107 protein-coding genes, 1 pseudogene and 1 riboswitch (2 of these 109 running past the window's edge) are annotated in these 113,113 nt (G+C 67.4%); of the genes and pseudogenes, 55 read left to right on the top strand and 53 right to left on the bottom strand.

The genetic code is table 11. The features are described from left to right. The 3 genes from ABDC78_RS06940 to ABDC78_RS06930 form a co-directional block, all read left to right on the top strand. On the top strand, positions 1 to 646 hold the 3' end of the coding sequence (locus ABDC78_RS06940; RefSeq protein ID WP_178361055.1) for an ATP-dependent helicase. It extends 3,890 nt beyond the left edge of the window; the window shows 646 of its 4,536 coding nt (coding positions 3,891–4,536); its start codon lies off the left edge, out of view; it ends in the stop codon at positions 644 to 646. Beyond that, a complete protein-coding gene (gene nei2 / locus ABDC78_RS06935) occupies positions 646 to 1,398 on the top strand; it encodes an endonuclease VIII Nei2 (protein WP_178361056.1) in 753 nt (250 codons plus the stop codon). Before ABDC78_RS06940 ends, nei2 begins: the two co-directional genes overlap by 1 nt. A gap of 115 nt (positions 1,399 to 1,513) precedes the next feature. Beyond that, entirely contained in the window at positions 1,514 to 2,428 is a 915-nt protein-coding gene (locus ABDC78_RS06930) for a hypothetical protein (RefSeq protein ID WP_178361057.1), read from the top strand. A 40-nt stretch (positions 2,429 to 2,468) separates the two neighbouring features. Here the strand turns inward: ABDC78_RS06930 and ABDC78_RS06925 are convergent, their stop codons facing one another. From ABDC78_RS06925 to ABDC78_RS06915, 3 genes are all read right to left on the bottom strand, one after another. Continuing rightward, a complete protein-coding gene (locus ABDC78_RS06925; RefSeq protein WP_178361058.1) occupies positions 2,469 to 2,894 on the bottom strand; it encodes a hypothetical protein in 426 nt (141 codons plus the stop codon). Between the two features lie 168 nt (positions 2,895 to 3,062). After that, positions 3,063 to 4,166: an acyl-CoA desaturase gene (locus ABDC78_RS06920; RefSeq protein WP_178361059.1), complete on the bottom strand. Its 1,104-nt coding sequence runs from the start codon at positions 4,164 to 4,166 to the stop codon at positions 3,063 to 3,065. A 34-nt stretch (positions 4,167 to 4,200) separates the two neighbouring features. Beyond that, positions 4,201 to 5,259 (bottom strand): ferredoxin reductase, encoded by a 1,059-nt coding sequence (locus ABDC78_RS06915; RefSeq protein ID WP_178361060.1) that lies wholly within the window; start codon positions 5,257 to 5,259, stop codon positions 4,201 to 4,203. 70 nt (positions 5,260 to 5,329) lie between these two features. On the opposite strand from ABDC78_RS06915, the gene ABDC78_RS06910 reads away from it, so the two are divergent. The 3 genes from ABDC78_RS06910 (at position 5,330) to ABDC78_RS06900 (ending at position 7,617) form a co-directional block, all read left to right on the top strand. Beyond that, complete coding sequence (locus ABDC78_RS06910) at positions 5,330 to 6,043, top strand: TetR family transcriptional regulator (protein ID WP_178361061.1); 714 nt, start codon at positions 5,330 to 5,332, stop codon at positions 6,041 to 6,043. A 10-nt stretch (positions 6,044 to 6,053) separates the two neighbouring features. Next, entirely contained in the window at positions 6,054 to 6,833 is a 780-nt protein-coding gene (locus ABDC78_RS06905) for an enoyl-CoA hydratase-related protein (RefSeq protein ID WP_178361062.1), read from the top strand. 118 nt (positions 6,834 to 6,951) lie between these two features. Then, entirely contained in the window at positions 6,952 to 7,617 is a 666-nt protein-coding gene (locus tag ABDC78_RS06900; RefSeq protein ID WP_178361063.1) for a TetR/AcrR family transcriptional regulator, read from the top strand. Here the strand turns inward: ABDC78_RS06900 and ABDC78_RS06895 are convergent. The 5 genes from ABDC78_RS06895 to ABDC78_RS06875 all read right to left on the bottom strand — a co-directional run bounded on the left by ABDC78_RS06895 (position 7,586) and on the right by ABDC78_RS06875 (position 13,183). Then, positions 7,586 to 8,356 (bottom strand): SDR family oxidoreductase, encoded by a 771-nt coding sequence (locus ABDC78_RS06895; RefSeq protein ID WP_178361064.1) that lies wholly within the window; start codon positions 8,354 to 8,356, stop codon positions 7,586 to 7,588. The genes ABDC78_RS06900 and ABDC78_RS06895 overlap by 32 nt on opposite strands. Further along, entirely contained in the window at positions 8,357 to 8,707 is a 351-nt protein-coding gene (locus ABDC78_RS06890) for an RNA-binding protein (protein WP_347133349.1), read from the bottom strand. 404 nt (positions 8,708 to 9,111) lie between these two features. Beyond that, on the bottom strand, positions 9,112 to 9,945 hold the full coding sequence (locus ABDC78_RS06885; protein ID WP_178361196.1) for a pseudouridine synthase: 834 nt from the start codon (positions 9,943 to 9,945) through the stop codon (positions 9,112 to 9,114). Positions 9,946 to 9,965: 20 nt separating this feature from the next. Further along, a complete protein-coding gene (locus ABDC78_RS06880; protein ID WP_178361197.1) occupies positions 9,966 to 11,711 on the bottom strand; it encodes a glycerol-3-phosphate dehydrogenase/oxidase in 1,746 nt (581 codons plus the stop codon). A 56-nt stretch (positions 11,712 to 11,767) separates the two neighbouring features. Beyond that, positions 11,768 to 13,183, bottom strand: a complete 1,416-nt coding sequence (locus ABDC78_RS06875) for an NAD(P)H-quinone dehydrogenase (RefSeq protein ID WP_178361198.1) — start codon at positions 13,181 to 13,183, stop codon at positions 11,768 to 11,770. Between the two features lie 95 nt (positions 13,184 to 13,278). Between ABDC78_RS06875 and ABDC78_RS06870 the strand changes: the two genes are divergently transcribed. Further along, a complete protein-coding gene (locus ABDC78_RS06870) occupies positions 13,279 to 13,752 on the top strand; it encodes a gamma-glutamylcyclotransferase (protein WP_178361199.1) in 474 nt (157 codons plus the stop codon). A gap of 68 nt (positions 13,753 to 13,820) precedes the next feature. Here ABDC78_RS06870 and ABDC78_RS06865 read toward each other — a convergent pair whose 3' ends face one another. The 4 genes from ABDC78_RS06865 to ABDC78_RS06850 all read right to left on the bottom strand — a co-directional run bounded on the left by ABDC78_RS06865 (position 13,821) and on the right by ABDC78_RS06850 (position 20,213). Further along, a complete protein-coding gene (locus ABDC78_RS06865) occupies positions 13,821 to 14,708 on the bottom strand; it encodes a type IV toxin-antitoxin system AbiEi family antitoxin domain-containing protein (protein ID WP_178361200.1) in 888 nt (295 codons plus the stop codon). A gap of 115 nt (positions 14,709 to 14,823) precedes the next feature. Beyond that, on the bottom strand, positions 14,824 to 17,694 hold the full coding sequence (locus tag ABDC78_RS06860) for an MMPL family transporter (RefSeq protein WP_178361201.1): 2,871 nt from the start codon (positions 17,692 to 17,694) through the stop codon (positions 14,824 to 14,826). Between the two features lie 174 nt (positions 17,695 to 17,868). Beyond that, a complete protein-coding gene (locus tag ABDC78_RS06855) occupies positions 17,869 to 19,032 on the bottom strand; it encodes an amidohydrolase (protein WP_347133482.1) in 1,164 nt (387 codons plus the stop codon). Positions 19,033 to 19,034: 2 nt separating this feature from the next. Next, entirely contained in the window at positions 19,035 to 20,213 is a 1,179-nt protein-coding gene (locus tag ABDC78_RS06850; RefSeq protein WP_178361203.1) for an amidohydrolase, read from the bottom strand. A gap of 55 nt (positions 20,214 to 20,268) precedes the next feature. Here ABDC78_RS06850 and ABDC78_RS06845 point away from each other — a divergent pair, with 55 nt between their 5' ends. Further along, a complete protein-coding gene (locus tag ABDC78_RS06845) occupies positions 20,269 to 21,063 on the top strand; it encodes a purine-nucleoside phosphorylase (protein ID WP_178361204.1) in 795 nt (264 codons plus the stop codon). On the opposite strand, the gene ABDC78_RS06840 is transcribed toward ABDC78_RS06845, so the two are convergent. After that, positions 21,009 to 22,124: an AbrB family transcriptional regulator gene (locus ABDC78_RS06840; RefSeq protein ID WP_178361206.1), complete on the bottom strand. Its 1,116-nt coding sequence runs from the start codon at positions 22,122 to 22,124 to the stop codon at positions 21,009 to 21,011. The two genes, ABDC78_RS06845 and ABDC78_RS06840, sit on opposite strands and share 55 nt — an antisense overlap. Positions 22,125 to 22,225: 101 nt before the next feature. Between ABDC78_RS06840 and ABDC78_RS06835 the strand changes: the two genes are divergently transcribed. Together ABDC78_RS06835 and ABDC78_RS06830 are read left to right on the top strand one after the other, a co-directional pair. Continuing rightward, positions 22,226 to 22,666, top strand: coding sequence for a MarR family transcriptional regulator (locus ABDC78_RS06835; RefSeq protein WP_178361205.1), 441 nt, complete (start codon positions 22,226 to 22,228; stop codon positions 22,664 to 22,666). Between the two features lie 62 nt (positions 22,667 to 22,728). After that, positions 22,729 to 24,321 (top strand): phospho-sugar mutase, encoded by a 1,593-nt coding sequence (locus tag ABDC78_RS06830; protein ID WP_347133348.1) that lies wholly within the window; start codon positions 22,729 to 22,731, stop codon positions 24,319 to 24,321. 72 nt (positions 24,322 to 24,393) lie between these two features. Here ABDC78_RS06830 and upp read toward each other — a convergent pair whose 3' ends face one another. Beyond that, the gene (gene upp / locus ABDC78_RS06825) at positions 24,394 to 25,017 is read right to left on the bottom strand and encodes a uracil phosphoribosyltransferase (RefSeq protein WP_178358972.1); all 624 of its coding nucleotides are present in this window, start codon (positions 25,015 to 25,017) and stop codon (positions 24,394 to 24,396) included. Positions 25,018 to 25,081: 64 nt separating this feature from the next. On the opposite strand from upp, the gene ABDC78_RS06820 reads away from it, so the two are divergent. Both ABDC78_RS06820 and ABDC78_RS06815 read left to right on the top strand, forming a co-directional pair. After that, positions 25,082 to 25,369 (top strand): ESX-1 secretion-associated protein, encoded by a 288-nt coding sequence (locus tag ABDC78_RS06820; RefSeq protein WP_256736066.1) that lies wholly within the window; start codon positions 25,082 to 25,084, stop codon positions 25,367 to 25,369. Beyond that, complete coding sequence (locus ABDC78_RS06815) at positions 25,369 to 26,472, top strand: C40 family peptidase (protein ID WP_178358970.1); 1,104 nt, start codon at positions 25,369 to 25,371, stop codon at positions 26,470 to 26,472. The genes ABDC78_RS06820 and ABDC78_RS06815 overlap by 1 nt, the downstream gene beginning before the upstream one ends. A 7-nt stretch (positions 26,473 to 26,479) precedes the next feature. Here ABDC78_RS06815 and ABDC78_RS06810 read toward each other — a convergent pair whose 3' ends face one another. Next, positions 26,480 to 27,349 (bottom strand): LLM class F420-dependent oxidoreductase, encoded by an 870-nt coding sequence (locus ABDC78_RS06810; RefSeq protein WP_178358969.1) that lies wholly within the window; start codon positions 27,347 to 27,349, stop codon positions 26,480 to 26,482. Between the two features lie 104 nt (positions 27,350 to 27,453). On the opposite strand from ABDC78_RS06810, the gene ABDC78_RS06805 reads away from it, so the two are divergent. After that, positions 27,454 to 28,704, top strand: coding sequence for a primosomal protein (locus tag ABDC78_RS06805; RefSeq protein ID WP_178358968.1), 1,251 nt, complete (start codon positions 27,454 to 27,456; stop codon positions 28,702 to 28,704). Positions 28,705 to 28,860: 156 nt separating this feature from the next. Here the strand turns inward: ABDC78_RS06805 and ABDC78_RS06800 are convergent, their stop codons facing one another. Beyond that, complete coding sequence (locus ABDC78_RS06800; protein WP_178358967.1) at positions 28,861 to 29,949, bottom strand: adenosine deaminase; 1,089 nt, start codon at positions 29,947 to 29,949, stop codon at positions 28,861 to 28,863. A 97-nt stretch (positions 29,950 to 30,046) separates the two neighbouring features. On the opposite strand from ABDC78_RS06800, the gene ABDC78_RS06795 reads away from it, so the two are divergent. Further along, positions 30,047 to 31,519 carry a diguanylate cyclase gene (locus tag ABDC78_RS06795; RefSeq protein WP_178358966.1) on the top strand — a complete coding sequence of 491 codons (1,473 nt, stop codon included), beginning with the start codon at positions 30,047 to 30,049 and terminating at the stop codon, positions 31,517 to 31,519. Positions 31,520 to 31,534: 15 nt separating this feature from the next. On the opposite strand, the gene ABDC78_RS06790 is transcribed toward ABDC78_RS06795, so the two are convergent. Beyond that, on the bottom strand, positions 31,535 to 32,851 hold the full coding sequence (locus ABDC78_RS06790; RefSeq protein ID WP_178358965.1) for a thymidine phosphorylase: 1,317 nt from the start codon (positions 32,849 to 32,851) through the stop codon (positions 31,535 to 31,537). Continuing rightward, positions 32,848 to 33,264, bottom strand: coding sequence for a cytidine deaminase (locus ABDC78_RS06785; RefSeq protein WP_178358964.1), 417 nt, complete (start codon positions 33,262 to 33,264; stop codon positions 32,848 to 32,850). The genes ABDC78_RS06790 and ABDC78_RS06785 overlap by 4 nt, the downstream gene beginning before the upstream one ends. A 240-nt stretch (positions 33,265 to 33,504) precedes the next feature. Between ABDC78_RS06785 and sdhC the strand changes: the two genes are divergently transcribed. From sdhC to ABDC78_RS06765, 4 genes are all read left to right on the top strand, one after another. Continuing rightward, complete coding sequence (sdhC, locus tag ABDC78_RS06780; protein ID WP_178358963.1) at positions 33,505 to 33,942, top strand: succinate dehydrogenase, cytochrome b556 subunit; 438 nt, start codon at positions 33,505 to 33,507, stop codon at positions 33,940 to 33,942. Between the two features lie 65 nt (positions 33,943 to 34,007). Then, positions 34,008 to 34,427, top strand: coding sequence for a succinate dehydrogenase hydrophobic membrane anchor subunit (locus ABDC78_RS06775; RefSeq protein WP_218620750.1), 420 nt, complete (start codon positions 34,008 to 34,010; stop codon positions 34,425 to 34,427). Positions 34,428 to 34,443: 16 nt separating this feature from the next. Next, entirely contained in the window at positions 34,444 to 36,198 is a 1,755-nt protein-coding gene (gene sdhA, locus ABDC78_RS06770) for a succinate dehydrogenase flavoprotein subunit (protein WP_178358961.1), read from the top strand. Next, the gene (locus tag ABDC78_RS06765) at positions 36,198 to 36,968 is read left to right on the top strand and encodes a succinate dehydrogenase iron-sulfur subunit (protein ID WP_178358960.1); all 771 of its coding nucleotides are present in this window, start codon (positions 36,198 to 36,200) and stop codon (positions 36,966 to 36,968) included. Before sdhA ends, ABDC78_RS06765 begins: the two co-directional genes overlap by 1 nt. 35 nt (positions 36,969 to 37,003) lie before the next feature. Here the strand turns inward: ABDC78_RS06765 and ABDC78_RS06760 are convergent, their stop codons facing one another. Both ABDC78_RS06760 and ABDC78_RS06755 read right to left on the bottom strand, forming a co-directional pair. After that, a complete protein-coding gene (locus ABDC78_RS06760) occupies positions 37,004 to 38,209 on the bottom strand; it encodes an AI-2E family transporter (protein WP_178358959.1) in 1,206 nt (401 codons plus the stop codon). Between the two features lie 43 nt (positions 38,210 to 38,252). Then, a complete protein-coding gene (locus ABDC78_RS06755) occupies positions 38,253 to 39,116 on the bottom strand; it encodes an alpha/beta hydrolase (protein ID WP_178358958.1) in 864 nt (287 codons plus the stop codon). 84 nt (positions 39,117 to 39,200) lie between these two features. Between ABDC78_RS06755 and ABDC78_RS06750 the strand changes: the two genes are divergently transcribed. Next, positions 39,201 to 39,713 carry a CGNR zinc finger domain-containing protein gene (locus ABDC78_RS06750; RefSeq protein ID WP_178358957.1) on the top strand — a complete coding sequence of 171 codons (513 nt, stop codon included), beginning with the start codon at positions 39,201 to 39,203 and terminating at the stop codon, positions 39,711 to 39,713. An 18-nt stretch (positions 39,714 to 39,731) separates the two neighbouring features. Beyond that, a pseudogene (locus tag ABDC78_RS06745) lies at positions 39,732 to 40,325 on the top strand (carboxymuconolactone decarboxylase family protein); the annotation flags it as partial. Between the two features lie 48 nt (positions 40,326 to 40,373). On the opposite strand, the gene ABDC78_RS06740 reads toward ABDC78_RS06745, so the two are convergent. Continuing rightward, positions 40,374 to 41,300 (bottom strand): sigma-70 family RNA polymerase sigma factor, encoded by a 927-nt coding sequence (locus ABDC78_RS06740; protein ID WP_178358955.1) that lies wholly within the window; start codon positions 41,298 to 41,300, stop codon positions 40,374 to 40,376. A gap of 124 nt (positions 41,301 to 41,424) precedes the next feature. On the opposite strand from ABDC78_RS06740, the gene ABDC78_RS06735 reads away from it, so the two are divergent. The 3 genes from ABDC78_RS06735 (at position 41,425) to ABDC78_RS06725 (ending at position 48,486) form a co-directional block, all read left to right on the top strand. Further along, a complete protein-coding gene (locus tag ABDC78_RS06735; RefSeq protein ID WP_178358954.1) occupies positions 41,425 to 42,936 on the top strand; it encodes an APC family permease in 1,512 nt (503 codons plus the stop codon). A 27-nt stretch (positions 42,937 to 42,963) separates the two neighbouring features. Then, positions 42,964 to 43,824, top strand: coding sequence for a universal stress protein (locus ABDC78_RS06730; protein WP_178358953.1), 861 nt, complete (start codon positions 42,964 to 42,966; stop codon positions 43,822 to 43,824). Between the two features lie 198 nt (positions 43,825 to 44,022). After that, the gene (locus ABDC78_RS06725; RefSeq protein WP_178358952.1) at positions 44,023 to 48,486 is read left to right on the top strand and encodes an Ig-like domain-containing protein; all 4,464 of its coding nucleotides are present in this window, start codon (positions 44,023 to 44,025) and stop codon (positions 48,484 to 48,486) included. A 78-nt stretch (positions 48,487 to 48,564) separates the two neighbouring features. Here the strand turns inward: ABDC78_RS06725 and ABDC78_RS06720 are convergent, their stop codons facing one another. Further along, entirely contained in the window at positions 48,565 to 50,040 is a 1,476-nt protein-coding gene (locus ABDC78_RS06720; protein WP_178358951.1) for a gamma-aminobutyraldehyde dehydrogenase, read from the bottom strand. Positions 50,041 to 50,162: 122 nt separating this feature from the next. Here ABDC78_RS06720 and ABDC78_RS06715 point away from each other — a divergent pair, with 122 nt between their 5' ends. From ABDC78_RS06715 to ABDC78_RS06700, 4 genes are all read left to right on the top strand, one after another. Then, complete coding sequence (locus ABDC78_RS06715) at positions 50,163 to 50,684, top strand: Lrp/AsnC family transcriptional regulator (RefSeq protein WP_178358950.1); 522 nt, start codon at positions 50,163 to 50,165, stop codon at positions 50,682 to 50,684. Then, positions 50,681 to 52,069 carry an aspartate aminotransferase family protein gene (locus tag ABDC78_RS06710; RefSeq protein WP_178358949.1) on the top strand — a complete coding sequence of 463 codons (1,389 nt, stop codon included), beginning with the start codon at positions 50,681 to 50,683 and terminating at the stop codon, positions 52,067 to 52,069. The genes ABDC78_RS06715 and ABDC78_RS06710 overlap by 4 nt, the downstream gene beginning before the upstream one ends. A gap of 80 nt (positions 52,070 to 52,149) precedes the next feature. After that, positions 52,150 to 53,151: an SMP-30/gluconolactonase/LRE family protein gene (locus ABDC78_RS06705; protein ID WP_178358948.1), complete on the top strand. Its 1,002-nt coding sequence runs from the start codon at positions 52,150 to 52,152 to the stop codon at positions 53,149 to 53,151. 164 nt (positions 53,152 to 53,315) lie between these two features. Then, entirely contained in the window at positions 53,316 to 53,636 is a 321-nt protein-coding gene (locus ABDC78_RS06700; protein WP_178358947.1) for a hypothetical protein, read from the top strand. Between the two features lie 60 nt (positions 53,637 to 53,696). On the opposite strand, the gene ABDC78_RS06695 is transcribed toward ABDC78_RS06700, so the two are convergent. Further along, entirely contained in the window at positions 53,697 to 54,518 is an 822-nt protein-coding gene (locus ABDC78_RS06695) for an alpha/beta hydrolase (protein WP_178358946.1), read from the bottom strand. A 237-nt stretch (positions 54,519 to 54,755) separates the two neighbouring features. Between ABDC78_RS06695 and ABDC78_RS06690 the strand changes: the two genes are divergently transcribed. Next, the gene (locus ABDC78_RS06690) at positions 54,756 to 55,061 is read left to right on the top strand and encodes a hypothetical protein (protein ID WP_178358945.1); all 306 of its coding nucleotides are present in this window, start codon (positions 54,756 to 54,758) and stop codon (positions 55,059 to 55,061) included. Positions 55,062 to 55,112: 51 nt separating this feature from the next. On the opposite strand, the gene ABDC78_RS06685 is transcribed toward ABDC78_RS06690, so the two are convergent. Together ABDC78_RS06685 and ABDC78_RS06680 are read right to left on the bottom strand one after the other, a co-directional pair. After that, positions 55,113 to 55,292 carry a hypothetical protein gene (locus ABDC78_RS06685; protein WP_178358944.1) on the bottom strand — a complete coding sequence of 60 codons (180 nt, stop codon included), beginning with the start codon at positions 55,290 to 55,292 and terminating at the stop codon, positions 55,113 to 55,115. 124 nt (positions 55,293 to 55,416) lie between these two features. Continuing rightward, positions 55,417 to 56,607: a metallophosphoesterase gene (locus ABDC78_RS06680; protein WP_178358943.1), complete on the bottom strand. Its 1,191-nt coding sequence runs from the start codon at positions 56,605 to 56,607 to the stop codon at positions 55,417 to 55,419. Positions 56,608 to 56,796: 189 nt separating this feature from the next. Between ABDC78_RS06680 and ABDC78_RS06675 the strand changes: the two genes are divergently transcribed. Continuing rightward, on the top strand, positions 56,797 to 57,096 hold the full coding sequence (locus ABDC78_RS06675) for a hypothetical protein (RefSeq protein WP_178358942.1): 300 nt from the start codon (positions 56,797 to 56,799) through the stop codon (positions 57,094 to 57,096). Positions 57,097 to 57,250: 154 nt separating this feature from the next. Further along, positions 57,251 to 58,459 (top strand): D-alanyl-D-alanine carboxypeptidase family protein, encoded by a 1,209-nt coding sequence (locus ABDC78_RS06670; protein WP_178358941.1) that lies wholly within the window; start codon positions 57,251 to 57,253, stop codon positions 58,457 to 58,459. Between the two features lie 3 nt (positions 58,460 to 58,462). On the opposite strand, the gene yhjD is transcribed toward ABDC78_RS06670, so the two are convergent. From yhjD to ABDC78_RS06655, 3 genes are read right to left on the bottom strand one after another with little or no spacing between them, the layout of a single operon-like run. Next, complete coding sequence (gene yhjD / locus ABDC78_RS06665; RefSeq protein WP_178358940.1) at positions 58,463 to 59,506, bottom strand: inner membrane protein YhjD; 1,044 nt, start codon at positions 59,504 to 59,506, stop codon at positions 58,463 to 58,465. Positions 59,507 to 59,520: 14 nt separating this feature from the next. Beyond that, positions 59,521 to 60,534 (bottom strand): tryptophan--tRNA ligase, encoded by a 1,014-nt coding sequence (gene trpS, locus ABDC78_RS06660; RefSeq protein WP_178358939.1) that lies wholly within the window; start codon positions 60,532 to 60,534, stop codon positions 59,521 to 59,523. 34 nt (positions 60,535 to 60,568) lie between these two features. After that, complete coding sequence (locus ABDC78_RS06655; protein ID WP_178358938.1) at positions 60,569 to 60,991, bottom strand: MarR family transcriptional regulator; 423 nt, start codon at positions 60,989 to 60,991, stop codon at positions 60,569 to 60,571. A gap of 51 nt (positions 60,992 to 61,042) precedes the next feature. Here ABDC78_RS06655 and ABDC78_RS06650 point away from each other — a divergent pair, with 51 nt between their 5' ends. Then, entirely contained in the window at positions 61,043 to 61,657 is a 615-nt protein-coding gene (locus ABDC78_RS06650; RefSeq protein ID WP_178358937.1) for a TIGR03086 family metal-binding protein, read from the top strand. Positions 61,658 to 61,724: 67 nt separating this feature from the next. After that, positions 61,725 to 62,756, top strand: a complete 1,032-nt coding sequence (locus ABDC78_RS06645) for a hypothetical protein (RefSeq protein ID WP_178358997.1) — start codon at positions 61,725 to 61,727, stop codon at positions 62,754 to 62,756. 7 nt (positions 62,757 to 62,763) lie between these two features. Here the strand turns inward: ABDC78_RS06645 and ABDC78_RS06640 are convergent, their stop codons facing one another. Continuing rightward, positions 62,764 to 63,564, bottom strand: coding sequence for an exodeoxyribonuclease III (locus ABDC78_RS06640; RefSeq protein ID WP_178358936.1), 801 nt, complete (start codon positions 63,562 to 63,564; stop codon positions 62,764 to 62,766). 59 nt (positions 63,565 to 63,623) lie between these two features. Between ABDC78_RS06640 and ABDC78_RS06635 the strand changes: the two genes are divergently transcribed. The 4 genes from ABDC78_RS06635 (at position 63,624) to ABDC78_RS06620 (ending at position 67,975) form a co-directional block, all read left to right on the top strand. After that, positions 63,624 to 64,457, top strand: a complete 834-nt coding sequence (locus ABDC78_RS06635; protein WP_178358935.1) for an alpha/beta hydrolase — start codon at positions 63,624 to 63,626, stop codon at positions 64,455 to 64,457. Between the two features lie 44 nt (positions 64,458 to 64,501). After that, a riboswitch (SAM riboswitch) is annotated at positions 64,502 to 64,621 on the top strand. Between the two features lie 111 nt (positions 64,622 to 64,732). Continuing rightward, positions 64,733 to 66,097, top strand: a complete 1,365-nt coding sequence (locus tag ABDC78_RS06630; protein ID WP_347133347.1) for a bifunctional o-acetylhomoserine/o-acetylserine sulfhydrylase — start codon at positions 64,733 to 64,735, stop codon at positions 66,095 to 66,097. 49 nt (positions 66,098 to 66,146) lie between these two features. Next, entirely contained in the window at positions 66,147 to 67,244 is a 1,098-nt protein-coding gene (locus ABDC78_RS06625) for a homoserine O-acetyltransferase (protein WP_218620747.1), read from the top strand. Further along, entirely contained in the window at positions 67,241 to 67,975 is a 735-nt protein-coding gene (locus ABDC78_RS06620; protein ID WP_178358932.1) for a class I SAM-dependent methyltransferase, read from the top strand. The genes ABDC78_RS06625 and ABDC78_RS06620 overlap by 4 nt, the downstream gene beginning before the upstream one ends. Positions 67,976 to 67,982: 7 nt before the next feature. Here the strand turns inward: ABDC78_RS06620 and ABDC78_RS06615 are convergent, their stop codons facing one another. The 3 genes from ABDC78_RS06615 to bla form a co-directional block, all read right to left on the bottom strand. Beyond that, entirely contained in the window at positions 67,983 to 69,197 is a 1,215-nt protein-coding gene (locus ABDC78_RS06615) for a fatty acid desaturase (protein ID WP_178358931.1), read from the bottom strand. A 10-nt stretch (positions 69,198 to 69,207) separates the two neighbouring features. Then, positions 69,208 to 70,338, bottom strand: coding sequence for a ferredoxin reductase (locus ABDC78_RS06610; protein ID WP_178358930.1), 1,131 nt, complete (start codon positions 70,336 to 70,338; stop codon positions 69,208 to 69,210). Between the two features lie 122 nt (positions 70,339 to 70,460). Continuing rightward, positions 70,461 to 71,354, bottom strand: a complete 894-nt coding sequence (bla, locus tag ABDC78_RS06605; protein ID WP_178358929.1) for a class A beta-lactamase — start codon at positions 71,352 to 71,354, stop codon at positions 70,461 to 70,463. 153 nt (positions 71,355 to 71,507) lie between these two features. Here bla and ABDC78_RS06600 point away from each other — a divergent pair, with 153 nt between their 5' ends. Both ABDC78_RS06600 and ABDC78_RS06595 read left to right on the top strand, forming a co-directional pair. Next, entirely contained in the window at positions 71,508 to 72,395 is an 888-nt protein-coding gene (locus ABDC78_RS06600) for a LysR family transcriptional regulator (protein WP_178358928.1), read from the top strand. Beyond that, positions 72,395 to 73,282: a serine hydrolase gene (locus ABDC78_RS06595; RefSeq protein ID WP_178358927.1), complete on the top strand. Its 888-nt coding sequence runs from the start codon at positions 72,395 to 72,397 to the stop codon at positions 73,280 to 73,282. The genes ABDC78_RS06600 and ABDC78_RS06595 overlap by 1 nt, the downstream gene beginning before the upstream one ends. A gap of 11 nt (positions 73,283 to 73,293) precedes the next feature. Here the strand turns inward: ABDC78_RS06595 and ABDC78_RS06590 are convergent, their stop codons facing one another. Both ABDC78_RS06590 and ABDC78_RS06585 read right to left on the bottom strand, forming a co-directional pair. Beyond that, positions 73,294 to 73,587, bottom strand: coding sequence for a DUF3017 domain-containing protein (locus ABDC78_RS06590; protein WP_178358926.1), 294 nt, complete (start codon positions 73,585 to 73,587; stop codon positions 73,294 to 73,296). A gap of 3 nt (positions 73,588 to 73,590) precedes the next feature. Continuing rightward, positions 73,591 to 74,439, bottom strand: a complete 849-nt coding sequence (locus tag ABDC78_RS06585) for a bifunctional methylenetetrahydrofolate dehydrogenase/methenyltetrahydrofolate cyclohydrolase (RefSeq protein ID WP_178358925.1) — start codon at positions 74,437 to 74,439, stop codon at positions 73,591 to 73,593. A gap of 76 nt (positions 74,440 to 74,515) precedes the next feature. On the opposite strand from ABDC78_RS06585, the gene ABDC78_RS06580 reads away from it, so the two are divergent. Continuing rightward, positions 74,516 to 75,712 carry an NADH:flavin oxidoreductase gene (locus ABDC78_RS06580; RefSeq protein WP_178358924.1) on the top strand — a complete coding sequence of 399 codons (1,197 nt, stop codon included), beginning with the start codon at positions 74,516 to 74,518 and terminating at the stop codon, positions 75,710 to 75,712. Here ABDC78_RS06580 and ABDC78_RS06575 read toward each other — a convergent pair. Continuing rightward, a complete protein-coding gene (locus ABDC78_RS06575; protein ID WP_178358923.1) occupies positions 75,696 to 76,259 on the bottom strand; it encodes a TetR/AcrR family transcriptional regulator in 564 nt (187 codons plus the stop codon). The two genes, ABDC78_RS06580 and ABDC78_RS06575, sit on opposite strands and share 17 nt — an antisense overlap. 48 nt (positions 76,260 to 76,307) lie before the next feature. On the opposite strand from ABDC78_RS06575, the gene ABDC78_RS06570 reads away from it, so the two are divergent. The 4 genes from ABDC78_RS06570 (at position 76,308) to ABDC78_RS06555 (ending at position 81,593) form a co-directional block, all read left to right on the top strand. After that, positions 76,308 to 76,697: a nuclear transport factor 2 family protein gene (locus ABDC78_RS06570; protein WP_178358922.1), complete on the top strand. Its 390-nt coding sequence runs from the start codon at positions 76,308 to 76,310 to the stop codon at positions 76,695 to 76,697. A 54-nt stretch (positions 76,698 to 76,751) separates the two neighbouring features. Beyond that, on the top strand, positions 76,752 to 79,328 hold the full coding sequence (locus ABDC78_RS06565) for an FHA domain-containing protein (protein WP_178358921.1): 2,577 nt from the start codon (positions 76,752 to 76,754) through the stop codon (positions 79,326 to 79,328). Between the two features lie 94 nt (positions 79,329 to 79,422). After that, complete coding sequence (locus tag ABDC78_RS06560; RefSeq protein ID WP_218620696.1) at positions 79,423 to 79,998, top strand: TetR-like C-terminal domain-containing protein; 576 nt, start codon at positions 79,423 to 79,425, stop codon at positions 79,996 to 79,998. Positions 79,999 to 80,375: 377 nt separating this feature from the next. Then, the gene (locus tag ABDC78_RS06555; RefSeq protein WP_178358920.1) at positions 80,376 to 81,593 is read left to right on the top strand and encodes an acyl-CoA desaturase; all 1,218 of its coding nucleotides are present in this window, start codon (positions 80,376 to 80,378) and stop codon (positions 81,591 to 81,593) included. A gap of 3 nt (positions 81,594 to 81,596) precedes the next feature. On the opposite strand, the gene ABDC78_RS06550 is transcribed toward ABDC78_RS06555, so the two are convergent. Genes ABDC78_RS06550 through ABDC78_RS06530 form a run of 5 tightly spaced genes read right to left on the bottom strand, consistent with a single transcriptional unit; the run spans position 81,597 to position 86,059 of the window. Beyond that, entirely contained in the window at positions 81,597 to 82,148 is a 552-nt protein-coding gene (locus ABDC78_RS06550) for a pentapeptide repeat-containing protein (RefSeq protein ID WP_178358919.1), read from the bottom strand. Between the two features lie 4 nt (positions 82,149 to 82,152). Further along, entirely contained in the window at positions 82,153 to 82,725 is a 573-nt protein-coding gene (locus ABDC78_RS06545; protein WP_178358918.1) for an ATP/GTP-binding protein, read from the bottom strand. Further along, complete coding sequence (locus ABDC78_RS06540; RefSeq protein ID WP_178358917.1) at positions 82,706 to 83,077, bottom strand: DUF742 domain-containing protein; 372 nt, start codon at positions 83,075 to 83,077, stop codon at positions 82,706 to 82,708. Before ABDC78_RS06540 ends, ABDC78_RS06545 begins: the two co-directional genes overlap by 20 nt. 7 nt (positions 83,078 to 83,084) lie before the next feature. Then, positions 83,085 to 83,492: a roadblock/LC7 domain-containing protein gene (locus ABDC78_RS06535; protein ID WP_178358916.1), complete on the bottom strand. Its 408-nt coding sequence runs from the start codon at positions 83,490 to 83,492 to the stop codon at positions 83,085 to 83,087. Next, the gene (locus tag ABDC78_RS06530) at positions 83,489 to 86,059 is read right to left on the bottom strand and encodes an ATP-binding protein (protein ID WP_178358915.1); all 2,571 of its coding nucleotides are present in this window, start codon (positions 86,057 to 86,059) and stop codon (positions 83,489 to 83,491) included. The genes ABDC78_RS06535 and ABDC78_RS06530 overlap by 4 nt, the downstream gene beginning before the upstream one ends. A gap of 369 nt (positions 86,060 to 86,428) precedes the next feature. Here ABDC78_RS06530 and ABDC78_RS06525 point away from each other — a divergent pair, with 369 nt between their 5' ends. From ABDC78_RS06525 to ABDC78_RS06515, 3 genes are all read left to right on the top strand, one after another. After that, positions 86,429 to 86,590: a hypothetical protein gene (locus ABDC78_RS06525; protein WP_178358914.1), complete on the top strand. Its 162-nt coding sequence runs from the start codon at positions 86,429 to 86,431 to the stop codon at positions 86,588 to 86,590. A 16-nt stretch (positions 86,591 to 86,606) separates the two neighbouring features. Further along, complete coding sequence (locus tag ABDC78_RS06520) at positions 86,607 to 87,038, top strand: SRPBCC family protein (RefSeq protein ID WP_178358913.1); 432 nt, start codon at positions 86,607 to 86,609, stop codon at positions 87,036 to 87,038. A gap of 62 nt (positions 87,039 to 87,100) precedes the next feature. Further along, entirely contained in the window at positions 87,101 to 87,565 is a 465-nt protein-coding gene (locus tag ABDC78_RS06515) for a tRNA (cytidine(34)-2'-O)-methyltransferase (RefSeq protein ID WP_178358912.1), read from the top strand. Positions 87,566 to 87,575: 10 nt separating this feature from the next. Here ABDC78_RS06515 and ABDC78_RS06510 read toward each other — a convergent pair whose 3' ends face one another. The 5 genes from ABDC78_RS06510 to ABDC78_RS06490 form a co-directional block, all read right to left on the bottom strand. Next, positions 87,576 to 88,217 (bottom strand): nitroreductase family protein, encoded by a 642-nt coding sequence (locus ABDC78_RS06510; RefSeq protein ID WP_178358911.1) that lies wholly within the window; start codon positions 88,215 to 88,217, stop codon positions 87,576 to 87,578. A gap of 51 nt (positions 88,218 to 88,268) precedes the next feature. Continuing rightward, positions 88,269 to 91,562, bottom strand: a complete 3,294-nt coding sequence (locus ABDC78_RS06505) for an error-prone DNA polymerase (RefSeq protein ID WP_178358910.1) — start codon at positions 91,560 to 91,562, stop codon at positions 88,269 to 88,271. 44 nt (positions 91,563 to 91,606) lie between these two features. Then, on the bottom strand, positions 91,607 to 92,665 hold the full coding sequence (locus ABDC78_RS06500) for a GGDEF domain-containing protein (protein WP_256736065.1): 1,059 nt from the start codon (positions 92,663 to 92,665) through the stop codon (positions 91,607 to 91,609). Between the two features lie 217 nt (positions 92,666 to 92,882). Continuing rightward, on the bottom strand, positions 92,883 to 93,752 hold the full coding sequence (locus ABDC78_RS06495; RefSeq protein WP_178358908.1) for a MaoC/PaaZ C-terminal domain-containing protein: 870 nt from the start codon (positions 93,750 to 93,752) through the stop codon (positions 92,883 to 92,885). A gap of 25 nt (positions 93,753 to 93,777) precedes the next feature. Then, positions 93,778 to 94,314, bottom strand: a complete 537-nt coding sequence (locus ABDC78_RS06490) for an RDD family protein (RefSeq protein ID WP_347133346.1) — start codon at positions 94,312 to 94,314, stop codon at positions 93,778 to 93,780. Between the two features lie 221 nt (positions 94,315 to 94,535). Here ABDC78_RS06490 and ABDC78_RS06485 point away from each other — a divergent pair, with 221 nt between their 5' ends. Then, positions 94,536 to 96,539, top strand: coding sequence for an SDR family oxidoreductase (locus ABDC78_RS06485; RefSeq protein ID WP_178358906.1), 2,004 nt, complete (start codon positions 94,536 to 94,538; stop codon positions 96,537 to 96,539). Positions 96,540 to 96,592: 53 nt separating this feature from the next. Beyond that, positions 96,593 to 97,564 (top strand): nucleoside hydrolase, encoded by a 972-nt coding sequence (locus tag ABDC78_RS06480; protein ID WP_347133481.1) that lies wholly within the window; start codon positions 96,593 to 96,595, stop codon positions 97,562 to 97,564. A gap of 2 nt (positions 97,565 to 97,566) precedes the next feature. Here the strand turns inward: ABDC78_RS06480 and ABDC78_RS06475 are convergent, their stop codons facing one another. From ABDC78_RS06475 to ABDC78_RS06460, 4 genes are read right to left on the bottom strand one after another with little or no spacing between them, the layout of a single operon-like run. Beyond that, entirely contained in the window at positions 97,567 to 97,989 is a 423-nt protein-coding gene (locus ABDC78_RS06475; protein WP_178358904.1) for an organic hydroperoxide resistance protein, read from the bottom strand. Continuing rightward, on the bottom strand, positions 97,986 to 98,432 hold the full coding sequence (locus tag ABDC78_RS06470) for a MarR family transcriptional regulator (protein WP_178358903.1): 447 nt from the start codon (positions 98,430 to 98,432) through the stop codon (positions 97,986 to 97,988). Before ABDC78_RS06470 ends, ABDC78_RS06475 begins: the two co-directional genes overlap by 4 nt. Positions 98,433 to 98,480: 48 nt before the next feature. Further along, entirely contained in the window at positions 98,481 to 100,061 is a 1,581-nt protein-coding gene (locus tag ABDC78_RS06465) for a DNA polymerase Y family protein (RefSeq protein WP_218620695.1), read from the bottom strand. A 2-nt stretch (positions 100,062 to 100,063) separates the two neighbouring features. Further along, entirely contained in the window at positions 100,064 to 100,699 is a 636-nt protein-coding gene (locus ABDC78_RS06460) for a hypothetical protein (protein WP_256736079.1), read from the bottom strand. A 340-nt stretch (positions 100,700 to 101,039) separates the two neighbouring features. On the opposite strand from ABDC78_RS06460, the gene ABDC78_RS06455 reads away from it, so the two are divergent. Genes ABDC78_RS06455 through ABDC78_RS06435 form a run of 5 tightly spaced genes read left to right on the top strand, consistent with a single transcriptional unit; the run spans position 101,040 to position 106,193 of the window. Next, complete coding sequence (locus ABDC78_RS06455) at positions 101,040 to 102,008, top strand: alpha/beta hydrolase (RefSeq protein ID WP_256736078.1); 969 nt, start codon at positions 101,040 to 101,042, stop codon at positions 102,006 to 102,008. Position 102,009: 1 nt separating this feature from the next. Beyond that, on the top strand, positions 102,010 to 102,840 hold the full coding sequence (locus ABDC78_RS06450) for an SDR family NAD(P)-dependent oxidoreductase (protein ID WP_178358899.1): 831 nt from the start codon (positions 102,010 to 102,012) through the stop codon (positions 102,838 to 102,840). Between the two features lie 8 nt (positions 102,841 to 102,848). Continuing rightward, positions 102,849 to 103,781: a ferritin-like domain-containing protein gene (locus ABDC78_RS06445; RefSeq protein WP_178358898.1), complete on the top strand. Its 933-nt coding sequence runs from the start codon at positions 102,849 to 102,851 to the stop codon at positions 103,779 to 103,781. Positions 103,782 to 103,784: 3 nt separating this feature from the next. Continuing rightward, positions 103,785 to 105,287: an NAD(P)/FAD-dependent oxidoreductase gene (locus ABDC78_RS06440; RefSeq protein WP_178358897.1), complete on the top strand. Its 1,503-nt coding sequence runs from the start codon at positions 103,785 to 103,787 to the stop codon at positions 105,285 to 105,287. Positions 105,288 to 105,296: 9 nt separating this feature from the next. Further along, positions 105,297 to 106,193 carry a MerR family transcriptional regulator gene (locus ABDC78_RS06435; protein ID WP_178358896.1) on the top strand — a complete coding sequence of 299 codons (897 nt, stop codon included), beginning with the start codon at positions 105,297 to 105,299 and terminating at the stop codon, positions 106,191 to 106,193. Here the strand turns inward: ABDC78_RS06435 and guaA are convergent, their stop codons facing one another. Both guaA and ABDC78_RS06425 read right to left on the bottom strand, forming a co-directional pair. Then, on the bottom strand, positions 106,194 to 107,753 hold the full coding sequence (gene guaA / locus ABDC78_RS06430; RefSeq protein WP_178358895.1) for a glutamine-hydrolyzing GMP synthase: 1,560 nt from the start codon (positions 107,751 to 107,753) through the stop codon (positions 106,194 to 106,196). Positions 107,754 to 107,762: 9 nt separating this feature from the next. Beyond that, entirely contained in the window at positions 107,763 to 108,155 is a 393-nt protein-coding gene (locus ABDC78_RS06425; RefSeq protein WP_178358894.1) for a MerR family transcriptional regulator, read from the bottom strand. A 64-nt stretch (positions 108,156 to 108,219) separates the two neighbouring features. On the opposite strand from ABDC78_RS06425, the gene ABDC78_RS06420 reads away from it, so the two are divergent. After that, positions 108,220 to 108,936: a spermidine synthase gene (locus tag ABDC78_RS06420; protein ID WP_178358893.1), complete on the top strand. Its 717-nt coding sequence runs from the start codon at positions 108,220 to 108,222 to the stop codon at positions 108,934 to 108,936. A gap of 141 nt (positions 108,937 to 109,077) precedes the next feature. Beyond that, positions 109,078 to 110,298: a glycosyltransferase 87 family protein gene (locus ABDC78_RS06415; protein WP_256736064.1), complete on the top strand. Its 1,221-nt coding sequence runs from the start codon at positions 109,078 to 109,080 to the stop codon at positions 110,296 to 110,298. 3 nt (positions 110,299 to 110,301) lie between these two features. Here the strand turns inward: ABDC78_RS06415 and ABDC78_RS06410 are convergent, their stop codons facing one another. Then, a complete protein-coding gene (locus tag ABDC78_RS06410; RefSeq protein WP_178358892.1) occupies positions 110,302 to 111,837 on the bottom strand; it encodes a SulP family inorganic anion transporter in 1,536 nt (511 codons plus the stop codon). A gap of 139 nt (positions 111,838 to 111,976) precedes the next feature. Then, a protein-coding gene (locus ABDC78_RS06405) for a GMC family oxidoreductase (RefSeq protein WP_178358891.1) crosses the window boundary here: on the bottom strand, positions 111,977 to 113,113 show its 3' portion. Its footprint extends 600 nt past the window's final position; 1,137 of the gene's 1,737 nt are visible here — the last part of the coding sequence; the start codon falls outside the window, past its right edge; its stop codon occupies positions 111,977 to 111,979.

Below are 113,113 nucleotides of genomic sequence, written 5' to 3'. Positions count from 1 at the left end.
CGAGACGGACACCACCGTGCGGGCGCACTACCAGGCCGACCAACTGCTCGCCCGTCACGGCGTACTCACCAAAGGAGCGGTAGCCACCGAGAACATCCCTGGTGGGTTCGCCTCGATGTACAAGGTGTTGACCGCGTTGGAGGATGCGGGTCGGTGCCAGCGTGGCTATTTCGTCGAGTCGCTCGGCGGTGCGCAGTTCGCGACCGCCAGCACCGTCGACCGATTGCGCACCCACGCGGACAGCATCGACGACAAGCAGGGCGCCCTGCGGACCATCGCCCTGGCGGCGACTGATCCGGCGAACCCGTTCGGGGCGGCCCTGCCGTGGCCGGCGCGCGGCGCAGACGCCGACACCGCCCATCGGCCCGGTCGCAAAGCCGGGGCATTGGTGGTGCTGGTCGACGGCGAATTGGCCTGGTTCGTCGAACGCGGTGGGCGTTCGCTGCTGAGTTTCACCACCGACGCCGAAACCTCCAATGCGGCCGCGGCGGCGCTGGCCGAATTGGTCACGCGACAAAGGGTTCCGGCGCTGCTGGTGGAGAGGGTTGACGGTGTGCCGGTGCTCGAGGCACGCGATTCGGTGGTGTCGGCGTCATTGACGCAGGCCGGGTTCGCCAAGACGCCGCGCGGGCTGCGGCTGCGCTGATGCCTGAAGGCGACACCGTGTTCCGCACGGCCACCAAACTGCGGGAGGCGCTGGAAGGCAAGGAGCTGACGCGCTGTGATGTCCGGGTGCCGCGGTACGCCGCGGTGAACCTGGCCGGGCAAAAGGTCGACGAAGTGCTCAGCCGGGGCAAGCATCTGTTCATCCGAGTGGGAGCGGCGAGCATCCACTCACATCTGAAGATGGACGGGGCGTGGATCATCGGCCGGGTTCGAGCGCCGGCCTACAAGGTGCGAATCGTTTTGGAGACAGCGGACTCCCGGGCATCGGGCGTCGACCTCGGAGTGTTGGAGGTCCTCGAGCGCGCCGTCGACATGGATGCTGTTGCACACCTGGGCCCGGACCTGCTCGGCGACGACTGGTCGGCCGAGACGGCGGCGGCCAACCTGATGGCCGACCCATCTCGACCGCTGTCCGAGACGCTGCTGGATCAGCGGGTGATGGCCGGCGTCGGCAACGTCTACGCCAACGAGCTGGGGTTCGTGTTCGGGCTGCGGCCGGGGACCGCGGTCGGTGCGCTGACCGACCCGTTGCGGGTTGTCACCCGCACCCAGCAGATGCTGTGGGCCAATCGATCACGGATCAATCGCACGACCACCGGCAACACCCGCCCCGGCCAGGACGTGTGGGTGTACGGACGCGCAGGTAAGCCGTGCCGTCGGTGCGGCACGCCCATCGAGACGGATCGCGGCGGGGAGCGCATCACCTACTGGTGCCCCACCTGCCAGCGCTGACCCCACTTCGCCCCTCTTCGCCGAAACTGTATTCCACGCGGCAACTTGTGGATAACTAGCGCGCTGCAAGCAATCTCGGCGACTTTCTGTCGGTGCTGATTTCGACCATGCATCCATGGGAGAGCCAGTCATCGGTACAGAAGCCGTCGCCGACGGGATCGTCACGAGCCATGGACTCAGGCGACGATACAGACCGATCTACCCGAATGTGCACGCCCCCGAGGGAAACCTCACGCTGCGCGACCGGACGATCGGCGCCTGGCTCTGGTCGCAGCGCACGGGAATCGTCACAGGGTTGGCGGCAGCCGCGCTGCACGGTTCCCGCTGGGTCGATGACGACATCGACATCGAGCTGATCTTCAATTGCACGCGACCTCCCCGGGGCATCATCGCCCGCAACGAGCGCATCGGCTCCGACGAGTGGCAGCAACTGGCGGGAATGCCGATAGCGACTCCGGCACGCACGGCATTCGATCTCGGGCGCTTCCGCACGCACGACGCGCTGGGCCGCCTCGACGCGTTGATGCGGGTCCAGCCGTACCCGGTCGACGACGTCATGCTGCTCACCAAGCGCTACAAAGGGGCTCGCGGAGTGGCACGACTGAAAGCGGTGCTGCCGTTCGTTGATGGTGGCTCGATGTCACTACCAGAATCGTGGTGGCGCAAGCTGGTCATCGATGCCGGGTTCCCGGTGCCCACGACGCAGATACCCGTCTTCGACGAGCATGGCCTCCCGCTGCGGGTCCTCGACTTCGGCTGGGAGAACTTCAAAGTCGCGCTCGAGTACGACGGCGACCAGCACCAGTCCGACCGCGCGCAGTACCTCAAGGATCGGCGTGTCCTGCCGAAACTCGCGCAGCTCGGCTGGCACGTGAGGACCGTCGTCAAGGAGGACAATCCCGTGCACGTGATCGAGGAGCTACGCGACGCGATGACGCAGCGCGGGTGGCGCGGTCGAATCACGATCCCCAGGTACGCATACCGCGACGCTCACGCCGAAACTGCACTCAGCGCGCTCAAGTACGCGTAAAGCCCACGTGGAATACAGTTTCGGCGTTGAGGCCGCAGGGCTAGACCGTGCAGCCGACGCCGGCGACGTCGGTGGCGATGACGCACGCCGACGGATTCGACAGCTTCCAATCGCCGTCCTGGTTGACCCAGTAGATGTTGTGGGTCTTGGTACCCCAGATCGGGATCGTCACCGCGATCTGCGCGTCGAGTCGATCACCGTTGAGCACCGGGTTCTGCACCTGCCAGTTGACCATGCCGCCATAGGTGTTCAACCGGTTGGCGATGTTGTCGGCGGTCGGCACAGCAGCCTGTCCGCCTGCCAGCTTGGCGGCGCGCTGGTCCGCGGGTGCCCCGGTGTTGAGCACCTGCTGCAGATCAGAGGTCAACTCCCCGGCGCTGGGTACCGCCGGCTGAGCCATCGCGACCCCCGCTCCACCAAGAGCACCTGCCGCCAAAATCGTCATCGCCGCGAACGCAGCACGCATCAACACATTCCCTTCCGAACATTGCCCGACCAACGCAGACTTCATCACGCCCGCATCGATCCGACAAGACCTACGTCCGGGCCCCCAAACGCCGAAACGGTATTCCACGCGGAGAATCTTGCTGGATTCCCGCACGGAATACCGTTTCGGCGGAGAACGAAAGGGACCCTAGAAGGGCAGGGCGAACTTCACGATCTTGCGCACCACGGTCCCGAACTGATGCGGCAGGGAGCCCTTGTTGTAAGGCACGCCGTAGCGCTCGCAGATCTCCTGCACCTTGGGCGCGATCTCCGCGTGCCGGAACGCCGGGATGTCGGGGAACAGGTGGTGTTCGATCTGGAACGACAGGTTGCCGCTGAGGATGTGGAACAGCTTGCCGCCGGTCAGGTTCGCCGACCCGAGGATCTGGCGGAAGTACCACTGACCGCGGGTCTCGGCCTTGGTCTCCTCGATCGAGAACTCCTGCACATCCTCGGGGAAGTGCCCGCAGAAGATGATCATGTACGACCACACGTTGCGCACCAGGTTCGCGGTCATGTTGCCCGTGAAGACCCACGGCGCGAACGGTCCGGCCAGCAACGGGAACGCCACATAGTCCTTGAGCGTCTGCCGCTTGGTCTTGGCCCAGATGCCCGACAGGATCTCCTTCTTGTCCGTCAGGGTGATCTCACCGGAGGCGATCTTCTCGCTCTCCAGTTCGTGCAGCGCGACGCCGTACTGGAACAGCACCATCAGCAGGAACGCATACACCGGGTTGCCCAGGTAGTAGGGCCGCCACCGCTGGTCCGAGCTCATCCGCAGGATGCCGTAGCCGATGTCGCGGTCCAGCCCGACGATGTTGGTGTAGGTGTGGTGCATGTAGTTGTGCGAGTGGCGCCACTGGTCGCCGGGGCAGGCGTTGTCCCACTCGAAGTTCTTGCTCGAGATGTTCGGGTCGCCCATCCAGTCGTACTGGCCGTGCATGACGTTGTGGCCGATTTCCATGTTGTCGATGATCTTCGACAAGCTCAGCATCGCGGTGCCGGCCAGCCAGAACGGCGGGAAGATGCCACCGAAGAGCAGTGCCCGGCCGCCGACCTCGAGGGTGCGCTGCGCCTTGATCATCCGCCGGATGTAGGTGGCGTCGCGTTCGCCGAGGTCGGCGATGACGCTTTCCTTGAGCTCGTCGAGCTCGCGGCCGAACGCCTCAGCCTGCTCGGGGGTCATGGTGATGGTGCGTCCCCCGACCGTCTTTTCGAGGGTCTTGGCCTGGGGTTGGGTCGTGACAGTCATTGGAATCTCCGTTTCTGTCGAGGTCTGAAGGGCTTTAGAGAGCGATGTCGACGTCGCCGACGGGGGTGGTGATGCAGAGCTGCACGTCTTCTTCTTCGGCGCTGGACACCGCGCCGGTGATCACGTTGCGCACCGCGCCGCTGGTCTTGCGGCGGGTGCAGGAGAAGCAGATGCCCATCCGGCAACCGCTTTCGGGCGTCAACCCGGCGGCCTCGGCCTGATCGAGCAGCGGCTTGCCGTTGTCGGTGATCTCCACGCCGCTGTCGGCGAAAGTCACTCGGCCACCGGAGGATTCACCGGAGAACACCGGCGGAACGAAGCTCTCCGACGCCGCGTCCGGGCGCAGCGACCGCACCGCGTCGACCAGCTCCGGCGGCCCACACACGAAAACGTGGTCGGCATCGGGCAGGGCCGCGTCGAGGTGCTCGGAACCGAAGCGGCCGTCCAGGTCAGACCCGGCCGTCGTCCGGCTGTAGCCGTGCAGCACCGTGACGTTCGGCATCGCGCGGGCGATGTCGGCGAGTTCGTCGCGGTAGCACGCCTCTTCGGCAGACCGGGCGTAGTGGACGAACGCCACGGCTCCGGTGTGCCGCCGCGCTCGAAGCGTGCGCAGCATCGACATCACCGGGGTGATGCCACTGCCGCCGGAGACGAACAGCAGGGAGCCGGTCCCCGAGGGCAACGTGAAGTCGCCGCCGACGGAGTCGAGGCCGACGACCATCCCGACGCGGGCATGCTCGATCAGGTAGGTGGACACCAGCCCGCCGTCGTGGCGGCCGATCGTCAGCTCGACGAGCCCGTCGGTTTCGGCGTTGGCCGGCGAGTACGGTCGGGTGCGACGGCGACCGTCGATCTCGACCGAAAGGTTGATGTGCTGACCGGCGCGGAACCCGGTGAACGCACGATTGGGTTCGAGTGTCAGCGTGACGCTGCGGGGGGTGGTACGCCGTACCCCGACGATCCGGGCGCGGGCGTCGCCGCGCGTCCAGGTGGGGTCGACCAGCTCAGTGAAGCGATCCACGCCATGCGGACCGGTGAGCAGATCCAGCAGTGTGGACCGCCGAACTCGCTTGGTCAGAGTTTCAGTGAACATGTGTACACCATTGCGTGACGGACTCTCCACGTCAATGGATGCACAGAGGTTGTGGTAGGTTTCACAGCCAGTGAACAGTCGTACGCCCAGATCACACTCGGACGGTTCGGGCAGGTCGGGACGGTCGCGGTCGAGGACGTCCTCGCGCGGCCAGGTAAGCGATGACAAAGAGTCGCTGACCAGGGACCAGCGCAAGCAGGCCACTCGACGAGCGATCGTGGAAGCAGCGCTGCACCTCCTCGCCGAGCAGAGCTTCAGCGCGCTGAGCCTGCGTGAGGTCACCCGCGAAGCCGGTATCGTGCCCGCGGCGTTCTACCGGCACTTCGACTCGATGGAATCCCTCGGTCTGGTCCTGATCGACGAGTCCTTCCGGACCCTGCGAGACATGTTGCGCGGGGCCCGCGCGGGCAAGCTCGATCCGAACCGGGTGATCGAGTCGTCGGTGGAGATCCTGGTCGACGGCGTTCAGGGCCGCCGCGAACACTGGCGCTTCATCGGGCGCGAGCGCTCCAGCGGCGTGGCCGTGCTGCGCTATGCCATCCGCACCGAGATCCGACTCATCACCTCCGAACTGGCCATCGACCTGGCCCGCTTCCCCGGCTTGAACACGTGGAGCAGCGAGGACCTCAACATCCTGGCCAGCGTGTTCGTCAACTCGATGATCCTGATCGCCGAGTCGCTCGAGGACACCACCGATGCCGACCACATCCAGGAGATCAAGCGCATCGCCATCAAGCAGCTGCGGATGATCACCGTCGGCGTGGCGGGCTGGCGCAGCAGTTAACGTGACGGCCATGGCGTCCGTCCTCGAAGTGACACATCCCCGGCCCGAGATCACCGTCCTGACGCTCAACCGGCCGGACAAACTCAACGCGTTGACCTACGAGCTGGTCGAGGAACTGCACACCGCGCTCGATGCGATCGCCGTCGACAACACCTGCCGGGTCGTCGTGCTGACCGGCGCCGGTCGCGGATTCTGCTCGGGCCTGGACCTTTCGGCCCCCAATCCGGCGGAAGCCGGCGGCGGCACCGAGTTCCCGCGCTCGGGGATGCGGTGGCAGGAGCGCATCGCCGACCTCACCGCGAAGATCCATCGCCTGCGCCAGCCCGTGATCGCGGCCGTCAACGGCGTCGCCTACGGCGGTGGCTTCGGCATCGCACTGGCCTGCGACATCCGCATCGGCACGGCGTCGACGCGATTCTGCACCCAGTTCATCAAGCTCGGGCTCGGCGGATGCGACATCGGGGTCAGCTATACGTTGCCCCGCGTCATCGGGGCCGGGCCGGCATTCGACTTGATCCTGACCGCGCGGGCGGTCGACGGCGAGGAAGCGCTTCGGCTGGGCATCGTGTCCCGGCTCGCCGAGAACGTCGTCGACGAGGCGCTGGCGATCGCCGAAACACTCTGCGGTTATGGAAAATTCGGCCTCGAGTCGACCAAGCAGGTGCTGTGGGCCAACGTCGACGCAGGCAGCTTGGAAGCTGCTCTGCACCTGGAGAACCGCAGCCAGATCCTGGCATCGACGAGCGGCGAGATGCGCGAGGCGGCCGCTTCGGTGCTGCGCAAGGACTAGACGGCCAAGCTGCCGGAAGGACTAGATGCCGAAACTGTATTCCACGCGGGATTTTTCGCCGATAGCCCACGTGGAATACAGTTTCGGCGCAAGAGGGGCGCGAAAAGAGGGGGTAGCAATGCGAAGCCATGGTTGGTCCGGAAACCCGCCCTCGTCAGACGAGGAGGCGATCGCGCGCATCCTCGCCTCGGCGGACCGGATCGTCGCCGACCGAGGCTCCTCGATGCGCATCGCCGACGTGGCACGCGATCTGGGAGTCACCCGCCAGACCGTGTACCGCTACTTCCCCAGCACCGAGGCGCTGCTGGTGGCGTGCGCGATGCAGAAGGCCGACGGGTTCCTGGGACGCCTGGAACGACGGGTGCGCGACGAGACCGACCCCGTCGCCGCGATGGTCGAAGGCATGGCGTTCACGATCGAATCGCTGGCCGACGACCCGCAGATCGGGTTCCTGCTCAGCCAACGGGGTAAGCATTCGGTCGGCGGGTCCTTCACCACCGACACCGCATACACCTTCGGCCGGTCGCTGCTGCACCGGCTCGACGTCGACTGGGACGCACACGGTTTCGACGAGCACGCCCTCAACGAACTGAACGAATTCTCGCTGCGGGTGCTCAATTCGTTTCTCATCGACGCCGGAAACCCCAAGCGCAACGGCGTCGAGCTGCGCGAGTTCCTGTACCGCTGGGTCGCACCCGCGATCGTCTACCCGCAAGTGGCCGAGATTCTCGACCCGCTGATCGGGGGTGGCGCTAACGCGGCGTCCCGCCTCCGTCGGCGATGATCACCTGCCCGGTGATGTAGCTGCCCGCGTCTGACGTCAAAAGCAATGCAGCGCCCACCATTTCGTCGGCGGAGGCCAGCCGCCGCATCAGCGTGCCGTTGACCATCCCGTCGATGGCTTCCGGTGGGTTCTTGCGCATCATGTCGGTGTCGACGGGTCCGGGAGCCAGCGCGTTGACCCGGATTCCGTCGTGGACGAACTCGGCGGCCATCGATCGGGTGAACGACATCAGCGCGGCCTTCATCGACGCGTAGATCGACAACATCGGCGCGAAGATGAACGCGCCGACCGAGACCATGTTCAGCACCGCGGCGTGCGGACTGGCCTTCAGATGGGGCAACGCCTCCTGGGTCAGGACCACCGGCCCGCGCAGGTTGACCTCGAACGACTTCGTCAGCGCGTCGACCGTCAGCTGCCCCAGAGGCTGGGCCAGCGGGTTGGCGGCGTTGTTCACCAGGACGTCGACCCCGCCGAACTCGGCGACCGTGCGCGCGACGAGCGATGCGAGGTCTTCCACATCTCCGACGTGCGTGGGCACGCCGATCGCCTCGCCGCCCATCTCGCGCAGATGCGTGGCGGCCTGCTCGCACGCATCAGCCTTACGGCTGGCGACGACGACCCGCGCGCCGGCCAGCACGTAACCCTCGGCCAGCGCCAACCCGATTCCGCGGGTGCCGCCGGTCACGATGACCGTCCGGCCGGTCATGTCGAACAGCCGGTCGAAGGAGCCCCGATCCACCTAGATGCAACCGCTCACGCTGATCCGGCGGCCGACGTCGGCGCAGACACTGACGTTGGGCGGCGGGATGTACACCGGCGGGGGTGGCGGCGGAGGCGGTGGAGGTGGAGGTGGCGGTGGCGCGCCCGGTGGCGGCGGTGGGGGCGGTGGCGGCGGCGGTGGGGGCGGAGGAGGTGGCGGTGCCAGCACGTCGTTGAGTTCGTAGAGCGGGTCCGAACAACCGGTGACGTCGAAGTGCACGCCGCCGACCGAGCCGCATACGGCGTGGGCGGTCGGGGCGGTGCCCAGCACGGGGCTGAGCACCGCACCCACGAACAAACCCGCAATGACGACGCGCCAGGTCTCGCGCACTGTGAAGCTCCTCAGGGTCTCCCGCGACCGGTGCCGCGGACATCCGATTGTGGCAGTCGGCGCGTTCCCGCGTGGGTGAACGCGGACCGGCTTTCCGTCGCGACAACGAGCGAAAATTTGCCAACCATGAGTGCCGACGCATGCATGTGAGGCATCTGCCCAGCACGCGGGCCCTGCGGCGAGGTCCGGCTGAGCGGGCTGTTCAGTAGCGGATATTTCCCTACCGGGCAAATATTGTTGCCAGGCAATTAATGCACTGAATGCCTAGTCGCAGGCACTTTTGACCAGATCGTCGATTCGTACAGCGAACGCGCCAACAATGTCGTAGATTTCACTTCGTGCCCACCGGCACAGGGTGTGCGCTCAGATCGCAGTAGTGAGGGGTACTGCGATCTGAGCGCAGACTAGAACCCACGGGTGCTGGTGAAGAATCGCGCGACCCCGGTCAGCGGGTCATCGAACTCCAAGCGCTGTGCAAGCAGTTTCAGCGGCGCCGAGAAATCGTCGGCAGCCACGTCGATCACCTCGGGGTACCACGGATCCCCCGTGATCGGCAGCCCCACCGATGCCATGTGCACCCGCAACTGGTGGGTGCGCCCGGTACGCGGGGTCAGCAGGTAGTCGCCGTCGCCGCGATGCACGATGCGCGTCTCGGCGTTCGGCTCGCCGGGCTCCTCGACCGCCTGCAGGCTGCCCCGCCGTTTGACGATCCGACTGCGCAGCGTCATCGGGAACACCAGATCCGGGTCGACGGGTGCCTGCGCCAGATACGTCTTTCGCGCCAGACCCTTCGCGAACATGGTCTGATACGCGCCGCGCACCTCCCGGCGCACGGTGAACAGCAGCACGCCCGCGGTCAGCCGGTCCAGGCGGTGCGCAGGCGCCAGATCCGGCAGCTCCAGGTCGCGCCGCAACCGCACCAGCGCCGTCTGGGCGACGTGACGCCCGCGGGGCATCGTCGCCAGGAAGTGCGGTTTGTCGACGACGAGGATGTTCTCGTCACGGTGCAGGATCGGGATGTCGAACGGGACCGCCACCTCGTCGGGCAGGTCACGGTAGAGATAGACGAACGAATTGGGTTGCAGCACAGTCGCTGCGGTCACGACACCACCGTCGGCGGTCAGCACCTCACCGTTGAGGACCTTGGCTGCGGCAGCGTCGCCGAAGCGGTCCGCCAACTCCACGAGCACCGCGCCGCCTCGCAGCCTGACCCGCGCCGGCCCGAGTCCGTCACGCACGGGAAGCGGCGCGGGACGCCTCAAGTGAGAGGTACCGGCTCGAGGATCTCCGCACGCGCCTCCGGCGCCGCCACCCGCAGCGCGTCGGCGGACTCGTCGTCGGGTTGCTGCTGGGACCGCACCTCGGCGTCGACGCGGGCGATGTACGTCGCGACCTCGCGGTCGATGTCCTCGGCACTCCAACCCAGAATGGGCGCAACGACTTCGGCGACCTCTCGGGCACAGTCGACACCGCGGTGCGGGTACTCGATGGAGATCCGCATCCGACGCGCCAGGATGTCCTCGAGGTGCAGCGCCCCTTCGGCTGCCGCGGCGTACGCGGCTTCGACCTTCAGGTACACCGGCGCCTCGGTGATCGGCCCCAGAAGATCCGGGTTGTCCTCACCGAGCGCCAGCACCTCACCGATGAGCGAGCCGTACCGGTCCAGCAGATGCCGGACGCGATACGGGTGTAGGTTGTAATGCGTTCCGACACTTTGCGTTTGATTGACCAACGCGAAGTAGCCGTCGGCGCCCATCAGCGGCACCTTCTCGGTGATCGACGGCGCCACCCGCGTCGGAACGAACTCCGCCGCGGCGTCGATCGCGTCCTCGGCCATCACCCGGTAGGTGGTGTACTTGCCACCGGCGATCGCGACCAGTCCCGGCGAGGGCACCGCGACGGCGTGCTCGCGGGACAGCTTCGATGTCGATTCGCTCTCGCCGGCCAGCAGTGGCCGCAGTCCGGCGTACACCCCGTCGATGTCGTCGTGGGTCAACGGGGTGGCGAGCACGGTGTTGACGGTCTTGAGGATGTAGTCGATATCGGCCTTCGTCGCCGCGGGATGCGCGAGGTCGAGGTTCCAGTCGGTGTCGGTGGTGCCGATGATCCAGTGGGTGCCCCACGGGATGACGAACAGCACCGACTTCTCGGTACGCAGGATGATCGCGACCTCGCTGACAACACGGTCGCGCGGCACCACGATGTGCACACCCTTGGACGCGCGCACCCGAAAACGCCCGCGCTCCTTGGACAATGCCTGGATCTCATCGGTCCACACCCCGGTCGCGTTGACCACCACATGTCCGCGAACCTCGGTGGTCGACCCGTCCTCGGAGTCACGGACCTGGACCCCGGTGACCCGGTCACCCTCCCGCAGCAGGGCCACCACCTGGGTGGACGTGCGGACCACCGCCCCGTAGTGAGCGGCGGTGCGCGCCACCATCATGGTGTGCCTGGCATCGTCGACGACGGTGTCGAAGTAGCGGATTCCGCCGATCAGAGACGAACGCTTGAGCCCCGGCGACAGCCGCAGGGCACCGGAGCGGGAGTAATGCTTCTGCGCCGGTACGGATTTCGAGCCACCCAACTGGTCGTAGAGCATGATGCCCGCCGCGATGTACGGGCGCTCCCACCACCGCTTGGTCAACGGGAACAGGAACGGCAACGGCTTGACCAGATGCGGCGCCAGCGTCGTCAGCGACAGCTCACGTTCGTGCAGCGCCTCGCGCACCAGACCGAACTCCAGTTGCTCCAGGTAGCGCAGACCGCCGTGGAACATCTTGCTGCTGCGACTGGAGGTCCCCGACGCGAAGTCGCGGGCCTCCACCAGGGCGACCTTGAGGCCGCGGGTGGCCGCGTCCAGAGCGGCGCCGGCACCGACGACACCACCACCGACCACGACCACGTCGAACTGCTCGCTACCCAGACGTTCCCAGGCGCGCGCGCGTTGCTCGGCGCCGAGAAATGTCTGCCCGTTGCCCGGGCCTGGGATCGGCTCTGCCACGTTGACCGACTCCTCGTTACTTGTCAGTACGGTTGTCGGTTCCCAGGCTACGTGGCTCAGTCGAGATCGTCGTGCGTCATCAGTCGGCGCGCTGCCTCCACGATGGAACCCGACAGCGACGGATACACCGACAGCGTCTGCGCCAGGTCTGTCACGGAGATCCGGTTCTGCACCGCAAGCGCGAGCGGCAGGATCAGCTCCGAGGCGATCGGCGCAACCACCACGCCGCCGATCACCACCCCCGTCGCCGGCCTGCAGAAGATCTTCACGAAACCATGCCTGAGCAGCGACATCTTCGCCCGGGCGTTGGTGTTCAGCGGCAGCACAATGGTCCGGGCCGGCACGCTGCCGTCGTCGATCGCCGACTGCGGGATGCCCACCGCGGCGATCTCGGGGCGGGTGAACGTCGCCGACGCGACGGTGCGCAGCCGGATCGGCGACACCCCCTCACCCAGCGCGTGGTACATCGCGATGCGGCCCTGCATGGCGGCGACCGACGCCAGCGGCAGCAGGCCGGTGCAGTCGCCTGCGGCGTAGATGCCCGCGGCCGGGGTGCGCGACACCCGGTCGACGGGGATGTAGCCACCGGGCTTGAGCTCGACGCCGACCCGCTCGAGGCCCAGGCCGCTGGTGTTGGGCACCGATCCGACCGTCATCAGCGCGTGGCTGCCCTCGACCGTGCGGCCGTCGGCGATCTTGACCACCACGCCCTTGTCGGTGCGGGTCACCGAGTCGGCGCGGGCGTTCTTGACCAGCGTGACACCGCGCTCGGCGAACACCTCCTCGAGCACCGCGGCGGCGTCGGAGTCCTCGTGCGGCAGGATCTGGTCCCGGCTGGCCACCACCGTCACCGTCACCCCGAGCTCGGTGTAGGCGTTGCAGAACTCCGCGCCCGTCACCCCCGAGCCGACGATGATCAGGTGCTCGGGCAGCTCGGTCAGCTCGTAGAGCTGGCGCCAGGTCAGGATGCGCTCGCCGTCGGGCTCCGCGTTCGGCAGCACCCGGGGGCGCGCTCCGGTCGCGATCAGCACCACGTCGGCCTTGAGGACGCCGACCTTGCCGTCGGGGGTGGTGACCTTCACCCGGTGGTGGGCCATGCCCTCGGTGTCGTCGACGAGCTCGCCGCGCCCGCCGATGATCGTCACCCCCTGGTTGATCAGCTGGGTGCCGATGTCGGCCGACTGTGAGGCGGCCAGCGTCTTGACCCGGTTGTTGATCTGGACCAGCGAGATCGTGGCGTCGTCGATGCCGATGTCGTAGCCGAGCGGCTCGGCCCGTCGCAGTTCGGTGCGCACACCGGTGGCGGCGATCAACGTCTTCGACGGCACGCAGTCGTAGAGCACGCAGGCTCCACCGAGTCCGTCGGAGTCGACGAGCGTCACCTGGGTGACGTCGCGCCCTCTGGCGGCAGCCACCAGCGCCGCCTCATACCCTGCCGGCCCGCCGCCGATGACCACGATGCGCGTTACCACCGCTTCAACCTAGGACACCTGGGTCGCAGACGTCACAGAAGGCGGGACGCTCCGGATGTCAGCCAGCTGAACACGATGCGTCTAAGCTCTTGCGCGTGCCGATCTACGCCGCCTACGGATCGAATATGCATCCCGAGCAGATGCTGCAGCGGGCGCCGCACTCCCCGATGGCGGGGACGGGATGGTTGCACGGCTGGCGTCTGACGTTCGGCGGCGCCGACATCTTCTGGGAGGGCGCGCTGGCCACCGTCGTCGAGGACCCGACCTCCAAGGTGTTCGTCGTGCTCTACGACATGACCAAGGAGGACGAGGACAGCCTCGACCGCTGGGAGGGATCCGAGCTCGGCTTCCACAAGAAGATCCGGTGCCGGGTGGAGCGGCTGACGTCGGACACCGACACCGACCCGGTGCTCGCATGGCTGTACGTGGTGGACGCCTGGGAGGGCGGGATCCCGTCGGCGCGCTATCTGGGCGTGATGGCCGAAGCCGCCGAGATCGCCGGTGCCCCAGCAGAATACGTACACGACCTGCGTACCCGGCCGGCGAGCAACATCGGCCCGGGCACGTAGCAGGTCTGTGCCGCGAGCGCGCGTGTCTGCACGTCGACGCGCCGTAAATGCTGGCATTTCGCGCGCGCTCACGCCGCCCGAGTGCGCCGCAGTTGCGCGTCGATGCGGTTGACGAACTCGTCGGCACGAAAGCGCACATCCTCGAACACGATGGGGACGACCACGATGCCGACATCCATCAACGCGTTCTGACGCCGACGATCCCGCACCATCGCCTCAGGACCGGAGTGCCAGGCCACGCCGTCGTATTCGGCGGCGACGCCCGCGTCAGGCCAGGCGAAGTCGAGTCGGCGCACCTCGCCGTTGCCGTCGACGATCTCGTACTGCAACTCCGGGATCGGCAGGCCACGGTCGATCATCGCCAGCCGAGCCTCGCTCTCCATCGGCGACTCCGAGCGGGCATCAGCCAGCGGCAGCAAATCGCGGACCGCGACGATGCCGCGGCGCCCCTTCTGTTCGACCGCCGCGCGCCAGAGATCCGGAAGGGTGCAGGTGCCGCTGCGCAGGGCCGCGTCGAGAGTGGCCAACGCTCTCGGGCGGTACAGACTTCGCGCGACCTCGATGGCAGTCCACGCGGGCGAGGTGGCCCGGCGACCATCGCGCATCACCAGCGGCGCGCCGTCACGCCGATGCACTTCGAGGCCGTCCGCACTCCGCAACGCGCAGCCCGGCGGGTCGAGGACATGCAGCGCTTCCGACTCCTCGGTGTCGAAGCCGTACAGCGCCGCCGCCGTCCCGAGGCAGACCGCCACCGGTTTGCCGCAGGAGAGGTCGAGACCACGTAGCCGGAGCTCGTCGCTGCGCTCGCCGCGACAGTAGATGCCCTGCCACATCCGTTCCAGCACACCGGTATTCACTGCTGCCTCGAAACGCCGTCGGGACAGGTGAGCGAGGATCTGGCCACTGGTCGCCACGCCACCCTGATCGTCGAACAGCCTGACGAGGTCGTCGTTCATGACGGCCATGTTGTGGCGGGCGTCTGCGGAACCACCAGAGGCCGCGCGTCATCTGTGGATCAACGAGCGATTGTGTAGAAGTCGGCGGCGACGAGCGCGCGGTAAATGCCAGGAATTACGGCGTGTCGGTGTGCAGACCCGCGCGCTCGCGGGACGAGGACGAGGCCGACGGCCAGGGCACCGGCACCGGGCGCACCCGGATTCGCTGCGGCCACCAGAACCAGCGGCCCATCAGCGCGGCGATCGACGGCGTCATGAACGACCGGATCACCAGGGTGTCGAAGATCAGCCCCATGCCGATGGTCGTGCCGACCTGACCGATGATCGTCAGATCGCTGATCGCCATCGTCATCATGGTCAGCGCGAAGACCATTCCCGCCGCCGTGACCACCGACCCACTGCCCCCCATGGTGCGGATCAGGCCGGTGTGCAGGCCCGCATGGACTTCCTCTTTGAGCCGCGACACCACCAGCAGGTTGTAGTCCGCGCCAACCGCCAACAGGATGATCACCGCCATCGGCAGCACCATCCAGTGCAATTCGATGCCGATCAGGTGCTGCCAGACGAGCACCGAGAGCCCGAACGACGCGCCGAGTGACAACACCACCGTCCCGACGATCACCGCGGCGGCCACAATCGCCCGCGTCAGGATCAGCATGATGATGAAAATCAGCCCGATAGCGGCGATTCCGGCGATCAGCAGGTCGTACTGGGTGCCGTCGGCCATGTCCTTGAACGTGGCCGCGGTGCCGCCGAGGTAGATGCGCGCCCCCTCCAGCGGGGTGCCCTTGATGGCCTCCTTGGCCGCAGACTTGATCGCGTCGATCTTCTCGACGCCGGCCGGGGACAGCGGATCACCCTCGTGGGCGATGATGAACCGCACCGCTTTTCCGTTGGGTGAGATGAACTGCTCCATGCCGCGCTGGAAATCCGCGTTGTCGAACGCTTCCGGCGGCAGGTAGAACGTGTCGTCGTTGCGGGCTTCGTTGAACGCGTCGCCCATCGCGGTCGAATCTTCCTGCATCGCCGCGCCCTGCTCCAGCTGCCCGTTCTGGGTCTGGTACATGGTCAGCATCATGTCGCGCTGCGACTCCATCGATTCGATCTGCGACGGCATCAGCGCGATCAACTCGGGCATCAGCAGGGACAGCCGCTCCAGGGTGGGCACCAACTCCTGCACGTTGTCGGTCAACAGGTTCGTGCCGTCGATCACGTCGAAGATCGACCGCACCGACCAGCACACCGGGATGTTGTAGCAGTGCGGTTCCCAGTAGAAGTAGTTCCGGATGGGCCGCAGGAAGTCGTCGAAGTCGGCGATGTGGTCGCGCAGTTGGGCGACGTCGGCTGCCATGGTCTTCGTCTTGGCGACCATGCTCGTGGTCACCTCGGACAACTCACCCATGAGCGACTGCATCTTCGTCATCGTGTTGATGGTGTCCTGCAGCGAATCGGCCTGGACGAGCATGTCGTCCATGCGGTCGAGCATGTACTTCTCGTTGAGCTGCTGGGTACCGCCCTGCCGGCTCATGATGTACGGGATCGAGGTGCTCTCGATCGGCGTGCCGTCCGGGCGGGTGATCGTCTGCACCCGCCCGATGCCCTCCACGCCGAAGATCGCCTTGGCGATCTTCTCGATGACGATGAAGTCGGCCGAGTTGCGCAGATCGTGGTCCGTTTCGACCATCAACATCTCGGGGTTGAGCCTGGCCGGTGAGAAGTGCCGCTCAGCGGCGGCGTACCCGACGTTGGACTCGATGTCGTCGGGCAGGTAGTTCCGGTCGTTGTAGCTGGTCTGGTAACCGGGCAGGGCCAGCAATCCGACGAGGGCCGCGGCGACGCTGGCGACCAGGACCGCACCCGGCCAGCGCACCGTGGCCGCGCCGATCTTGCGCCAGCCGCGCACGCGCATGGCGCGCTTGGGTTCCAGCAGACCGAACCGGCTCGCGACGGTCACCACCGCCGGCCCGAACGTCATCGCCACCATGATCAGCACCAGCATGCCCAGCGCCAGCGGCACCCCGAGGGTCTGGAAGTACGGCAGCCGGGTGAAGCTCAGGCAGTACGTCGCACCGGCGATGGTCAGACCGGAGCCGACGATCACGTGCGCCGTGCCGCCGAACATCGTGTAGTACGCCGATTCCGGCGTCTCGCCCTTGCCTCGGGCTTCCTGGTAGCGGCCGATGAGGAAGATCGCGTAGTCGACGGCGATCGCGATGGCCAGCGTGACCAGCAGGCTGGTCGCGAAGGTGGACAGGCCGATGATGTCGTGGAAGCCCAGGAATGCCACCGCGCCGCGCACGGTCATCAGGCTGAGCCCGACCATCACGAGGATCAGCAGCGTCGTGACGATGGACCGGAAGAACAGCACCAACATGATGGTGATGACGAGGAACGTCAGCGCCTCGACCAACCGCATGCTCTCGTGGCCGGCGTTCTCCTGTTCGGCGGCCAGCGCCGAGGCCCCGGTGACGTAGGCGCTCACACCGTCCGGTGGCTGGCTGCTCTCCACCAGCTCCTGGACGGCGGCCACCGACTGATTGGCCAGCGCCTCACCCTGATCGCCGGCGAGATACACCTGGAAGTAAGTGGCCTTGCCGTCGGAGCTCTGCGCGCCCGAGGCGGTCAGCGGGTCGCTCCAGAGGTCCTGCACGTGTTCGACGTGGGTGGTGTCGGCCTCGAGCGCAGCGATCAGGTCGGCGTAGTAGGCGCGGGTGTCGTCGCCGAGAGTGTCCTCGCCCTCGAGCACGATCATCACCGAGCTGTTGGACTCGTACTCCTCGAAGACCTGACCGATGCGCTGCATCGAGATGACCGCAGGCGCGTCCTCGGGGCTCATCGACACCGACCGCAGCTTGCCGACGTCTTCGAGCTGCGGGACCGAGACATTGAGGAAGGCGGCGATGGCGACCCAGATCAGGATGATCGGAATCGACGCGAGACGCAGGAACCGGGCGATGCCGTAGAAGTGCGGCTTCTGCCCTTGCACCGTACGACTCCTCCAGGTTCAGCCGAAAGTCGTTATGGCACTTCCGCGTTCGACGGGAATTCTCCGATATGCAAAGCTAGGCTAACGATTGACGGAGAACTTGGCAAGCCGTGCGGCTACCGAGTGGGCTGCGTCCCGACCGCACAGCAGTGTGACCTGGGCCACAGCCGGTCGTCACGGGATCGCGTGCTCGATGAGGTTGACCAGCAGTCGCACCCCGACACCGAGCGCCCGCTCGTCGAGGTCGAACGTCGGCTGGTGCAGGTCCAGCTGCGGGCCCTGACCGCTCCACACCCCCAGCCGCGCCATCGCGCCCGGGACCTCTTCGAGATACCAGGAGAAGTCCTCCCCGCCGCCGGACTGATGGGTGTCGGCCAGCACGTCGGGGCCGATCGCCTCGATCGCGTGGGTGAGGATGCGGGTGGACACCTCCTCGTTCACCACCGGCGGCACCCCGCGGCGGTACAGCACCGAATGCTCGATGCCCAGCGGCGCCAGCAGGCCCGAAACCGTCTCCCGCACAATGTCTTCCATGGCCACCCAGGTCTCGCGACTGGCCGTGCGGATGGTTCCCGCCAGCGTGCCGGTCTGCGGGATCGCGTTGGCGGCCACGCCGGCGTTGACCGCGCCCCACACCATCACCGTGCTGTGACGCGGATCGATGCGCCGCGACAGCACGCCCGGCAGGCCGGTGATCAGCGTGCCCATGCCGTAGATCAGGTCGCTGGTCAGGTGCGGACGCGAGGTGTGCCCGCCCGGTGAGTGCAGCGTCACCTCGATCTGGTCGGCGGCTGAGGTGATCGGCCCCGGACGCACCGCGACCCTGCCGACCGCCAACCGCGGATCGCAGTGCAGCGCGTAGATCCGCGACACCCCGGTCAGCGCACCGGCGGCGATCGCGTCGATCGCACCACCGGGCATCAACTCCTCGGCGGCCTGGAAGATCAGCCGGACGCCCACCGGCAGTTCGGGCGCCGACGCCAGCGCCAGACCCGCGCCCAGCAGCACCGCGGTGTGCGCGTCGTGGCCGCAGGCATGGGCGACTCCCGGGACCAGCGACGCGTACGGAGCACCCGTCCGCTCGGCCATCGGCAGCGCGTCCATGTCGGCGCGCAGCGCCACCCGCGGCCCGTCCTCGGGCCCGAAGTCACACGTCAGGCCGGTGCCGCCGGGCAGCACCTTGGGGTTCAGCCCGGCGTCGGCAAGCAGCGACGCGGCGAACTGGGTGGTGGCGAACTCCTGGCGGCCGAGTTCGGGATGGGCGTGGATGTGGCGCCGCCAGCCGACCAACTGGTCGTAGTTGGCCGACAGCCAGCGCGCGGCGGCGTGGGGCAACATGCTCATGACGCGCGCCTCCGCTGATGTTCGAGCACCCGGTCACGTTGCACCGGGTCAGCGGCGAGCGCAACAACCGTGCGGGCCAGCATGATCGAGCCCTCGACGACCGCGGTGTCCGCACTCGCCGACACGGCCGCCGCCGCGAACGCCGGTTGATGGATGGAGGCCCCGCCGGCGTCGATGCCGACGATCGGGTGGATTCCCGGCATCACCTGGGTGACGTTGCCCATGTCCGTGCTGCCCAGCGGCAGCGACGCCTCGACGTCCTGAGCGACGGGCGTGCGGCCCAGGCGCACCATCTCGGCCCGCAGGGTCTTCGACAGCCACGGATCGGGAAGCAACTCGGCATACGCCGGTGCGGTCTCGGTGACGGCGTGCTCGCAACCCGTGGCCACCGCACCCGCGGCGAAACAGCCGGCGATCCGAGACTCCAACTCGCGCAACGACTCCGAGTTGTCGGCCCGCATCGTGTAGCGGAGCTCGGTGTGCGCCGGGATCACGTTGGCCGCCTGGCCGCCGTCGGAGACGATGCCGTGCACCATCTGCCCCGGCGCCAACTGCTGACGCAACAGGCCGACAGCCACCTGCGCGACCGTCACCGCGTCGGCGGCGTTGATCCCCAGATATGGCGCGACCGCGGCATGCGACTCCCGGCCGGTGTATCGGATCGTCGCCTCCGACAGCGCCAGCGAGCGAGCCGCGGCGATGTCGATCGGTCCGGGGTGCAGCATCACCGTCGCGGCGATGTCGTCGAACACGCCGGCCTCGAGCATCAGCACCTTGCCCCCGCCTGCCTCCTCGGCGGGAGTGCCGAGCAGCACCACCGTCAGCCCGAGGTCGTCGGCGACGTCGGCGAGCGCCAACGCGGTGCCGACCGCGGCCGCGGCGATGATGTTGTGCCCGCATGCGTGGCCGATGTCGGGCAGGGCGTCGTACTCGGCACAGATGCCGATGACCAGCGGGCCGCTGCCGAACTCGGCACGAAACGCGGTGTCCAGCCCCGCCGGCCCGGTCGTGATGTGAAAGCCCCGTTCGGCGACGAGCGCCTGGGTCTTGGCGCAGCTGCGGTGCTCGGCAAACGCGAGTTCAGGTTCGGCGTGGATCGCGTGGGACAGCTCCACGAGGTCGCCGCGGCGTGCGGTCACCACGTCTTCGACGCAGGAGGACGCGGCCGTGAGCATTAAGGCAGTATCTCACTGCTCGTCGGAACGGCTGATCGGCCTTAAGCTGCCGGGCGTGGAGCAACCGTTGGAGCAGGCCCGGCTGGCCGCCGCCGCGCTGGCCGAGCGCACCGGCGTCGACGCGCACGACATCGCGGTGGTGCTCGGGTCCGGCTGGGCTCCGGCGGTGTCTGCGCTCGGCGACGCGACGGCCGTCGTCCCGATGGCCGAGCTGCCCGGCTTCACCCCGCCCAGCGCCCAGGGACACGGCGGCCAGGTGCTGTCGCTGCGGGTCGGACCGCATCGGGTGCTGGTGCTCGTCGGCCGGATCCACGCCTACGAGGGACACGACCTGCGCCACGTCGTGCATCCGGTGCGGACCGCCTGCGCAGCCGGCGCGCACACCGTGGTGCTGACGAACGCCGCGGGAGGTCTGCGGCCGGACTTCGCGGTGGGCCAGCCCGTGCTGATCAGCGACCACCTCAACTTGACCGCCCGATCGCCGCTGGTCGGAGCCGAGTTCGTGGACCTCGTCGACGCATACTCGCCGCGGCTGCGGGCCCTCGCACGCGAGATCGACCCGACGCTGGCCGACGGCGTCTACGCGGGCCTGCCGGGGCCGCACTACGAGACGCCGGCCGAGATCCGGATGCTGCGCACCCTGGGCGCCGACCTGGTCGGCATGTCGACGGTGCACGAGACGATCGCCGCACGCGCCGCGGGCGCACAGGTACTGGGAGTGTCGCTGGTGACGAACCTGGCGGCCGGGATGACAGGCCAGCCGCTCAGCCACGACGAGGTGCTCGAGGCGGGCCGTCAGTCGGCAACCCGGATGGGCTCCCTGCTGTCCTCGGTGATCGCCCGGGTCTGATCGCGGCCGAGTTTGCGGCTCGCCCACACCACGCCGCGGGCCAGCAGCGGCGCGGCGAACAGCATCAGCAGGATCCGCACCACCTGCGCGGCGATGATGAACGTGACGTTGGACCCGGTCTCCACTGCGGTGGCCAGCACCGCGTACACGCCGCCGGGGCTGGTCGCCAGGTAACCCTCCAGCGGGGTCAGGCCGGTGACGTGGGCCAGCAACACCCCGAGCCCGGCGGTGGCGACCGTCAGCGCGACGATCAGCCCGACGGCCGCGGGCAGCAGCCGTCCGACGGTGCGCAGCGCCTCGCGGTTGAAGGCCAGGCCGGCCTGCCAGCCGATCAGCATGTAGCCCGCCTGGACCAGCACCATCGGCACCGACATTCCGAACGACAGCCCACTGAGTTCGAGCACGACCGTCAGCGCGAGCGGACCGAGCAGTGCCGCCCCGGGCAGCCGGATCAGCCGGCCGGCAGTGGCGCCGACGAGCACCAGCACGACGACCATGCCGACACTGAGGTACCACGGAGCCTGGTCGGTGGGCGCGGTCGCAGCGTCAGGTCGGGACTTGTCGGCGTGGTAGATGAGGGTGACGACGACGGGCATCGACGCAGTGACGAGCGCAACCCGCAGGTACTGGACGACGGCGACCACGCGGTCGTCGCCGCCGAGTTCGCGGGCGATGGCCACCAGCCCGGAGGCGCCGCCTGCCGTCAGGGCCAGAGACCCGGTCAGCGGCGTGACGTCGCGGCGCAGTCCCAGCAGTACCCCGGCGATGACGCTGAGCAGCAGGGTCGCCACGGCGATGCCGATGACGATGGGCCAGTCACCGCCGAGTGCGGCCACCGCGTCCTGCTGGACCATCGTGCCGATGTAGACACCGAGCACCCCCTGGGCGGCGAGGCCGAGCTTGCGCGGGACCCGCCCCGGCCCCTTCGCCATCAGCGCCAGGACGATGCCGACGACCAGTGCGGCGAACAGCGCCGCCGACGGGACACCGACCAGCGTCAACGGAACGGTGACGGCTGCAGTCGCCGCCAGCAGCAGCACCCACCTGAGTATCAGTCGCATCCACTTCATACCGATAGCAAGTATGCACTTACTATTTCATGATCGCAAAGCCTGGTTTCTGCTCTTGTCGATGACTATTGCCAAGGTATACCTTGGTTTCTATGGATAGTCCCCCGTCCTCGGCGGCCACCGAGCTGCGCGAGTCGGTGATGGCGATCGCCCGGCAGATCCGCAGGCACCGACCCGACAACGCCTTGACGCTCACCCAGATGCAGCTACTCGGAGAGATCAGCCGCGCCGCCGTCACCACGCCGGCCGAGCTCGGCGTCCTCATGCAGGTCAGAGTCCAGTCGTTGACCGACTCCCTCAACGAGCTCGAGGCCCGCAAGCTGATCAACCGCCGCCCCGACGAGACCGACCGGCGCCGTCAGCTCGTCGAGCTCACCGAAGCGGGTGGGGAACTGTTGGCCGCCGACCGCGCCGAACGCGACGCCTGGCTGCGCGACACGATGCGCGACACGCTCTCGACCCTGGAGTTCGACCTGCTGATGCTGGTGGCCCCGATCCTGCGCAAGCTGGCCGATGCGGATTCGGCGCGATAGCCGACGGGTTTGCGCGCCGCGGGGTGTTTGCGCGCCGAATCGGCCTCTGGTGGGGTGGAGCGATGAGTGACCTCGCGGACGTCGTGGCCGAATGGATCGCTCATGACCCCGACCCGGGATCTGCCGCCGAGCTTGCGGCCTGCAGCGACGACGAGCTCGCCGGCCGGTTCGCGACACCCCTGACGTTCGGCACCGCGGGGCTTCGTGGCCCGCTGCGCGCCGGCCCCAACGGGATGAACCTGGCGGTGGTGCTGCGTGCGACCTGGGGCGTCGCCCGCGTTCTCACCGATCGGTCGCTGGACTCCGCGGTGGTGGTCGGCTACGACGCCCGCCACCGCTCAGCGGAGTTCGGTCGCGCCGTTGCTGAAGTCTTTGCCGCTCAGGGCTTTTCCGTCACCCTGATGCCCTCCCCCGTCCCCACCCCCGCGGTGGCGTTCGCCGTCCGTACCATGGGGGCGGCCGCGGGCGTGCAGATCACCGCGTCACACAACCCGGCCACGGACAACGGCTACAAGGTGTACTTCCCGGGCGGGCTGCAGATCGTCGAACCCATCGACCGCGACATCGAAGACGCCATCGCGGCAGCACCGCCGGCGGACGAGATTGCCCGAACACCCCTCGCGCCCAGCGGTTTCCAGCCGTTACGCGACTACGTCGAACGGGCGGCCGCAGTCCGCCGGGGCACCGGTTCCGCCCGCGTCGCCCTGACGCCGATGCACGGGGTGGGTGGCGAGTTCGCTCTGGATGCGTTGGCGCTCGCCGGTTTTGGTGACGTGCACGTCGTCGACAGCCAGTTCACGCCGGACCCCGACTTCCCCACGGTGACGTTTCCGAACCCGGAGGAACCGGGCGCGGTCGACCGTCTGCTCGCCCTGGCCGCCGATGTCGACGCGGAGATCGCCATCGCACTCGATCCCGACGCCGACCGGTGCGCTGTCGGCGTGCCGACCCCAACCGGGTGGCGGATGCTCACCGGCGACGAAACCGGTTGGCTGCTTGGCGATTACATTCTGTCCGGTTGCCGGGATCAGGCGGTGGTGGCGAGCACCGTGGTGTCGTCGCGGATGCTGTCGCGTATCGCCGCCGAGCACGGGGCGCGGCACGTCGAAACGCTCACGGGTTTCAAGTGGTTGGCGCGCGCCGACGAGGATGTGCCCGGGACGCTGGTGTACGCCTACGAGGAGGCGATCGGGCACTGCGTGGACCCCGCGGCGGTCCGCGACAAGGACGGCATCAGCGCCGCCGTGCTGGTATGTGACCTCGTCGTGGCACTGCGGGCCAAAGGACTCACGATGCTCGACGCGCTCGACGACCTGGCTCGCCGTCACGGCGTGCACACCACCGCCGCGGTCACCCGCCGGGTCGACTCCCCCGCCGAGGCCGCCATGCTGATGGAGCGGCTGCGAGCCAACCCGCCGACGTCCATGGCCGGCGTCGCCGTCGCCGTTACCGACCTGCAGCCTCGCACCGACGCCCTGGTGTTCAGCGGTGGCGACGACGCGACATCGGTGCGGGTGGTGACGCGACCGTCCGGCACCGAGCCGAAGCTCAAGTCCTACATCGAGGTCCGCTGCACCGGGGAGTTGGCGGCAGCTCGCGATCGGGCGCAAAAGGTGCAGGACGCCGTCGCCACGAATGTACACAACTGGGGCTAGCCCTCGCCGAAACTGTATTCCACGTGAGGTTTTCGAGGCATACGGCGCGTGGAGTACAGTTTCGGCGGGTGGTCAGCGGGGGCCGAACTGGCGGTCGCCGGCGTCACCCAGGCCGGGGACGATGTAGGCGATGTCGTTGAGACCCGAGTCGATCGTCGCGGTGTAGAGCCGCATCATCGGCGCCACTTTCTCCAGCGCCGCAATGCCTTCCGGCGCGACGACCACGCAGATGGCCGTGATGTCGACGGCGTCGCGGGCGTAGAGGAGCTCGATGGTGTGCACCATCGAACCGCCGGTCGCCAGCATCGGGTCGAGCACGATCACCGGCTGCGCACTCAGGTCGTCGGGTAGCGACTCCAGGTAGGGCGTGGGCTGATGCGTCTCCTCGTTGCGCGCCACCCCGACAAAGCCGACCCGCGCCTCCGGGATCAACGCGTGCGCCTGATCCACCATGCCCAGGCCTGCCCGCAGCACCGGGACCAGCAGCGGCGGGTTGGCCAGCTTCACCCCCGCGGTGTCGGCCATCGGGGTGCGGACCGCGACGGTCTCGATCGCCAGGTCCCGGGTGGCCTCGTACACGAGCATCAAGGTGAGATCCCGCAGCGCAGCACGGAAGCCCGCATTGTCGGTGCGCTCGTCGCGCAGGGTGGTCAGCCGCGCCGCGGCCAGCGGATGGTCGACCACGCGCACGTCCATGGAGTGCCACCCTAATGGGAACCGAACGGGGTTTCCCGGCGTCCTACCTTCCATGCACGCGCGTTTGTCTGCAGACACCGACCTGATCCGCGCTTACGGGTCGACCACGGCGGGCCACGCGGCGGACCTCGACGCGGTCGCCGCCCGCCTGTCCGCCGTGTCGGCCCCGACGCTGGGTCCGGTCGGAGCGCGGTTCCAGGCGGCGCTGGTTCGAGCCGCCGAACGCGAGGCCGGCGTCGTCGCCGATCTGGGTGGCTCGCTGGCGGCGGCCCGCACCGCGGCGACGGGGACGGCGCGTGCCTATGAGGTGACCGACGCGGATGCCGGGGCCCGGCTCACCGGTAGGTGGTGATGCCCAGCGCACTGGTGTCGGCATTGAGCACCCCGATCCGCCGGGTGCAGGCGCTGGTCGGCCCGGGATGGTCAGCGGACCCGGTGGGCGACCCCGCCGCGGTGCTGACCGGGGTGCGCGACTCCCTGACCGATGTCGCGCGCTCGGCGGGACAGGCGTGGCGGCAGGCAGCAGACGGCTGGTCGGGCGCGGGCGCCGACGCGGCAGCGCAGTTCGCGGCGACGACGGCTGCGGCGATCGACGACGCCGCCGAGCGGGCAGGGAGCCTGGGTGCCACCGCCGACAGCGCCGCCGCGGCGGTGACGCGGGCCCACCGTCGCCTGCAGGGCATCGTCGACGAGTTCGAGGCCACGGCAAGCGTGCTGGAGCCCCGTTTGGATCAGCCGGGGGTCGCCAAGGAGCTGCTGGCCGAGGCACGCCGGAGCCTGACGGAGGCGATCGCGATCGTCGAGGAGCTCATAGCCGAACTGGACGGGCACGCGGCCGCGCTGGACACGCCACGCTCCCCCGCCGCCACCTCGCCGGCGGGCTACGGCGGCGCGACGCCGGCCGGGTTCGGTGGCGCGGCGCCGACGGGGATGGGATCCGGCTTCGCCGGCGGCACTCCGATGGGGGCACCCGGCTGGAGCGGCTCCGGCGTGTCGGCCGACATGGCCGGGTTCACCCGACCGGACGGAGCGGAGGCGCCGGACGCGGCGCTGTTCGGCGAGGGCGTGGCGGTGCGACTGCCCGACGGCACCGTGGTGATGGCACCCAACGCCGTCGCCGCCAGCGCGGTGCGCCACGCGCTGACCCAACTCGGGGTGCCCTACCAGTGGGGCGGCACGGCACCGGGCGTCGGCCTGGACTGCAGCGGGCTCACCCAGTGGGCGTATCACGAAGCGGGACTGAACATCCCGCGGCTGGCACAGGAGCAGGACATCGGCGCCTCGATCGCCCAGGGCGCGGTACTGCCCGGCGACCTGGCGGTGTGGGACGGCCACGTCGCGATGGTCGTCGGGGACAACCTGATGGTCGAAGCAGGTGATCCCGTCAAGTTGTCCCCGATCAGGACCGCCAACGCCGGGCAGGGTTTCCAGGGTTTCTGGCGGCCGACGGCATAGTGGCCCGTCAACCGTTCGTCAGCCACTCGCGTGCCAGGTCCTCGACCCACGCCTCGGCGGCGATCGGATCCGCGGGAGGAGACGCCACCAGAACCAACTCGTCGACGCCGACGTCGGCCAGCCTGCCCAGATCGGCCGGCACCGGCTCACGCAACGCCACCGACAACCTCAGCTCCCCCATGTCGCGACCGACTTCGCGGCACTCGCGTCTCAGTACCGAGATCCGGGTGGCCGCCTCCTCGACATCGGCCAGATTGAAGCCGTACCAGCCATCACCCCACGCGGCGACCCGGCGCAGTGCGGCGTCGCTGTTGCCTCCGCAGATCACCGGCACTACGCCATGATGCGGCCTGGGTTTGACGCGGATCTTGTCGAACGACACGAACTCCCCGCAGAACGAGGCGACGTCGTCGCTCCAGAGGGCACGAATCGCGGCGACGTATTCAGCCGTGCGGGCCGCACGCCGGGCGAACGGCACCCCGAGCGCGTCGAACTCCTCCTTGGCCCAACCGATGCCGATCCCCATCGCGAACCTGCCGGCGCTCAGCCTGTCCAGCGAGGCGGCTTGTTTGGCGATCAGGACCGGGTTGTGCTCGGGAAGCAACAGCACCCCGGTCGCCAACCCGATCCGGTTGGTCGCCGCCGCGGCGAAACTGAGCGCGATCATCGGGTCGAGCCAGTCCGCCGTGGCCGGAACCGCGATCCGCCCGTCGTCGGCGTACGGATACCGCGACACCGGTTCGTCGACCATGACGACGTGCTCACCCGCCCACAGCGTCGCGAACCCGCACCGCTCGGCCGCGGCGGCCACTGCGTCGATCACCATCCTGGACGCGCCAGCGCCGATGCCGAGACTGTGTAATCCCACGCTGACCATCCGGCCATCCTGACAAGCCCGCACGGCGTCTCGAGCGACGATCCTGTTGCGGTACGGCAACGGTGTCGGAATTCGCGTGGAGGCAGGTCGCTACGCTGTGCGCCATGGCTGCTGACATCGTGCCCATCCAACTGCGGCTGACCAAGGGCGACGTGTACACACTGTGGGCGCCGCGGTGGCGCGCCGACGGCGACGAGTGGGAGGCCTTCCTCGGCAAGGACGAGGATCTGTACGTCTTCGAATCCGTTGCCGACCTGGTGGCATTCGTCCGGACCAACACCGACAACGACATCGCCGATCACCCGGCGTGGGAGAAGCTGACCGAGGCGAACGCCCACCGGCTCGACCCCACCGAGGAGAACACCCACGACCTCGCGGGCTTCGAGGAACTGCTCGCCGAGAAGCCCACCGAAGACGGCGTGAACGCGCTGCACGGTGCACTCGCTGTCGCGTCGTCGATCGGGACGGTGTGCGAGCTGCCCGCGGTCACCAAGTTCTTCAACGGCAACCCCGTGCTCGGAACCGTCGGCGGCGGGGCCGAAGCGTTCAGCGGGCGGGCCGGCCGCAAGCGCTGGGCCGAGATCGAGAAGATCATCGCGCGCAGCTGGGACAAGGTGATCGACGCGATCGACGAGATCGTCACCACCCCCGACGTCGACAGCGCCGCCGTCGCGAAGGCCCAGGCCGAGCTCGACGAGCCGGCGCCGGAAATCGACGAGGACGACGTGGTCATCGACGACATCGTCGACACCGACGAGGAAGCCGACGAGCTGGCCGCCGCAGCCCAGACCCGAGTCCTCGGCAGCGACGACGACTTCTGGCAGCGGGTGGGCATCGACCCCGTTCGGATCATGACCAGCAGCAACACCTTCTTCACCTTGCGCTGCTACCTCGAGGACCGGCCGATCTTCCTCGGCCGCAACGGGCGAATCAGCGTGTTCGGATCCGAGCGGGCGCTGGCGCGCTACCTGGCCGACGAGCACGATCACGATCTGTCCGACCTGGCCACCTACGACGACATCCGGACCGCGGCCACCGACGGCTCATTGCGCGTCGACGTCACCGACGACAACGTCTACGTGCTGACCGACATTGTCGACGACCTGGCCGAAGGCCCCGAGGGCGTGGATCGTGACCAGCTGGAGCTGGCCGTCGAGCTGCTCCGCGACGTCGCCGACTACGCCGATGACACCAGCGTCGAGCCCAAGCTCGCGGCCGACGCGCCGCTGGGCCACCTGATCACCTACGTGCTCGATCCCGAATCCGTCGACCGCCCGAGCGCGCCCTACGCCGACGCAGTCGTCCAGTGGGAGTCGCTGGAGGCGTTCGTCGAGTCCCGCCTGCGCGAGGAGTAAGTCTCCTCCTGCCCCGCGAGCGCGCGTGTCTGTGCGCCACCGGGCGGCGTGTTGCGTGCAGAACGTCGCGCTCGCCGGTGCCGAGCGCGCGGGAAATGCCAAGGTTTGCGGCGTGTCGGTGTGCAGACACGCGCGCTCGCGGACCGAGGGGACCCGTCAACCGATCAGCACGGCGTAGCGGGGCTTGATGACGTCGTCGATCAGCGACAGCCGCTCGTCGAACGCGATGAACGCCGACTTCATCGCGTTGATGGTGAACCGCTCCAGGTCACTCCACCCGTAACCGAACGCCTCGACCAGCCGCAGCATCTCCAGGCTCATCGTGGTGTCGCTCATCAACCGGTTGTCGGTGTTGACGGTCACCCGGAACCGCAGCCGCGCCAGCAGATCGAACGGGTGCTCGGCGATGCTGGCCACCGCTCCGGTCTGCACGTTGGAACTCGGGCACATCTCGAACGGAATCCGCTTGTCCCGCAACAGCGATGCCAGCCTCCCCAGCCGTGCCGACCCATCGGCGGCCAGCTCGATGTCGTCGACGATGCGCACCCCGTGGCCGAGCCGGTCGGCCCCACAGAACGCGATCGCCTCGTGGATGGACGGCAGGCCGAACGCCTCGCCGGCGTGGATGGTGAAGCGGGCGTTGTTGCCGCGCATGTGCTCGAACGCGTCGAGGTGGCGGGTGGGCGGATACCCGGCCTCGGCGCCGGCGATGTCGAACCCCACCACACCCTTGTCGCGGAACCGGATCGCCAGCTCGGCGATCTCACGCGACCGGGCAGCGTGCCGCATCGCCGTGACCAGGCAGCGCACCACGATGGTGTGTCCGGCAGCGGCGGCGACCTTCTCACCGTCGGCGAACCCGGCGAGCACCGCGTCGACGACCGCGTCCAGCGACAGCCCGCCGTCGATGTGCAGCTCGGGCGCGAATCGGATCTCGGCGTAGACGACGTTGTCGGCGGCGAGATCCTCCACGCATTCGCGCGCCACGCGGTGCAGAGCCTCAGGCGTCTGCATGACCCCGACGGTGTGGGCAAAAGGCTCCAGGTAGCGCACCAGCGATCCACTGTGCGCGGCCGTGCGGAAGAACGTCGCCAGCGCGTCCGCGTCGGTGGCGGGCAGCTCGTCGTAGCCGTGCTCGGCGGCCAGCTCGAGCACCGTCGCGGGCCGCAGTCCGCCGTCGAGGTGATCGTGCAGCAGCGCCTTGGGCGCCTGCCGGATGTTGTGCAGCGTCAACGGTGTCGTCATGGCTACATCTTGCGCACTATCGCCCCGCAGCGTGCAAGAGCCGCGATCGGTGAACACACCCGACGGTGAGCTGTCGACCCGAATAGGATGCGTTCGCATGTGGCGAGGCCCGATCGAACGGATTCGATCGAGTCCGACCCAGACCGCACTCGCCGCCATGGTCCTGGCGATCGCCTACGTTCTGCTGGGCCGCCTCACCTTCTCGGTATCGGTCGAGTACAGCAACATCACCAGCGTCGTCTTCGCTCCCGAAGGTGTTGCGCTGGCGTTCGCCATCATCTTCGGACCGCGGGTCGCCTGGGGAGTGCTGGTGGGCCAGACGGTTCTGTCTCTGTGGTCGGGCCCGTCGGTGTTCGGCGGTGTCACCATCGGAATCATCAACGCGCTGGAATGTGCCCTGGGCGCCATCCTGTTCGCCCGGTGGAAGATCTCGCCACAGTTCGCCAAGCCACGCGATGTCCTCCTGTTCGTCGTGTTGGTGTTCCTGGTGCTGCAGCCGATCAGCGCGACCGGCGGGGTGAGCGTGCTGTGGGCGATCGGCGCCACTCCCACCGAATGGATTCCGCAGGGGTGGGAGACCTTCTGGACACACGGCGTTCAACAGCCGCTGGAGGACGCGGGCGCGATCCCGTCGGCATGGGTGCATTGGTGGATCGGGAACTCGGTGGGGCAGATGCTGATCGCGCCGCTGCTGCTCGCGTGGTCGATCAAGGGCGTCGCGCGCCATCCGAAGAACAGCTATGACCTGATCGTCAGCGCCGCTGCCATCGGCCTGCTGGGGCTCGCGGCGACCGTGTTGCCCGTCTACCCGTTGCTGGTGCTCGGCGTGACCTATCCGCTTCTGGTGTGGATCGGACTCCGCCGCGGCCTGCGGGGTGTCACCACCGCGAACGTCCTCATCGCCCCCGCCATCACCTGGGCCGGAGCTGTCGGGACCGGATTCCTGTCGCATCTCAGCGTTCCCGACCGCCTCGCCCATGTCGGTTTTTTCATCGCAACAGGCTCGATCTTCTCGTTGATGCTGTTCGCGATGTTCGAGGAGCGTCGGATCCTGGTCGAACGACTCGACGATCTGGCACGCCTGGATTCCCTGGTGCCGTTGGCAAATCGTCGGCACTTCGTCGAGAGCCTGCAGTCTCACCTCGGGCAGACGTCCGGAGCCGACGGGCCGGTGGCCGTGGTGGCCTTCGATGTCGACCACTTCAAGCGGATCAACGACCGACACGGCCACATCGCCGGTGATTCGGTGCTACTCGCCATCGCCGACACCTGCACGACGCGGCTCGACGACGGCCAGTTCGCGGCCAGGATCGGCGGCGAGGAGTTCGCCATCGCGCTGCCCGACACCGACCTTGCGACCGCGCGGCAGTTCGCCGACGAGCTACGCGACGCGATCGAGCACCAGCACCTGAGGCCGGACGCCCCGACCTCGTTGATGCCCGTCACCGTCAGCGTGGGTGTCACCGTGGCGCGGCAGGAGGATTCTCTGGACACGATCCTGTTACGTGTGGACGAGGCGCTCTACGACGCCAAACGAGCCGGCCGCAACACCATCGTCACCAGCGAATGACCGCAGATCACCGGGTCACGTGATCCGGTCGATGATCAGCGGCCGCGGGGCCGGCGCGACGTCGCCGATGCTCCAGGCGCCGTCGAGTTCGGCCAGCGCGGCGGGCAGTCGTTTCGGGGTGTCGATGTAGAGGGTGAACAGCGGCTCGCCCGCCGCGACGGGCTCACCGGGCCTGCGGTGGATTCGCATCCCGGCGCCGAACTGCACACGCTGGCCGGGCTCGGAACGGCCCGCTCCCAGCCGCCATACCGCCAGCCCCACCGCCATCGCGTCGATGTCGCCCATCGTGCCACCGCGGGGCGCCGTGACGGTCTCGGTGTGGGCGCCGAGCGCCAGCGGCTGCGACAGGTCCCCGCCCTGGGCCGCGACCAGCTCCCGGAACCGGTCCATCGCGGACCCGTCGCGCAAGGTCTGCGCCGGATCGACGCCGTCGACTCCGGCGGCGTCGAGCATCTCGCCGGCCAACGCCAGCGTCAGCTCGACGACGTCGTCGGGTCCGCCGCCTTCGAGCACCTCCAGCGACTCGACGACCTCGACGGCGTTACCCACGGTCCGGCCCAGCGGGATCTCCATGTCGGTGAGCAGCGCCCGGGTGAGCAGCCCGTGCTCGGTGCCCAGATCCACCATGGTGCGCGCCAGCTCGCGCGACTCGGCCTCGGTCGCCAGGAAGGCACCCGAACCGACCTTGCAGTCGAGCACCAACGCCCGGGTGCCCTCGGCGATCTTCTTGCTCATCACCGAGCTGGCGATCAGCGGCAGCGACTCGGTGGTGCCGGTGACGTCGCGCAGCGCATAGATCTTGCGGTCGGCCGGGGCCAGCTCACCGGCGGCGAAGATCGCCGCGCCGAGGTCGCAGAGCTGTTGGCGGATCTGGCTTTTGGAGATCTCTGCGGTGAATCCGGGGATCGACTCCAATTTGTCCAGGGTGCCTCCGGTGTGGCCGAGTCCGCGCCCCGCGGCCTGGGGAACCGCGCCACCGCAGGCCATCACCACCGGCACCAGCGGGATGGTGATCTTGTCGCCGACGCCGCCGGTGGAGTGCTTGTCGACCAACGCCAGCGGTTTCCCGTCGCGGCGCAGGTCCGAGAAATCGAGACGCTCCCCCGAATCGACCATCGCGGCGGTCCACCGGGCGATCTCGGCGGTGGTCATACCCCGCAGGAAGATCGCCATCAGCAGCGCCGACATCTGCGCGTCGGCGACACGGCCGTGCGTATAGGCGTCGATCACCCAGTCGATGGCGTCGTCGCCGAGGACCCCGCCGTCACGTTTGGTCCGGATGACGGTCGGGGCGTCGAAGTCGGGCGCGCCGTCGAAAGTGAACTGCGTCACGGTGATTCCCCGCCCCGGGTCCGGGCCAGGTCGTCGGGGCCGAAGGCGTCGGGAAGCAGTTCGGACAGCTTGCGCGGACCGTGCGGGTGGTCGATGAGCATGTCCGGTCCGCCGTGCTCGAGGAGCACCTGACGACAGCGACCGCAGGGCATCAGAGCCTCGCCGTCGGGGCCCACACAGGCGAGCGCGACCAGGCGTCCGCCCCCGCCGGAATGTAGGGCGCAGACCACTGCACACTCGGCACAGAGACCTAGACCATATGAGACATTCTCCACATTGCATCCGGTCACCATTCGGTCATCGTCGACCAGTGCCGCCGCCCCCACCCGGAACCCCGAATAGGGCGCGTACGCATGCTCAGAACAGTCGATTGCCTTGCTGCGCAACATATTCCAGTCGATCTTCGAGCTCATGTCCCACCGTCCGAATCGATTCTGAATCCATTCCGAAAACTTCGTTCCGTGAGCAATGTCGTAGATAGTCGACCCTAACTTCGGCCCCCGATCCAGACATATGGCCCACACGCTAGTTCGTTCGACAGTACAAAGGGGTTTAGAGTCGCTCCGAGGTTTGGAGCAGCGGCCCAGGGCCACGCATACCGGGAGCCTGTGGGACCCCCGCCCCGAGCGTCCACCGATGGCGTTGGAGGCCAGATGAGTACTCAGACATCGAGTCTGACAACCGGGAGCGGCGACGTGCCCGCTCCGCGGTCCGAGGCGCGGAGGTGGACCCTCTACCGCGGCGATCCGGGCATGTGGTCGTGGGTGTTGCACCGCATCACCGGCGCGACCATCTTCTTCTTCCTGTTCGTCCACGTGCTCGACACCGCGTTGGTCCGGGTCAGCCCGCAGGCCTACAACGAGATCATCGAGACGTACAAGACGCCTCTGATCGGACTGATGGAGATCGGCCTCGTCGCCGCCGTTCTCTACCACGCCCTCAACGGTGTGCGCATCATCCTGATCGACTTCTGGCAACACGGTCCGAAGTACCAGCGGCTGATGCTGTGGGTCGTCGCGGGCGTCTGGATCGCGGTCTTCACCGCAGCGATCGGGGTCATCGGCATGCACATGGTGGAGCGGTTCCTGTGAGCGCGTCGGTGAAGGGCGAGAACCCCTACGACCACATCAGCGACCGCGGCGGTCCCGCGCCGGTGATGCAGCGCAGCCACGACCGGCCCGCCGGCCTGGACAACCCCCGTGCGCCACGCCGCGCCGGCGGGATGCCCAACTTCGAGAAGTACACCTGGCTGTTCATGCGGTTCTCGGGCATCGTCCTTGTTTTCCTGGCCCTCGGACACCTGTTCATCATGCTGATCTGGGAAAACGGGGTCTACCGCATCGACTTCAACTTCGTCGCGCAACGCTGGGCGTCGCCGTTCTGGCAGACCTGGGACCTGTTGCTGCTGTGGCTGGCGCAACTGCACGGCGGCAACGGGATGCGCACGATCATCGCCGACTACACCCGAAAAGACTCCACGAAGTTCTGGCTCAACACATTGCTGGCGCTGTCGATGGCGTTCACCCTGGTACTGGGCACCTACGTGCTGCTGACCTTCGACGCGACGATCTCTTGATCTGCAGGGAGCAACGATGATTCAGGAACATCGCTACGACGTCGTCATCGTCGGTGCGGGCGGGGCGGGCATGCGCGCAGCCGTCGAAGCCGGGCCCCGGGCCCGCACCGCGGTGCTGACCAAGCTCTACCCGACACGGTCGCACACCGGCGCCGCGCAGGGCGGCATGTGCGCCGCGCTGGCCAACGTCGAAGAGGACAACTGGGAGTGGCACACCTTCGACACCGTCAAGGGCGGCGACTACCTGGCCGACCAGGACGCCGTCGAGATCATGGCCAAGGAAGCCATCGACGCGGTGCTCGACCTCGAGAAGATGGGGATGCCGTTCAACCGCACCCCCGAGGGCCGCATCGATCAGCGCCGCTTCGGCGGGCACACCCGGGACCACGGCAAGGCCCCGGTGCGACGCGCGTGTTACGCCGCCGACCGCACCGGCCACATGATCCTGCAGACGCTGTACCAGAACTGCGTCAAGCACGACGTCGAGTTCTTCAACGAGTTCTACGCCCTCGACATCACGCTGACCGACACCCCGTCCGGCCCGGTCGCCACCGGCGTCGTCGCCTACGAACTGGCCACCGGTGACATCCACGTCTTCCACGCCAAGGCGATCGTGTTCGCCACCGGCGGTTCAGGCCGGATGTACAAGACCACGTCGAACGCCCACACCCTGACCGGTGACGGGCTGGGCATCATCTTCCGCAAGGGACTTCCCTTGGAGGACATGGAGTTCCACCAGTTCCACCCGACAGGCCTGGCGGGCCTGGGCATCCTGATCTCCGAGGCGGTGCGCGGCGAGGGCGGCCGACTGCTGAACGGCGAGGGTGAGCGGTTCATGGAGCGCTACGCCCCGACGATCGTCGACCTGGCGCCCCGCGACATCGTGGCCCGGTCGATGGTGCTCGAGGTGCTCGAGGGTCGCGGCGCCGGCCCCAACAAGGACTACGTCTACATCGACGTGCGCCACCTCGGCGCCGACGTGCTCGAGGCCAAACTGCCCGACATCACCGAGTTCGCCCGCACCTACCTGGGGGTGGACCCGGTCAAGGAACTCGTCCCGGTGTACCCGACGTGTCACTACGTGATGGGCGGCATCCCGACCACCGTCAACGGCCAGGTGCTCTCCGACAACACCACCGTCGTCCCCGGCCTGTACGCCGCGGGCGAGTGTGCGTGTGTGTCGGTGCACGGCGCCAACCGCCTGGGCACCAACTCGCTGCTCGACATCAACGTGTTCGGCCGTCGCGCCGGAATCGCCGCCGCGAACTACGCCCTCGGCCACGACTTCGTCGACATGCCGTCGAGGCCGGCGGAGATGGTGACCAACTGGGTGGGCGACATCCTCTCCGAGCACGGCAATGAGCGCGTCGCCGACATCCGTGGCGCGCTGCAGCAGTCGATGGACAACAACGCCGCGGTGTTCCGCACTGAGGAGACCCTCAAGCAGGCGATGACCGACATCCACGCACTCAAGGAGCGCTACGCGCGAATCACTGTGCAGGACAAGGGCAAACGCTACAACAGCGATCTGCTCGAGGCGATCGAGCTCGGCTTCCTGCTCGAGCTCGCCGAGGTCACCGTGGCCGGGGCGCTCAATCGCAAGGAGTCGCGCGGCGGGCACGCCCGCGAGGACTACCCCAACCGCGACGACACCAACTACATGCGCCACACGATGGCCTACAAGGAGGGCTCCGATCTGCTCTCTGACATCCGATTGGACTACAAGCCCGTGACACAGACGCGGTACGAGCCGATGGAACGGAAGTACTGATGACTGCACCCACGATCGACAAGCAAGAGACCCCGCCCGTGCCCGAGGGCGCGGTGATGGTGACGCTGAAGATCGCCCGGTTCAATCCGGAAGACCCCGACGCGGCGGGCTGGCAGAGCTTCCGCGTGCCGTGCCTGCCGTCGGATCGGCTGCTCAATCTGCTGCACTACGTCAAGTGGTACCTCGACGGGACCCTGACGTTCCGGCGGTCCTGCGCGCACGGCGTGTGCGGCTCGGACGCGATGCGCATCAACGGCGTCAACCGGCTGGCCTGCAAGGTGCTGATGCGCGACATGCTGCCCAAGAAGGCCTCCAAGCAGCTGACCATCACCATCGAGCCGATCCGCGGCCTGCCGGTCGAGAAGGATCTGGTGGTCGACATGGAGCCGTTCTTCGACGCGTTCCGCGCGATCAAGCCGTACCTGATGACCACCGGCAATCAGCCGACCCGCGAGCGGATCCAGAGCCAGACCGACCGGGCCCGCTACGACGACACCACCAAGTGCATCCTGTGCGCGTGCTGCACCACCAGCTGCCCGGTCTACTGGAGTGAGGGTTCGTACTTCGGGCCGGCGGCGATCGTCAACGCCCACCGGTTCATCTTCGATTCGCGCGACGAGGGGGCCGCCGAGCGGCTCGACATCCTCAATGACGTCGACGGGGTGTGGCGCTGCCGGACCACGTTCAACTGCACGGAGTCCTGCCCGCGTGGCATCCAGGTGACCAAGGCGATCCAAGAGGTCAAGCGCGCCCTGATGTTCGCGCGCTAGTCCCCTTTGCGCCGGAATTGCATTCCAGCAGAGCCTTACTCGGCCTTTTCCTGCTGGAATGCAATTCCGGCGGAGTCTTTCTCGGCGTCGGCGTCCGTGTCGTCGTCGGCGTCGTCGTCTTTGGCGTCCCCGTCGTCGGCTTCCGGCGGCGGGTCCTCGCCGGCCCGTAGGCTCACCTGCTCGTCGTAGTAGCGCAGGATCACCGCAAGCGCGGCGGCCACCGGCACGGCCAGGAACGCGCCGATGATGCCGAACACCGTGGCGCCCAGTGTCACCGACAGCAGCACGATCACCGCGTGCAGGTTCATCGACTTCGACTGCAACCACGGCTGCAGGACGTTGCCCTCGAACTGCTGCACGGCCACGATGATGCCCAGCACGATCAGCGCGTCCACCGGGCCGTTGGACACCAGGGCGACCAGCACCGCGAGACCACCGGCGACGAACGCGCCGACGATCGGGACGAAGCCGCCGATGAAGGTGATGATCGCCAGGGCGTAAGCCAGCGGCACCCCGAGGATCACCAGGCCGATGCCGATCAGCACCGCGTCCACCAGGCTGACCAGCGCCTGGGTCCGGATGAAGCCTCCGATGGTCGACCAGACGCGCTGGAGAATCTCCGCGACGTGCGGTGCGGCGGGCCTGCCGACCGTGCGCCGCAGCCAGGGCAGGAACCGCGGGCCGTCCTTGAGCAGGAAGAACGTCACCACGATGGCGGTGAACAGGGTGACCAACGCCGACGTCGCGGCGCCCACCCCGGTGAACAGGCCCGTGGCGATCTGCGCGCTGCTCGAGTTCACGGTGTCGTTGATCGCCTCGACCGCCGAATTCAGTTGCGCTTCACTGATGTTCAGTGGCGGACCGTCAAGCCAATCCCGTACCTGCACGACGCCGGCCGTGGCCTGCTCGGCCAACTCGCCGGACTGGTCGACGATCGCCGGCGTCACTGCCGCCACCACACCGGCGATCACCACCACGGCGAGCAACAGGGTCATCAGCACCGCCGCCGCCGGCGGCAGGCCTTTCTTCCGCAGCCACCGGACCGGCGGCCACAGCACCGTGCAGGCGATCACCGCCAGCAGCACGGGCAGCACGATCACCCATGTCTCGCCTATCACCCACGAGAGCACCCACAGCGCCGCCGCCACCGCGACGAACTGCACCGCGACCGTCGCACTCGATCGGAGATGGGCGCTGAAGATCGGCCCGCGGGTGGCGATCGCCGATGTCTTTTCGTTCACCCGCCTGTTCTACCCGTCGCGTGCCCTCTCAAGCACGCGGACGTCACAGACGCCGGGACAGGAAATCGCGGATCAGGGCGGTCACCTCGTCGAACGCGCTCTCCAGCAGGAAGTGGCCGCCGTCGAGGAGGTGGATCTCGGCGTCGACGGCGTCGTCGGCGAAGCCGCGCGCACCGTCCGGTCCGAAGAACGGGTCCTTGTCACCCCACACCGCGAGCACCGGAACCGCGCTGGCGCGCAGGTAGTCGTGCAGCGCCGGATAGAGCTTGGGGTTCGTCGCATAGTCCAGGAAAAGCTTGAGCTGGATCAGGTCGTTGCCGGGACGCGACAGCAGCGCGAAGTCGTGGTGCCACGTGTCGGGGCTGACCACACTTTCGTCGGGCACACCGGCGACGTACTGCGTCCTGGTGGCCTCGTAGCTCAGGAACTCTCGCAGCGCCGCCGCCGTTTCCGGCGTCTGCTCGCGCTGGTAGTTCCACACCGGCACCCAACCGTCGGTGACGAAGCCGGCGTCGTAGCCGTTGCCGTTCTGCGTGATGATCGCGGTGATGGCCGCCGGGTCGCGCAGCGCCAGTCGCCAGCCCACGGGCGCGCCGTAGTCCTGCACGTAGATCGCATAGCGCGCGACGCCGAGCTCGCTCAGCAGTCCCGCGACCGATTCGGCCAGGGCGTCGAAGGTGTAGTCGAAGTCGTCGACCGACGGCGCGTCGGTGTAGCCGAAACCCAGGAAGTCCGGAGCGATCACCCGGTAGCGGTCGGCGAGCGCGGGGATCAGGTTGCGGAACATGAACGAGCTCGTCGGGAATCCGTGCAGCAACACGATCACCGGGGCGTCGGGATCACCCGCCTCGCGATAGAAGACCTGGCGTCCGTCGATCGTGGCGTAGCGGTGGTGAACGGTTTCCATACTAACTCCCTAAATGAATTTGATCGGTTAGTTCGATTGAACCCGCGATCGTGTAACCTGTCAATAGTCTTTTGGAGGTTAGTTTTGGATGTGTACGCGACGAGCGTCGACGACGAGGCATTCCTTCTCGACCTGCTCAACACGACGCCGGTGATCGACGGGGTCCCGACCGACGCGCTGTCCGACATCGCGGTCGCGTCACCGTGGATGACCGCACACGGGATGCCTGCGACCGCCGCGGCATGGACGTCGCTCACCGACGCCCGCGCGGCCCTACAGGCCGTCGTCCGCGGCGACGAATCCGCGGCGACGCTTCAACCGTTCCTGGACCGCGTCCGCCTGGCCCCCACCGCGGGCGACGCCGGCGTGACCTGGCGACTCGACGTCGACGACGACGCCTCCGGTGCCGCGAGGGCGGTGCTCGCCTGGGACGGGCTGCGGATCACGAGCCCGGGACGCCTGCGCCCGTGCGCCAACACCGAGTGCCACCTGTTCCTCATCGACCGGAGCAAACCCAACACCGCCCGGTGGTGCTCGATGGCGATCTGCGGCAACCGCATGAAGGCCCGCCGCCACTACCAGCGCAGCCGCGGCTGACTGTCACACTTTCGCCGGCCGCCTCGTCTGACAGGTATGACAACAACCCGCATCGCTCCCCTGGCCCCTACCGAGACCTCGCTGCTGACCCGACTGCTGTACCGCGTGGTCAAACGGCGGTTCGGCGAGGTCCCCGAGCCGTTCGCGGTCGCTGCCCACCATCCCAGGCTGCTCGTCGCCAACGCGGTCCACGAGGGCATGGTGGGTTCCGCGTCGACGAAGCTGCCTGCCAGCGTGCGAGAGCTGGCGGTGTTCTGGACCGCACGCACGATCGGATGCTCATGGTGTGTGGACTTCGGCTCGATGCTTCAGCGGCTGGACGGCCTCGATGTCGAAAGGCTCGAGCACGTCGACGATTACGCGACCTCGCCGCTCTTCAGTGACGACGAGCGGGCCGCGATCGCCTACGCCGATGTGATGACGACCGACCCGCACGCCGTGACCGACGAACAGGTGGCCGATCTGCGTGCTCGTTTCGGCGACGACGGGGTCCTCGAACTCAGCTATCACATCGGCCTGGAGAACATGCGGGCCCGGATGTATTCCGCGCTGGGCATCACCGAGCAGGGCTTCAACTCCGGCGACGCGTGCCGGGTGCCGTGGGCTGGGTGACATTTCGGTAGCGCTCGGCGGGCGCGAGCGCGCGCAGAATGCCAACTTTTACGGCGTGTCGACGTGCAGACGCGCGCGCTCGCGGTGCAAGGGGGAGGCGCTGAACTTGTCCGGGTTGGCGATGTCGTACACCGCGATCACCCGCCCACCCTGCACCGTCAGCGCCTGGATGCGCGGCGAGAGCACCGGCCACTCGCCGGTGGTTTCGGCGCCGGCCGTGTAGACGCCCAACTCGCCGTTGACCAGACCCGGCCTGCCGCTGGACAACAACCGCGGCCCGTACCGCTGTGCCAGCCCGAGTAGAAACCGCGCCACCTTGTCGCTGCCGTGGATGACCCTCGCCGCCGTCGGGGCGCGGCCGTTCGAGTCGCCGGTGAACGTCACGTCGGGATGCAGCACCGCGACGACGGCGTCGAGATCGCCAGAAGCCATGGCCGCCAACAGCTTTCCCACCACCTCATCGTGATCGGCGGCGGGCGGGGGTGCATCGCGGACCGCGCGGCGGGCCCGCGACGCCAACTGACGCGCCGCGGCCGGAGTGCACCCGAGGACGTCGGCGACATCGTCGAACGGCACCGAGAAGCCGTCGTGCAGCACAAACGCCACCCGCTGGTCGGGCGTCAGGCGCTCGAGCACCACCATCGCGGCGAACCGGGCATCCTCTGCGGCCACCACAGCGGCCAACGGGTCCGTGCCGTCGAGCCCCGTCACCACCGGTTCGGGCAGCCACTCTCCGACGTAGGTCTCCCGACGCCGCGCCGCCGACCGCAACCTGTCCAGACCCACGCGGCTGACCACCGTCGTCAACCACGCCTCGAGATCTTCGATCGACGTGTCGCGGTGGGCATCCCAGCGCAACCACGCTTCCTGCACGATGTCCTCGGCGTCGACGAGCGTGCCGGTGAGTCGGTACCCCACCGCGAGCAGGTGCGGCCGCAACTGCTCGAACTCCTCGACCCACGCGCCGGCGGTCATCCCACGAGTGTAGAACTCAACGGCATCTAGCCAAATCAGCGCGAATATCGTTGCGAAACCGCTATATGACAACGATTTACGCGTACGACGCGCGCCGTCACCACCGGAACCGTATATTGCGCGCATGGCAATCATGGAGGAACCGTCGGCGCCCGCCGTCGGCAGCAAGGGCCTGCAGGCGGGGGCGCTCGGCCTCGTCGGCAATGTGGTGATCGGCTTGGCGGCCGTCGCGCCCGCCTACAGCCTGGCGGCCACCCTCGGCTACGTCGTGCTGGCCGTCGGCGAGAAGGCCCCGGCGATGTTCGTCCTGGCGTTCATCCCGATGCTGCTCGTCGCGTTCGCCTACAAGGAACTGGCGCAGGACACGCCCGACTGCGGCACCACCTTCACCTGGGGCACCAAGGCGTTCGGACCGTGGATCGGCTGGATCGGCGGCTGGGGTCTGGCCGTGTCGGCGATCATCGTGCTGGCCAACGTCGCCGAGATCGCCGCGATCTACCTGTTCAACTTCCTCGGCCTCGACGACCTCGCCGAGAACGTCTTCGCCAAGGTCGGTCTCGGGTGCTTCTTCATAATCGCGATGACCCTGTTGTCGGCGCGCGGCATCGTCGTCAGCGAGCGGGTGCAGAACGTGCTGATCGCCATCCAGTTCGGTGTGCTGGTCACCATCAGCGTGATCGCACTGATCCGGGTATTCGCGGGCAACGCCGGCGCGCAGGCCATCTCGCCGCAGCTGTCGTGGCTGTGGCCCGGCGGGCTGGATGCGTCGTCGATCGCCGCGGCGATCATCCTGTGCATCTTCATCTACTGGGGCTGGGACGCGTGCCTGGCCGTCGGCGAAGAGACCAAGGATCCCGGCAGAACGCCCGGCATCGCGGCGCTGATCACCACCGTCATCCTGGTCTGCACCTACGTGCTGGTGGCCTACGCGATCCAGTCGTTCGCCGGTTTCGGCGAGGTCGGCATCGGCCTGAACAACCCCAACAACACCGACGACGTGCTCACGGTGCTCGGTGGTCCCGTCGCCGGTTCGATCGCGGCGTCCGCGCTGCTGCTGACCGTCTCGATATCGGCGCTGTCGTCGACGCAGACCACGATCCTGCCCACCGCCCGCGGCTCGCTGTCGATGGCCGTCTACGAAGCCATCCCCAAGCGGTTCGCCAACGTGCACCCCCGCTACATGACCCCGGCGTTCGGCACCATCGTCATGGGTCTGTCGGCGCTGTTCTTCTACCTGGTGCTGACGGTCCTCTCGGAGAACGCGCTCGCCGACTCGGTCGCCTCACTCGGCCTGGCGGTGGCGTTCTACTACGGGGTCACCGCCTATGCATGCGTGTGGTACTTCCGCGCGACGCTGTTCGCCTCGGCCCGAAATCTGTTCTTCCGCGGCATCTTCCCGCTGATCGGCGCCCTGGCCATGACGTGGGCGTTCTTCCAGAGCGCCAGGGACATGATCCAGCCCGACTACGGCTACACCGCGTTCGGACCCGTCGGCGGGGTCTTTGTCCTCGGCATCGGGATGCTGGTGTTGGGCATCCCGCTGATGCTGGCATGCTTCGCATTCGGCACCAAGCGGTTCTTCCGCGGTGAGACACTGAACGCGAGCACCGAAGTCAAGGTCCCGGACGTCTACTGATACATCACTGAAAGAGCAGGAACAGCAATGCATCTGACAGTCGGCTACCTAGCCACCCCGACCGGCGACGACGGCATCGCACTGGCCAGCGCGCTCGCCAAGACCTTCGACGCCGACGTGGACGTGCTGCTCGTCGTCCGCGAGGAACTGCCCGACGGCCATCCCGGCCGTGCGGACTACCAACAGTTGCTCGTCAATCGTGGCAAGGATTGGGTGTCCAAGGCGGTCGCCGCGCTGGCCGCCGAGGGTGTGACCGCCGGGTCCACCGTGACCGTCGGCGAGTCGTTCGCCCAGTCGCTCATCGATTTCGCCGAGCAGAAAGCTTCCGATCTGATCGTGGTCGGCGGCGCCCGGGACGGCTTCTTCGGCCGCCACACCATCGGCCCGGTCACCAATGCGCTGTTGCACTCCTCACCGATCCCGGTGGCGCTCGCGCCGCGCGGCTACGCCGAGGACCCCGACGAGGCGATCGACGCCGTGACGGCCGCGGTGCCCACCCGGGCCGGCGACGACAACCCGTTGCCGTTCGCGATCACGCTGGCCAGCGCCGCCGGGTTGCCGATCCGCATGCTGTCACTGGTGTCGGCGGAGAACCTGTCGGAGGCGGGCAGCGCCCGCGAGGTCCGGCAACTGCAGGTCGCGGCCGCCGAGGAGAACCTCGCGATCGCGGCGCGCGCGCTGCCGGAGTCACCCGAGATCACGTCGTTGGTCGCCGACGGCATGACGCTGGAGTCGGCGCTGAAGAAGCTCAACTGGGACGACGGGGACCTGCTGGTGGTCGGCTCGAGCCGGTTCGCCGCCCCGAGCCGGATCTTCCTGGGGTCGACGGCGGCGCGCATCCTGGCCGGCGTGGACGTCCCGGTGATCGTGGTGCCGAAGGCCGATTAGCTCGTCACGTCTGCGAACCTGCTGCGTGCGCCGCCGACACAGTGCCGCCACATTTGCTGAAATGACACCTGCGGGGCATCTGCCCCCTGGGTCGGGCGGCGAGAACATAGGGAATCCCCCGATTCGGTCCACATCCCCCTGTCCCTAGCGTCATGCGTCTAACGGCCCATTTCGGGCCGCGCAAACGGGGGGAAAATCATGGGGTATGCAAAGCACGTCGGGCGGGTAGGCGCTCTGGCTCTTGCGCTCGGAATCGGGACCGCGGTAGCGAACCCGGCCTGGGCCGACACCGGCGACTCCGGTTCCGCCGACAAGTCGGCACAGACGCAGTCGCCGTCGTCAGACCCGGCCGGACAGCAGGGTGACGACGCCGGTGACGATGCCGGTGACGGCGCCGGTTTCGGTGGCGGAACCCACCACGACGACGCCGCCGACGAAGAGCCCCAGGACATCACCGACGAGACCGAAGAGGAATCCGAGGACATCGTCGACGAAACCGACGAGGAGCCCCAGGACATCGTCGTCGAAACCGACGAGGAGCCCCAGGACATCCTCGTCGAAACCGAAGAGGAACCCGAGGAAGAGATCCTCGAGATTCCACTGGAGGCCGTGCCCGAGAACTTCGCACCGTCGAGCCCGGCTCCTGAGGTGGCCGTCCCCGATAACGCGTCGCCCCCGGTCGATGAATCCGACTCGGTGTCCGAGCAGCCGGCCCCGGCCCTGCGCCAGAAGGATCCGGAGATCACGGAATCCGAAGGAGCGCTGGAGATCCAGCAGTCCGAGCCCGTCGAAGCCAAGGCATTCTCGCTGGCGATGCAGACCCAGGGATCGGCGGATGTGACGACACAGTCCGCGCCGGCCGCCGCCCCGGTCGGCGTGCCCGCACCGGCACCCTTGGTCCAGCAGCCGAAGTCGCCGATCGGCGTACTCCTCGGCGGGCCGGTGGCTCTGCTGAAGATCGCGGGGCAGGCCCTCAACATGCTGTTCCACCCCGGGCCGTCGATGCCCGGTGATCCGCCGCTACTGCTCGGCGTGCTGGCCTTCGTCCGCCGCGAGATCAACCGCACGTTCTTCAACAGCGCGCCGCACGCGGTGGCCGATATCGCCGCCACGTCCGAAGAGGTGCCCACCACGATCGCCGTGCTCGGCAACGACATCGACGCCAATCTCTACCCCGGCGGCGACGTCCTGACCATCACCAAATACACCCAGGCCGCCAACGGAACCGTCGCGCTCAACCCCGACGGCACCTTCACCTACACCCCCGATGCCGGCTTCACCGGCACCGACACTTTCGCCTACACCGTGTCCGACGAAGCCAGCCCCTGGCACATCCACGGTCTCGCCAGCCTGCTGTTCGGGGGTGGACACGGTTCGACGACCACGGTTTCGGTGGCGGTTGCCCCTGCTGCCGACTCCGCGCCGGTCACGACCAACGACGTCCTCACCATCGACGAGGATTCCGGCACCACCAACATCGACGTGCTGGACAACGACAGCGACCCCGACGGTGATGCGCTGACCGTCACCTCCGTGGGCACCCCGGAATGGGGCGGGTCCGTTACGGTCAACGCCAATGGCACCATCGCCTACACGCCGGCCACCAACTTCAACGGGGTCGACTTCTTCACCTACACCGTCTCCGACGGCACCAACTCCGCCACCGCCACGGTGACGGTCACCGTGGCACCCGTCGACGACGCACCTGTCGCGATCGATGACACCGCGACAACCTCCGAGGAGACCGCGGTCATCATCAACGTCGTCGGCAACGACGACGACGTCGACACCACGTCTCTGAACGTAGTCGCCGTGAGCACACCCGGACATGGCAGCGCCATGGTCAACGGCGACGGGACCATCACCTACACGCCCGACGTCGATCACTTCGGCACGGACACCTTCACCTACACCGTGAGTGACTCCACATCTGAGCGCACCGCGACGGTCACCGTCACGATCACGGGCGTCAACGATGCGCCCGTAGCGCAAGCTGTTGCGGGCCAACCGAACCCGATATCCGGTGTGATCCTGGGCTCGACCGTCGCTTCAGATGTCGACGGCGACACCCTGACCTACAGCGCAGCGCCGATCGAGACCCAGTACGGCACGGTCACGATCGACGCAGAGACCGGTGGCTTCGTCTACACCCCCAACAACCCCGTCCCAGTGAGCCCCAACACCGGCTTCTGGACCGGCTCACTGGACGAATGGACCACCGGAACCGTGAACACCGACCAGGGCCCGACTGTCACCGCCCCGGACAACCTCGGCACCGGAGTCAGCGTCATCACCACCCCGCTGTCGTTCAACGCCCCCGAGTGGCCCCAGACCGGCACACCAGCCCACACCTGGCTACACACCCCCAACGGCTCGGCGGCCGCACTCTCACCCAACAGCACCCAGACCTTCGCCGAAGCCGGCACGGCACTGGGACTGACCCTCGCGCAACAACAGGCCGTCATCACCACCGCAGCCGAAACACCCACCGACGCAACCTGGATGACCCGCACCGTGTCCCTGGAGGCCGACACCGTCTACACCATGGTGTGGAACTACATCGGCACCGACTACGAGCCCTACAACGACGGCTCCATCACCACCCTGGTCTACCAGGGCAGCGGCCCAGCACCAACAGTGTTGGTCAACAACTACGCCGAGAACTACGCCATCCTGGGATTCACCAACACCGGCACCGGCGACTACTCCACCGGCAGCTACGGATCCACCGGCTGGCAAACCGCCACCTACCAGGTCTCCCAGACCGGCGACTACACACTCGGATTCGCAGTGTTCAACATGCGCGACCAAGCATACGACCCAGTCCTGCTCGTCGCCAGCCAACCAGGAACCACACTGCGCGACGGCATCCCGTTCGGCCCGGTACCACCGAACAACCCCAACGCACCCCAAACAGTGCTCGACACCTTCACCATCACCGTCGACGACGGCAACGGCGCCACCACCGACGTCATCGTCAACGTCCCCGTCACCATCCTCGCCGAGACCACCACACCGCCTGTTGCAGCCGATGACGAGGTCACGACCGAGGAAGACACTGAAATAGCGATCGCACCTGTTCTGTTGCTGGACAACGATTCCGACGCGGGCGGTGACACCCTGTCCGTCGTCGCGGTCGGTACGGCTTCTCACGGGAGCACCAGCCTCGCCGCCGATGGGACCATCACCTACACCCCGGCAGCGAACTTCCACGGCACCGACAGCTTCACCTACACGATCAGTGACGGCACGTCGAACGCCGGTGCCACGGTCACCGTGGTCATCACCAACGTCAACGACGCGCCGGTAGCCGTCGACGACGCGGCCGGGAGCATCGCCGAGGACAGCACCGACGTCCTGACCCACGAGGTGCTGGCCAACGACAGCGATGTCGACGGTGACCCGGTGACGATCACCACCGTGACCGACGGCGCCTACGGCACAGTCACTTTCACGGGATCGTCGGTGTCCTACACCCTCGGTTCGGACAACGCAGAGGTACAGGGCCTGGCGGCAGGGGACATCCTCACCGATCTCTTCACCTACACCATCACCGATGGCGTCCTGCCGTCGACGGGTTCGGTGATGGTGTCCATCGTCGGGACCAACGATGCGCCGGTGGTGCAGGTGATCACCGGAACACCCAACGCGACCAGCGGTGTGATCCTGGGCTCGACCGTCGCTACAGATGTCGACGGCGACACCCTGACCTACAGCGCAGCGCCGATCGAGACCCAGTACGGCACGGTCACGATCGACGCAGAGACCGGTGGCTTCGTCTACACCCCCAACAACCCCGTCCCAGTGAGCCCCAACACCGGCTTCTGGACCGGCTCACTGGACGAATGGACCACCGGAACCGTGAACACCGACCAAGGTCCGGTGCTCACCGCGCCCGACAACCTCGGCACCGGAGTCAGCGTCATCACCACCCCGCTGTCATTCGACGCGCCACCCCGACCCGACACCGCCACACCAGCCCACACCTGGCTACACACCCCCAACGGCTCGGCGGCCGCACTCTCACCCAACAGCACCCAGACCTTCGCCGAAGCCGGCACGGCACTGGGACTGACCCTCGCGCAACAACAGGCCGTCATCACCACCGCAGCCGAAACACCCACCGACGCAACCTGGATGACCCGCACCGTGTCCCTGGAGGCCGACACCGTCTACACCATGGTGTGGAACTACATCGGCACCGACTACGAGCCCTACAACGACGGCTCCATCACCACCCTGGTCTACCAGGGCAGCGGCCCAGCACCAACAGTGTTGGTCAACAACTACGCCGAGAACTACGCCATCCTGGGATTCACCAACACCGGCACCGGCGACTACTCCACCGGCAGCTACGGATCCACCGGCTGGCAAACCGCCACCTACCAGGTCTCCCAGACCGGCGACTACACACTCGGATTCGCAGTGTTCAACATGCGCGACCAAGCCTACGACCCAGTCCTGCTCGTCGCCAGCCAACCAGGAACCACACTGCGCGACGGCATCCCGTTCGGCCCGGTACCCCCGAACAACCCCAACGCACCCCAAACAGTGCTCGACACCTTCACCATCACCGTCGACGACGGCAACGGCGCCACCACCGACGTCGCCGTCAACGTCCCCGTCACCATCCTCGCCGACGAGGAGGCCGTCACCGTCTAGCGTCCGAAGACCCGTGAACGTGCATTCCCGGTAGCTCGCCAGTACGTGCGACTACCGGGTCTGCACGTTCACGACATGTCAGCGCTGGGTGAAAACCGTTCGGTGCCAAGCCTTGTCGACCGTGCCGGTGATGTCGCTCATCACATGCTTGATCGACAGGTACTCCTCGAGCGAGTACTGGCTCATGTCCTTGCCGAAGCCCGACGCGCCGAAGCCCCCGTGTGGCATCTCGGAGATGATCGGGATGTGGTCGTTGATCCACACGCAGCCGGCGTGGATCTCCCGCGACGCCCGCTGCGCCCGGTACACATCACGCGTCCAGGCTGAGGCCGCCAGCCCGTACACCGTGTCGTTGGCCTGCCGGATCGCGTCGTCGTCGTCGGTGAACGACCGCACGGTCAGCACCGGGCCGAAGATCTCGTCGCGGTATACCTCGGAGCTCTCGGAGACGTCGGCGATCAGCGTGGGCCGGTAGAACGAGCCGGGCAAGTCCGGCGCGACCCCGCCGGTCACCACGCGTCCACCCTGACCCGACGCCCGCGACACCATGCCGGCCACCTTGTCCCGATGGGCAGTGGTGATCAGCGGGCCCAGGTCGGTGTCGGGGTCGTGCGGATCGCCGACGACGACCTTGCCCATCACCTCGGCGACACCCGCGACGAAGTCGTCGTACAGATCGCGGGCGACAAGGGCCCGGGTGGCCGCGGTGCAGTCCTGCCCGGTGTTGATCAGCGAACCCGCGACCGCACCCTGGATCGCCGCGTCCAGGTCGGCGTCGTCGAACACCACGAACGGCGCTTTGCCGCCGAGCTCGAGCTGTGTGCGATGCCCGTGCACCGCGGCGGCCGCCATCACCTTGCGCCCGACGGCCGTGGACCCGGTGAACGTCACCATGTCGACGTCGGCGTGGCCGGCCAGCGCGGTCCCGACGTCGGCGCCGGCACCGGTGAGCACGTTGAACACCCCGTCCGGCAGACCAGCTTCACTGGCCAGGCGTGCCAGCGTCAGCGTCGTCAGCGGGGTGATCTCGGCGGGCTTGATCACCACCGAGCAGCCCGCCGCCAGGGCGGGCAACACCTTCCACACCGCCATCTGCAGCGGGTAGTTCCACGGGGTGATCGTGGCGACCACGCCGACAGCCTCACGGCGGATCGACGACGTGTGGTCGCCGGAGTACTCCGCGGTGGCCTTGCCCTCGAGATGACGGGCGGCGCCGGCGAAGAAGTCGATGTTGTCGACGCTGCCGGGGACGTCGAACTCGCGTGCCAGCCGCACCGGCTTCCCCGTCTGGCTGACCTCCTCGGCGATCAGCACGTCGGTGGCCTCGTCGGCCAACTTCGCCAACTTGGCCAGCACCGCCGACCGCTCCGCCGGGGTGGCACCGGCCCAGTCGCGCAGGGCGGTGCGCGCCGACGCGACGGCGGCGTCGACGTCCTCCGGTCGGGCCAGGGCCATCTCGGCGACGGCCTCACCCGTCGCGGGATTGACCACCACATGCTCCGCGCCGCCGGTCAGCACCGGCGCACCATCGATCCAGCTGCTTGCCACAGTCATGGCACAACGCTATCGCGACGCCCGGCCTGAAGCTACGCATTACGGCTGCGCCAATCACTCGAAACAAGGGATTTCATGGTCATGGTTGCTTGGCGCGACGGATTCCGTGCACAATCAGTGTCATGGCCAACCCCGGGGTTCCGCGTGTCGTCGGCCCCGTCTCGTTCCGTGTGAACCAGTCTCGTCCAGGGGCCGCATTTCAGCTCGACGACCTGTCCAAAGCGATCATCGAGAAGTTGCAGCAGGACGGCCGACGCTCGTACGCGGGCATCGGCAAGGCCGTGGGTCTGTCCGAGGCCGCCGTGCGCCAGCGGGTCCAGCGGATGGTGGACGCCGGGGTGATGCAGATCGTCGCGGTCACCGATCCGATGCAGTTGGGTTTCGCCCGCCAGGCCATGATCGGGATCAAGTGCACCGGTGACACCACCAAGATCGCCGAGAAACTGGCCACGATCGAGTCCGTCGACTACGTGGTGCTCACCGCCGGTTCGTTCGACGCCATCGTCGAGGTGGTCTGCGAGGACGACGACAGCCTGCTCGAACTGCTCAACACCAAAATCCGCGCGCTGCCGGGAGTGATATCCACCGAAACCCTTGTCTATCTGAAACTTGTTAAACAGCAATACAATTGGGGTACACGATGACTATCATTTCCGAAACCGAACAGACCACCACCAGCGATCTGGCAGCCAAGGCCAATCGCCACCTGTGGGGTCACTTCGCTCGCCACGGCGAAGGCATCACGCCGACGATCATCACCCGCGGCGAGGGTGTCCACATCTGGGACAGCAACGGCAACAAATACATCGACGGCCTTTCCGGGCTGTTCGTCGTCCAGGTTGGCCACGGCCGCGCCGAGCTGGCCGAAGCCGCCGCCAAGCAGGCCGAGTCGCTGGCCTTCTTCCCGCTGTGGTCCTTCGCCACTCCGCCCGCCATCGAGCTCGCCGAGCGGCTCGCCGGCTACGCGCCCGGCGATCTGAACCGCGTCTTCTTCACCACGGGTGGCGGCGAGGCCGTCGAGAGCGCCTGGAAGCTGGCCAAGCAGTACTTCAAGCTGACCGGCAGGCCCGGCAAGTACAAGGTGATCTCGAGGTCCATCGCCTACCACGGCACGCCGCAGGGTGCGCTGGCCATTACCGGCATCCCGACGTTCAAGGCGCCGTTCGATCCGCCGACCCCCGGCGGTTTCCGCGTCCCGAACACCAACTTCTACCGGGCCCCCGAGCAGTTCAGCTCGGACCCCAAGGCGTTCGGCCGGTACTGCGCTGACCGGATCGCCGAGGCCATCGAGTTCGAAGGCCCCGACACCGTCGCGGCGGTGTTCCTGGAGCCGGTGCAGAACGCCGGAGGCTGCTTCCCGCCGCCGCCCGGATACTTCGAGCGGGTCCGCGAGATCTGCGACGAGTACGACGTGCTGCTGGTCTCCGACGAGGTGATCTGCGCCTACGGTCGCATCGGATCGATGTTCGCCTGCAACGACTTCGGCTATGTTCCCGACATCATCACCTGCGCCAAGGGTCTCACGTCCGGGTACTCGCCCATCGGCGCGATGATCGCCAGCGACCGGTTGTTCGAGCCGTTCAACGACGGCTCGACCGTCTTCGGGCACGGCTACACCTTCGGCGGTCACCCGGTGTCGGCGGCCGTGGCGCTGGCCAACCTCGACATCTTCGAGCGTGAAGGGATCAACGACCACGTCAAGCAGAACGCCTCGGCGTTCAAGGCGACGCTGGACAAGCTCTACGACATCCCGATCGTCGGCGACGTCCGCGGCGAAGGCTTCTTCTACGGCATCGAACTCGTCAAGGACAAGGCCACCAAGGAGACCTTCGACGACGACGAGTGCGAGCGGCTGCTGCGCGGCTTCCTGACACCCGCGCTCTTCGAGGCGGGGCTGTACTGCCGCGCCGACGACCGCGGCGACCCGGTGGTGCAGCTGGCCCCGCCGCTGATCAGCGGGCAGAAGGAGTTCGACGCGATCTACGACATCCTGCACGGCGTGCTGACCGAAGCCAGCCGCCGGATGTAAACCCTCCGCCGAAACGGTATTCCACGCGCGAGATCACGAGAAGTCACCGCGTGGAATACCGTTTCGGCGAGACTGGCGGCGTGCCCAAACCGTCGATCGATCCCGTGCGGTGGCAGGCGCCGCCTGTCGACCCGCTGCCCGACCTCCCGCCCGCCGACATCACGCTCGTCCCGGTTCCCGGCGGCGAACCCGAAGATGTGGTCGTCGACGCCGACGGAGCTTTGTGGACGGGCGCCCTCGACGGCGGGATCGTGCGGTTGCAACCCGACGGCAGCCGACCCGAGGTCGTCGGCAACACCGGGGGCCGGCCGCTGGGCTTGACGTTCGCCCGGGACGGCCGACTGCTGGTGTGTGACAGCCCCAAGGGGCTGCTCGCCATGGACACCACCACCGGCCGATTCGAGACGTTGATCGACTCGATAGCCGGGCGCTCGCTGAAGTTCTGCTCCAATGTCACCGAAACAGCCGACGGCACAATCTATTTCACCGAGTCCACCACAGCGTTCACAGTCGGTGACTACCTCGGCGCGATCCTGGAGGCCCGCCCGCGCGGCAACCTCCATCGGCTCGATCCCGACGGGACGGTCACCACCGTCGTCGACGGACTGTACTTCGCCAACGGCCTCACCCCGACTGCAGACGGTTCGGCCCTGGTGATCGCCGAGACACAAGGCCGTCAGCTGTCGAAGTACTGGCTGACCGGGCCGCGCACCGGATCGGTGACACCGCTGGCGGTGAACCTCCCCGCGATGCCCGACAACCTGTCCACCGGCGCCGACGGGCGTATCTGGTGTGCGATGGTCACCCCCGCCAACCCGGTGGCGGACCGACTCGCCGCCGGTCCGCCGTTGCTGCGCAAGCTGGTGTGGAACCTGCCCAAACCGCTGCAGCCGAAACCGGAGGCGGTCGTCTGGATCGTCGCGTTCGACCCTGACCACGGTGACACGGTCGCCGGCGTACGCACCACGCACCCGTCGTTCAGCATGGTGACCAGCGTGGCCGAGAGCGAAGGCCGGTTGTGGATGGGCAGCATCGCCGCTCCGTACCTCGGCTGTGTCGACCTCGCGGCAACCGCACTCTGAGCTTGCCGGCGACAGGTTCCCGCCATCAGCCGCGAGATTCCCGCCACCGGAATTTATCCCCTGACCTGCTGGTTTAGGCCTTCAGATCCACAAGATCAGCCAGGAACGTCAGAACCGCGTGATTCGCTCCACGGCTCCGACCCGACACAGGGAAGAGCAGAACCATGAAGAAATTCACTATCGCCACCACCGCCGCAGCAGCACTGTCGACCGTTGTGCTCGGACTGGCCACCCCCGCACTCGCAGCACCCAGCGGTGGCGGAGATGCCAGCCAGACCATCAGCCAACTCGAGGCTCAGGGCCACCGCGTCATCGTCAAGAAGCAGAGCAGCGCCCCGTTGGCGGAGTCCAACGTGGTCTCGGTGCGGCCCGGTCCCCCGATCCGCGAATATGTCGACAAGCCCGGGCGCCAAGGTGACAACCGCAACAAGACCGATCGCGTCCTGCAGGAAGTCGGCAAGGTCTACTTCGTAGAAGTCCGCTGACACCTGGACCAAGAAAGGGGCACCCTTCCCATGGGGTGCCCCTTTCTCATGTCGTAAGTGCTACGACTTCAGGAACGCCAGCAGATCGGCGTTGATCACGTCCGCGCGCGTCGTGGGCATGCCGTGCGGAAATCCCTGATAGGTCTTCATGATTCCGTTTTGCAGCAGCTCTGCGGACTTGGGGCCCGAAGCGACGTAGGGCACGATCTGGTCGTCTTCGCTGTGCATCACCAGCACCGGAACGGTGATCTTCTTCAGGTCCTCGGTGAAGTCGGTCTGGGAGAACGCGACGATGCCGTCGTAGTGCGACAGGGCGTCGCCCATCATGCCCTGACGCCACCAGTTCTCGATGATCGCTTCCGAGGACTCCACACCGGCGCGGTTGAAACCGTAGAAGGGTCCCGCCGGCAGTGCGCGGTAGAACTCCGAGCGGTTCGCCGCCAGCTGTGCCTGCAGGTCGTCGAACACGCTCTTGGGCAGGCCTTCCGGGTTGGCGTCCGTCTGCACCATCAACGGCGGCACCGCACTGATGATCGCGGCCTTGGCCACCCGATCTTCATGCCGGGCGACGTAGCGGACGACCTCGCCGCCACCGGTGGAGTGCCCGACGTGGATGGCGTCGCGCAGGTCGAGGTGTGCCGTCAGCGAGGCGAGATCGTCGGCGTAGTGGTCGATGTCGTGGCCGCCGGGCGTCTGGGTGGAGCGTCCGTGACCGCGCCGGTCGTGAGCGATCACCCGGTAGCCCTGCTGCAGGAAGAAGAGCATCTGGTTGTCCCAGTCATCGGAGGACAACGGCCAGCCGTGGCTGAACACGATCGGCTGACCGGTACCCCAGTCCTTGTAGAAGATGTCGGTGCCGTCGGGTGTGGTGTGGATGCTCATGGGCGCTACTTTCCTCGCGTTCGCAACTTCTGTCATCAGCGGTGACCGCCACGGCCACTGGGGGCTAGCGGTACCTACCGTCGATTACTGCCACCGACCGTTCAAATACTGCCAGTGGAATTAAACCCCTGACCTGCCGGTTTAAGCCATCAGATCCACAAGAACATCACGCTAAGAACGTCAGAACCGCGAGATTCGCTCCACGGCTCCGACCCACACATAGGGAAGAGCAGAACAATGAAGAACACCACCATCATCACCGCCACCACCGCCGCTGTCGCAGGATTCGCCGCCGCCCTCGTGGGCCTGGCCGCACCTGCCGTCGCCGCCCCCGCAGGAGGCAGCGCGACCGACACCATCAGCTCGCTGGAAGCCGACGGCAACCGCGTCATCGTCAACCGCCAGGGCTCCACACCGCTGTCGAGCGCCGAGGTCGTCGGTGTCCGCCAGGGCCTGCCGATCACCGAGTACGTCTGGGACGCCCAGGGCGACCGTCGCGTCCTCGAGACCACCGGCAACGTCTACTTCGTCGACGTCAAGTAACACAAAAAAGAGGGGCGCCCCGCCGGGGCGCCCCTTTTTTCGTGCGTGATCTCAGCGCGCACCCAAGCGGTGCACCACGGCGTTGCCGCCGGTCACCGGCTCCAGACGGGATTGGAAGGACGGGTGTCGACGCATGGCTTCGGCGATCTCGTGCGTTCGACGCTGCGCTGAGCGCCACGCTGGATGCGACTCGAGATGGATGACGGTCGCACTTCCGGTGTTCGTCTGCATGTCAGCGCCTCCCGCTGAGAACTTCAGGTTTTCCCTCAGTTATGACTTCAGCATGACCGGTCTACCTGAGCTTTACCGTCAGCTTTAGCCGTGATGTTCCTAAGAAGTGCCCAACGTCACAAAGTTATAAACCACTCTCCAGCGACAACACGCTGATGTCCGGCGGCGCCCCGATCCGCACCGGAGGTCCCCAGAAACCGGCCCCGCGGCTCACGTACAGCTGGGTGTCCTGCACCGTCGACAACCCTGCCAGTGCCGGCTGTTCCTGCGCGACGATGTAGTGGAACGGCCACATCTGGCCGCCGTGGGTGTGACCGGACAACTGCAGGTCGACGCCACGAGCGGCGGCTTCGGTCACGTGGATCGGTTGGTGGGCCAGCAGGATCGTCGGCCCTGCCGGGTCCACACCGGCCAGTGCCCGGTCAAAATCAGGCGGATCGTCGCGCGACGCGCCCGCCACGTCGTTGACTCCGGAGAGGTCGAAGGAGGCCGACCCTCTGCGGATCCGGGTGTTCTCGTTGCGCAGCACATCCAGCCCCAGGCGTTCGAGTTCCCGCATCCACAGGTCGGTCTCTTCGACGAAGTACTCGTGGTTCCCGGTGACGAAGAAGGTCCCCTCGCGCGATTGCAGGTCGCGAAGCGGTTCCGCCGCCGGGCCGAGCTCCTCGACCGTGCCGTCGACCAGGTCACCCACCACAGCCACGAGGTCGGGTTCTGTCTCGTTGATCATCCGCACGATCCGCTCGGTGTGCGCACGACCCAGCAGCGGACCGAGGTGAATGTCGGACACCACCGCGATGCGGAACCCGTTGAACGCCGGGTCCAGCCGGCTGAGCCGCACCGGGACCCGCAGCACCGTTGGCGGACCGAGCGCGCTGGCCGCACCGGTACCGACCAGTCCGACCGCAGCGGCGCCTGCGGCCACCGCACCGGCCCGGGCCAGGAAGATCCGCCGGTCCACCGAAGGCGCCGGCTCCGGTGCAGGCGCCGGCTCCGCCGCCGGCTCCGGGGCGGTCGGCGCACGTTTCACCCAGCCCCGCAGCGCCAGCCGCACCGGCTCCAACACGAGCAGCACCAGGAACAGGTAGGCGATCAGGCCGAACCAGAAGTATCCGGGCCAGGCGTACCAGCCCGCATCCGTCACCCCGAAGGTGCGCGGCCCCAGCAGGGTCACGAGCAGCAACACCATCAGGGCGGCCACGGCGATGGACAGCAGCCATCTGGCGCGGCCGGGCCGGGTGGTGTCCTTGACCATCCGCTTCCAGACGTACAGATGCATCAGCCCGAGGACCGAGCCGAGAACAACGATGAACATGTACGTCCTTTGGTGCGCGCCGAGCGGTCGCCGACAGCCTAGTTACTGCCACCGAGCGTTCAATTTCTGCCAGCGGAATTAATCCCCTGACCTGCTGGTTCAATCCATCAGAAGCAACACGAACCACCAGATAGTCGAAACCGCGCGACACGCTCCACGGCTCCGACCCGACACAGGGAAGAGCAGAAGATGACGAACCTGACCCTCACCACCGCCGCCGCCGCCGGGCTCACCGCAGCCCTCCTCGGACTCGCCGCTCCCGCCACCGCCGCGCCCAGCGGTCCCGTCAACGCCGCGGACACGATCAGCCAGCTCGAAGCCGACGGCAACCGCGTGATCGTCAACCGCGAGAACGGCACCCCGCTCGATGAAGCCGATGTCGTGTCGGTACGCCCGGGTTCGCCGATCCGGGAATGGACCTGGGACCGGCAGCGCGACGACCGCATCCTAGAAACCGTCGGACACATCCTGTTCGTCGACGTCCGCTGAGACGCCGCACAGAAAGGGGCACCCTCCCCTATGGGGTGCCCCTTTCGTGCGTCCGGGGCCGGTACCCGAGCGAGTCACTTTTGAAACTCTGACCACACCAGTCACCGCGTGGCTCCCCGTGATCGCCGCCTCGATTGCGTAATCTGCGCAGACGATGGCGACCTTCACAAAGATCTCCGCGCAGCTGTCTGCGCTGGTCATCGCGACCCTTCTGGCAGTCGCCCCGGTCGCTGCGGCCGAGCCGAACGCGGCGGTGGACCCCTGCCCCTACCGGGTGGCGACGCCGCCCGCCGTCGACGCCTCCGAGGTCCCCAAGGTCGGCCCGCCTCCGGACCCGCTGCCGGTACCCGCCAAGCCGATGGGCGGGGACGCGCTGTCGGGCTGCGGCGTCATCACCGCGCCCAATACCCCGCCGGTCCCCGGCGACGTCTCCGCGGAGGCCTGGCTGGTCGCCGACCTCGACACCGGCGACGTCATCGCGGCCCGGGACCCGCACGGCAGGCATCGCCCCGCCAGCATCATCAAGGCACTCACCGCGATGCAGGCCATCCGCGACCTGCCGCTGCACAAGGTGGTTCCCGGCACGGCCGAGGACGCCGCGGTCGAAGGCACCAGCGTAGGAGTCGGCGAGGGCGGCTTCTATTCGATCAACGACCTGCTGCACGGCCTGCTCATGTACTCCGGAAACGACGCGGCACATGCGCTGGCGATGCAGATGGGCGGCATGGACAACGCCTTGAACAAGCTCAATGTCCTCGCCGGCCAGCTGGGGGCGCGCGACACCCGGGTGGCGACACCGTCCGGCCTAGACGGCCCCGGCATGAGCACCTCGGCCTACGACATCGGCCTGATCTACCGTTACGCCTGGCAGAACCCGACCTTCTCCGACATCGTCGCCACCCGTTCGACGACGTTCCCCGGCCGCGACGGCGCCGGCTACCCGATCGAGAACGACAACAAGCTGCTGGCCAACTACCCCGGGGCGCTGGGCGGCAAGACCGGTTACACCGACGACGCCCAACAGACCTTTGTAGGCGCCGCCGACCGCGACGGACGCCGGTTGGTCGCCGTCCTCCTGCGCGGCACCCGGCAACCCATCGCGCCGTGGGAGCAGGCCGCACGACTGCTCGACTACGGATACGCGACCGCACCCGGCACCAGGGTGGGGACCCTGATCGAGCCGGACCCCTCGCTGGTCGCCGCCAAACCGGATCCCGCCACCGCAGGCACGACGAACAACGCCAACGCCGCGCTCCCCGACGTCAACGCGCTGCCCGTCCGAATCGGGGTCGGCGTGATCGGGTCGGTGATCGTGTTCAGCCTGATCATGTGTGCCCGCGCGCTCAACCGCCGACCGGTGTGACGGCTAGCGCCTACGCCATCGCGTAAGGCCCAGCGCGCCAAGCGCTCCCGCCGCGACGGCAGCCGTCGCCTGCACCGGCCCGAGTCCGGGGCGGGTGACGATCCGGTTCCTGATGACCGCCGGCGCGGGTGCCGGGATGGGCTCTTCGCCCATGTTCTCCGCCGTCGTCGCCGCCCACGCCGTGGCGAACAGGATCAGCCGGGCGGTGATGTAGGCGAACACCATCAACCCGAGAACGGGACCGAACGTCGCACCGGCCGGTCCGGTGACCACCGACTGCAGATAGATCGACGCGACCAGCTTGAAGATCTCGAATGCGACGGCGGCCAGCAGCCCGGCCCGCACCCCGCTGCGGAAACCGACCGGTTCCCGGGGCAGTCGCACGATCACCAGCGTGAACAGCAACCAGGACACCAGCACCGAGACCAGGATCGAGACCCCGCGCAACACCAGGGTCAGTCCGGTGGTGTCGCCGATGCCGAACCAGCCCAGCACGGTGTCCATCACCGATCTGCTGCCCAGGGCCGTCAGCGCCACGGTGGCCACGATGGCCACGAACGCCGAGAGCAACGACAGCAGATCCGACAGCTTGGTCTTGACGAACCCGGCGGGCTCGGCCCGAAACCCACCCCACATCTGGCTGAGTGCCTCACGCAGGTTGGCCATCCAGCCCAGGCCCGCCCACGCCGCGGCCGCCAGCCCGATGACGCCGACGGTGCCGCGCGACTCGATCGCCGACTCCATCAGCTCGACGAGTTGCTCTCCGAGGTCACCGCTGACCGCACCCCTGATCTGGTTCTCCACCTCGGCGAACAAATCCGGTCGGCTGGCCAGGACGAAACCGGCGACGGCGAACCCGACCATCAGAAGCGGGAACAGCGCAAAGATCGTGAAATAGGTGATGCCGGCTGCGTAGAAGTCGCCTTTGCACTCGTTGTAGCGGCCCTGAGCCCGCATCACGTGATCGAACCAGGGCATCCGCGCGCGGAGGCGGTCGAGGATGCCGGGCTTGTCGTCGGAGTCAGTCGAGCTGTCCGGCGCAGTCATCCGACCTCCTGTGGCTAGCGCGGTGCTAGAAACCCTAAACGGTCGTATACCCGCCGCAACGTTTGCCCAGACACCTGTTGCGCCCGGGCCGCTCCGCTGGCCAGCACGCTCTCCAGTTCGGCCGGGTCGGCGAGCAACTCGTCGACCCTCGCCTTGATCGGCGTGACGAACTCCACCACCGCCTCGGCGGTCTCCTTCTTCAGATCGCCGTAGCCGCGGCCCGCATAACCGTCGACGAGCGTGTTGATGTCGGCGCCCGTCACCGCCGACTGGATCGTCAGCAGGTTGGACACCCCCGGCTTGGCCACGGGGTCGAAACGGATGTCGCGGTCGCTGTCGGTCACAGCGGAACGTATCTTCTTGGCCGTCTTGGCCGGGTCGTCGAGCAGACTGATCAGACCGGCGTCGGTGGTCGCCGACTTGCTCATCTTCGCCGTCGGGTCGGCCAGGTCGTAGATCTTGGCGGTCGCCTTCGGGATCATCGCCTCGGGCACCACGAACGTATCGGGAAAACGCGCGTTGACCCGCTGCGCGACGTCGCGGGCCAGCTCGAGATGCTGGCGCTGGTCCTCCCCGACGGGCACCAGTTCGGTGTCGTAGAGCAACACGTCGGCCGCCATCAGCACCGGGTAGGTGAACAACCCGACGGTGGTGGCGTCGGCGCCCTGCTTCTGCGACTTGTCCTTGAACTGCGTCATCCGCGACGCCTGACCGAAACCGGTGAAACAGCCCAGAACCCAAGCCAATTCGGCATGAGCGGGCACGTGGCTCTGGACGAACACCGTGGCCCGCGCGGGATCCACGCCGAGCGCGAGGTACTGCGCGGCGGTCACCAGGGTGCGTCGGCGCAGCGTCTCGGGTTCCTGCGTGACGGTGATCGCATGCAGGTCGACGACGCAGAAGTAGGCGTCGTGGCCCTCCTGCAGTGCGACCCACTGACTGACCGCGCCCAGGGCGTTGCCCAGGTGCAGGGAATCGGAGGTGGGTTGTGCACCGGAGAAGACGACCGGCTGGGTGGTTGAGGTCATGATGTCGTCCAGTTTTCCATGCGCGCGGTCGGATTCAGTCGGGGGCCATCCGGCGAAGTGCGCGAAGGAATACCCGCCGCTCGTCAGGGCTCAACTCGGCCAACCATCGCTCCTCGCCGCGCTGAATCTCCGACTGTGCCGCGTCCTTGACCTCGCGACCACTTTCGGTGATCTCCAGGAGCCGCACACGGCGGTCGTCCGGGTCGGCATACCGGTTGATGTAACCACGGTCCTGCAGTTCGTCGAGTGTGGGGATGATCCGGGTCTTGTCGGCATTGATGGCCTCCGCCAGCGCCGCCTGTGTGCGGATCGCGCCGCGGTCGAGCGCCGACAGCACGACGTATCCCCACATCGTCAGGCCGTGCGCCGCGAGCACAGGCCCCTCGGCAGCCAGCAATTCCCGCAACAGAGGGGCGAGCATCGCCGCCAGATCCGGACGCCGCGGTGTCGTGGCCATCCGCAGAGCGTAAGCATTGCATGATTATATGCACTTGCCTATCATCTACATATGCCTACTTTTGGTGACCAGCACCGCACCGCCGTACACGCCTCCATCGACGTCGTCGCCTCGGTCTCACCCGGGGACCTCGGCCTCGCCACGCCGTGCGCTGGATGGACCCTCGCCGACCTGCTGACGCACATGACCGCCCAGCACCACGGGTTCGCTGCGGCGGCACGCGGTCACGGCGCGAATCCGGCTGTCTGGCAGACCGAACCGTTTACGGCGGCCATCGCCACGGACCCGGCGGGCACTTACGCCGCCGCAGCCCACGACGCGCTCTCGGCGTTCGCGGCCGCTGGTCTCGACGACGCACTCTTCGCGCTGCCCGAGTTCGGCCGCGACGTCAGCCTCCCCGGAAGGATCGCGATGGGCTTTCACTTCGTGGACTATGTGGTGCACGGCTGGGACGTCGCGGCGACGATCCGCTCACCGTTCACGTTGCCCACCGATGTCGTCGCCGCCGTACTGCCGATCGTGATGGCAGTTCCCGACGGCGAATTCCGCAACGCAACCGGCGCCCCGTTCGCCCGGTCGCTGGAACACAGTGACGATGGGGACGACTTCGCCGGCATCCTGCGTCACCTCGGCCGAAATCCGTCCTGGGCTCGGACTTCGGCATAGCGCGTCCCGAAACCGATTCGGTGGGTAGCATTCCCGCGATCGTGTGCGCCACGACTCGGGGGTTTATGTGCGGCACTTGTCGACGATCGTCGTCCTGTTGATGGCGGCCGTGTTCGGTGCCGGAATCGCGCGCGGCGCACCGCAACCCCCGGGCCACGCGGTGGTCATCGTGTCCGGTGGGGCGGCGGTCAGCCCGTTCACGACGCCGCGGCAGGCGTGCGCGTCTGGCCTGGCCGCCGGCAACACCGACACGGCGCTGCGCCAACACCTGCTCGATGCCGGCTACGCGGTGTACACCTCACCCGCGATGGCCGGGCGCGGGCCGGTGACCGATCAGGTGGGGTTCGGCGCCTTCGGCGACTGCCCGATCACGTTGCCGGAGAACATGACCGTGGACTCCACCGGCTCGATCGACCTCGCCGGCGAGCACCTCGCCCGGTTCTTGACCTACCTGCGCGACACCCGCGGGGTGGAGGTCGTCGACGTCGTCGGCCATTCGATGGGCGGGCTGTATTCGCGGGCGGCGTTCCGGGTGCTCCAAGGACTGGGCTCACCGGTGCGGCTCCGGTCACTGACCACCCTCGGCACCCCCTGGCAGGGTAGCCACCTGTCCGATTACGCCAACGACCTGCGCCCGCTGTCTGACTGCGCCGGTGACGCATTCTGCGAGCAGGCAGCCGTGGATTTCAAGGCCGAGGTGTTGCGGCTGCAGACCGGTTCCGGGCGCGAGGTCAACCAGGGATACCTGATGGGACCGCAGGGCTGGAACGAGTACCAGGCCGGCGTGCTCGATCAGATCCCCGTCGTGCTGATCGGCGGGGCCCGCTTCACCCGGCCGGCACCGGTGAACCCGATGACCTGGCCCAATGACGGCCTGGTGTCGCGCCACAGCGCTCTGGCCACCGATGTGAGCGACCGGGTGCTTCCACACCGCCGCTGCGCGGTCTTCGACGACACCCACAGCATCTTCGTCTCCGACGCGAACGGACTGCCCTGGGAGACGGCGCTCACCTGGGATCCGCGGGTGTTCGAGGTGGTCCGCGGCGCGATCGAAGGTGCCGACGGGGCACTGCAGACCCCGAATCGTCTCGGCTGCTGAGCGCAAATCACGCGTAGTCGACCGTCACCGGGCAGTGGTCGGACCAGCGCAGCGCGTAGGCCGCCGGACGTTCGGTGTGCACCGACGCCACGCGTGCCGCCAGATCGGGAGTCGCCAGCTGGTAGTCGATGCGCCAGCCGGCGTCGTTGTCGAACGCCTTGCCCCGCCACGACCACCAGGCATAGGGGCCGGCCACGCCGGGATGTGCTTCGCGAACCACGTCCACCCAGCCGGTGGCCAGCAGATCGGTCAGCCACTGGCGCTCCTGGGGCAGGAATCCCGCCTTCTTGATGTTGCCGCGCCAGTTCTTGATGTCGTTCTCGGTGTGGGCGATGTTCCAGTCGCCACACAGCACCGACGGGCGGCCCGAGTCCAGCAGCACCGCCATCCGGTCGGCGACCGCGGCCATGAACCGCTCCTTCTCCAACTGCCGCTCGGTCTCCGCCTCGCCCGTCGGGAAATACACGCTGGCTACCGTGAGGCCGGCGGTATCGACCTCGACATACCGGCCGTGCGACGCGAATTCCTCTGCACCACAACCGATCCTGACCTCATCGAACGGGGTTCGCGACAGCACGGCCACCCCGTTGCGCCCCCTGACGTGGGGCGCCGCCGACGCCAGGTGCCACCCGTCGGCCAGTACCGGGGCCACCGCGTCGGCCAGTTGCTCGTCGTCGGCGCGGACCTCCTGCAGGCACACCACGTCGGCTGAGGTCTCCTTGAACCACGGCAGCATGCCGAGGTTCTCCGGGGACCGCTGCTTGACCGACGCACGGATGCCGTTGACGTTGATGGTGCTGACGATCACGGTCCAGCACTCTAACGGGCATTCTTGCGGTACCGGCGGTATCACCTTAATCTCGGGCCATGGCACCACGAGAGCCGATCCATACCGGGTCCGGCGAACCGATCCTGATGTTGCATCCATTCCTGTGCTCGCAGAACGTCTGGCGCACGGTGGCCGGCCAGCTCGCCGACACCGGCCGCTACGAGGTCTTCGCGCCCACGATGCTGGGCCACCACGGCGGGCACCGCTCGCCGACCTGGCTACTGCACACCGACATGCTGGTCGACGACGTCGAGCGGCGGATGGACCAGCTGGGCTGGGAGACCGCCCACATCGTCGGAAACTCGCTGGGCGGCTGGGTCGCCTTCGAACTCGAACGCCGCGGACGCGCCCGCACGGTGACGGCGATCGCCCCGGCCGGCGGCTGGTCGCAGCACTCGGCGACGAAGTACGAGACCGTGCTGAAGTTCATCCTGGGCGGCCCGGCGCTGATCGCCGCGCGACTGCTCGGCCCGCGCATCCTCACCCTGCCGTTCGCCCGGCGGATCGCGACCCTGCCGGTCAGCGGTCCGGCCGACGGCCCGCCCGACGCCGACCTGCACGCCCTGATCGACGACGCCACACATTGCAGCGCCTACCTGCAGCTTCTCGTCAAAACGTTGCGCATGCCCGGGCTGCTGGAGCTGGCCAACCTGGGCGCGCCGACACAATTGGTGGTGTGTGAGAAGGACCGGGTGTTCCCGGCGCCGCGAGGTCACCGCTACTTCATCAACCACATGCCGGCCGACACCCAGGTGATCGAGTTCGACGGCGTCGGCCACATCCCGATGCTGGAAGCGCCGGGACGGGTGACCGAGGTGATCGCCGACTTCGTCGATCAGCACACCACCCCTCAGGAGAAGGCGATCGGGTAACGCCCACTAGCACCTTCTGAGCACCGTGCGATATTCTTCGTTTCGGTCATGAGCGCCAGCGTCAAGCCCCGGCTTGCTGGCCGGCAACCCTCCAACCGCGGTGGGGTGCCCCGGGTGATGACCAGGTTGAGCAGCCACTCACGGCTGCAAGGCAAGCGCGGGTCCGCTATGAAACGGGCCCCCTGAGTAGACGGGGAAACCTGATGGCGAGGTCGGTAATGCGCTGTTGTCGGTGATCACCGCGCATTCACTCACCCCCCACCAGGCGCCCTTTCATGAGGAGAACATCGATGAGCACCGACACGGACGACCCCACCGCCAACTGGTCTTTCGAGACCAAGCAGGTCCATGCCGGGCAGACGCCCGACATCGCCACCAACGCGCGCGCCCTGCCGATCTACCAGACCACCAGCTACACGTTCAACAGCACCGATCACGCGGCGGCACTGTTCGGCCTGGCCGAACCCGGCAACATCTACACCCGCATCATGAACCCGACGACGGACACCGTCGAGCAGCGCATCGCCGCGCTGGAAGGTGGTGTCGCAGCACTGTTCCTGGCCTCCGGCCAAGCTGCCGAGCACTTCGCGATCCTGAACCTGGCCAACGCGGGCGATCACATCGTGTCCAGCCCGCGGCTCTACGGCGGCACCTACAATCTCTTCCACTACACGCTGCCCAAGATGGGCATCGAGGTCAGCTTCGTGGCCGACCCCGACGATCTGGATTCGTGGCGCGCGGCCGTGCGCCCGAACACCAAGGCGTTCTTCGGCGAGACGATCTCCAACCCCCAGATCGACATCCTCGACATCCCCAACGTCGCCGCCGTCGCGCATGAGAACGGGGTGCCGCTGATCGTCGACAACACGATCGCGACGCCGTACCTGATCCAGCCGCTCGCCCACGGCGCCGACATCGTCGTGCACTCGGCCACCAAGTACCTCGGCGGCCACGGATCGGCCATCGCGGGGGTGATCGTCGACGGCGGCACCTTCGACTGGACCAACGGCCGCTTCCCCGGGTTCACCACTCCCGACCCGAGCTACCACGGAGTGGTGTTCGCCGAACTCGGCCCGCCGGCGTTCGCCTTGAAGGCGCGCGTGCAACTGCTGCGTGATCTGGGGAGTGCCGCCTCACCGTTCAACGCATTCCTGATCGCGCAGGGCCTGGAGACGCTGAGCCTGCGTATCGAACGGCATGTCTCCAACGCGCTGCAGGTCGCCGAGTACCTCGCCGGCCACGACGACGTGGTGTCGGTGAACTACGCCGGCCTGTCCACCTCGCCGTGGTACGAGCTGGGAAAGAGATTGGCGCCCAAGGGAACCGGGGCGGTCCTGGCGTTCGAGCTGGCCGGTGGCATCGAGGCCGGCAAGGCATTCGTCAACGCGCTGACGCTGCACAGCCACGTCGCCAACATCGGCGACGTGCGGTCGCTGGTGATTCATCCGGCGTCGACGACACACGCCCAGTTGTCCGCCGAGGAACAACTCGCGACCGGCGTCACACCGGGACTGGTACGACTCGCGGTCGGCATCGAGGGCATCGCCGACATCCTCGCCGACCTCGATCAGGGTTTCGCCGCGGCGAAACCGTTCCGCGCCGCCGACACCGCCGATCCCCACGCCGTGGCGTCGTCCTGAGGAGGGAGACGTGACAATCATCGACGTGAGGACCGCCCCCGACGAGCGCATGGCACTGCCCCCCGAGGGTGAGGTCGGCGTCGTGGACATCGGATCCCTGAAGCTCGAGAACGGACAGGTCATCGACGACGTCTCGATCGCGGTGCAGCGATGGGGCGAGTTGTCGCCCAACCGCGACAACGTCGTCGTCGTGCTGCACGCGCTGACCGGTGACTCCCACGTCACCGGGGTGGCCGGGGAGCAGCACCCCACACCGGGATGGTGGGACGGGGTTGCCGGTCCCGGCGCACCGATCGACACCGACCGGTGGTGTGCGATCTCGACCAACGTCCTGGGCGGATGCCGGGGCTCGACCGGGCCGAGCTCGCCGGGTCCGGACGGAAAAGCCTGGGGCTCAAGATTTCCCATGACCTCCGTGCGGGATCAGGTGGCTGCCGACGTGGCCGCGCTGGCCGCCCTGGGCATCACTGAGGTCGCCGCGGTGATCGGCGGTTCGATGGGCGGGGCCCGGGCGCTGGAGTGGATGGTCACCCATCCCGGCAGCGTGCGAGCAGGTTTGGTGCTGGCAGTGGGCGCGCGCGCCACCGCCGACCAGGTCGGTACCCAGTCCACCCAGGTGGCGGCGATCAAGGCCGATCCGCACTGGCACGGCGGTGACTACTACGGCACCGGGCAGTCCCCTGACGCCGGCATGGAGATCGCCAGACGCTTTGCGCACCTGACCTATCGGGGCGAGGTCGAGTTGGACGACCGGTTCGGCAACGACCCGCAGGCCGATGAGGACCCGGCCACAGGCGGTCGCTATTCGGTGCAGAGCTACCTGGAACATCAGGGCCGAAAACTGTTGGCGCGCTTCGACGCCGGCACCTACGTCGCGCTCACCGATGCGTTGTCCAGCCATGACGTGGGACGCGACCGCGGCGGGGTGCAGGCCGCTCTGCGGGGCTGCCCGGTGCCGGCAGTAGTCGGCGGCATCACCTCCGACCGGCTCTACCCGCTGCGACTGCAGCAGGAGCTGGCCGAACTGCTGCCCGGGTGCGACGGCCTCGACATCGTCGACTCCCCGTACGGCCACGACGGCTTCCTGCTGGAGACCGACGCGGTCGGCAAGCTGATCCGCCGGACGCTGGAGCTGGCCTCGCGGTGACCGGAACCCCCGAACAGCGTTCGCTGTCGTTCGGTGCAGAAGCCGCCGCCTACGAGCGCGGACGCCCGTCCTACCCACCCGAGGCGATCAACTGGTTGCTGCCCGGCGACGGTGCCCGCGACGTTCTCGACCTCGGGGCCGGAACCGGCAAGCTGACCACCCGCCTCGTGGAGCGCGGGCTCGACGTCATCGCCGTCGACCCCATCCCGGAGATGCTCGAGCTGTTGCGCACCGCCCTGCCCGACACTCCGGCGCTCCTGGGCACCGCCGAGGAGATTCCGTTGCCCGACAACAGCGTCGACGCGGTGCTGGTGGCGCAGGCATGGCACTGGTTCGACCCCGAGCGGGCGATCAAGGAGGTGACCCGGGTGCTGCGCCCCGGCGGCCGCCTCGGGCTGGTGTGGAACAACCGCGACGAAAGGTCGGGGTGGGTCAAGGATCTGGGCCGCATCGTCGGCCACGAGGTCGATCCGTTCACCCAGACGGTCGACCTGCCGGCACCGTTCACCGACGTCGAACGCAACCAGGTCGAGTGGACCAGCTACCTGACGCCGCAGGCGCTGATCGACCTGGTGGCCTCGCGCAGCTACTGCATCACTTCACCGGAGCAGGTGCGGACCCGAACGCTCGACCGCGTCCGCGAACTGCTGAGCACCCACCCGGCGTTGGCGAACGCCAGTGGCCTGGCGCTCCCCTACGTCACGGTGTGCATCCGCGCGACTCTGAACTGAGACGCCCCTAGGCGGCCCGACCACCTGCCTGCCGCAGCGCGGTGCGCAGACCTCGCCGGGTACCCGACGACGACTCGACCGGGCGGACGTCGTCACCGAACATCCGCTCGGAATGTGTCTCGGGTGCGTCGTCGGGGGTCGCTCGCAGCACGCGGTCGGGCAGCGCCAGCTTGAGGATCGTCCAGAACGACTGCCAGTACTGACGCGCCAGCGGACCCGTCGTGTAGGGCAGGTCGTACTTCTCGCACAGCGCCTTCACCCGCACGCTGATCTCGGCGTACCGGTTGCTCGGCAGATCCGGGAACAGGTGGTGCTCGATCTGATAGCAGAGGTTGCCGCTCATGAACGCCATGATCGGTCCCGCATTGAAGTTCGCCGAACCGAGCATCTGGCGCAGGTACCACTCACCCTGCGTCTCGTTCTCGAACTCCTCGACGGTGAACTTCTCGGCGCCGTCGGGGAAATGCCCGCAGAAGATCACGGCATACGACCAGTAGTTCCGGATCAGGTTGGCCACGACGTTCGCCTTCAGCGTGTGTTTCCAGTTCTTTCCGGCGAGCGCTGGGAAGACGATGTAGTCCTTGCCCACCTGCTTACCGACTTTCGTGCCGACGGTGCGCAGATCGCGGCGCGCTTCGGCCCAGGTCTTCTCGCCGGCGCGGACCTTGCCCACGTCGACGTGGTGCACCGCGACACCCCACTCGAACAGGGTGCCCAGGAGCAGGTTGTACACCGGGTTGCCGAGCATCCACGGCTGCCACGGTTGGTCGCGGGTGACGCGCATGATGTTGTAGCCCACGTCGCTGTCCAACCCGACCACGTTGGTGTACTTGTGGTGCACGAAGTTGTGCGAGTGCTTCCAGTGCGCGCTCGGACAGGTGGTGTCCCACTCCCATTCGGTGGAGTGGATCTCGGGATCGTTCATCCAGTCCCACTGACCGTGGGTGATGTTGTGGCCCAACTCCATGTTCTCGATGATCTTGGCCGACGCCAGCATCGCGGTGCCCGCCACCCGCGCGATCCGGCTGCTGCTCGCGAACAGCGCCGCCCGGCCGCCCACCGCAAGCGCGCGCTGCAACTGGATGGAGCGCCGGATGTAGCGGGCGTCGCGCTCGCCGCGGGACTCCTCGACCTCGGCGCGGATGGCGTCGAGTTCGGCGGCGATGTTGTCGACGTCCTCGGTGGTCAGGTGTGTATAGGCCTTGATATCGGTGATCGCCATGGTTTCCCTTTCAGACTTTGATGGTGCAGTTGCCGGATGCGGTCGAGATGCAGGTCTGTATTCGGTCGCCGGCGCCGTGCTCCTGGCCGGACCTGACGTCGCGCACGTTGCCCTCCTCCAGCGGCAGCACACACGTCTGGCAGATGCCCATCCGGCAGCCGAAGGGCATCTGGATTCCGACCTGTTCACCCGCCTGCAGGATCGACGTCGCCCCGTCGATCTCGACGGTCTTGTCGGAGATCGCGAACCGGACGGTGCCGCCCTCCCCGCCCTTGTCGGTGGAGGCGATGTCGAACCTCTCCATGTGCAGAGAGTCCTCGACGCCGTGCTGCTCCCAGGTCTTCTCGACGGCGTCGAGCATCGCGGCGGGCCCGCACGCCCATGCCGAACGCTCCCGCCAGTCGGCGACGATGTCGTCGAGTTTCGCGAAGTCGAGCTTGCCGTCCCGTTCGGTGATCTGCAGGTGCAGTCGGTAGCCGTCCTGCTCGCTCTCCAACTTCCGGAGTTCGTCGTGGAAGATCACCGCGTCGGCAGAGGGCGCCGAGTGCACGTGCACGATGTCGGGCCGGTCTCCGCGTGCCCGCAGCGACCGCAGCATCGCCATGAGCGGGGTGATGCCGCTGCCGGCGCTGATGAACAGCAGCGACGGCGGGGGCGGATCGGGAAGTGCAAAATCACCTTTGGGGGCAGCCAGCCGGACGATGGTCCCCGGCTCGACCCCGTTGACGAGGTGGGTCGACAGGAACCCCTCGGGAGTGGCCTTGACGGTGATCGAGATGTTCTCGTCATCCAGATCCGCCACCGAGGTCAGCGAGTAGGACCGCCAGTGCCAGCGACCGTTCAGCCGCAGTCCGATGCCGACGTACTGGCCTGCCCGATAGTCGGCGGCGAACCCCCAGCCGGGCCGGATGACAACCGTCGCGGTGTCCTCGGTCTCGGATCGCACCTCGACGATCTCACCGCGCAGTTCCCTGGCCGACCACAGCGGATTCAGCAACGACAGGTAATCGTCGGGCAGCAGGGGCGTGGTAGCCCGCGCAGCCAGACCGCGCACCATGTTCACCCAGGGCCCCGTGGGGGCGGACACCTCACGCGCGGGCTTTTTACTCCAGCGCGCCAGGGTTTTCAACGCCGACACCATCCATCGCCTCTCGCTCGTCGATGCCGGGCCATCTCTGTGACTGCCATCACAAGCCCGCTGCGCGCACCGATTACCCTACTTGCGAGTAGCTAAACCACAACCCTCGGCGATCTGGGGTGGGCTCAGCCGTGGCCGAGCATGGCGAGCGTCAACCGGACGCTGTCGGCGATGGCGCCGTCGAGGGGCCCGGCATCCTCGCGGTCCTGAAGTGATCGGGTCAGCACCGCGGCGACGACCCGCTGGCCATCCGGTCCGATCAGTAACCCGGCGTCGTTTGTCGACCCGTACGCCCCGGCACCAGTCTTGTCGGCACTGGTCCATCCCGCGGGTAGCGCGGCTCGGAATCGCTTGTTCGAGGTCTCGGTCGCGCGCATCCACTTTTCGAGCATCTCGCGTCCGGACGCACGCAGTGCACTTCCCGCCAGAAGCTCGCGATAGCCGCCACACAGCGCCTGCGGAGTGGTGGTGTCGCGAAGGTCGCCAGGATGGGCCGAGTTCAGATCGGTTTCCCACCGATCGAGCCGGCTGTCGCGATCGCCGATGGTGCGTGCGAATGCGGTGATCTCGGACGGGCCACCGATGGCCCGAAGCAGCAGATTGCCCGCTGCGTTGTCACTTCGGGTCAGAGCAGCCTCGCACAGTTCGCGGAGTGTCATCTCACCGCCGACCCGAAAGCTGGTGACCGGCGAGTTGGCGACGATGTCGGCGGCGACCACAGGCACAACCGCATCCAGGGTGAGTTTGCCTTGATCAACCATCTGCAGCACGCGTGCGGCCGCGTAGGCCTTGAAGGTCGAACACATGGCGAAGCGCTCGGCCGGGCGGTTGGCGACCTCCGCGCCGCTGGAGAGGTCGACGGCGAACAGGCCGATCCGGGCACCATGTCGGTGCTCGAGTGTCGATACGGCACCGATGTCGAGGAGTAGCGGGTCGGCAGCCGCGCGACCGCACGCCGTCAGCGCGCCCAGCGCAAGGAGTCCGGTGAGCGCTCGGCGCCTGTTGAATTCGATGGTCACGGTGTGAACAAACCATCCCGGGGTGGTTCTCGGCCAAGTCGCACGAGGCGAACCGCTGATCGCCGACGCGAATAACTGCAGCTAGAAGGCCATCAATGCGGGGCCCGACTGGTTGCAGACACTAGCCGCAGCTGACCGGCGCAATCGTGTTGGATGGACGACGTGGACCTTCTCAGACACCTGCGGTACTTCGTCGAGGTCGCGGAGAATCGGCATTTCGGCCGCGCCGCGGCCAGTCTCGGGGTTACGCAGCCGCCGGTCTCGCAAGGCTTGCGCCGACTCGAGAAGCACCTCGGTCTGAAGCTGATCGAGCGGACGGCCGACGGCGCGATGGTGACTGCCGAAGGCGCGGCTCTGCTGCCCCGCGCCCGCCTGATCGTCGATGACTCGACGAGGTTGCTCGACGACGCGCAGCACCTCTTCGGTGTGCTGCAACGGCTGCGATGGGGGGTCATCCCGCAACTCGACGACGAGCTCGTCGCACGCTGCACCTACGCGCTGCGCCGCAGCTCGACTCCGGCCGATGCGTCCTTGTCGACAGTGACTAACGGCACCTCGCAGTTGCTGTCGGACGTCCGCCGGGGAGCGCTGCATCTTGCGGTGATTCAGCACCCCGCGCTGGTCGAAGGCGTCATCGCGGGCCCGGTGATCACACTCGGGCGCAGCGTCGTCGTACCGGCCGGACACCGCACCGCGACAGCGCGATCGCCGCGCGCCCAGATGCTCGACGGCTTGGATTTCGCCACGCCACCACGGGAGGACAATCCAGCTGGTCACGACCTGATGATCGACAGTCTCCGACGCCGCGGCCTCGATCCGGCCATCCAGGCCGCATCCACCCATCGAGAGGTCGGGGCGGCGGTGGCGTCGGGGCGGTGCTTCGGTCTCGCGACCAGCACTGCGCCTGTGCTCTCCGGAACGGTTCACCGGCGAATGCTGGTCGACGACGCCGCCCTGCGCGTGCGCATCGTCACCGCGCCCGGACTCAGCGTCGACGAGCTGCTGTACGCGCTCGACCGAGAACTTCTGCGCACCAACTGATGACAGCGGCCGAGATCAGCGCGGTGTTCATCGACGCAGGCTGTCGCGGATGGTTGCGTGCCCAGTACATCGGTCGGGCCGGGCTTGCCGTCGATCACCACGGCGCCGCTCCGGTGGTTGCCGCCTCCGTCTACAAGGTGCTCGTGTTGATCGCCGCGGCGCGGGCTTTCGACTCTGGAGAGATCGATCCACATGCGGTGGTGCGCATCGTGCCCGGCGACTGCACACCCGGCCCCACCGGGATCAGCCTTTTCAGCGATCCGGTGGCGTTATCGTGGCTCGACGTCGCCCGGATGATGATCACCCTGTCAGACAATGCAGCAGCCGACGTACTGTTGGCTGCGGTCGGGATGGACAGCGTGAATCGGGTCATCGCCGACCTCGGACTGATGAGCACCCGGGTGGTCGGCGGAACGGCGGCGCTCCAGCGCCAAGTCATCCACGACACGGGCGCGTTGACACTGTCTGAAGCCGTCGGACTGCTGGCCAGCAACAACTCGGTCACCGACAGCGAAGCCTTCGACCCCGCCTATACGACCGCCACCAGTGCCGCGGACATGAACGCGGTGCTGACCGGCATCTGGACCGACAGCGTCGCCGATGCCGACAGCTGCGCTCAGATGAGAGAAATTCTCGCTCAACAGATCTGGCCACACCGCATCAGGTCGGCCTTCCCGTTTGCGGACGTCACCGTGGCGGGCAAGACCGGCACGATCGGCCCGATCCGCAACGAGGTTGCCGTCGTCGCCTTCCCCGGGGAGGACCCCATCGCCGTGTCCGTCTTCACTCGATCAGCACGATCCGACGTGTACCTGCCACTCGTCGATCACGCGATTGGGCGTGCCGCGCACCTTGCGGTCACGGCGCTTCGAGCAGCCGCGGACTGAGGCGCGAGGCGCTAGCTGGTGCCGAGCGGATCGATCGTCCAGGCGATGTAGAGCATCGCCGCGCTGACCGACGCGGTGGTGAGGAAGTCGACCGTTCGGGTGCGCACCGCGAGCAGCCCGGCCCGTTCATCGGAGAGCGTCAACCGCAACCCGGCCGCGACACCGACGCCGACGGCCATCACCGCTGCGCCACGACGCCAGTAACCCATGGCCACCAGGACGAAGGCCGCCACCAGGATCAGGCTCACCACCAGGATCGGCCACTGCCCGGCGAAGACCCTGCGGCCGAACTCCCTGAGGGTCACACGTCACGACCGCTCGGCGCGCTCAACCACGTTCGTCAGCAGGAACGCCCGCGTCAACGGGCCGACGCCGCCCGGGTTCGGTGAGACATGGCCGGCCACGTCCCAGACGTCGGGGTGCACGTCGCCGACGAGCTTGCCTGCGTCGTCGCGACTCACCCCGACGTCGACGACCGCCGCGCCGGGACGCACCATCTCCGCGGTCACCATGTGCGGCACCCCCGCCGCGGCCACGATGATGTCGGCTTCGAGGGTGATCTGGGGCAGGTGGCGGGTCGCGGTGTGGCACAACGTGACGGTGGCGTTCTCCGAACGCCGGGTCAGCAGCAGACCGAGGGGGCGACCGACGGTGACGCCGCGGCCGATCACCGCAACGTGGGCCCCCGCGATCTCGACCTCGTAGCGCCGCAGCAGGTGCACGATGCCCCGCGGTGTACACGGCAGCGGCGCCGGCTCGTTGAGCACCAGCTTGCCCAGGTTCATCGGGTGCAGCCCGTCGGCGTCCTTGTCCGGGTCGACACGTTCGAGGGCCGCGTTCTCGTTCAGATGCTTGGGCAGCGGCAACTGGACGATGTAGCCGGTGCACTCGGGGTTGGCGTTGAGCTCGTCGAGGATCTCCTCGAGGGCGGCCTGACTGATGTCGGCGGGCAGGTCACGGCGGATCGAGTTGATGCCGACCTTGGCGCAGTCGGAGTGCTTGCCGCGGACGTAGGCCTGTGATCCGGGATCGTCGCCGACCAGCACCGTGCCGAGTCCCGGAGTACGCCCGGCCTCGGTCAGTCGCGCAACGCGCTCCTTGAGGTCGACGAAGATCTCGTCGCGCGTGGCCTTACCGTCCAAAGTGATCGCACCCACGGCAGTCATTCTGTCAGGCCGCGATTTCTTCGCCGATCGCGATCTCCGCAACCCCGACGTGGCAAGCTCCGTAGACATGACAGTGCCGCACGATGTGTTCACCCCGGCGAAGCTCGGTCCGCTGACGCTGCGCAACCGGATCATCAAGGCTGCGACGTTCGAGGCGTCGACGCCGGATGCACTGGTCACCGAGGATCTGATCACCTACCACCGTCTTCCCGCGGCCGGTGGCGTGGGGATGACCACGGTCGCCTACTGTGCCGTGGCCCCCGGCGGCCGCACCGACGGCTGGCAGCTGTGGATGCGCCCAGAGGCGGTACCGGGGCTGCGGCGGCTCACCGACGCCATCCACGCCGAGGGCGCGGCGATCAGCGCGCAGATCGGTCACGCCGGTCCGGTCGCCAACGCGCGCACCAACCAGGCGAAGGCACTGGCTCCGGTCCGTTTCTTCAACCCGCTGTCGATGCGGTTCGCCAAGAAGGCCAGCCGCGACGACATCCGCGACGTGACGGAGGCCCACGCCGAGGCCGCCCGACTGGCGATCGCGTCCGGCTTCGACGCCGTCGAGATCCATCTGGGGCACAATTACCTGGCCAGCGCATTCCTGAGCCCGATGATCAACCGGCGCGACGACGAGTTCGGCGGCTCGCTGTACAACCGCGCCAAGGTTGCCCGCGGAGTGGTGCAGGCAGTCAGAAGCGCGGTCGGTGATCAGATCGCGGTGACCGCGAAGCTGAACATGTCCGACGGCGTGCGGGGCGGCATCCCGATCGAGGAGTCGCTGCAGACGGCCAAGTGGCTGGAGGAAGACGGCGGTTTGGACGCGTTGGAGCTGACGGCCGGCAGTTCCCTGCTCAACCCGATGTTCCTGTTCCGTGGCGGCGCCCCGGTCAAGGAATTCGCCGGGGCCTTCAAACCCCCGCTGTCCTGGGGCATCCGGATGACGGGCAGGAAGTTCATTCGCGAGTACCCGTACCAGGAGGCCTACCTGATGAGGGATGCGAAGAGGTTCCGCGCCGAGTTGACGATGCCGCTGATCCTGCTCGGTGGTATCACCAACCGCGAGACCATGGACCTGGCGATGGCCGAGGGCTTCGACTTCGTCGCGATGGGGCGTGCGTTACTGGCCGAACCGGATCTGCTGAACCGTATTCAGGCCGACAGCAGCGTGAAGTCGATCTGCGACCACTGCAACCTGTGCATGCCCACGATCTACAGCCACACCTACTGCGTGCGCACGGGGTCGCCGTCACCAGTCAGCTCGGGGCGATGAGGGCCCGCGCGCAGTCGGCGACGATCGCGTCGGCGCTGACCGGGATGGCCTGACCGGCCCGCAGGTGGCGCCGCACGATCGCATAGGGCACGTCGATCAGCGCGGCACCGACCCTGCCCGCATCGTCGGGTATCTCGGCGAGCACCTTACGGAGCTTGCGCTGCAAGCGTTTCCGCCGGCCGGTGAGGGGCTCGGGCCAGTCGGACATCCCGAGAGCGTCGGGACCGGCGAGCAGCACCTGGGCCTCGACGGGGTGCTCCCGGCACCACGCCACGATGCGCAGCGCGCCGGCCACGCAGCGCTGCTGAGCGTCGTCGGAGGTGGAGAGCGCCTCGACGAACACCGCCTGGAACCTCTCCTCGGTGCGCACCCACAACTCGCCGCACAGCGCCGCCCTCGTCGGAAATCGGTGGTACACCGATCCACTCGGCGCGCCGGTGCTGCGGGCGACCGCCGACATCGTCACCGCCGCAGGTCCTTCGGCGGCCAGGAGTTCGGCGGCTGCGTCGAGCAACACGTCGACGGTGTATCGGGCGGGCCGCGGCATTGCTCCACCCTAAAATAGAGGTTACCCTCTAAAAGGAGAGGAGCCGTCATGACCACCCCCACCGAAGTCGCCCAACGCTTCTACCGAGCCCTCGCCGAGGGCGACGGCCAAGCCCTATTCGACTTGCTCACAGACGATTTCGAAGGAGTTGTCAGCAAGGGCATGCCGCACGGCGTCGGAGGCGAGCACCACGGGCGTGTCGCGATGATCTCCGCCGTATGGGGCCGCATCGATTCGGTGTACGACGTCGAGGTGGAACCCGCGGAGTTCCTCCCCACCGGCGACCGCGTCGTCGTCCTGGGTGCGTACCGGGGTTCCGCGCGCGCCGGAGACACCGCCGTCGACGCCGCGTTCGCCCACATCATCACCGTCAAGAACAACCAGATAACAGCGCTGCATCAGATCACGGACACCGTCAGGTGGACCATCCCCGCCTGAGGTCTTACCGATACAGTTGGTCGCGATGTCTAATGTCGCCGCCGGAGCGGCTCCGTGAGCCGACCAGCAACACCTGCGCTGACCGTTCGGTACGACGGATCCCCCCGCACCTTTTCAGCAGGCAATGACGTTGTCGTCGGCCGCGATCTACGCGCCGACGTCCGCATTGCCCACCCGTTGATCTCCCGCGCCCACCTGGTGCTGCGGTTCGATCAGGGCCGGTGGATCGCGATCGACAACGGCAGCCTCAACGGGATGTACCTCAACGGCCGACGGGTACCCGCCGCCGACATCACCGACGGCCAGCAGATCCATGTGGGCAACCCGGACGGGCCGCTGCTGACCTTCGAGGTCGGCCGCCATCAGGGATCGGCGGGTTCGCCACCGCCGACGGCCGCGGTCCCGGTTGCAGGCCGCTCCAGCGCGACGTGGCCCAGCCAACCACCGCCCCCGACAGGACGGCCACCTGCGCAGCGGCCGCGGCCCGGATACCCGACCGGACCCGGTGGCTATCCGCCCAGCACGCCGCCGCCGTCACGGCCCGCGCCGATGCCTGTGCCGCAGCCGATGTCCGCACCGGGGCTGGAGTCGGCCACGGTGATGGGACCGGCGGCTGCGCCACGCTCCAGCGACGGCAACCTCGCGACCAGCATGCTCAAGATCCTGCGACCGGGCCGCCCCGCGGAGGTCCCCGCGGGGTCGATCAAGATCGGCCGCGCGAGCGACAACAACATCGTCATCCCGGACGTGCTCGCCTCCCGGCACCATGCCACGTTGATCCCGGGTCCGTCCGGAACCGAGATCCGCGACAACCGCAGCATCAACGGCACCTTCGTCAACGGCTCCCGCGTCGACTCCGCGATGCTGACCGACGGTGACACCGTCACCATCGGCAACGTCGACCTCGTCTTCCGAGACGGCACCCTGGTGCGCCGCACCGAGACCGCCGCCGACACCGCCACCGGCGGCCTCGACGTACACGGCGTGACGTGGACCATCGAGGGCAACAAGACGCTGCTGGAGAACATCTCGATCTCGGCGCGGCCGGGAACGCTGACCGCGATCATCGGCCCGTCCGGTGCCGGCAAGTCGACCTTCGCCCGGCTCGTCGCCGGCTACACCCACCCGACGACCGGCCAGGTGTCGTTCGAGGGCCATGACGTGCACGCCGAGTACGCCTCGCTGCGCTCCCGGATCGGCATGGTGCCCCAGGACGACGTGGTGCACGGTCAGCTGACGGTCAGGCAGGCCTTGATGTACGCCGCCGAGCTGCGGCTGCCGCCCGACACCACCAAGGTCGACCGTGAGCAGGTCGTCAACGAGGTGCTCGAAGAACTCGAGATGACCAAGCACCTCGACACCAGGGTCGACAAGCTCTCCGGCGGGCAACGAAAGCGCGCCTCGGTCGCCCTCGAGCTGCTGACCGGCCCGTCGCTGCTCATACTCGACGAGCCGACCTCCGGCCTGGACCCCGCCCTGGACCGCCAGGTGATGACGATGCTGCGCCAGTTGGCCGATGCCGGCCGCGTGGTGCTCGTCGTCACCCACTCGTTGACCTACCTCGATGTGTGCGACCAGGTGCTGTTGCTCGCACCGGGCGGAAAGACCGCGTTCTACGGGCCGCCCAGTCAGATCGGCCCTTCGATGGGCACCACCAACTGGGCCGACATCTTCAGCGGCGTCGCCGGCGACCCGGAAGCCGCAGCGCAGCGCTACCTCGACCAGCACGGGCCACCGCCGCCACAGCCGGCAGCCCTCACTCCCTCCGAACTCGGCAACCCGACCCGCACGAGCGTGCGACGACAGTTGTCCACCATCGCGCGACGCCAGATTCGGCTGGTGATCTCCGACCGGGGCTACTTCGCGTTCCTGATGATGCTGCCGTTCATCATGGGGATCCTGTCGCTGTCGGTGCCCGGCGACGTCGGGTTCGGCATGCCGGTGACCGCGCTGGAGGGCGGCGAGGCCCCCAACGAACCGGGACAGATCCTGGTGATGCTCAATGTCGGCGCGATCTTCATGGGGACCGCCCTGACCATCCGGGCGTTGATCGGCGAGCGCGCCATCTTCCGCCGCGAGCAGGCCGTGGGCCTGTCGACGTCGGCCTACCTGATGGCGAAGGTGGTGGTGTTCACCGCGTTCGCCGTCGTGCAGGCTGCGATCGTCACCTCGATCGCCATCCTGGGCAAAGGCTGGGGGCCGGGATCGGTCGAGAGCGGCGCCGTGATCGGCAACCGCAGCCTGGAGATGTTCGTCGACATCGCGATGACCTGTGTGGCCGCGGCGATGGTCGGCCTGGCGCTCTCGGCGCTGGCCAAATCGGCCGAGCAGATCATGCCGTTGCTCGTCGTGGCGATCATGAGTCAGCTGGTGTTCTCCGGCGGCATGATCCCGGTGACCGACCGCCTCGTGCTGGACCAGATGTCGTGGGTGACACCGGCGCGTTGGGGCTTTGCGGCCTCAGCGTCGACGATCGACCTGATCCGGCTGGTCCCGGGACCGCTGACTCCGAAGGACCGGCACTGGGAGCACACCTCGGGCGCCTGGCTGTTCGACATGGCGATGCTGGTGGCGATCAGCGTGTTCTACCTCGGCTTCGTGCGCTGGCGGATCAGGCTCAAAGCCGCCTGACCCCCGATTCCCGCCCGAGTGTGCGGAAATCGAGAAACGCCATTCAGCGGGCGTCAATTTCCGTACTCTCGGCGCAGGGGTGGGGGGATTTGTCATGGAGCAGTCTGTGTCCGATGTCGACGTGTCGACACGCGCCAGAGCCTTGGATGCCGCGCTCGGCGAGCTGCAACTGTGGGGGGTGGACCGGTTCAGCTTCGAAGGCGTCGCCCACCGATCCCATCTGAGCCCCGACTACGTGCACAAGATGTGGACCAGTGAACGCGAGCTGATCCTCGAAGCGCTCCGCAGCTACACCACGAAGATGTTCTCACTGCCCGACACCGGGTCCCTTCACGGCGACCTCACCGAATTGGCGATGAACCTGGGCGATTACCTCAACGAACCTGTGGCGCGCAGGATCGCGCGCATGTTCGTCGTCGACAGCAAGTCGATGGTGGTGGACGCGGACACCAGAATGCAGTTCTGGGAGATACGGCAGAAAGTCATCGAAGAGGTGCTCGAGCGGGCTGCGGGACGCGGCGAGGTGCGCGGCGACGTCAAACCGGTATTCGTCATGCATCTGTTGACCTCGCCGCTGAACGCCGTCGCGTTGTACACCGACCAACCGTTGGAACCCGGCTTCTGCCGCATGATCGCCCGCATGGTGACGCGCGCGATCAGCGTCACCTAGCTGTCGAGAATCTTCTTCACGGCGCGCTTCTGAGGGCGACCCCGCGTGATGCTCCGACCATCTGAATGACAAGCGACCTCAGATGAACGTTGCCAGATTGATACTATGCGATACAGTTCAGGGCCACCCGCGCATTCGCTTTGATGTACTTGAAAGATAACCAAACTCTGGTTTGCACAGTCTATATACAAGTATTAGGCGATGGCTTTGACTCATCGTGGATCACCAGATATTACGAACTGCGTCACAAATCGACACTCGACGGAATTTGATTAGCATCAGTAACAACATTGCTGGGTGTCTCGCAGTGGATCGCCAGAGGTCTGCCACGATCCAGTCCGGCATCGACCGCCGAAACGCCACCAGGACCGCTATTAATGGCTATTGCTGACATCGTCAGTTACTCGCACCTCGCGCCATCGGACATCGAGGCGCTCGGCGCAGAGCTGGATGCCATTCGCCGCGAGATCGAGCAATCCCGGGGCGCGCGCGACGCGCGCTACATTCATCGCTCGATCGCGTTGCAGCGAGCGCTGGACGTCGCGTCACGGATGGCGATTCTGCTCAGCCCGTCACGCACCGGACGATGGCTGGGCATCGGCGGGCTCGCGGCCTCGAAGTGCATCGAGAACATGGAACTCGGGCACAACATCGGCCACGGGCAGTGGGATTGGATGAACGATCCCGAGGTTCACTCCGCCACGTGGGAATGGGACATGGTCGGGCTGTCATCGCAGTGGCGCTACGCGCACAACTATCGCCACCACGTCTTCACCAATGTGCTCGGCCTCGACGACGACATCGGCTGGGACGTCCTCCGGGTGACCCGTGATCAGCCCTGGCACTGGCGTCATCTGTTCCAGCCGGCTCAAAGCCTTCTGCTGGCAGCCACCTTCGAGTGGGGCATCGCGCTCTATGGCCTGGCTGCCGCCTACAAGCGCACCCAGGATGCCGAGAACAAGGCGACCGCGACGGCCGATTTCGCCACGAAGATCGGTCGTCAGATTCTCAAGGACTACGTGGTCTTTCCGGCGCTGGCGGGCCGGCGCTGGCGACAGGTTCTGGGGGCGATGACGATCGCCAACGTGCTGCGCAATCTGTGGACGCATGTCGTCATCGTCTGCGGACACTTTCCGGACGGCGCGGAGAAATTCACCCCCGAAAGCATCGAAAGCGAGACTCGATCCGACTGGTACCTACGGCAGATGTTGGGCAGCGCCAACATCGATGCCGGTCCCGCGCTGGCCTTTGCCACCGGAAACCTGTGCTACCAGATCGAACACCATTTGTTCCCGGACTTGCCGAGCAACCGGTACCGGGAGATCGCGCCGCGCGTCAGAGCACTGTGCGACAAGTACGACTTGCCCTACAGCACCGGCTCACTGGTCAGACAGTTCCTGCTCGCCCAGCGCACCGTGGTGAAGCTGTCCCTACCCGACCGGCTGTTGACCGCTACATCCGACGACGCGCCGGAGACTGCCTCCGAACGCAGATTCGCCTCCCACACACCGACCGTGCCAGGTGACGGGCTCCGTACTGCTTTGCGTACGTTGCGCGCCCGACGACGACGGCTGTTTCCGAGCGCCGGAGCCTGAAGGTCACCCGCCGATGTCGAGTCCGTGCGCGGCCGCGTAGGCCAGCCCCTGATCGATGTCGACCTTGGCGCCCCGCAGCTTCGCCGTGGTCCAGAACGTCGGATCGGTGCGTGCGCCGCGCAGATCGGCACCCTCGAGGCGGGCGTTCAGCGCCCGTACCCCGCTGAGGTCGGCGCGCTTCAACACCGCTTCGCGCAGGTCGGTGTCGACCAGGTTGGCCTCACGCAGTCGGCAGTCGGACAGGTCGACCTTGCGCAGATCGGCTCCACCGAGCACGGCCAGCGTGAAATCCACCTCGACCAGGGTCAACGGCCGCATCCGGCACTCGGTGAAGGTCGAGCCGAGAAAACTGCAGTGACGAAACGTGCTGTGCCACAGCGATGTCCGACGAAAAACGCAGTTGCGGAACGCGGAACCGACGTGCACGGACTCGGAAAGGTCCACACCGGAGAAGTCGCATTCGGTGAACACCACCCGCTCGGTGCTCAGCCGGCTGAGATCGTCGTCGCGAAAGTCGTGCCCGTCGAACTCCCGGTCGGCAACACGTGCGTCCACGCGCTCAGCCGGTGGGCGCGAGCCGGCTCAACGCGTACTCGGCGACCGTGATCAACGCGGCCTTGGCCGAGTCGCGGCTGCGCGCGTCAACCGACATCACCGGCACGTGCTCGGACAGCGCGAGTGCGGAGCGGACCGCCGACAGCGAATGCCGCGGTGCGCCGTCGAAGTCATTGACGGCAACCAGGAAGGGGAGATTGCGGGCCTCGAAAAAATCCACCGCCGCAAAGCTGTCCGCCAGCCGGCGGACGTCCACCAGGATGATCGCGCCGATCGCGCCGCGCACGAGGTCGTCCCACATGAACCAGAACCGGCGCTGCCCGGGCGTGCCGAACAGGTAGAGTACCAGATCGTCGCCGAGGCTGATCCGACCGAAGTCCATGGCCACCGTGGTGGTCGTCTTCATCGGGGTGGCGTCCAGTCCGTCGACGCCTTCCGAGGCGTTGGTCACCAGCGCCTCGGTGCGCAGCGGCACGATCTCCGACACCGCGCCGACGAAGGTCGTCTTGCCTGCACCGAAACCGCCGGAGATGACGATCTTGGTGGATGCCGCCCTCCTAGAGTGCCCTGAGACCACGCAGAGTCCTCCCGATCAGTTCTCGTTGTTCGTCGGCCGTCGCGGCCTCACCGAGGGTGGCGTGCACCCGCACATAACCCTGCACCACCAGATCACCGACGAGCACCCGCGCCACGCCGAGCGGCAGTGAGAGATGCGCGGCAATCTCGGCCACCGATGGACGTGCGGCGCACAGCGACAGGATCTGGCCGCGGACGTCGTTGCCCGGCCAACGCGGCGGTTGCGCCGGATCCACGGCGCCCACGGACGCCTCGAGCGGAAGATCGACCCCGGAGTCGGTGCGGCCCGCGGTCAGCGTGTACGGCCGGACCAGACTCGGCTCCTGGGTACCGTCGCCCTCCCGTTGGTCCACGTGCCGCTCACGAGTGCTGCGGGGCGCGTCGAGCCGACTGGACCACCGAACCCACCTGCTCGACCAGGACGGCCATCTCGTACCCGATCTGGCCGATGTCGCAGTTGTGGATCGCCAGGGCCGCGAGGTTGGAACCGTCACCGACCCGCATCAACAGCAGATAGCCGTTCTCCATCTCGACCACCGACTGCAGCACGTAGCCGCCGTCGAACAGTTGCGCCGCGCCGGTCGACAGACTCGCCAGGCCGGAGGCGACCGCGGCGAGCTGATCGGCCCGCTCCCCCGGCATGTGCTCGCTGGCGGCCAGCAGCAGGCCGTCAGCCGACACCAGGATGGCGTGCGATACCCCGGACACCTCGCGGGCGAAACGGGCCACCAGCCAGTCGAGCGATTCGCGCTGATGCGAGTCGGTCATTCGGTGTCGGCTCCTCCGCTCTGCTGCGCTCGGGTGCGCGCGGCGTGCACGCCGCCGAAATGGCTGCCGATGCTGGACCGGACGGCCTCGGGATCCCGACCGTTGCCCGATGCTACCGGCCGATGGTGACCGTTGCCCGTGGCCTCCTCGGCCGCTCCGGGCACCAACCGCGCACCGGGCTGACGCACGGGCAGGCCCTCGACGGTGCGGTCGAGGACCGGCGCGCTCTCCGCGGCTGCCGCCGCCGACCAGCCGTGATCCCAGACCGTCTGCCAGTTCAGGTCGGTGCTGTGGGACAGCTCGTGCGGATCGACGAGCCACTCGGACAACATCTTCTGATAGATCGCATCGTCGGAGTCGACCTCGGGGGCCGCATGACGCGAGTGCCTGTCGTGGGCAGCCGGCGGTGGAGTCTCGGGCCGCTGAGGAGTCTCGGGCTGCTGTGGAGCGTCGGGCTGCGTCCGGGGACCGAAGAACGCGGCGACGTCGGCGCGGGCGGCCGGCTGCGCGGGCTGGACAGGCTCGGCGGCGGCGACGCCGAGCCCGCTGGCGCCGGGCTGGCGCTGCGGCAACAGCTCGGCTGGTGCAGCGGCGACGGCCGGCACGATCTCGTCGACCCGGGCGGGTTCGGCGTACGGCTGCTCGTCGAGGGCAAGCGCGGTGGCGATACCGGCGTGCGCGTCGACGATCTGTTCGTCGGGACCGAACACCGCGCCACCGCCCGCGGCGAGCTGCTCGGCCGGTACGTACACGCCGGCGGTGGTGCCCGACCCTGGTTCCCCCGACACGGTGCTGCGCAGCCGAACCACCAGAGCGTGCTGGGCGGCCAGTCGGCCCACCACAAAAAGGCCCATGTGTCGGGCGGTGTACGGGTTGACCTCGCCGCCGGACTGCAGTCGGGTGTTCGCCACCCGCAGATCGGATTCCGTCATGCCCAGGCCGGTGTCGGCGACCTCGAGCACCAGGCCACCGTTGCCGGTGTGCACCGCCGACACCTTGACCTGCGAGGTGGGCGGTGAATACCGAAGCGCATTGTCGATCAGTTCGGCGAGCAGGTGCACCATGTCACCGGCGACCGCTCCGGAGATCTCGCTGTCGGGCAGACCCGCGGTGACGATTCGGGTGTAGTCCTCCACCTCGGAGGCCGCCGCGTTGACGAGTGCGGTGACGGCCACCGGGGTGGCCTGCTCGCGGGGAATGCGCGCGCCCGCCAGCACCATCAGGTTGGCGCCGTTGCGGCGCATCCGGGCCGCCAGATGGTCGAGCCGGAAGAGGCTCTCGAGCCGGTCGGGATCCTCCTCGTTGCGCTCGAGCCGATCGATGAGAGACAGCTGCTGATCAACGAGCGACCGGTTACGACGCGACAGGGTTTCGAACATGTCGGTGACCTGGAGCTGCAGCCGGGCCTGCTCACCGGCCAACTGCACCGCCTGCTCGTGCAGTTCGTCGACGGCGTGCGCGACCTGGCCGATCTCCTCGGAGGTGTGCACCGGAATGGGCTGCACTCCGAACGGCTTACCGTCGCTGCGGACCCGCTCGACCTCGCGGGCGAGGTCCTCGTGCGCCACCTGCAGCGCGCTGTCGCGCAGCGTGCGCAGCGGCCGCACCAGCGTGCGGGCCACCAAGGTGACCAGCAGCAGCGCGATCACGATCGCCGCGACGACCAGGACGGCGTCACGGATCGCGGCGGTGCGGGCGTCACCGGCCTGCGAGTCGACGGTCGCCGGAATCGACTCGGCGGTCTCGGCGATCAGATCGCCGGCGATGCCACGGGTGACCTGCTGGGACGCCAGCAGCTCAGGATTGCCGACAAGAACAGAGGCGGGCTCGGACAGCACCGACATCCGCTTGACCATCTCCGACCGCAGGGCTGCCGCCTGGTCGGTGGCGCCCCCGAGGAACGCACCCATCGCCGACACGGTCGACGGCTCGGTCCCCGCCAGCGTGATCATCGCCGAGCGCAGCACCGGTTCGGGAAGGTCGCCGCCGCGGTTGACGAGCATCTGCTGCATCGCCATCTGCCCGCGCGCGCCGACAGCCCGGGACAGCGCAGCCCCCTGGGACTGCACGCTCTGGTCGTCGCTGCCGACCAGGCCGGTGATGGCCGTCTCGGCGGTGACCAGCAGCGGCGCGTAGGTCATCACGCGGCCCCGCAGATCGACGGAGTTGCCCATGATCTTGCCGACCAGGTCCTGGCCGTAGTCGAGCAGCGTGTTGGTGGCGAGACGGACGTCATCGGGGACATCGGTGTCGGCGAGTTGCTGTTCGAGCGCAGTCCTGCGGGAGTCGAACGTGCTCAGCGCAGACTGGGAATCGCCGCCCTCGGTCGCGGTGACCATCGTGTCCTCGAGGGCAGCCATGTAGTCGGCGACGGCCGGCACCATGTCGGCGCGCTCGGCGGCGTGCTGCAGGTCGATCGCCTCGGTGGTGCTGGCGTAGATGCGCAGACCGCCGAAGACACCGGCGAGCAGCAGTGGCACCAGGACGATGGCGAGCACTTTCCAGCGGACCGGCCAGTTGGACAGGGCCAGCCGCGACGGCCGCTGGGCCGGGTGCCCGGGCTTCATGGGCGACCCACGCTGTCGGCGGGGCGCCCGCAGTTCATCAATCGAGCGTCGGTCATAAGGCTTCCTGCTGATGTCGCCCTCGCGCGGACGGGCCTGCTACGCCTGGCAATTCGACGAGTATGCCAGCCAAGTCACCCGGATTCCACAATTCACACTGAACAGCGAAGCCCGCAAACCCGTGACCAAAACGTTGCGCGCTTCCGCAGCAAACTCATTCGAGGGGTGCGCCGTCGCGTCGGCCGAACCGAGAGGGGATCGTTACCCCTTCGAAGTCGGGAGAAGACAACGGACACGGCATAATTGACGCACAGCAGAGTGATTGGAATTACACAGCTACGGGTAGTGTGATCCACAACACGGAGGTGCGTTATGTATCGCGACGACGATGACCTGTCCACTCTGGCCGATCTCGCACTGATCGTCGACTCCCCCATGATGAGGGTGATGAGCGGCGAAGTCGTGGACGTCGAAACGCACACCGGTCTGGTGGTCATCGCCGCGTACGAAGAGGAACTCGGCCTCTCAGCGTAAGAACCGCTGTCGACCGATGGTCAGACTTCACGTCACACGCACCATCCGCGCGTCCCCCGAGCGGGTCTTCGACTGGCTGGCGGACCCGGTCAACCTCGCCGCCGGCCCCCTCATACTCAGAGCGGGCTACGTCAAAGGGGCGACACCCGGCCCCGGTGCGGTGCGCGAAGCGATTGCAGTGGGCATGTGGCTGCGCGAAGAGATCACGTTGTACGACGCGCCGCGCAGCTACTCGTACAAGATCGTGCGCGCAGTGCCGGCCTTCGACCACGAAGGCGGCACGGTGATATGCACTCCGTCCGAGCACGGAACCCATGTCGACTGGTTGACCACCTACACGCATCCGATTCGCGCGGGCGGCAGAGCACTGGAAACCATCACTGCACCGCTGATCCGATCCACCTTCGCGGCGATCCTCGCCGGGTGTGAGAAAGCTCTGACGAAGTAGGCGTCGAACCTCCGCACAAACCCGCTGTCGACGAGCGGCCCCGCGCGCTCTACCGTCGTCGGATGTTCCGGGTGATGTTCTATTCGCCTCGCATCGCTCCCAATACGGGCAATGCCATCCGCATGGTGGCGGGTACCGGGTGTGAACTGCATCTGGTCGAACCGTTGGGCTTCGACCTGTCCGAACCGAAGTTGCGCCGCGCCGGCCTCGACTACCACGACCTCGCATCGGTGACCGTGCATCGGGACCTCGCAGCAGCCTGGGAGGTGCTGATGCCGGCCCGAGTCTTCGCCTTCACTGCACACGCCACGGCGTCGTTCGCCGACATCGCCTACGAACCCGGCGACGTGTTGATGTTCGGCCCGGAACCCACCGGCCTCGATCAGTCGACGCTGAGCGACCCGCACCTCACCGCCCAGGCGAGAATTCCGATGCTCAGCGGCCGACGGTCGCTGAACCTGTCCAACGCCGCCGCCGTCGCCGTCTACGAGGCCTGGCGACAGCAGGGGTTTACCGGGGCGGTGTGATCCGGGTGGGTTACCAGGTGTCCCAGTGGGTCAACTGCTCGGCGGGCAGTCGCTTGGCCAACCGGAAGTCGGTGCCCTTGGTGTACGCGATCGGGAACAGCCCGGCCTGGCTGTAGTTCTCGAACGGGATGCCGAGCAGTTCGGCGGTCTGCCGCTCGCCGTCGCCGAGCAGGTGCAGGGTCGTCCACGCCGAGCCCAGTCCACGGGACCGCAACGCCAGCATGAAACTCCACGCCGCGGGCAGCAGGGAGCCCCAGAATCCGGCGCTGGCCCCTGACACGGTGTCCTGCGGTTTCCCTTCCAAGCACGGGATCAGCATCACCGGCACTTCGTGAAGGTGATCGTTGAGATACCTCGCGGAGTCCTCTACCCGGGGTCGCTGCTCGTCGCGCATGTCGCCGGTCTGCGGTTTGGGCTGGTTCAGGTACGGCGTCGCGTTGGTGCGGTAGATGTCGGCGATCGCCTTCTTCTTCTCCGGGTCCTCGACGAACACCCATTGCCATCCTTGGTTGTTCGAGCCGGTGGGCGCTTGCAGCGCGATGTCGAGGCACTCCATCAGAACCTCGCGCGGAACCGGTTTGTCAAAATCCAGCCGCTTGCGTACCGAACGCGTGGTGGTCAGGACTTCATCGGCAGACAGGTTCAAGGTCATTTCCCGAGACTACATTCGGTGCCGCTGCCGGAATTGCATACCAGCAGGGGGTCATTGGAAGTCGCGGGACTTCGACGCCACCCGCATGCCGAGCTTGTCCATCCGCTCGGCGATCACCGTGACCGCGCCGGTGGCGTTCTGCACGATGCCGCGGACCACCAGAGCCGACGCCGTCTGGGCCAGCCGGCGGTGGCGTGACCACACCCCTCGTGAGCACAGCACGTTGACCATCCCCGTCTCGTCCTCGAGGTTCATGAACGTCACCCCCTGAGCCGTGGCGGGTCGCTGCCGATGGGTGACCGCACCGGCGACCAGCACCCGGGTCCCGTCGGGCACCGACAGCAACCGGTCGGCGGGGATCACCCCCAGCGCATCGAGGTCCTCGCGCAGGAACTGGGTCGGATAGCTGTCCGGTGACACCCCCGTCGCCCACACGTCGGCGGCGGCCAACTCCAACTCGGTCATCCCGGGCAACGACGGGACGTGCGACGCCGACCCGACCCCCGGCAGCCGGTCGGGACGCTGCGTGGCTGCTGCTCCCGCGGCCCACAGCCCTTCCCGTCGGGAGGATCCGAAACAGCCCAGCGCCCCCGCAGTGGCCAGCGCCTCGGTCTGGGGAACCGACAGCTGCAGCCTTCCGGTCAGATCGAGCAGAGAAGCGAAGGGCCCGTTGATGTTCCGATCGTCGACCAATCGCTGCGCCAATTCGTCGCCGAGGTGACGCACGCTGCCGAGTCCGAGTCGCACCTCCAGGCCCGCGTTCTCCAGCGTGGCGTGTGCGAGGCTGGCGTTGACGTCAGGTCCGTGCACGAGGACACCGTGCCTGCGGGCGTCGGCGACCAGCGACTGTGGTGAATAGAAACCCATCGGCTGGGCCCGCAGCAGCGCCGCACAGAACGCCGCGGGATGGTGCAGTTTGAACCACGACGAGTAGAACACCAGCGACGCAAAACTCAGTGAATGGCTTTCCGGGAAACCGAAGTTGGCAAAAGCCTCCAACTTCTCGTAGATGCGCTCGGCCACCTCCCCGGTGATACCGTGCAACCCGGCCATCCCGTCGAAGAACCGACTCCGCAACTGCCGCATCTTCTCCGTCGAACGTTTGGAACCCATCGCACGACGCAACTGGTCGGCTTCGGCCGCGGAGAACCCGGCGCAGTCGACGGCCAACTGCATCAGCTGCTCCTGGAAAAGCGGCACCCCCAACGTCTTTCGCAGCGCCGACTCCATCGACGGATGGTCGTAGGTGACCTGCTCCAACCCGTTGCGCCGCTTGATGTACGGATGCACCGACCCGCCCTGGATCGGTCCCGGACGGATCAGAGCCACCTCGACCACGAGGTCGTAGAACACCCGCGGTTTCAGCCGGGGCAGCGTGGCCATCTGGGCGCGCGACTCCACTTGGAACACCCCGACGGAGTCCGCCCGCTGCAGCATCTCGTAGACCGCCTGCTCGCCGAGGTCCAGCCTGGACAGGTCCACGGTGATGCCTTTGTGCTCGGCTACCAGATCGATCGCATAGTGCAGCGCCGAGAGCATGCCCAGGCCCAGCAGGTCGAACTTCACCAAACCGATTGCGGCACAGTCGTCTTTGTCCCACTGCAACACACTGCGATTCTCCATCCTGGCCCATTCGACCGGGCACACGTCGGCGATCGGGCGGTCGCAGATCACCATGCCGCCGGAATGGATGCCCATGTGCCTGGGCAGGTTGGAGATCTGCATGGCCAGATCGACCACCTGGTCCGGAATGCCCTCCACATCAGGCGAGTCGGCAAGGCCGTTCCACCGGCTGATCTGCTTGCTCCAGGCATCCTGCTGTCCCTGCGAAAACCCCAGTGCGCGAGCCATGTCCCGCACCGCGCTGCGACCGCGGTAGGTGATCACGTTGGCCACCTGCGCTGCGTACTCACGACCGTAGCGCTGGTAGACGTACTGGATCACGTTCTCCCGCAGATCGGATTCGATGTCGATGTCGATGTCGGGCGGACCGTCGCGGGCCGGCGACAGAAAGCGCTCGAACAGCAACTCGTTGGCGACCGGGTCGACGTTGGTGACCTTGAGTGCGTAACAGACCGCCGAGTTGGCCGCCGAACCCCGACCCTGAGCCAGGATGTTGTTGAGCCGGCAGAACCGGGTGATGTCGTGCACCACAAGGAAGTAGCCGGGAAAGCCCAACTGTTCGATGACGTTGAGCTCATGTTCGATCTGGGTGTACGCGCGGGGTGCGCGCTCCGGTGGGCCGTAGCGGTCCCGGGCGCCGTCGGCGACCAGATGCCGGAGCCAGCTGATCTCGGTGTGTCCGTCGGGCACGTCGAACGGCGGCAGTTGCGGCGCGATCAGAGCCAGCCCGAAAGCGCACTGCTCACCGAGTTCGGCGGCAGCGGTCACCACCTCCGGGCAGTGTGCAAAAAGCTGCGCCATCTCGTCTCCGGATCGCAGATGCGAACCACCCAGCGGTGCGAGATAACCCGCCGCTTCGTCCATGGATCGCCTGGCCCGAATCGCACCCATCGCCATGGCAAGCCGGCCGCGGGCGGGTGCGGCGAAGTGCGCCGCGGTGGTGGCGACAACACCGAGGCCGAAGCGGGGTGCCAACTCGCTCAGTGCCGCATTACGCTCATCGTCGAGCGGGTGGCCGTGGTGGCTGAGCTCGACGCTGACGCGGTCGCGGCCGAACCGGTCCACCAGGTCCGCGAGGGCCGCCGCGGCGGCATCCGGACCACCTGTCGAAAGAGCCTGACGGACATGGCCTTTGCGGCACCCGGTCAGGATCTGCCAGTGCCCACCCGCAGCCTCGGTCAGTGCGTCGAAGTCGTAGCGCAACGTGCCCTTCTCGCCGCCGGCCAGATGCGCGACCGCCAATTGCCTCGACAGTCGCCGATACCCTTCCGGTCCTCGGGCGAGCACCAGCAGGTGCGGTCCGGGCGGGTCGGGCTCGTCGGTGCGGCTTCCCCCTCCCAACGACAACTCCGCACCGAACACCGTGGCCACCCCCAGCTCCTTGGCCGCCTCGGCGAACCGCACCACGCCGTAGAGCCCGTCGTGGTCGGTCAGCGCGATGGCCCGCAGGTCGAGCCGGGCAGCCTCTTCCACGAGTTCTTCGGGTGTACTGGCCCCGTCGAGAAAGCTGTAGGCCGAATGGCTGTGCAGTTCCGCGTAGGACCGAGCAGAACCCGACCGTTGGATCCCGACCGCCTCGTACTCGCCCCGCTTGCGCGACCAGGCCGGACTGTCACCACCATCGCCGGGCGGCTGACTCATCGGCACCCCGCTGCGGCGCGGCTTGCTGGTGAGGACGCGCTCCATCTCCGTCCAGGTCGACGGACCGTCGTTCCAACCCACCTCGCCAATCTATCGAACAATTGTTCGATCGTCGAGGTCGTTGCTCAGCCGGTCCTGCCGTGTTCCGGTGAGTCGTCCTCGTCGGTCTGGTCCTCCCCCAGCTTGGGCCGCAGCACGTACCGAACCTGATTGCCGCCGGCCATCCGCGCCTGCTCGATGGCGGTGGTCGCGATCGCGATCAACTTGTCGACCACTTCGTCGGGAGGCTCGGCCGCCAGCGGAGCCAACGGTGTGACGACCACACCGATACTGGCCGTCAGACGTTGCGGCGTGACGGCGATCGCGCCGCGGATCCGCTCCACCAGCGGCGAGGAGTCGGCGCTGGTGAACGTGTCGGCGACGAGGAAGTCGTTGAAACCGCCCTCGGAGATGTGCGCGACGATCGCGTTGTGCCTGACGGTCTCGCGCAGCGCCTGCGACACCGCCACGCGCGCGCGGTCGCCGCCACGCTCGCCCGACAATCCGATCAGCAGCGAGAAACTGTCGATGTTCACGGCCACCACGACCAGGTACTGGTCGTCGCTGCGACTGCGCGAAGCCAGCAGCGTGGCCACGTTGCGGTAGAACGCATCACGGTGCAACAGGCCGGTCAGTTGCTCGATGTCACTGTGGTGGGCGTCGGGCTGAATCAACTTGATCGCCGCCCGGCAGGTGAAGGCGATGAAGACGTTGAGCAGGATCACCACACCCGCGGCACACACGTCCAGCGCAAGGTCTGTCGGCGCCAACCGGATGAACAACACCGCCAGAACCGACACGGCGATCGGCCAGATCACCCACAGCAGTCGATACGTGTGGAAGCACACCACAAAGGCGGTCAGCACCACATAGGTGGTGGCGCCGAGGAAGCCGACGATCGGACTCGGGACGATGAGCGCGGACCCGCCGATGGCAAAAGACCCGACCACGACACAGCCCAGCGACTGCGCCCTGGTGGGCCAGTGGTGGCGCAGCCACAGCATCGCCATCGAAAGACTGGCGATGGCGATGGCGATGGCGATGATCCGGGTGGGTAGGTTCGGCGGCCCGAGTCGACTGGTCATCAACACCAGCGGAATCAGTCCGGTAGCCGCGATGCAGACCGCCACCAGGCGGCAGGTCATGGTCTGCAGACCACGTGAGGCGAGGACCGCAGTAAACCAGTAGTACTGATCGGTTCGCCACAGTGCAGGCCCTATTGATGCAACCGGAGAACTCCGCAAACCATCAAACATTCACCCACCCCGGATGTGGCCATCCTCGCTCCAGTTCAAAACCCCCTCGCACAGAGGAAGGCTACCAGCCAGCAAACATTTGCACAGAGAAAGGGAAAGTGCTGTCTCAGCCGGCGTATTCGGCCACGCCGTCCTCGAGCACCAGACGGGCTTCCGACCCGTCCGGGTTCGCGGCCTCGGTGCGGAACACGGCGCGACCGGACTCCACACGCCAGATCGACGTCGTCAGGGTGTCGCCGGGCAGGACCGGCGAGGTGAAGCGGGCCGAGATCGCCGTGATCTTCGACGCGTCACCTCCGCCGAGGTCGGCGACCAGCGCTCGTCCGGCAACCCCGTAGGTGCACAGGCCGTGCAGGATCGGTCGGGGGAATCCGGCCAGTTCGCGGGCGAACCACGGGTCGCTGTGCAGCGGGTTGCGATCCCCGGAGAGCCGGTAGATCAGTGCCTGGTCCTCACGGGTGGGCAGCGCCACCCGTGCGTCGGGATCACGCTCGGGGATCTCGGGCGCGGCCGGGCGCTGACCCGGCTGCCCTCCGAAGCCGCCCTCCCCGCGGATGACCAGGGTGGTGAGGGTTTCGGCGACGGCCTGACCGCTGTCCGGGTCGCTGCCGGTGGCCTTGAGCATCACAATCGCGTTCTTGCCCTCGCCCTTGTCCTGGATGTCGGCCACCTCGCAGACCACGCTGAGCTTGCCGGCCGGGGGCAGCGGCGCGAACACCCGGATGGCCTGGGATCCGTGCAGCAGCTTGCTGAAGTTGAACGAGCCGATCTTGGCCGCGGCGGCGAACGGTGAGCAGGCGATGACGGCGTAGGTGGGCAGCACCTGCTGCTCGATGTCGTGGCTGTTCTCGGTGGTGAAGGCGAGATCGTCGAGGCCGGCCCCGACGCCGAGCGCATACAGCAGCGTGTCGCGGTCGGTCCATTCGAAGATCTGGGGCGGGGTAGTGGCGCCGACGGCGTTCGGATCGATGGGCATGGACGCGACACTAGCGTGCCCGATTTCAGGCGTCCGGGTGGTCCTTCGGCACACATATCGTGCCGACGATCTTGTCGGCGAACGTCTGCCGCCGCGAATCCCACAGCGGCCACAAGAAACCGATGCAGAGAAACAGGTCGACGAGGAAGTGGACGAGCAGGCGCGCTGTGGACTGTGCGAATCCGATTGGTTGCCAGGTCTTTTCGCTGACGACCTTGAACTTCAGCAACGACTTACCCACGCTCGAACCCGTCTTGCCCTGTCGGTAGCCCCAGTTCCACAGGCAGAAGGCCAGCCCCAGGGCATACGAAGCCAGCGCGGCGAGCAGGGCGAGCGTCAGAAGGGTGTCCCCATTTGAGGAGACCGCCCAGCCGCAGTGCCCGACGTCGGTCGTGTCGACGCTGAGAAACGCGCAGTCCGTGGCGATCTGGCCGATCAGCCCAGCGGTAACGAAGACGACGGCAGCGGGGACGATGTCGACTGCGAACGCGCCGAGCCGGGTGATCCACGGCGTGTAGGCCTGTGTCGGCAGTGCGGGGAGCGTCGGCTGAGGCGGCGGCACTGTGGCTCCCCAGGCAGTGCCGTCCCAGTATCGATGTCCGGCTTTCGCCGATGGGTCTGGGTACCAGCCGGGCGGTGGAAGTGATCCATTGGCCATGTCAGATCGACTCGCATCCTCGGCGAAAATAACCGTTCACAGTTGATTCGCTTACCCCCACGGCACCGCCCCGCACAGAACCTACAGTGTTGACGTTTGCCCAGCAGCAGGTCAACATGTGTCGCATGCGCTATGTCGTTACCGGCGGTACCGGGTTTATCGGGCGTCGACTCGTGGACCGAATCCTCGCACTTCCCGGCAGCACGGCGGTCCACGTGCTGGTCCGGCGGGAGTCGCTCGGCAGGTTCGAACGGCTCGCGCAGCGCTGGGATGACCGGGTGCAGCCACTCGTCGGTGACCTGACGACGCCGGATCTCGGACTCACCGATGCCGCTCTGGCCGACCTCGGCCGCGTTGATCACGTCCTGCACTGCGCGGCGGTCTACGACATCGCCGCCCCCGAGGAACACCAGCGCGCCGCCAACGTCGATGGCACCCGGGCGGTCATCACCCTCGCCCGGCGACTGGACGCGACGCTGCACCACGTCTCGTCGATCGCGGTCGCCGGGAACCACCGCGGCGTGTTCACCGAAGACGACTTCGATGTCGCGCAGGAACTCCCGACGCCGTACCACCAGACCAAGTTCGAAGCGGAGTTACTGGTGCGGTCGACGACCGGGCTCAGGTACCGGATCTACCGCCCGGCGGTTGTCGTCGGCGATTCCCGTACCGGGGAGATGGACAAGATCGACGGTCCCTATTACTTCTTCGGGATTCTGTCCGCACTCACAGCGCTTCCCAGGTTCACGCCGTTGGTGCTGCCCGACACGGGTCGCACGAACATCGTGCCGGTGGACTTTGTGGTCGACGCGATCGCCGCGCTGATGCATGCCGATGGCCGGGACGGTCAGACGTTCCACCTGACCGCACCGAAGACGATCGGGTTGCGGGGCATCTACCGCGGGCTGGCGCCGGCGGCCGGCCTGCCACCGTTGGTGGGGTCGTTGCCGCGGGCCGCCGCGGCGCCGTTCCTGCAGGTGACCGGCCGCGCCAAGGTGTTGCGCAACATGGCCGCCACCCAACTCGGCATTCCCGGTGAGATTCTCGACGTCGTCGACCTCGCGCCGACGTTCACCGCGGAGCGCACCGAGGAAGCGTTGCAGGGCACCGGAATCGCCGTTCCGGAGTTCGCGTCCTACGCCCCCCAGCTGTGGCGTTACTGGGTCGAGCATCTCGATCCCCAACGCGCCCGACGCGACGACCCCGAGGGCCCGCTGGTCGGTAAGCACGTGATCATCACCGGCGCGTCCAGCGGCATCGGCCGGGCATCGGCGATCGCGGTGGCCGCACGCGGGGCCACGGTGTTCGCCCTGGCGCGCAACGCCGAGGCCCTCGACGGACTGATCGCCGAGATCCGCGCCACCGGGGGCGATGCGCACGCGTTCACCTGCGATGTCACCGATTCCGCAGCGGTGGAGCACACCGTCAAGGACATTCTCGGGCGCTTCGGCCACGTCGACTACCTGGTCAACAATGCCGGACGGTCGATCCGGCGGTCGGTGGTCGCATCCACCGACCGACTCCACGACTACGAGCGCGTGATGGCGGTCAACTACTTCGGCCCGGTGCGGATGGTGCTGGCACTGTTACCGCACTGGCGCGAAAGGCAGTTCGGTCACGTGGTCAACGTGTCGAGCGCCGGGGTCCAGGCCAGCAGCCCGAAGTACAGCGCCTACATCCCCAGTAAGGCCGCGCTGGACGCCTTCGCCGAAGTTGTTGGCAGCGAGACACTGTCGGATCACATCACGTTCACGACCATCCACATGCCGCTGGTCAAGACGCCGATGATCGCGCCGTCACGTAGGCTCAACCCGATGCCGCCGATCTCCCCCGAACACGCTGCCGCCATGGTGGTCCGAGGCCTCGTGGAGAAGCCCGCGCGCATCGATACGCCGGTCGGGACACTGTCCGACCTGGGGTCCTACTTCACGCCGCGGCTCACCCGCCGGGTACTGCATCAGCTGTACCTGGGCTACCCCGACTCGGCAGCGGCGCGTGGCGTTTCCGTCACCGACTCGCCGCCTTCCCCGGTGCGACGGCCCAGGCGTCCGGCGCGGCCGGTCCGGTCGCTGCGGGTTCCCCGTACCGTCAAGAGGGCGGTGCGGTTGGTTCCCGGCGTGCACTGGTGAGCGGGGCGCGCCTGCCGCTGTTCCTCGACGTCGACACCGGCGTCGACGACGCGATGGCGCTGGCGTATCTGTTCGGCAGCACCGATGCCGATCTGGTGGGCATCGCCTCCACGGCGGGAAACGTTCCCGTGCAGCAGGTTTGTGAGAACAACCTGGCCCTTCTGGAGCTGTGTGGGATCAGTGTGCCGGTGTCGATGGGCTCGCCGGATCCGCTCAGCACGCCGCTGCGGACGGCGGAGGACACCCACGGACCGCACGGTCTGGGTTACGCCCGGTTAACGGCAGCGACCACGGACCTCACCGAGTACGACGCCGCCGAAGCGTGGGTGCGGGCCGCCCATGCCCACCCCGGCGAGTTGGTGGGAGTCGCCACCGGTCCGCTGACCAACCTTGCGCTGGCGCTGCGCGCCGACCCGACACTGCCCCGCCTACTGCGCCGGTTGGTGATCATGGGCGGCGCGTTCGACTACCGCGGAAACACCACTCCGGTCGCGGAATGGAATGTCATCGTCGACCCCGAGTCCACGGCCGAGGTACTGGCGGCGTGGGATGGAGCCACCGGTGAATTACCGATCATGTTGGGGCTCAACGTGACCGAGAACATCGCGATGACGCCGGAGCTGCTGAGTCAGCTGGCGGCGGCCGCCGGATGCTCGTCGACGCCGATGAGCGTGCACGACGAGCGAGGCACGGTGTCGACGGCGTCCAATCCGCTGATCCGGGTGCTCGAGGACGCGATGCGCTTCTACTTCGAATTCCACCACGACCAGGGTGAGGGCTACCTGGCCCACCTGCACGACCCACTTGCAGCGGCGGTCGCACTGGACACCGAACTGGTGCGGTGCCGGGCCGCGGCGGTCGACGTCGAGTTGACCGGCGCGTTGACCCGCGGCATGACGATCGCCGACTGGAGTGGGCACTGGGGTCGAGAGCCCAACGCCCTCATCGGTGTCGACGTCGACCCTGCGGCGTTCTTCGACCGGTTCATCACCCGGGTCGGTGTGTTCGCCCGGCGACTGGACTGACCTCAGTCGTCGGTCACGGTCAGCGTGACGTCGATGTTGCCCCGGGTGGCGTTCGAGTAGGGGCAGACCTGGTGGGCCTTCTCGGCCACCTGCCGGGCCGTGTCGCGATCGACGTTCGGCAAGGTGATCTCCAGTTCGACGGCCAGACCGAAGCCGCCGTCATCGTTCTGGCCCAACATGACCCGGGCCCCTACCGAGGAGTCGGAGACGTCGACCTTGTCCTGCCGGCCGACCAACCGCAGCGCGGAGTGATAGCAGGCGGCGTAGCCGACGGCGAAGAGTTGCTCGGGGTTGGTGCCGTTTCCGCTGCCGCCCATCTCCTTCGGGATGGCGAGGTCGAGGTCGAGCGTGCCGTCCGAGGTCCGGCCGTGGCCGTCACGGCCTTCTCCGATGGCGAGTGCCTCTGCGGTGTACAGGGTTTTCATGCGGTTTCCTTTCGGTTGGAGTCGACGAGCGTGTGAGTGAGTGTCGTGACCGCAGCACGAAGTTCTACGGCCTGCTCGGCGGTCAGACCCGTCAACGGGAACAGTTTTTCGGGGATGCACTGCGCTTTGTGCTGCAGTCGTCGGCCCTCGGAGGTCAGCGTGACCTCGACCTGACGTTCGTCGTCGGCGCGCCGTTCCCGGCTGACGATTCCGGCGGCTTCCAGGCGTTTCAGCAGCGGCGAAAGGGTCCCGGAGTCCAACTGCAGGCGCTCACCGAGGTGACCGACCGAGACGCGGCCCTCTTCGTGGAGTACCAGCAGCGCCAGATACTGCGGATAGGTGAGGCCCAACTCCGCCAGTAGCGGTCGGTAGGCCGCAGTCATCGCACGCGACGCCGAATACAGGGCGAAGCACAGATGGTCGTCGAGACCCAGTGACGTCATGACCCGAACTATAGTCTGCAATTCAATTGTGTGCAATTTAATTTGGCATCACTCGTAGACTCCCTCGAGATACCACCGCCGCTGCCGATAACACAGCAGGAGTGCCTCTACCGGCGCCTGCGCCCGGTCACTGCCGAGAAGCACCTGCACCCGGGCCGTACGACCACGTTTCAGCGTGGGATCCCACCAGCGTTCGTCCACCGGCCAGGGGCCGGCCCACCAGGACAGCCGACCCTTGCGACCGGGCGCATCCAGCCGGAACGGATCTGCGGAGAACAGTCCCCGCGAGGTGACCCGCACCGCGTTGCCCTCGGCGTCGAACAGTTCGACGGGATCGTCGAGCAGTACGGTCGGCGACGGCTCGGGCAACTGACCCGGCCACGGTTGGTCCGGATTTGCCTGTGGCACAAGCTCATCCCCGAGTGGAGTCAGAGTGACACGTTCAGCCGGCCCCCGGCCCCCACTGAGCACCGGAACCTTGACCGCGTCGGGACCCAGTAGCCCCTGCACCCGGACCAGAGCCCGCCGAGCGCGCAGCCTGTCCTCCTCCCCCACACCACCCCACAGCGGCAGCTGCAAGGCCTCCGCCGACACCACCTCCACCGGGCGCAACCGCAGCACCGTGATCGGCGCGCTGGGCCGGTCACCCTCGTTGCGCCGGTTCAGCCAGCCGTCGAGTTGCCAGCGCACCCGGTCGGCGGTGGCGTCTTCGGTCAGCGGCTCGGCACATCGCCAGACACGTTCCAGCTCCTGCCCGTTGGCCGTCACGGCATGGATTGCCAGCCTGGTGCATCCCACTCCCGCGGCCTCGAGGCTGCGGTGCAGCCCACCGGCCAGCGAGCGCCCGGCGAAGGCCGCCGCGTCCACCCGGTCGATCGGCGGATCACAGTCCATCACCGCATCGAGTTCGGTTTCGGGCTCCCGCCCCGACGGACCACGGGCGGGCTCACCGCGGGCCAGGCGGTGCGCGGCGATGGCATCAGCCCCGAACCGGGACGCCACATCGCTTCGGGGAAGTTCGGCGAACTGCCCGATCGTGCGGATCCCCATGCGCCACAGCAGATCCGCCAGGCCCTCACGGGTGACAGGCGCCAGACTGGGTTCGGCGGCCAACTGCCGGATCGACATCTGCGACAGGAACTGCGCGTCCTGACCGGAATCGACGATTCTTCCCGCCCGTGCGGCGAACACGGCGGTGGGCAACTGATCGGCGATGCCGACCTGGCATTCGGCGCCGGCCGCGGCCACCGCGTCGACCAGCCGTTCAGCGACGGCCTGCTCGGAACCGAAGTACCGGGACGCGCCGCGCACCGACAGCACCAGCAGGCCGGGGCGCAGCACCTCCGCACGCGGCACCAGGTTGTCCACCGCAGCCGTGACGTGCTCGAAATGCCGGGCATCGCGGGCGGGATCGGCGGTGACGACGTGCAGTTCCGGGCATCGGGCCTGCGACTCCCGGCGGCGCAGCCCCCGGCGCACCCCCGCGGCGCGCGCTGCCGCCGAGCATGCGATGACACGGTTGGCCAGCGTGACCGCTATCGGCACCGTCGAGGGCAGGCCTGCGGCCGCCGCCGCGGCGACCGCCGGCCAGTCCATGCACCAGAGCGCCAGAACCCTGGAGCCGACCATACCTAGCCGCCTACCGCACGCGCGGTGCCGATGGAGCGCCCCCGGGCACACATGGCCAGCCGAACCCGGCCGATCCGCCCGCATCCCGGAGTGGGCGCGTCGCGACCGGCGCCGACCACGTCGTAACCACTGACATGAGCGTCCAACCGGGCGGAGGCTCCCTGCCAGTCCCCATCGGTGACGAGCAGCGTGCACCCGCGCTGCCGGGCCCGGGCGACCACCGCCCTGGCGCGGGTCGCCGGCACCGATCGACCACCCAGGCCGAGGACCACCAGATCCATTCCGTCCATCAGGACCGCGGCCACCTCGACGGGGTCGGCCCCCGGTTCGGGGATGACCGCGATCCTGCTCAGGTCCGCCCCCATCTCCACCGCGGCGAGCAGTCCCACATCGGGCTGGCCGATGATGGCGACGTGACCACCCTCCGCCGTCACCGCAGCGACCATGCTCAATTGCAGCGAGCGGGCGCCTGAGAGCACCGCCACAGACCCGCGGGGCAACGACTGGGGAAGCAGCTCAGCCAGCGAATCAGGCATCGGCAGCAAAGAATCGTGACCGGATGAGAGCTCCGGATCCGGCGGTGCCGCCCGGTGGTTCCCGCCCCCCTTCCCAGCCATCTTCTCGGACACCGTGGCCATCTGCTTGCGCAGCTGTTCTACCTGTTCAGCGCGGTGCGCCGGACGCTTATCAGCGTTCACTGCCAATGTCACAGCAGCCCCTCCAACATCACCCGACTCAGACACTATGTTCGAAAATATGTTCGAAGCCCCAGTAAACACCCCGCCACCGACAGCGTCAACCGAAGTTCCTCGGCGTTGAGACTGCGCTGGCGGCGCGCCCCACTCTCACTTCTGCGCCCTCAGTGCAGTCTCAACGAGCATCCAGGCCCAATGGCCACACCGACAAATGGTGCCATTGACAAATGTCACCATTCGGGATGTACTCCGAAGCGTGCCCAATGACGAGCAGGCGTGTCCTTTGCCGGAACGAGGGTCGCTGCGATCCCGCAGTGCCGTGGCCATCAGCAGCCTGACGCTGCGCCAGATCAGCAGCATCCTCCCCGCCGATCAGGCCTGGGGGCTGTGGACCTCCCGACAGATCGTCGCAAGGATCATGGATGCTTTCGGGCCGTCCCTGGCCGGGACCGACGTCACCCCGGTCGACACCAGGACCTCCGACGGACACCGGGTCGTGGGCGAGTGGGTCCACGGTAAGGGCGTAGCCCGTCAGGGCACCACGCATGCGATCTACTTCGTCCACGGCAGCGGTTATGCGTTGTGCTCACCACGCACCCACCGCCGGCTCACCTCGTGGCTGTCGCAACTGACGGGACTCCCCGTCTTCAGCGTCGACTACCGGTTGGCGCCGCGGCACCGCTTCCCCACTGCCGCAGACGATGTCCGGCACGGCTGGCATTGGCTGACCGAACAGTGCGGGATACCCCCCGAGCAGATCGTGGTGGCCGGCGACTCGGCGGGTGGTCACCTCGCCGTCGACCTGATGCTGCAACCCGACATCCGGCATCCCGCAAGCCTCGTGCTGCTCTCTCCACTGGTGGATCTGACGTTCGGTCTCGCCCGCACCCGCGAGCTCACCTGCCCCGATCCGGCGATCAGATCCCGCGACGCCGCACGCCTGGTCGAGTTGTACTGCGCTGGCATCGATCCCACCCATCCACGGCTGGCACTGGACGTCGCGGGCGGACGCCCGCTGCCGCCGACGCTGATCCACGCGGGAGGTGCAGAGATGCTCGCGGCCGACGCCATCACCCTCGCCGAGGACCTCACCGCCGCGGGCGGCCGCTGCGACCTCCAGATCTGGCCCGGTCAGGTGCACGTCTTCCACGCGCTGCCGCGGCTCACCCCAGAGGCCGCACCGGCGATGCGGAAGATCGCCACATTCGTCGCAGACTCGCTGCGCACCAACAGCATCGGACAGGTGGGCTGAGATGCTGGGTCTCTTCAGCACGAAGCGTAGCCGCGCCGCCGACGCCGTGATCACCGGCGCGGGCAGCGGTATCGGTGCCGCATTCGCCGTCGAACTGGCAAGCCGCGGCGGTCGCGTGGTGTGCAGCGACGTCAACCTCGAAGCTGCCCGCCTGACCTCAAAAACCATCGAAGCCGCCGGCGGCCGGGCGCTGCCGGTCCAGTGCGACGTCACCAAGATCGAGCAGGTACATCAGCTCGCCGAGGAGGCCCAGTCCTGGTTCGACGGCCCACCTACGCTGGTGATCAACAATGCGGGCGTCGGCGCCGGCGGGGCCGCCATCGGTGAGACCGATCTGGCCGACTGGAACTGGGTGCTCGACGTCAATCTGTGGGGACCGATCCACGGCTGCCACGTGTTCGCCCCGATCCTGCGGGAAGCAGGCAGGCCCGCAGGCATCATCAACGTCGCCTCGGCGGCGGCGTTCGGCGCCGCGCCCGGCATGGCCGCCTACAACGTCAGCAAGGCAGGCACCCTGTCGCTTTCGGAGACCCTGGCCGCCGAACTGGCGGGCACCGGCGTCAACGTCACCGTGCTGTGCCCGACGTTCGTCAAGACTAATATCGTCGAAGCTGGTCGCATCTCCGATCAATCCACCCAGCTCGCCGATCAGCTGATGCGGTGGATCGGCTTCTCCCCCGAGCGCGTCGCCCGGACCTGCCTGGACACCCTCGACCGCGGCGGCCTCTACTGCATGCCGCAGCCCGAAGCCCGGATCGGTTGGGGCATCAAGCGTTTCACCCCGACGGTGTACACCCGCGCCGTCGGCTTCACCACTCGAGTCACCACGTAGAGAGGGTCATGGCCGTGAAAACAAAAATCGACATGGATGTCATGCTGGCGAAGATCAAGGATCGCCAGTGGGCACTGGCCGACATCGACTGGGACGCTCCGGGTGCCGAGATGATCACCGACGAGATGCGGCCCAAGCTCAAGGCGTTCATGGCCGACCTGTGCTGGATCGAGAACGTCGGTGCACGCGGGTTCGCCGCGATGGCCAAGAAGGCGCCGACGCCGACACTGGCAGAGATCTACCGCTACTTCCACGCCGAGGAGCAGCGCCACGCCAACGCCGAACTGGCCCTGATGAAGCGGTGGGGCATGCTCGACGACGGCGAGATGCCCGAACCCAACGTCAACATCCGGTTGGCGATCGAGTGGCTCGACACCTACGCCGACGACATGTCGCTGTCGATCCTGGGCACCGTCATCCCGATGCTCGAGGTGGCACTCGACGGCGCGCTGCTGAAGTTCCTGCTCGAAGAGGTGCACGACCCGGTCTGTCACCAGGTCTTCGAGAAGATCAACAACGACGAATCCCGGCACATCGCAGTTGATTTCGAGGTACTCAACATGATCGGCCAGGCCGACGCGCGCCGCCTGCTGGTGCAGTTCGTCGGCAACGTCGCCACACCCGGCCTCATTATCGGCGCCATCATGTACATCCCGCTGCTGAACCGGATGCGCAACAACATCGTCGACATGGGCCTGCAACCCGAGAAGCTCTACAACGCGATGAATCGGTTCAAGACGCTCGGCGAACGCAGCGAGAGCACCTGGCGGGTTCCGACGTATCAGATCCTGAAACTGCACGCGCGAATGGTCGTCAAACCGAACAACCCGTATCACTGGCTGGCCAACCCGATGGTGTGGGCGTCCGACTACTACCCCAAGGCGCTGCTCAAGCCGATCCCGTCGTGGTTCAAGGAACTCACCCACGAGCCGGCGGCCTGACACATGGCTGCCACCAACCGCATTCACGACACCCTCATCGTCGGCGCCGGGTTCACCGGCCTGGGCGCCGCGATCAAGCTCAGAGGAGCCGGCGTCGACGACCTCGTCATCGTCGAACGCACCGATCGCGTCGGTGGAACGTGGCGGGACAACACCTACCCCGGTGTGGCCTGCGACATCCCGTCGCTGCTGTACTCGTTCTCGTTCGTCAAGAACCCGACGTGGTCGCGGGCGTACCCGTCAGGTGACGAGATCTGCCGACACATCGAGGATCTGACCGATCAGCACGGACTGCGGCCGTTGATCCGTTTCAACACCGAGATCACCGGCCTGAGCTTCGACGAGGACGCCGGGGTGTGGACGGCGACCACCAAGGGGCGCAAACGGTTCCAGGCACGAACCGTGGTACTCGCGGGCGGCCCGCTGGCAGATCACAAGCTGCCCGACATCCGCGGCATCAACAGCTACGAAGGCCACAAGATCCACAGCGCGGCCTGGGATCACGACTACGACTTCACCGGCAAACGCGTCGCGGTGATCGGCACCGGCGCCAGTGCTGTGCAGATCGTTCCCGAACTGGTCAAGACGGCCGAGTTCGTCAAGGTGTTCCAGCGGACCCCCGGCTGGGTGCTCCCGCGCCTCGACGTCCCGATGCCGGCGGCGGTGCAATCGCTGTTCGCGAAGGTGCCCGCAACCCAGGAACTCGCCCGTCAGGCGCTGTTCTGGGGCCATGAGGCGAGCGCCACCGCCCTGGTGTGGAACACGCCGCTGAGCCGCCTGGTCGGCCGCCTGGGCAAGGCGCATCTGCGCCGCACTGTCGCCGACCCCTGGCTGCGCCGCCAGCTCACCCCCGACTTCACGCCCGGCTGCAAACGCATGCTGATCTCCAGCGACTACTACCCCGCTCTGCAGCGCGACAACTGCAAGCTGATCGACTGGCCGATCGCCACCCTCAGCCCCGTCGGGATCCGCACCAGCGACGGAATCGAGCACCACCTCGACGCAATCGTGTTCGCCACCGGCTACGACGTGCATCTGTCCGGCCCGCCGTTCCCGGTCACCGGACTCGGCGGCCGGTCGCTGCAGCAGGAGTGGGCCGGGCACGCCGAGGCCTACAAGAGCGCCAGCGCGCACGGCTATCCGAACCTGTTCTTCATGTGCGGGCCGAACTCCGGGCCGGGCCACAACTCGCTGCTGGTCTACGTCGAGGGCCAACTGGACTACGCGGTCACCGGGATCACCACGATCCTCAACCAGAACCTGCGCTACCTCGACGTGCGCGCCGAGGTTCAGCGCCGCCACAACGACGACATCCAGCAGCGATTGACCAAGACCACCTGGATGACCGGGTGCAACAGCTGGTATCTGACCGCTGACGGTTTCAATGCCTCGATGTACCCCGGGTTCGCGACGCAGTATCTTCGACAGATGCGGCAGTTCCGGTTCGAGGATTATCACGCGGTGGCACGCGACGTGCGCCCGCGAGTGGTCATCTCGACGGCCTGAGAAGTCTTGATGTCCGGGCCCAGGCCGCCGCGTCCGCCGAGCGGACCGATCCCGACGATCCTGCGACGGATCCGTCGCGGGTCCCGGGACGTGGTCGAGACAGCGGTGTCGCAACTCTTCGACGCCGCGGTGCAACCGCACGGCGTCGCGGCCTCCGGCGAGTACCGCATCGAGGACCTGGCCCGACTGGCCGGCACCACGACCCGCAACATCCGGGTCTACCGCGACCGCGGCCTGCTGCATCCGCCGCTGCGGGTCGGCCGGATCGCACTGTTCAACGACACCCACCTGACCCGCCTGCGGATGATCACCTCACTGCTCGACCGTGGCTACAACATCGCGCACGTCAACGAGATGCTGTCGGCCTGGGAGCAGGGCAAGGACGTTGGGGACATGCTGGGCCTGGAATCGGCGATCTCGGGGAGCTGGGCTGCGGAGAAGCCGCAGCGCATGTCGCTGGCCGAGGCGAGGACGCTCGTCGACGACGACGCCGGGTTCGACCGGATGATCGCCCTCGGGGTGATCAAGCTGGAGAACGACGGTGTCGACGCGACGATCATGCGACCCAAGCTGATCGAGGCGTTCAACGAGATCCGGCAGTACGGCGTGGACACCGGCAAGCTGATCGACATCCACGAGCAGATCACCCCGCTCGTCGATCAGATCAGCGGCATCCTGGTGCGCGCCGGTGTGGACCACATCGGCGACCGCCTCAACCCGGGGGCGGAGTTGCCACCGGACACCGAGATGGCCGAGTTGATCACGATGCTGGTGCGGTTCCGCACGGTCGCGGTGTCGGCCGTCACCGCGACGTTGACGTCCTCGATCGAGGCGAACGTCGAATCGGTGGTGGCGGGGATCCTGGCGCAGTCGATCGAGAGTCCAGCCCAAGCAGCCGAGGAGTAGTCACTCCCACTCGATGGTGCCCGGCGGCTTGCTGGTGACATCCAGCACCACCCGGTTCACCTCACGCACCTCGTTGGTGATGCGGGTCGAAATCCGTTCCAGCACTTCGTAGGGCACCCGCGTCCAGTCGGCGGTCATCGCGTCCTCGCTGGACACCGGACGCAGCACGATCGGATGCCCGTAGGTGCGGCCGTCGCCCTGCACGCCGACCGAGCGGACGTCGGCCAGCAGCACCACCGGGCACTGCCAGATCTGGTGATCCAGACCGGCCGACGTCAGTTCCTCGCGGGCGATGGCATCGGCGCGGCGCAACGTGTCGAGCCGATCGGCCGTGACCTCACCGACGATCCGGATGCCCAGACCGGGACCCGGAAACGGTTGACGCGCAACGATTTCCTCCGGAAGACCCAGTTCCCGCCCGACCGCGCGGACCTCGTCCTTGAACAGCAGCCGCAGCGGCTCGACGAGCCTGAACTTGAGGTCGCCGGGCAGTCCGCCGACGTTGTGGTGGCTCTTGATGTTCGCGGTTCCCGAACCCCCGCCGGACTCCACCACGTCGGGGTACAGCGTTCCCTGGACCAGGAACTCGACCTCCCCGTCGGCCGCGCCCAGCGCATCTCGCACCGCACCCTCGAACGCCCTGATGAACTCACGGCCGATGATCTTGCGCTTGCCCTCGGGGTTGGTGACACCGGAAAGCGCCTCGAGGAACCGGTCGGCCACGTCGACCGTGACCAGCTTGGCGCCGGTCGCGGCGACAAAATCGCGCTGGACCTGCGCCCGTTCGCCCGCGCGCAGCAACCCGTGGTCGACGAACACGCAGGTCAGCCGATCCCCGACCGCCCGCTGCACCAGCGCGGCCGCGACCGCCGAATCGACACCGCCGGACAGTCCGCAGATCGCCCGGCCGTCACCGATCTGGGCGCGCACCTGCTCGACGAGGGCGTCGGCGATGTTGGCCGGGGTCCACGCCGCGTCGATGCCGGCGAACTCATGGAGGAAACGACTCAGAATCTGCTGACCGTGCGGCGTGTGCATCACCTCGGGGTGGTACTGCACGCCGGCCAGTCGACGTCCCCGGTCCTCGAACGCCGCCACCGGCGCGCCGGAACTCGTCGCCACCACCTCGAAGCCGGCCGGCGCCTCGGTGACCGCGTCGCCGTGGCTCATCCACACCGGCTGGGTGTCGGGGAGGTCGGAATGAAGTTGGCCGCCAGTGACTTTCAATTCGGTGCGGCCGTACTCACTGGTCCCGGTGCGGGCCACGGTGCCACCCAGAGCCTGTGCCATCGCCTGAAATCCGTAGCAGATGCCGAACACCGGGACGTCGAGGTCGAACAGAGCGGGATCCAGTTGCGGAGCACCCTCGCTGTAGACGCTGGCCGGGCCGCCGGACAGCACCACCGCCCGGGGATTGCGCGCCTTGATCTCCTCGACGCTGGCGGTGTGCGGGATGACCTCCGAGTACACCCGGGCCTCGCGGACGCGCCGCGCTATCAGCTGGGCGTATTGCGCGCCGAAGTCGACGACCAACACGGGACGGGGAGCAGCAGATTCCACCGGGACAGTCTAGTCGTGGCGCCCGGCCGACACCTCGGCGCGCTCAGTGAGCAAACCCGCCAGTTCCTCGGCGTAGGCCAGCTGTCGCCGCAGCCGCTCGGCGCTCTCGTCGGTCTTGGCGCGGTAATCGTGTAGACGTCGCACCGCCGCTTTGCGTTCGGCCGCCGAGGCTTTCGACTCCGACAACGTGTCCAGGGCGGAAAGCAATTCCTTCATCTCGGCCAACGTGAAGCCCAGCGGCTTCATCCGGCGGATCACCAGCAATCGTTCGACATCAGCCTCGGTATAGAGCCGGAATCCCCCCACACTGCGCGCCGACGGCGTCACCAGCCCCACGTCGTCGTAGTGGCGCACCGTGCGGATCGACAACTCGGTCTTCGCCGCCACCTGTCCGATCTGCATGTGCACACCCGGAACCTACCGTAACGGGCGAGGAGACTGCCTCACCGCGGGCTATCGTTGCTCGATGAGCGCGCGTTTCGAGGAATTGGGTTGGCAGCAAACACCGATGGGTGTCGTCAGCCTGCGGCGCCGCTTCGATCTCGCGGTGCGTGCCGATGTCTACGAGGTCAAGCTCGACGACGAATACCTGATGTCGAGTCTGTTCACCGTCGCCGAACGGGAACTGGCGAAGCTCGGCCTGGAGCGGACGTCCGGAGCAGACCTGGACGTCGTCGTCGGCGGACTCGGCCTGGGCTACACCGCACAGGAAGCCCTGCTGTGCAATCGCATCCGGTCGCTGACGGTGATCGAGTACTCCGAAGCCATCATCGATTGGCACCGCCGCGACCTGCTCCCCGACACCGCTGGGTTGTCCTCCGACAGCCGGGTCAAGCTGGTGCGTGCGGACTTCTTCGCCGCCGCGACGGGCGCGGCGGGATTCGCGCCCGACGCTCCCGGCCGGACCTATGACGCGATCCTGCTCGACATCGACCACTCCCCACGCCACGTGCTCGACCACCCGCACGCCGCGTTCTACACCCACGACGGACTGCACGCCGCGTCGAAACACCTCGCTCCGGGAGGAACGTTCGCCCTGTGGTCCGACGACCCGCCGGACGACGACTTCTGCTCAACCCTGGAATCGGTGTTCACCGACGTCGAAGCCCGGCAGATCTGGTTCGACAACCCGCTGACCCGGGGCCGCTCCGCCAACACCGTGTATCTCGCCAACCGACCGTGACGCGCCGCACTTCGTGCCCAGGTTTGCAGTTCCGACCCGGGGGGTATCGAAAACCAGGTCACAGTTTCGACACTGTCTGGTATCGGTACCGTTAGGGCGGCGCTCCTCGAGTGCCCAGGGTTCGCACAGAGGAGCGAAGGAATGCGTCGGATGCGGGAGGGTTTGGGCTTCCTCGGCGCTCCGTCAGCGCAAAGGCTCTACTGCGCCGCAGCAGTGCTCTTCACCGTCTGGGTATCCGCAACGTTGATCGTTCAGTCGGTCACGCTCTTCCAACTGGACCTGTCGGTGTTCCGCGATGCCGGGAGCGCGTTCAGCCGTCACCTGCCCCTGTACTCCGAGGACTTTCCCACGTCGTCAGGATTCCGGTTCATCTACCCGCCGTTCGCCGCTGCGCTGTTCGTGCCGATGAGCTGGCTGGCTCCGGCGCTGCTGCAGATCGTGTGGGCAGTGCTGAACATCGCGCTGGTGTGGTGGGTCCTACGGATCTGTCTGGCACGTCTGAAGGTGGACCGGCCTGATTTCTCTGCGGTACTGCTCCTCGGTCCGGCGCTCATGCTCGAACCGGTGCAGTCCAACTTCGAATTCGGCCAGATCAACATCGTCCTGATGGCTCTGGTCGTCGCCGATTGCCTGCGCGCCGTGCCCCGGGCACTGCGTGGTGCCGCCATCGGACTCGCCGCCTCGGTCAAGCTCACACCGGCGGGCTTCGCTCTGTTCCTGCTGGCACGGCGGGATTTCCGGGCGATCACCACCGCCATCGCAGTGTTCCTGGCGACCGTCGCAGCCGGGTTCTGGCTGAGACCACAGGACTCGAAGTGGTTCTGGGTCAGCGAGTTCTTCCGCGATGACCGCGCCGGCAATCACGAGTTCAGCCGCAACCAGGCGATCACCGGTCCACTGGCACGGTTCGGGCTCGAGGGCACGATCAAAGACATCGTATGGCTCGTCGCCGCGATCACGGTGGCTGTCGTGACCTTCTGGGCGGCGCGGCGCTTCGTGCGCAACGGAGAGCACGTTGTGGCGATGGGCGTTGTGGCCCTGGCCATTCTGCTCGCCGCCCCGATCGCCGTCACCCATCACTGGGTGTACTGCGTCATCCTGGTCCCGCTGGTGATGGCGCCCCAATACCGTTCGTGGCGTCCGTTTCTCGCATCGGCGATCGCGGTGTTCATCATCGGCCCGCACGAGATTCTCGAGAGCACCGCATCACCGGCCATCTGGCAGCAGATCGTCGGCAGCGCTCAGTTCTTCACGGCCGCTGCGGTGCTGATCGCGGCGGCGCTTGTCGCACGACGGCGCCCGACCGGCCGGGACGACGCCACACCACCGTCGGCCGAACCGGTTCTCGCCGGGGTGCATTGATCCTCACTCAGCGGCACCGAGATTGCCCGACAGCCGGTCGTGGCGGTCGGCGGAATCCTGGTTGAGGCCGACGATCTCGACGCTCTTGTGCTTCGCCGCGTACTTCGTGGTGATCGCGTCCAGCGCGGCGACCGTCGAGGCGTCCCAGATGTGTGAGTCCGACATGTCGATCACGACGCTGTCAGGATCACCCAGGTAGTCGAACTGGTAGACCAGGTCGTTGCTGGAGGCGAAGAAGAGTTCACCTCGGACGCGGTAGACCACGCTTGTGACCGTGCCGTCGGCGTCGGTGGTCCCGTCGGACCTTTCGACGGTCACAAGATGGGCCACTCGACGCGCAAAAAGCACCATCGCCGTGAGCGATCCGACGATGACGCCGTAGGCCAGGTTGTGGGTGAACACCGTCACAGCGACCGTGGCCGCCATCACCAGGGTCTCGCTGCGAGGCATCCGCCGCAGTGTCGACGGAGAGATGCTGTGCCAGTCCATCGTGGCCACCGACACCATGATCATGACCGCGACCAGCGCCGCCATCGGGATCAGCCCGACGATGTCCCCCAGACCGACAACGAGGCCGAGCAGGAACACGCCCGCCAGGAAGGTGGAGATCCGGGTGCGCGCACCTGAGACCTTCACGTTGATCATGGTCTGGCCGATCATCGCGCAACCGCCCATGCCGCCGAAGAACCCGGTGACCACATTGGCGACACCCTGACCCCAGCCCTCGCGGGTCTTGTCGGAGTGGGTGTCGGTGATGTCGTCGACCAGCTTGGCCGTCATCAGCGATTCCAGCAGGCCCACCAACGCCATGGCCAACGCATAGGGGGCGATGATCGACAGGGTCTCCATCCTGAGCGGCACGTTCGGCACCAGAAGCGCCGGCAGACTCGACGGCAACTCGCCCTGGTCGCCGACGTCGGGCAGGTCCACGCCCAACAGCAGGGCCGCACCGGTGAGTCCGACGATGGCGATCAGCGGGGCCGGCACCGCAGTCGTCAGCTTCGGCAGGAACACCATGATCAGCAGGCCGACGGCCACGAACGGATACACCAGCGCAGGCACGCCCAGCAGGTGCGGCAACTGCGACAGGAAGATCAGGATCGCCAGGGCGTTGACGAACCCCACCATGACGCTGCGCGGAATGAACCGCATCAGCCGCGCCCCCAGCACGCTGAGCACGATCTGCAGGACACCGGCGAGCAGGACTGCCGCGATGAAGTAGTCGAGACCGTACTCGCGCGCCAGTGGCGCGATCACCAACGCGATCGCCCCGGTCGCCGCCGAGATCATCGCCGGGCGTCCGCCGACGAAGGCGATCGTCACCGCCATAGTGAACGACGCGAACAGCCCGACCCGGGGGTCGACGCCCGCGATGATGGAGAACGAGATGGCTTCGGGAATCAGTGCCATCGCCACGACCAGGCCCGCCAGGACCTCGGTCTTCAGCCGTCGTGGAGAACGCAACGCGGCCCAGACAGACGTGCTCGGGTCTCCCGCCTCGCGGATCGTGGGGGCGGCCGCAGCCACTCGCTTGTTCAAGGAACTCCAATCAGATTGCAGCACAACGCCACCCGGCGCAGCGGTACACGCCACGCCGCGCGCTGCCGTCGGCAACCTTACCCTTACCGGAGGGATGAGTTGAAATTACGTGGCGGACGTCACCCGCGCCCGGACTGTCTTATCCCGCGGACGTGACCGGTTCGATCGGGAGGCTGCGCAGCCCCGCGGGCGCCTCCACCGGGACGACCGGATGCGCCGGGGCGATGGGCGAGAGCCGTCGATAGGGCTCACCCTGGGAGGGACGCAGATCCTCCTCGCCCTTGTTCGGCCACAGCGCCGCCACTCGCTCGGCCTGGGCGGTGATCGAAAGCGACGGATTCACACCGAGATTGGCCGAGATCGCGGCACCGTCCACCACCGACAGCGTCGGATAGCCGTACACCCGCTGGTACGGGTCGATGACGCCGCTCTCCCGCGAGTCGCCGATCGCCGCGCCACCGAGGAAGTGGGCCGTGAGTGGAATGTTGAACAGTTCGCCCCAGGTGCCGCCGGCGACACCGTCGATCTTCTCGGCGATGCGCCGGGTGACCTCGTTGCCCGCCGGGATCCACGTCGGGTTGGGCTGGCCGTGGCCCTGCTTGCTGTCGAGCAGTCGGACGCCGAGCTTGGTCTTGCGGGTGAACGTGGTGATCGAGTTGTCGAGATTCTGCATGACCAGCGCGATCATGGTGCGTTCACTCCAGCGACGCGGGTTGAGCAGCCGCAGCGTGCCCCTCGGGTCGGCCTGGGCGTTGACGAACAGTTGCTTCCACCGCGGCACGTCGGTGCCCTGCGGTCCGGCACCGTCGGTCATCAACGTCTGCAGCAGGCCCATCGCGTTGGAACCCTTACCGTAGCGGCACGGCTCGACATGGGTGTCGCTCGTCGGATGGATCGACGACGTGATCGCCACGCCGTGGGTCAGGTCCAGATCGTCGGACACCGCCAGGCGCCCCGCACCGACGATGGACTCCGAATTGGTCCGGGTCAGCACGCCGAGGCGATCGGAGATCTTCGGCAGCGTGTTGGTGTCGCGCATCTTGAACAGCAGCTTCTGGGTACCCCAGGTGCCTGCCGCGAGAATCACGTAGCGCGCCGTGAAGGTCTTTCGCCGCCTGCGCAGCTTGCCGCCGGTGCGTGTGGTGTGCACTTCCCACAGCCCGTCGGGGCGCTGCTTGAAATCCTTGACCATCGTCAGCGGATGCACCTGCGCCCCTGCGGATTCCGCGAGCCCCAGGTAGTTCTTCACGAGCGTGTTCTTGGCGCCGTACCGGCA

Origin of the sequence: Mycobacterium sp. DL, from assembly GCF_039729195.1 — a bacterium.
Taxonomy (GTDB): domain Bacteria; phylum Actinomycetota; class Actinomycetes; order Mycobacteriales; family Mycobacteriaceae; genus Mycobacterium; species Mycobacterium hippocampi_A.
Note: the sequence above shows the minus strand (reverse complement) of the source record. Positions and strands in the feature narration are given on the sequence as shown.

Excerpts from the sequence above, each read along its gene's own strand:
- nei2 (WP_178361056.1), top strand. The coding sequence starts at position 646 with ATGCCTGAAGGCGACACCGTGTTCCGCACGGCCACCAAACTGCGGGAG.
- ABDC78_RS06930 (WP_178361057.1), top strand. The coding sequence starts at position 1,514 with ATGGGAGAGCCAGTCATCGGTACAGAAGCCGTCGCCGACGGGATCGTC.
- ABDC78_RS06925 (WP_178361058.1), bottom strand. The coding sequence starts at position 2,894 with ATGCGTGCTGCGTTCGCGGCGATGACGATTTTGGCGGCAGGTGCTCTT.
- ABDC78_RS06920 (WP_178361059.1), bottom strand. The coding sequence starts at position 4,166 with ATGACTGTCACGACCCAACCCCAGGCCAAGACCCTCGAAAAGACGGTC.
- ABDC78_RS06915 (WP_178361060.1), bottom strand. The coding sequence starts at position 5,259 with ATGTTCACTGAAACTCTGACCAAGCGAGTTCGGCGGTCCACACTGCTG.
- ABDC78_RS06905 (WP_178361062.1), top strand. The coding sequence starts at position 6,054 with ATGGCGTCCGTCCTCGAAGTGACACATCCCCGGCCCGAGATCACCGTC.
- ABDC78_RS06900 (WP_178361063.1), top strand. The coding sequence starts at position 6,952 with ATGCGAAGCCATGGTTGGTCCGGAAACCCGCCCTCGTCAGACGAGGAG.
- ABDC78_RS06865 (WP_178361200.1), bottom strand. The coding sequence starts at position 14,708 with ATGAACGACGACCTCGTCAGGCTGTTCGACGATCAGGGTGGCGTGGCG.
- ABDC78_RS06855 (WP_347133482.1), bottom strand. The coding sequence starts at position 19,032 with ATGTTGCCCCACGCCGCCGCGCGCTGGCTGTCGGCCAACTACGACCAG.
- ABDC78_RS06850 (WP_178361203.1), bottom strand. The coding sequence starts at position 20,213 with ATGCTCACGGCCGCGTCCTCCTGCGTCGAAGACGTGGTGACCGCACGC.
- ABDC78_RS06840 (WP_178361206.1), bottom strand. The coding sequence starts at position 22,124 with ATGCGACTGATACTCAGGTGGGTGCTGCTGCTGGCGGCGACTGCAGCC.
- ABDC78_RS06835 (WP_178361205.1), top strand. The coding sequence starts at position 22,226 with ATGGATAGTCCCCCGTCCTCGGCGGCCACCGAGCTGCGCGAGTCGGTG.
- ABDC78_RS06830 (WP_347133348.1), top strand. The coding sequence starts at position 22,729 with ATGAGTGACCTCGCGGACGTCGTGGCCGAATGGATCGCTCATGACCCC.
- upp (WP_178358972.1), bottom strand. The coding sequence starts at position 25,017 with ATGGACGTGCGCGTGGTCGACCATCCGCTGGCCGCGGCGCGGCTGACC.
- ABDC78_RS06815 (WP_178358970.1), top strand. The coding sequence starts at position 25,369 with ATGCCCAGCGCACTGGTGTCGGCATTGAGCACCCCGATCCGCCGGGTG.
- ABDC78_RS06810 (WP_178358969.1), bottom strand. The coding sequence starts at position 27,349 with ATGGTCAGCGTGGGATTACACAGTCTCGGCATCGGCGCTGGCGCGTCC.
- ABDC78_RS06805 (WP_178358968.1), top strand. The coding sequence starts at position 27,454 with ATGGCTGCTGACATCGTGCCCATCCAACTGCGGCTGACCAAGGGCGAC.
- ABDC78_RS06800 (WP_178358967.1), bottom strand. The coding sequence starts at position 29,949 with ATGACGACACCGTTGACGCTGCACAACATCCGGCAGGCGCCCAAGGCG.
- ABDC78_RS06795 (WP_178358966.1), top strand. The coding sequence starts at position 30,047 with ATGTGGCGAGGCCCGATCGAACGGATTCGATCGAGTCCGACCCAGACC.
- ABDC78_RS06785 (WP_178358964.1), bottom strand. The coding sequence starts at position 33,264 with ATGAGCTCGAAGATCGACTGGAATATGTTGCGCAGCAAGGCAATCGAC.
- sdhC (WP_178358963.1), top strand. The coding sequence starts at position 33,505 with ATGAGTACTCAGACATCGAGTCTGACAACCGGGAGCGGCGACGTGCCC.
- ABDC78_RS06775 (WP_218620750.1), top strand. The coding sequence starts at position 34,008 with ATGCAGCGCAGCCACGACCGGCCCGCCGGCCTGGACAACCCCCGTGCG.
- sdhA (WP_178358961.1), top strand. The coding sequence starts at position 34,444 with ATGATTCAGGAACATCGCTACGACGTCGTCATCGTCGGTGCGGGCGGG.
- ABDC78_RS06765 (WP_178358960.1), top strand. The coding sequence starts at position 36,198 with ATGACTGCACCCACGATCGACAAGCAAGAGACCCCGCCCGTGCCCGAG.
- ABDC78_RS06755 (WP_178358958.1), bottom strand. The coding sequence starts at position 39,116 with ATGGAAACCGTTCACCACCGCTACGCCACGATCGACGGACGCCAGGTC.
- ABDC78_RS06740 (WP_178358955.1), bottom strand. The coding sequence starts at position 41,300 with ATGACCGCCGGCGCGTGGGTCGAGGAGTTCGAGCAGTTGCGGCCGCAC.
- ABDC78_RS06735 (WP_178358954.1), top strand. The coding sequence starts at position 41,425 with ATGGCAATCATGGAGGAACCGTCGGCGCCCGCCGTCGGCAGCAAGGGC.
- ABDC78_RS06730 (WP_178358953.1), top strand. The coding sequence starts at position 42,964 with ATGCATCTGACAGTCGGCTACCTAGCCACCCCGACCGGCGACGACGGC.
- ABDC78_RS06725 (WP_178358952.1), top strand. The coding sequence starts at position 44,023 with ATGGGGTATGCAAAGCACGTCGGGCGGGTAGGCGCTCTGGCTCTTGCG.
- ABDC78_RS06720 (WP_178358951.1), bottom strand. The coding sequence starts at position 50,040 with ATGACTGTGGCAAGCAGCTGGATCGATGGTGCGCCGGTGCTGACCGGC.
- ABDC78_RS06715 (WP_178358950.1), top strand. The coding sequence starts at position 50,163 with ATGGCCAACCCCGGGGTTCCGCGTGTCGTCGGCCCCGTCTCGTTCCGT.
- ABDC78_RS06710 (WP_178358949.1), top strand. The coding sequence starts at position 50,681 with ATGACTATCATTTCCGAAACCGAACAGACCACCACCAGCGATCTGGCA.
- ABDC78_RS06700 (WP_178358947.1), top strand. The coding sequence starts at position 53,316 with ATGAAGAAATTCACTATCGCCACCACCGCCGCAGCAGCACTGTCGACC.
- ABDC78_RS06695 (WP_178358946.1), bottom strand. The coding sequence starts at position 54,518 with ATGAGCATCCACACCACACCCGACGGCACCGACATCTTCTACAAGGAC.
- ABDC78_RS06690 (WP_178358945.1), top strand. The coding sequence starts at position 54,756 with ATGAAGAACACCACCATCATCACCGCCACCACCGCCGCTGTCGCAGGA.
- ABDC78_RS06685 (WP_178358944.1), bottom strand. The coding sequence starts at position 55,292 with ATGCAGACGAACACCGGAAGTGCGACCGTCATCCATCTCGAGTCGCAT.
- ABDC78_RS06680 (WP_178358943.1), bottom strand. The coding sequence starts at position 56,607 with ATGTTCATCGTTGTTCTCGGCTCGGTCCTCGGGCTGATGCATCTGTAC.
- ABDC78_RS06675 (WP_178358942.1), top strand. The coding sequence starts at position 56,797 with ATGACGAACCTGACCCTCACCACCGCCGCCGCCGCCGGGCTCACCGCA.
- ABDC78_RS06670 (WP_178358941.1), top strand. The coding sequence starts at position 57,251 with ATGGCGACCTTCACAAAGATCTCCGCGCAGCTGTCTGCGCTGGTCATC.
- yhjD (WP_178358940.1), bottom strand. The coding sequence starts at position 59,506 with ATGACTGCGCCGGACAGCTCGACTGACTCCGACGACAAGCCCGGCATC.
- trpS (WP_178358939.1), bottom strand. The coding sequence starts at position 60,534 with ATGACCTCAACCACCCAGCCGGTCGTCTTCTCCGGTGCACAACCCACC.
- ABDC78_RS06655 (WP_178358938.1), bottom strand. The coding sequence starts at position 60,991 with ATGGCCACGACACCGCGGCGTCCGGATCTGGCGGCGATGCTCGCCCCT.
- ABDC78_RS06650 (WP_178358937.1), top strand. The coding sequence starts at position 61,043 with ATGCCTACTTTTGGTGACCAGCACCGCACCGCCGTACACGCCTCCATC.
- ABDC78_RS06635 (WP_178358935.1), top strand. The coding sequence starts at position 63,624 with ATGGCACCACGAGAGCCGATCCATACCGGGTCCGGCGAACCGATCCTG.
- ABDC78_RS06630 (WP_347133347.1), top strand. The coding sequence starts at position 64,733 with ATGAGGAGAACATCGATGAGCACCGACACGGACGACCCCACCGCCAAC.
- ABDC78_RS06625 (WP_218620747.1), top strand. The coding sequence starts at position 66,147 with ATGGCACTGCCCCCCGAGGGTGAGGTCGGCGTCGTGGACATCGGATCC.
- ABDC78_RS06615 (WP_178358931.1), bottom strand. The coding sequence starts at position 69,197 with ATGGCGATCACCGATATCAAGGCCTATACACACCTGACCACCGAGGAC.
- ABDC78_RS06610 (WP_178358930.1), bottom strand. The coding sequence starts at position 70,338 with ATGGTGTCGGCGTTGAAAACCCTGGCGCGCTGGAGTAAAAAGCCCGCG.
- ABDC78_RS06600 (WP_178358928.1), top strand. The coding sequence starts at position 71,508 with ATGGACGACGTGGACCTTCTCAGACACCTGCGGTACTTCGTCGAGGTC.
- ABDC78_RS06595 (WP_178358927.1), top strand. The coding sequence starts at position 72,395 with ATGACAGCGGCCGAGATCAGCGCGGTGTTCATCGACGCAGGCTGTCGC.
- ABDC78_RS06580 (WP_178358924.1), top strand. The coding sequence starts at position 74,516 with ATGACAGTGCCGCACGATGTGTTCACCCCGGCGAAGCTCGGTCCGCTG.
- ABDC78_RS06575 (WP_178358923.1), bottom strand. The coding sequence starts at position 76,259 with ATGCCGCGGCCCGCCCGATACACCGTCGACGTGTTGCTCGACGCAGCC.
- ABDC78_RS06570 (WP_178358922.1), top strand. The coding sequence starts at position 76,308 with ATGACCACCCCCACCGAAGTCGCCCAACGCTTCTACCGAGCCCTCGCC.
- ABDC78_RS06560 (WP_218620696.1), top strand. The coding sequence starts at position 79,423 with ATGGAGCAGTCTGTGTCCGATGTCGACGTGTCGACACGCGCCAGAGCC.
- ABDC78_RS06555 (WP_178358920.1), top strand. The coding sequence starts at position 80,376 with ATGGCTATTGCTGACATCGTCAGTTACTCGCACCTCGCGCCATCGGAC.
- ABDC78_RS06535 (WP_178358916.1), bottom strand. The coding sequence starts at position 83,492 with ATGACCGACTCGCATCAGCGCGAATCGCTCGACTGGCTGGTGGCCCGT.
- ABDC78_RS06530 (WP_178358915.1), bottom strand. The coding sequence starts at position 86,059 with ATGAAGCCCGGGCACCCGGCCCAGCGGCCGTCGCGGCTGGCCCTGTCC.
- ABDC78_RS06525 (WP_178358914.1), top strand. The coding sequence starts at position 86,429 with ATGTATCGCGACGACGATGACCTGTCCACTCTGGCCGATCTCGCACTG.
- ABDC78_RS06520 (WP_178358913.1), top strand. The coding sequence starts at position 86,607 with ATGGTCAGACTTCACGTCACACGCACCATCCGCGCGTCCCCCGAGCGG.
- ABDC78_RS06515 (WP_178358912.1), top strand. The coding sequence starts at position 87,101 with ATGTTCCGGGTGATGTTCTATTCGCCTCGCATCGCTCCCAATACGGGC.
- ABDC78_RS06510 (WP_178358911.1), bottom strand. The coding sequence starts at position 88,217 with ATGACCTTGAACCTGTCTGCCGATGAAGTCCTGACCACCACGCGTTCG.
- ABDC78_RS06500 (WP_256736065.1), bottom strand. The coding sequence starts at position 92,665 with ATGACCTGCCGCCTGGTGGCGGTCTGCATCGCGGCTACCGGACTGATT.
- ABDC78_RS06495 (WP_178358908.1), bottom strand. The coding sequence starts at position 93,752 with ATGCCCATCGATCCGAACGCCGTCGGCGCCACTACCCCGCCCCAGATC.
- ABDC78_RS06485 (WP_178358906.1), top strand. The coding sequence starts at position 94,536 with ATGCGCTATGTCGTTACCGGCGGTACCGGGTTTATCGGGCGTCGACTC.
- ABDC78_RS06480 (WP_347133481.1), top strand. The coding sequence starts at position 96,593 with ATGGCGCTGGCGTATCTGTTCGGCAGCACCGATGCCGATCTGGTGGGC.
- ABDC78_RS06475 (WP_178358904.1), bottom strand. The coding sequence starts at position 97,989 with ATGAAAACCCTGTACACCGCAGAGGCACTCGCCATCGGAGAAGGCCGT.
- ABDC78_RS06470 (WP_178358903.1), bottom strand. The coding sequence starts at position 98,432 with ATGACGTCACTGGGTCTCGACGACCATCTGTGCTTCGCCCTGTATTCG.
- ABDC78_RS06465 (WP_218620695.1), bottom strand. The coding sequence starts at position 100,061 with ATGGTCGGCTCCAGGGTTCTGGCGCTCTGGTGCATGGACTGGCCGGCG.
- ABDC78_RS06460 (WP_256736079.1), bottom strand. The coding sequence starts at position 100,699 with ATGGCCACGGTGTCCGAGAAGATGGCTGGGAAGGGGGGCGGGAACCAC.
- ABDC78_RS06450 (WP_178358899.1), top strand. The coding sequence starts at position 102,010 with ATGCTGGGTCTCTTCAGCACGAAGCGTAGCCGCGCCGCCGACGCCGTG.
- ABDC78_RS06445 (WP_178358898.1), top strand. The coding sequence starts at position 102,849 with ATGGCCGTGAAAACAAAAATCGACATGGATGTCATGCTGGCGAAGATC.
- ABDC78_RS06440 (WP_178358897.1), top strand. The coding sequence starts at position 103,785 with ATGGCTGCCACCAACCGCATTCACGACACCCTCATCGTCGGCGCCGGG.
- ABDC78_RS06435 (WP_178358896.1), top strand. The coding sequence starts at position 105,297 with ATGTCCGGGCCCAGGCCGCCGCGTCCGCCGAGCGGACCGATCCCGACG.
- ABDC78_RS06425 (WP_178358894.1), bottom strand. The coding sequence starts at position 108,155 with ATGCAGATCGGACAGGTGGCGGCGAAGACCGAGTTGTCGATCCGCACG.
- ABDC78_RS06420 (WP_178358893.1), top strand. The coding sequence starts at position 108,220 with ATGAGCGCGCGTTTCGAGGAATTGGGTTGGCAGCAAACACCGATGGGT.
- ABDC78_RS06415 (WP_256736064.1), top strand. The coding sequence starts at position 109,078 with ATGCGTCGGATGCGGGAGGGTTTGGGCTTCCTCGGCGCTCCGTCAGCG.